Origin of the sequence: Streptomyces sp. NPDC093109 (genome assembly GCF_040701725.1) — a bacterium.
In the GTDB taxonomy this organism is placed as follows: domain Bacteria; phylum Actinomycetota; class Actinomycetes; order Streptomycetales; family Streptomycetaceae; genus Streptomyces.
This window is the reverse complement of the sequence record NZ_JBFBEZ010000013.1, coordinates 1-114,460: the sequence shown is the minus strand read 5'-3', so window position 1 is coordinate 114,460 and position 114,460 is coordinate 1. Positions and strand designations below refer to the sequence as shown.

The following is a 114,460-nucleotide window of genomic DNA, read 5'->3' as shown; positions in this document are numbered from 1 at the left end:
GGTGTCGGTGAGGATGAGCGCCGGGTGGGGCCACGTGGCGCGTCGGATGCGCAGTCGCACGGGTTCTTCCTTACGGGGCGGTGTGGGCGGTGCGGTGGATGAGGCTGGTGATGACGGCGACGGTGGGCCAGTCCCATCCGGCGAGCCAGTTGACGATGTGGTGGTCGTAGGTGCCGAGTTCGACGCCCGCGGCTTTGAGGGCGGTAATGAGCGCCGCGCGCTGTTCGTCGCCGTTGACGAAGCCGACGGGCGCGGTGTTGATCGGGCCGGTGGGGATGGGGAGCATCGGTTCAGCGCTCCTTGGTGGTGTCGTGGGCGAGGAGTTCGGGGAGTCGGGGGAGTCCGGTGGTTTCGATGGCGGTGGGGTCGTAGCCGGGCATGGCGGCCCGTGCGGTGAGCGCGGCTGCGAGTGCCTGTGCGTAGGCGCCGCCCTCGCGGGCGACTTCGATCTGTGTGCGGCCCCGGATCGCTTCGACGCGTTCGGCGTGGGCGTGATCCTCGCGCCGGACGGCGGTGGCGCGCTGGTGTGCGGTGGTGTCGCGGCGGTCGGTGCGCCAGTGGCGGGCGGCGACCCCGTACGCCACCGCCGTTGCGACGGCCCAGAGCAGTACGGGCAGGGACCAGCCGTCGGCGTATCCGGCGACTCCGGCGAGGGTGAGGGCGCCGGAGGTGGCGAACGCGGTCCCGGCGAGCACCCCGTCCCCGGAGCGTCCGGCCGAAGCGAACACGCCGGCGGTGGCGGCCCCGGCGGCGAGTACGACCATCAGCGCCGCGTTGCCGGTGGAGTGTTCGGCGCCGTTGGCGTTCCAGATCCGCCCCAGGATGAGGACGGTGGAGGTGGCGATGACCGGGGCGGCCTTCGCGGCTGCTCGGGTGAGGGGTTCGTCCATGACCGGTTCTCCTACGGGCTCGGTATGGCGTTGATGACGGCGGTGGCGAGCTGGTTGATCGGGGCGGCGGCGCCGGTGGAGGCGAGGAAGAACCCGAAGCCGATGGCGACGAACGCGGCGCCGTAGCTGAGGGAGTGGGAGCGGAGCAGGAAGAACAGGACGAGTCCGAAGAGCGCGACGAGCGAGACCGTGATGGCCATGGGTGGTCTGTCCCTTCCGGGGGTCAGCGGGTGCCGTCGCGGTGGAGGCGGGCGGCGAGGTGGTAGAGGTGACGGCCGGTCCGGATGCGCTTGCCGGTGCCGTCGCAGCGGCGGCAGTGCTTGCCGCGCTTGGCCCGGCCCTTGCGGTCGGTGGTCATGGCGAAGCCGAAGCCACGGCACTTGCGGCACGTGCCGAACGGCGAGACCGCACACACCCCGCCATAACAGAGTGTGATGGCGAGTAGGCAGGTGATAGCGAGGATGGTGGGGGTCATGACGGGCCCTCCGGGCTGGTTTCCGGGGTTTTCGCAGGTGGGCCGCTATCCGCTAGCAGCCTGATCACGGGCGGTTTGGGGTGCTAGCGGGGGCGCTAACGTTAGCGAGGGGTCCCGCTAGCGTTAGCGCCCCCGGGCGGTCAGCCCGCGTCCCGCTTTCCGTCACGCTCCGCAATCGTGGTGGTGAGGTGGGAGCGGTCGATGCCGCGCCGGTTGACGACCTTGCCGTCCACGCGGCGCCCGACCTGGATGGTCGCGATGCCGTACGGCTTGAGCGCGGCGGCCAGCCCCTCGGGCTCCCATCCGCCGTAGACGTCCGGCCGCAGCTCCGCGAGCCGGGCCACGACGGTCTCGGACCAGGTCTTGGGCTCGGCGGCGGGGACGACGGCGAGGATGTCGGCCAGCAGGTCGTAGCCGGGCCCGGTGTCCGCGTCGAACTCTTCCCCCAGCGCGTGGCCGGAGAGGGTGCCGGCCGCTTCGCGCAGGGTGCGGGCGCGCTGGCCGATGGTTTCGGCGGTGGGGGCGTCGACGTAGACGGAGGAGACGATCCTTGCGTCGGATCCTTCACCCACGAAGTAGTGGATGCCCTTGTCCTTCCACGAGAACATCGTGGCCCGGATCCCCCGCTTGTAGCTGGACGTGCCCAGGACCATGTCGTTCTCCAGCTGTCCCATGACCTTGAGGCAGAACCGGGCCGACGCGTTCGCGGAGATCCCGGTGGGCAGCGCCTTGGCGTCCGGGCGCTGGGTGGCCAGCAGCAGGACGATGCCGGTGGCGGGGCCGCGCTTGACCAGGTCGGTGCAGATCTCCTCGAACTCGGCCCCGTGCTTGGGGTGTTCGAACCACACCTGGCACTCGTCCACCCCGATCACGATCGGGTGCAGGCCCAGCGTCGGCTTGTTCGCCAGCTCGGACGTCACCTTCGACTCCGGGCAGACGTCCCGGGGGAGCGAGCGGATCATCTTGGCCCGGCGGCGCAGTTCCTTGCGCAGTTCCCGCAGGTCGGCCAGGGCGTATTCGATGTCCTCGTCGTCGTCCCCGGCCCGGTGCCGGTGGGACACCCGTTCACCCACCGGGTCGAGGTCCCCGGTCCCCTTCAGGTCGTAGGTGTGCAGCTCGGCGCGTACGTCCAGCGCGCCGATCAGCAGGAGGAGGCGGAGGAGGAAGGTTTTGCCCATGCGGGGGATCGCGCCGATGACGGCGGCGATGTACATGAGGGTGATCTCCACCCACCGGCCGCGCTGGTCGGTGCCGAACGCGACGGGCTTGAACAGGTCGACCGAACCGCCCTTGAGCAGCGGCCACACCGGCTTGCGGGCGGTGGACATGTCCTGATCGCCCACCCACAACACCAGCCGCCCGGTGTGTTCCTCCGGAACCGCCTCGGGCCACACGCACCCCAGCGGGCGGCGCAGACCTGAGGCGAGCTTGTCGCGCCGCTCGATGACGTCGGTGACCGTGACTCCGAAGGGGAGGTTCCCCGTCGCGCGCCAGCCCGGGCCGTCGCGGGTGATGGGCCCGGTGAACTCGAAGCCGTCGCGGCCCTTGCCCTGCGCCTGGTTGATCGCGGGGATACCGAGGGCCCCGAGTGCGCGGAGCACGATGTCACTGGTGAGCTTCGGCGCGTCCGGCAGCTCCACCGCCCGCGTCACCACCGGCGCGTCCGCCCGCGTACCGGCCGAACCCAGCGCCAGCACCACCGCACCGACGGACAGGGCTTGCAGCCAGCCGGGGGCGAGTACGTAGATGGCGAGCGCCGCCCCCAGCCCGGTGAACATGGCCAGCACACCGGCCAGGGTGCGCAGGCGTACGCGGCCGTCGCGCTGCCGGGAGAGCTTGAGGTACTCGGCCGCGTCTTCCCGGCGGACGGCGGCGAGGCGTACGGGCTCGCCCTCACGGTCCGACATCCACCGCATCGAACCGCCCACGAACCGCGCTGCTCCGCGCGGGGACTGGAACGCGAGGCGGCCGGCGTAGTAGGGGGAGCGGAGCGCGTGGTATCCGGCGAGGTGGCCGTAGTGCCCGGCCGCCCACCGCGCGGCCGTCTTCAGCTCGGCGCGCGAGCGCAGCCATACGGGGAGCAGGTCGCGGCGGCGGGCGCCCATCAGGCGACCGAGGTAGCCGGGCCCGGCGGGCGCGGGGCCGTCGACCATCACGACCGCCGTCGGGTCCGCAGCGTCGGGGGTGGTGTCGGTCGGTTCGGGGGTCGATTCGGCGCGGGCGGTACGGGCCTTGTCGAGGTCGACCACCTCAGCACCCGCACCCGACCCGGGATCGGGGTTGGTGTCGGGGCCGGTGGTGGGGGTGGTCAGGTCGGCTTCGAGCCGCTGGAACAGCTCGTTCTCATCCTCGTGATTCACTGAATGTCCTTCCCGGACACGTGGGGTGGGACAGGGGTCCGGACGGCGCTTTTGGTAGGGCCGACCGTCCGGACCCCTGCTTGACGGTGGTGCGAGTGCCCCGCGCGGGAGTCGAACCCGCGCTGCGACCATCGGGGCGGTGTATTCAGGCGGCGTGCTGTTCTTCGGGGTAGGCGCAGGTGACGCACATGCCGAGTGATGTGGGGATGACGTATCCCGCATCCGTGCCGCATTCGGGGCAGGTGCGGCGGGCGGTGTTCGCCTTGGCGAGTGCGGCCCGTTTGGCGGGGGTCATCGGCCGGACCGGTAGGGCCTGGTCGACGGGGTAGAGGTAGGCGTACCGGATCGGCGGGGTGCCGGGGCGGCGGTAGCGGTGCGAGTACCAGAGCACTTGCGCCGCCACCTCCTGCCCACCGGGCCGCAGCCCGGCGGCCCGCAGTTGCCGACGGGTCGCCAACCCGTCCGGGGCGAGGCGGAAGGGGTAGGTGGGGATGCCGTAGCGGGACCCGTCCGGGTCCCAGAAACGCGCGGCCATCAGGCGGCCGTCGCCTCAGTACTGGTGTCCGCCGTGCTGCGTTCGGCGCGCAGTGCGTCGCGCAGGATCCGGCCGTTGGCGGACGATGTACGGACCACCTTGCGGATCGCCTCAGCCGTCAACTCGGCCTCCGGCCAACCGGCCGTCGCGGTCCGTGCTTCGGTGAGGAGCTGTTCGCGGGTGCGGACCGGCCGGGGCATACGCGCCGACTCGGGTACGCGGCCGGTCGACCGACGCCGGGCGGGCGCCGCCACGGCAACCGGCTTCACCGGGGCCGACTCCACCAGTCCGGCAGGCTCGACTGCCGCCACCTCGTCCGCCGACTCCACCGGGCCGGGGGACTCGACTACCGGCGCCGGATGGTCCGTCGGGAGCGGCTCGACTACGGGGGCCGGGGCGGTCGACTCAGCGGCCGGGAGTCCGGCCACCGGCGCTTCGAGGGCGGGGGTCGACTCTCGCAGGTCAGACCCCGACTGATTTACGGTAGACGAGGATGTTTCATCCCGGTCTGTGACCGGGGTGGTTGGGGTGGTCGGGGTGAGTTCTCCGAGCTTGAGGAGGACGCGTTCGCGGCGGGGAGTCTTCGACCGCCAGCGCCGACCGTGACGCTCACGCAGGTCGGCCCGAGCCAACTGCCGCTCCCGCTCACGGGCGAGCGCGTCGGCGTAGGAGGTGATCTCCCACAGGGTCATCCGGCGCCACAGTACGAACGTCGAGGGGAACGCCAGCAGCCAGCGCGAGCGGCGGATCCTCTCCATCCGCCTGCCGGTGACGGCGCCGATTCGTACGGCGTAGACGTGCGCGATGATCTCGGAGAACACCACCCACAGCAGCGGCATCGTCCCGTGCGCCACCTTCGCGGACAGCGAGGTTCCGGCCGCGATGTTCAGCCAGCACGTCACCCCGGTGAGCACCCACGGCACGAACCGCACCCACGCCAACGCCATGTCCATCCGCACCAGCAACAGGTGGGCCACGGTGAACACGGGGATCGCGATGTCGATCCCGATCGGCAGCATCCACGGCGCAGCGAAATCCCACCGCGCCGCCGCCTCCGAGACCGCGCTGAACGACGACGCGAACCCCAGCGCACCGACCCCGGCCGCCGCCAACGCGGCCACACCCATCAGCCACTGTTCGGGCCGGGTCAGCGGCGGAACATCCGGCCGCATACTGATCGACGTCATGACGTGGCCTCCGTCGCGTTCGCGGTGCCCGGCCGACCCTCACGACGGCCGTTGACCGTCCGGCACTCCGGCGCGGACGCCAGCGCCAGAGCAAGACTCCAGCCCCCGCCCGCCCCCTTGGCCCTGTACATCTCCTCATCCGCCCGACGCAGCAGCGCCGACAGGTCAGCCGCCTCCGCACGCCAATGGCGGATCGCTCCGACCGACGCCCGCACGTCGATGCGCCGGCCGTCGAACACCACCGGCTGCTCCAACCGGTCCAGCAGATCGCGCAGCTTGGAGTGCACGTTGTCGGTCACCGTGGCCAGACTCCCGTCCACCGGAGTAACAGCCGCGAACTCATCGCCACCCAGACGTCCGGCGACGCCGGCGTTATCGGCGGCCCACCGGGCGATGCGCTCCCCGGTGGCGCGGATCACCGCGTCCCCGGCCGCGTGGCCGAAGGTGTCGTTGACCTGCTTGAACAGGTTCAGGTCCAGCATGTAGACGGCCCGCTGCTCACCACGGGCCAGACTCTTGCGGGCCCGCTCCTCGAACGCCTCACGCGTCCACAGCCCCGACAGCGGGTCACGGCGGGCCGCCTCGGTCCGGCGACGCATCCACACCCCGTGCACGGACCATCCGGCCGCGAGCGGAGCAGCAGCGGCCAGAGCCGAAAGTGTGGCGCTCATGCCGCAGCCCCCTTCACGAAACGCGTCCGGCGGCGGGCGGTGGGGCGGTTCAGCGGGGTGATGTTGAACAGGTCCGGGGCGAACGCCTCGATCGCCTCGGCGGCGACCCGCGACACCCGGTCCGGAAGGGTGGGATCGTCCGCGAGGATGTCCCGGGCCGCGTCCATACGCGCGGCCTGCTCCATCTCGCTCTCCTCGCCATCCGGACCGAGCCACAGATCCAGCGGCGTACCGAGCGCCAGTTCGACGAACTCGGTCGTCGTAACGGCCGTATGACCGGCAACGATGAACTTCATGAGTCGTGCTCTCCCTAGAAGGTGGAACGGCTCGAACAGCGGCCCCGGTGTCTCACCACCGGGGCCGCGCGCCGTTCGTGGGTGGAGTGCCCCGGCCGGGAGTCGAACCCGTCCTGCGACCATCGGGGCTGTGGAATCTGCTGGTCAGCGCTGGACGACGGGGCGGCCGATGTCGCGGTGGCGCAGCGCCACCGTGTAACCGTCCTGCCGTAGCCGTGCAGCGAGCGCGGCGGCGAAGGTGGGGGCGCGGTGACGGCCGCCGGCGCATCCGTCGGCGACGACGACCGTTTCGGCACTGGGGCCGGAGGCGAACGCGGCCACCGCGCGGGCGGTCGCCTCGATCAGGTCCGTGATCCCCGGCGTGCCGAGCACCGCCGTACGCACCGGCTCATCGGCGGCGGTCATGTAGCGAAGCTCCGGGCTGACGTGCGGGTCCCGGAAGTGCGCCCGCAGATCGATGGTCAGATGCGCCGGCGGCGGCCCGTCGTGCAGGTAGCCGAACGACACGATTTCGACGTTGACGGGCTTCACGCGATACCTCCAGGCTGTGCGGTGTGACCAGCGGCGTTACCGGCCGCGTTCTGATACGCGGCCTGGTAGTGCGGCAGACTTCCCTGCGACGGATGCCCCGGCGTCGACGCGATCTCCTCACACCGCCGGGCCAGACCATCGGCCCGGTGCTGCTCCTCGGCGGCGAACGCCTCGGACGGCCCCTGCTCCTGCCGGCGGCCCCTCACCGGGTCCCCTTCGCCTGAGCGTCATTCCGGCTGGCCTGGTTCCGTTCGGCATTCCTGCGAGCCAACTCGGCCCGCTCCGCATCTGTCAGACTGACGAACACAGGGACCTCCATGGGGTGCCTGTACTGCGCCGCCCGAAGCTCCATCTTCGGGCGGCGCGCCTTTTGGTACCGGTGGATTCCGGCTCCCTGCCACCCCGCCCGTACAGCACCGCGTGAGGCGGACTGGACGGGCGGGGGAGGCAACCGGCCCCGCGATAGCCACGGGGAAACACGGTCCGATCAGGCGGCCGTACTGCTCGGCCGACGACGCTGAGGGCGTGGTCACCCGCGCCGGTCCAGCGCGGACAACGCCCTACGTAGTCGCTTGTTCATGAGGCACTCCTTTGCTGCGGTAGCTGAGGGGTGCGGTTGCTCGGTTCTCGTGTTCGCTCGGCGCTGCTCGGTCCGGGGAGATCCGAAGTCCCGGACGTCTGAGGGGGCAGCTTCAAGGTGTGCCGTAGCGGTTCTTTCGAGTCGGTGGCGTGTCCCCCATCTGGGGTGTCGGGCCCCGGTGTGACGGGGGCCCCTTCTCGGCCGACTGGTCTCCACTCGCCCCGGCCGGAGTTGTCACGGCCGTCGTACTGCGGTGGATCACGCTGTTGAGTTGTTGTGCAGCTCGAAGCAGCCCAAAGAAGGGCCTCTCCGGTCGTGCGTCTCGCTCCGGACTTCCGTCCGATGCGATACCTGTATTACAGGTGCTGCATGGTGGTCTCGTCAAGTCACGCAGCGAACTTCTTGGGCTTCGCGCCGGGACTTCCTGGCGCACAATCAGAATCGCCCCAGGTGAGGGGCGTTGTTTACCCCGTACGTGGACAGCTCGAAGTCATCTGGCTACCTTCAAGAGGTCCCCAGACGTCCCATCGGAGGTGGAGATGTCCAACGAGCGCTTACGGTCGGCCCTTCTCGCGCAGGGCATGACCGTGCAGGATCTGGCGGAAGCGATCGACGTCAACCCCAAGACGGTTGAGCGCTGGATCACGCAAGGGAAGGTGCCGTACCGGCGGCATCAGTACGCCACCGCGTCCCTGCTCAAGGTCGACGTGACAACTCTGTGGAACGACGACCGTGCGGTCGACAGTGCGTCAGACCTCAGCAAGGCGGAGATCGTCACGGTCTACCCGCACCGCCACATGGTGCCGGCGGGACTGTGGCGAGAGATCTACTCGCGCGCGGAAACACACCTTGATGTGCTCGTTTACTCCGGTCTGTGGCTGTCGGAGGATCCGTTGTTTCACGCGCTGCTCAAGGAGAAGGTGCAGGGCTCGACTCAGGTCCGGATCCTGCTTGGCGAGCCCGGTTGCGCGGCGGTTGCGCAGCGAGGCATAGATGAGGGCCACCGCATCATGGACGGCAAGATTCGCAACGCCCTGGTGAACTACCGGCCGCTCTTCGCCAGCCACCCCGACATCGGGTTCCGGCTCCATGACGCGACGCTCTACAACTCGCTCTTCCGCTCTGACGACGAGATGCTCGTCAACACCCACGTCTACGGCATCGGCGCGTTCATGGCGCCCGTGCTCCACCTGCGACGACTTCCCGGCGGCGGCCTCTTCGACACGTACGCGAATAGCATCGAACAGACCTGGGGAAGCGCACGCCCGATCACTGACCACGACATCACGGGAGCATGAGCATGGGCCGTATCGACTACCTTCACGATCCTGCCGCGCCGCCGGCCAACTCCGTCGTCCCGTCCGTCGTGGCGTTCGTCCAGAACGATGCGGGCGAAGTGCTCGTGATCCGGCGCTCCGACAACGGCCGTTGGGCCCTTCCGGGCGGTGGCCACGACGCGGGGGAGTCCATCAGCGACACCGTGGTGCGCGAGGTGTGGGAAGAGACCGGGATCAAGGCCGAAGTGATCGACATGTCCGGGATCTACACCGACCCCGGGCACGTCATGCAGTACGACGACGGAGAGGTGCGCCAGCAGTTCAGCATCTGCTTCCGGGCCCGGCCGGTCGGCGGTGAGATCCGTACGAGTGACGAGACGACCGACGTCAGGTGGGTCGCGCCGGCGGACCTGGCGGAGTTCGACATCCACCCCACCATGCGCCTGAGGATCGACCACGCGAGGGACCGGACCCGGACGGTGCCCTACATCGGCTAACGGGCCGTACTGGCGAGCCGTACGAGCACCCGGGACGTGCACGCGAGGATCTCGGGCTCCGCGCGCCGGATGAACGTGCCGATGAGGCTGTCAGCCCCGTACCGCCCGGCGATCTCGTTCACCCGGTCCACGGGGTTGGTGGGGGTGCCGTCCGGGGTGGTGTTCATGTCGCAGTAGCAGAGCGCATCGTTCAGATGCGCGCTCTCGCGCGGGAACTCGCGCTCCAGCTCATCCCGCAGCCCGCGCGCTTCCGCCTCCATCCATGAGCAAGAGTGATGCGCCACCAGGCGGACGACCCGTTCGTCCGCGCGGGCCACCTCCCGGAGGTAGCGCGCACCGTCGAGCGGGTGGAACCCGGTCTTGGCGACGTCGGGCGAGTAACCGATGTCGTGCAGCACAGCCGCCGCCTCCATGAGGTCGGCGTCCGTGCCGAGGGCCGGGGCGATCGACCGCGCGCGCTCAGCCACCCCCAGCGAATGGGCCCACCGGCGCGGCAGCGCCTCGGCAAGGAGGGACTCTGCGAGCGGGTAGGCCCATGTGGTCAGTTCGTTCGTGCTCAAGGTTCGGGACGCTCCTCTTGGTCGGGCACAGCCCGTACGGTTCGCGGCTTCCCCTGCCGGGACTCCGACAGCAGACCCGCGGCTTCCAACTTGTTCAGTACCTTCGCCACCGTGGGGCGCGCCGCCCCGAAGCGCTCACTGAGCGCGGACGCGCTCGGGAACGGCTCGCCCACCTTCAGTTCGTCGGTCACGAAGACCTCAGCGATCCGATCGGCCAACGGCCGGCGGTCGGCACCGCCGGAGCTCCTGAGCACGCGCCAGCGCCCCCCCGGCACCGGTTCCGCGACTCCGGCGTCCCTGAGTACACGGAAAGCCCTTAGAGCCACCCCGCGGGAGATCCCGTGATCGCGCATGAGGTCCGCGACGGAAGGCAGCTCAGTCATCTCGGGGTCTTTCTCGACCTGACCCCTCACCGCATCAGCGACTTTCAGATAGGTCCCCCGGGGGCTGATCTGCTGTGTCACTCCCACTCCCTCACCCTTGCGCATTTGCGAATGCGTGAGACAAGCGTCGCACGTTCACGCTCCTGCCAATGGGCATCGCACGGAGTGCCCGGAAGCGTCGTCGTTCGGGATGGCTTGCTCAGCACGCATCCGACGCTCTCGCCCGGCCTGACCAGCCTCTGAGGGGCGGCGGCGCCTAACGGTGGGCCACTCCTCGGGCCGTCTGTGGGCCGTACGAGGGTGGCCAACGACCACCGGCGACGACCAATGACGACCACCCGGAACCCACGGTCGGGCTGGTCACAGTGGCCCGTCTGCGACACTGGACGGACCATGCCTGTACCTGGAGAACTCACTTTCGTCGCGCCCCGCGGAGCCAAGAGGCCCCCGCGGCATCTCGCCGACCTCACCCCCGACGAGCGCCGCGAGGCCGTCACCGCGATCGGCGAGAAGGCGTTCCGCGCCAAACAGCTGTCGCAGCACTACTTCGCGCGGTACGCCCACGACCCCGAGCAGTGGACCGATATCCCGGCCGCCGCGCGGCAGCGGCTCGCGGCGGAGCTGCTGCCGGACCTGATGTCGGTGGTGCGGCACATCTCCTGCGACGACGACACCACCCGCAAGACGCTCTGGCGGCTGCACGACGGCACCCTGGTCGAGTCCGTGCTGATGCGCTACCCGGACCGGGTCACGATGTGCATCTCGTCCCAGGCCGGCTGCGGGATGAACTGCCCGTTCTGCGCCACCGGACAGGCCGGTCTCGACCGGAACCTCTCCACGGCCGAGATCGTGCACCAGATCGTCGACGGGATGCGGGCCCTGCGCGACGGTGAGGTCCCCGGTGGGGCCGCGCGGCTCTCCAACATCGTCTTCATGGGCATGGGCGAGCCGCTCGCCAACTACAAGCGCGTCGTCGGGGCGATCCGCCGGCTGACCGACCCCGAGCCCGACGGGCTCGGTATCTCGCAGCGCGGGATCACCGTCTCGACGGTCGGTCTGGTGCCGGCGATGCTGCGCTTCGCCGACGAGGGCTTCAAGTGCCGCCTCGCCGTCTCCCTGCACGCGCCGGACGACGAGCTGCGCGACACCCTGGTGCCGGTCAACACGCGCTGGAACGTCGCGGAGGTGCTGGACGCCGCCTGGGAGTACGCGGAGAAGTCCGGCCGCCGTATCTCCATCGAGTACGCCCTGATCCGGGACATCAACGACCAGGCGTGGCGCGGCGACCGGCTGGGCCGGCTGCTCAAGGGCAAGCGGGTGCACGTCAACCTGATCCCGCTCAACCCGACGCCCGGATCCAAGTGGACGGCCTCGCGCCCGGAGGACGAGAAGAAGTTCGTCGAGGCGATCGCCGCCCACGGCGTGCCGGTGACCGTACGGGACACCCGGGGCCAGGAGATCGACGGGGCGTGCGGACAGCTGGCCGCCTCGGAGCGGTAGCACGGGCAGCGGGTAATCGGCCAGGAGGTAATCTTGGCCCGAAACGCATTGCATATTTTCCGACAGGGGAGCGCCACAGCGCTGAGAGTGCGGCACGTATCCGTGGAAGCGGACGGCGGTCGCAGACCCTCTGAACCTTGCCCAGGTCATTCTGGGTAGGAAGTTCGGAACCACTCAAGCTGTTGCGCCCTGCCCCGGTTCCGGTCCCGCCGGATGCCGGGGCAGGGCCGCGTCTTCTCCTGGACATCCCAGGAGGAAAACCAGTGAGCACCACCCGGAACAGCCCGACAAGACTGGCCGCCGTCGCGCTCGCGGCCGCGCTCGGCGTCTCGGCGCTCGCCGCCTGCGGCGGGTCCGACAGCGCCGGCGGAAGCGGTGACGGTGGCGGTGGCGGCGGTAAGGCGTCGAAGACCGTCACCCTCGTCAGCCATGATTCGTTCAACGCCTCCCCCGCCGTGCTGAAGGCCTTCACCGCGGAGACCGGCTACACGGTCAAGGTCCTCAAGAGCGGCGACGCGGGCGAGGCACTCAACAAGGAGATCCTCACCAAGGGCTCCCCGCAGGGCGATGTCTTCTTCGGCGTCGACAACACCCTACTCTCGCGCGCCCTCGACAACGGGATCTTCACCCCGTACGAGGCGAAGGGCCTCGGTTCGGTCGAGGCGGCCACCCAGCTGGACGCGGACCAGCACCGGGTCACGCCCGTCGACACCGGCGACATCTGCGTCAACTACGACAAGAAGTACTTCGCCGACCGGAAGCTCGCGCCGCCCGCGTCCTTCGACGACCTGGTCAAGCCCGCGTACAAGAACCTGCTCGTCACCGAGAACGCCGCGACCTCCTCACCCGGCCTCGGCTTCCTCCTCGGCACGGCAGCGCGCTACGGCGACGACGGCTGGCAGGACTACTGGAAGAAGCTGAAGGCCAACGGCGTCCAGGTCGTCGACGGCTGGGAGCAGGCGTACAACGAGAACTTCTCCGGCTCGGCCGGCGGAAAGAAGGCCAAGGGCGACCGCCCGCTCGTCGTCTCGTACGCCTCCAGCCCGCCCGTCGAGGTGCTGTACGCCGATCCGCGGCCGAAGACCGCCCCCACCGGGGTCGCCACCGGCACCTGCTTCCGGCAGACCGAGTTCGCCGGTCTGCTCAAGGGCGCGAAGAACGAGGCCGGGGGCAAGGCCCTGCTGGACTTCCTGATCAGCGAGAAGTTCCAGGCGGACATGCCGCTGAACATGTTTGTGAACCCGGTGGTCAAGGGAGTCGCGCTGCCCGCCCTGTTCACGGAGTTCGGCGCGACCGTCGCCCGGCCGGAGACCCTCGCCCCGGCGAAGATCGCCGCCAACCGTGACCAGTGGGTCCAGTCGTGGTCCTCGCTCGTCGTGAAGTAACGCGGGCGTCCGGGGCGGAGCGGGCCGTCCGGGTCCGGCGGGCCGCGCGCGCCCACGCGCCGCGGCTCGCCCTCATGGCCGTGCCCCTCGCCTTCTTCGCCGTCTTCTTCGCCTACCCCGTCGCCGCGATCGTCGGCCGCGGCCTGAAGACCGGCGACGGCTGGCAGTTCGGCCGGATCGCCGGTGTGCTCGGCCGTCAGGACATCCTCGGTGTCCTGTGGTTCACCACCTGGCAGGCGCTCGCCTCCACGGCGCTCACCCTGCTGATCGCCCTGCCCGGCGCCTATGTGTTCGCGCGCCTGGACTTCCCCGGCAAGGCGGTGCTGCGCGCGGTGGTCACCGTGCCGTTCGTGCTGCCGACCGTCGTCGTCGGTACGGCCTTCCTCGCGCTGCTCGGGCGCGGGGGACTGCTGGACGAGCTGTGGGGGATACGCCTCGACACCACCGTCTGGGCCATCCTCCTCGCCCATGTCTTCTTCAACTACGCGGTGGTCGTACGGACCGTGGGCGGTCTGTGGTCGCAGCTCGACCCGCGCCAGGAGGAGGCCGCGCGCGTCCTCGGCGCGGGCCGGTTCGCGGCGTGGCGCCGGGTGACGCTGCCCGCGCTCGCGCCGGCCGTCGCCGCCGCCGCGCTGATGGTCTTCCTCTTCACCTTCACCTCCTTCGGCGTCGTGCAGATCCTCGGCGGACCCGCCTACTCCACCCTGGAGGTGGAGATCTACCGGCAGACCGCGCAACTGCTCGACCTGCCCACCGCCGCCGTGCTGACGCTCCTTCAGTTCGCCGCCGTCGGCGCGATCCTGGCCGTGCACGCCCGGACCGTACGGCGCCGGGAGACCGCTCTGCGGCTGGTCGACCCCGCGCGGACCGCGAGCCGGCCGCGCGGGCGGGGCCAGTGGGTGATCCTCGGCGGCGTGCTCGGGTCCGTGACGCTGCTGATCCTGCTGCCGCTCGGCGTGCTGGTCGAGCGCTCCCTCGACGCACCCGGCGGATACGGCCTCGGCTTCTACCGGGCGCTCGGGTCGGTGGAGGCGAGCGGCGGCACCTTTCTCGTACCGCCGCTCGAAGCGGTCGGCAACTCGCTGACGTACGCGCTGGTCGCGACCGTGATCGCGCTGGTGGTGGGGGGTCTGGCAGCCGCCGCGCTGACCCGAGGGGCGGGGCCGCTGGTGCGGGGCTTCGACGCGCTGCTGATGCTGCCGCTCGGCGTCTCCGCCGTCACCGTCGGCTTCGGCTTCCTGATCACCCTCGACAAGCCGCCGCTGGATCTGCGGGCCTCCTGGATCCTCGTCCCGCTCGCCCAGGCGCTGGTCGGCGTCCCCTTCGTCGTACGGACCATGCTGCCCGTACTGCGGGCGGTGGACGCGCGGCTGCGCGAGGCGGCGGCGGTGCTCGGCGCGTCCCCGGCGCGCGCGTGGCGGGAGGTCGACCTGCCGCTGGTACGGCGGGCGCTGCTGGTCGCGGCGGGCTTCGCGTTCGCCGTCTCGCTGGGTGAGTTCGGCGCGACGGTCTTCATCGCCCGCCCCGACCGCCCGACGCTGCCGGTGGCCGTGGCCCGGCTGCTGGGACGGCCCGGCGAGCTGAACTACGGGCAGGCGATGGCCCTGTCCACGGTCCTGATGGTGGTGTGCGCTCTCTCGCTGCTGGCGCTGGAACGTATCCGTACCGACCGCTCCGGAGAATTCTGATGGCCCTGCTGACCCTGTCGGACGTGACCGTACGGTTCGGATCCGGCCCGGGAGCGCGCTCGGCGCTCGACGCGGTGGAGCTGAGCGTCGCCGAGCACGAGATCGTCTGTGTGCTCGGCCCGAGCGGCAGCGGCAAGTCGACGCTCCTGCGGGTGGTCGCCGGGCTCCAGCGCCCGGACGGCGGGCGGGTGCTGCTCGACGGCGCGGACCAGGCGGAGGTGCCGGTCCACCGGCGCGGGGTGGGGCTGATGTTCCAGGACCACCAGCTCTTCCCGCAGCGGGACGTGGCCGGCAATGTCGCCTTCGGGCTGCGGATGCGCGGCGCGCCGCGCGGCGAACAGGCCGCCCGGGTCGCCGAACTGCTCGATCTCGTCGGGCTGCCCGGCGCGGGCCCGCGTGCCGTCGACGCGCTGTCCGGCGGCGAACAGCAGCGGGTCGCCCTGGCGCGGGCACTCGCGCCGCGCCCCCGGCTGCTGATGCTGGACGAACCGCTCGGCCAGCTCGACCGCGGGCTGCGGGAGCGGCTGGTGGTGGAGTTGCGCGGGCTGTTCGGGCGGCTCGGTACGACCGTGCTCGCCGTCACCCACGACCAGGGCGAGGCGTTCGCGCTCGCCGACCGGGTCGTGGTGATGCGCGACGGTCGTATCGCCCAGACCGGCACCCCACTGGAGGTCTGGCAGCGGCCCGCCTCCGCCTTCGTGGCCCGCTTCCTCGGCTTCGACAATGTTGTGACGGCGACGGTGAAGGGCGCGTCCGCCGATACGGTCTGGGGCCCGGTCCCCGTACCGGACGGATCCCCGGAGGGCGAGCGGACCCTGCTGGTACGGCCGGCCGGCGTACGGCTCGGGGACCCCGCCGGGGGGCTGCGCTGCACGGTCGGGGCGCGGGCGTTCCGGGGCGGGCGGGTCACCGTGACGCTGCGTCCGGACACGGGACCTGACGGGGGGACAGCCGGGGAGCGGCCGGACATCGAGGCCGAATGCGGTCTGCGCGAGGTGCCGGACGAGGGGGCGGCGGTGGGGGTCTCCTTCGCCGCGGAGGACGTGGTGGTGCTGGCGGAGGGCGGGGGCGGGGGCGGGGACCCGGAGGACTGACCCGGGTCTTCAGGTCCGGGCGGGCCGGGTACGTACCCGGCCCGCCCGGACCGCTATCGCGACAGCGGGACCGCCGCCAGGGAGGCCACCGCCCAGGTCAGCGGGGCGAAGACCGCCAGGACCGCCGTCGCCCGCACCGCGGCGGCCGTACGGACGAGGGTGACCGGGGCGCCGACCAGACGCAGCGAGTGGGTGATGGCGGTGCGGGTCTGGCGCGCCTCCAGCGTGGCGGTCAGGACCGTGGCGGCCGTACAGCCGATCACCAGGGCGGCGCCCAGGGCGGTGAGCGGGCCGAAGGGGCGTTCGTCGCCAGGGCCGTAGAGGGAGTTCGCGGCGAGGACCCCGGAGAGCACCGCGCACAGCACTCCGAGCGGCCGGCCGATACGGCGAGCCTCGGCCATCAGTGTGCGGCCGGCCAGCAGCCGGAGCGCGCCGGGGCGCAGGATCTGGAGCAGCCAGCCGCACAGATACGTGATGCCGGGGCCGGCCAGTGCGAGGCCGATCGCCGTCAGTGTCCAGCCGAGCAGCACCTCGGCCGGACTGCCGTCGAAGTGGCCGGGCAGCGGGAGTACGGAGCCGCCGCCGTCCCGGCTCGCGTACGTCTCCACGGCGAGCCCCGCCGCGGTGAGCGCGACGCCCCAGGGCAGTCCGGACGGCGCGGGGGCCGGGGCCGGGGGGTGTACGGGCGGGAGCCGCGTCGCCCCGTCGGCGGCCGGGGCGACGTCCGTCTCCGGGCCCGTGTCCGCGTCCGTTTCCGCGTCGGCCTCAGCAGCGGGGGCGGCGGTGGCGGACGCGGTGCGCCGGGACGTTCCGGCGACCGCGTGTCCCCGGCGGCGCAGCGCCAGCGCCGTCGCCGCCGTCGCCAGCACGGGCACCGCCGCGAGCAGCGTCAGTACGGCGCCCAGCGGCAGCGGCCGGCCGGCGGCGAGCAGCTCCGCCGCGTCCCCGTCGAACGGCAGCCCGGTCAGATCACCGCGCAGATGGAGGAAGAAGAGCAGCGCGACGGCGCTGCCCAGCGTGCAGGACACGGCGGTCGAGGTGGCGGCCAGCGCCGTCAGCCTGGCCGGCCCGAGACCCACCGCGGAGAGCCCGGCGCGCAGCCGGATGCTCGGGTCCGTCACCGCCACGGCGACCGCGAACTGCACCGTCGCCGCCAGCGGGATCAGGCACCACAGCAGCCGTACCGTGGAGCCGTCGGGGTGGCCCATGGCCCAGCCCAGCGTGCACAGCAGCAGGAAGCCGACCCCGGCGGAGGCGGCGGCGACCAGCAGCCGGCGGAGCTGGATCAGCAGATGGGTGCGGCGGCCTAGACGGAGAGCGAGCACGCGGCCCGGCCTTCCGCCTCGGACGGCCGCGCCGCGGTGACGCGACGGCCGTCGACCAGGGTGATCACGCGGTCCGCGAGCGTCGCGACCTCGTCGTCCAGCGTGGCCAGCACCACCGTGATGTGGTGCGAACGGGCCGCGGTGGTCAGCGTACGGAGCACCTGGGCCCGGTCCGTACGGTGCAGCGGGGCGGTCGGCTCGTCGGCGAAGAGCACCGCGGGCTCGGTGACGAGGGCGCGGGCGACGGAGACCCGCTGCCGCTGCGACTGGAGCAGCGCGAAGGGACGTTTACGGGCGTACGGGCCGATGTCGAGGCGCTCCAGCCACTCCATCGCGGCGGTCTTGGCGGCCCGGTGCGACGTGCCGCGCATCAGCAGCGGCAGGGCCGCGTTCTCCCAGGCGCTCAGCTCGGGGACGAGGGACGGCTCGGGGCCGATCCAGCCGAAGCGGTCGCGGCGCAGCCGTTCGCGCAGCGCGGCGCTCATGGTGTGGACGGGCGAGCTGTTGAACCAGACCTCGCCGTCGCGCGGGACCAGCTGGCCCGACAGGCATCTCAGCAGGGTCGTCTTGCCGCTGCCGCGCGGTCCGTTGACGGCGAGGATCTCGCCCTCGCGCACGCCGAGCGAGACCCCGTCGAGGGCGGGTGATCCGTTGTGGGAGTAGTGCAGGGAACGCGCCCAGAGCACGTCGTTGTCCGGCGGGGCCACCATGGCGTACACCTCGGTTCTGGTCTGACGTACCTGGCACGCTAGGGACGTGGGACCGGGTGTGCGGACAGCACACGGCCCGAATGCCACCCTTCTCACTCGAAAGAGGGGCAAACGGGCCGCTGGGTGAAGTGCTCTGCGATGTTTGGCGCCGCGGTGGATCAGAGCTTGGTCCACGCCTCCGTCAGGACCGCGCGCAGGATCCCCTCGATCTCGTCGAACGTCGACTGGTCGGAGATGAGCGCCGGCGCCAGCTGCACCACCGGGTCGCCCCGGTCGTCGGCGCGGCAGTACAGCCCGCTGTCGTACAGCTTCTTGGAGAGGAAGCCGTACAGGACGCGCTCGGTCTCCTCGTCCGTGAACGACTCCTTGGTGTCCTTGTCCTTCACCAGCTCGATGCCGTAGAAGAAGCCGTTGCCGCGGACGTCGCCGACGATCGGCAGGTCGTGCAGCTTCTTCAGGGTGTCGAAGAACGCGCCCTCGTTGTCGAGGACGTGCTGGTTGAGGCCCTCGCGCTCGAAGATGTCGAGGTTGGCGAGGCCGACGGCCGCGGAGACCGGGTGGCCGCCGAACGTATAGCCGTGCAGGAAGGTGTTGTCGCCCGTGTAGAACGGCTCGGCCAGCCGGTCGGAGATGATGCACGCGCCGATCGGGGAGTAGCCCGAGGTCATGCCCTTGGCGCAGGTGATCATGTCGGGGACGTAGTCGAACTTGTCGCAGGCGAACATCGTGCCGAGCCGGCCGAAGGCGCAGATGACCTCGTCGGAGACGAGCAGGACGTCGTACTGGTCGCAGATCTCGCGGACCCGCTGGAAGTAGCCGGGCGGCGGCGGGAAGCAGCCGCCCGCGTTCTGTACGGGCTCCAGGAAGACCGCGGCGACCGTCTCGGGGCCCTCGAAGAGGATCTCCTGCTCGATCTGGTCGGCGCACCAGCGGCCGTACGCCTCGGGGTCGTCCCCGTGGATCGGCGCGCGGTAGATGTTGGTGTTGACGACCTTGTGCGCGCCCGGGACGAGCGGCTCGAAGGGCGCCTTGAGGGCGGGCAGTCCGGTGATGGACAGGGCTCCCTGTGGAGTGCCGTGGTAGGCGACCGCCCGGGATATGACCTTGTACTTGGTCGGCTTGCCGGTCAGCTTGAAGTACTGCTTGGCGAGCTTCCAGGCGGTCTCGACCGCTTCGCCGCCGCCGGTGGTGAAGAAGACCTTGTTGAGGTCGCCGGGTGCGTAGTGCGCGAGCCGCTCGGCCAGTTCGACTGCCTTGGGGTGCGCGTACGACCACACCGGGAAGAAGGCCAGCTCCTGCGCCTGCTTGTAGGCGGTCTCGGCCAGCTCGTGACGGCCGTGGCCGGCGTTGACGACGAACAGCCCGGAGAGGCCGTCGAGGTAGCGCTTGCCCTTGTCGTCGTAGATGTAGGTGCCCTCGCCACGCACGATGGTGGGCACGGGTGCGTTCTCGTACGACGACATGCGGGTGAAGTGCATCCACAGGTGGTCGTACGCGGTCTTGGAGAGGTCCTTGCTCACGGCTATCGGGTTCCCCACATGTAGGTCTGCTTCTTCAGCTTGAGGTAGACGAAGCTCTCGGTGGAGCGCACGCCGGGGAGCGCGCGGATCCGCTTGTTGATGACCCGCAGCAGATGGTCGTCGTCCTCGCAGACGATCTCCACCATGAGGTCGAAGGAGCCCGCGGTCATCACCACGTACTCGCACTCGTCCATCGCGGCCAGCGCGTCCGCGACCGACTCGGTGTCGCCCTCGACATTGATGCCGACCATCGCCTGCCGGCGGAAGCCGACGGTGAGCGGGTCGGTGACGGCGACGATCTGCATCACGCCCTGGTCGATCAGTTTCTGCACGCGCTGGCGTACGGCCGCCTCGGAGAGGCCGACGGCCTTGCCGATCGCGGCGTACGGACGCCGTCCGTCCTCCTGGAGCTGCTCGATGATCGCGAGGGAGACGGTGTCGATCGTCGGGGACGATCCGCTGGAATCTGCGCTACGGCTGGCCACGCGGTTCACTGTGCACTGCGGGTCGTCGGTCCCGCAACCCCGTATCGATGAAATTCGTTGTCGTGAGGTTCAAATAACACCGAATCCGAAGATGTGGAGGGTCGGGCCTGTCGAAAGCGTCGACCGACGGAATAGGCTGGGCGCCCTGCCCGTGGGGATCCGACATGGGTGCACCGAAACTGGAGGGATGGCAGTGACCACCGAGCTGCGGCGGCTGCGTAACTACATCAACGGGGAATTCCGGGACGCCGCGGAGGGCGGCACCATCGAGGTGGTCAACCCAGCCACGGGTGAGCCGTACGCCACCTCTCCGCTCTCGCGCGAGGCCGATGTCGACGCCGCGATGGCCGCCGCCGCGGCGGCCTTCCCCGCCTGGCGCGACACGACCCCCGCCGAGCGCCAGAAGGCGCTCCTCAAGATCGCGGACGCTTTCGAGGAGCGCGCCGAGGAACTGATCGCCGCGGAGTCGGAGAACACGGGCAAGCCCCTGGAGCTGACCCGTACCGAAGAGGTCCCGCCGATGGTGGACCAGATCCGCTTCTTCGCGGGCGCGGCGCGGATGCTCGAAGGCCGGTCGGCGGGCGAGTACATGGAGGGCCTCACCTCGTTCGTCCGCCGGGAGCCGATCGGGGTCTGCGCGCAGGTGGCGCCGTGGAACTACCCGATGATGATGGCCGTGTGGAAGTTCGCGCCGGCCCTCGCCGCGGGCAACACCGTCGTCCTGAAGCCCTCGGACACGACCCCCGCCTCGACCGTGCTGCTCGCCGAGATCATCGGCGCGATCGTCCCCCCGGGCGTCTTCAACGTCATCTGCGGCGACCGGGAGACCGGGCGCGCGATGGTCGAGCACCCGACGCCGGCGATGGCCTCCATCACCGGTTCCGTCCGGGCCGGCATCCAGGTCGCCGGGTCGGCGGCCAAGGACGTCAAGCGCGTCCATCTGGAGCTGGGCGGCAAGGCGCCGGTCGTGGTCTTCGAGGACGTCGACATCGCCAAGGCCGTCGGGGACATCGCGGTGGCGGGCTACTTCAACGCGGGCCAGGACTGTACGGCCGCCACCCGCGTCCTGGTGCACGAGTCGATCCACGACGAGTTCGTGACCGCCCTCGCCAAGGCGGCGGCCGACACGAAGACGGGCGCCGCGGACGACGAGGACGTGCTGTACGGCCCGCTCAACAACGCCAACCAGCTCGCCCAGGTGTCCGGCTTCATCGAGCGCCTTCCCGCCCACGCCAAGGTAGAGGCGGGCGGCCACCGTGTCGGCGACAAGGGCTACTTCTACGCCCCGACCGTCGTCTCCGGCCTCAAGCAGGACGACGAGATCATCCAGAACGAGGTCTTCGGCCCGGTCATCACCGTCCAGTCCTTCACGGACGAGGCCCAGGCCCTGGAGTACGCCAACGGGGTCGAGTTCGCGCTCGCCTCCTCGGTGTGGACCAAGGACCACGGCCGTGCCATGCGCATGTCGAAGTCGCTGGACTTCGGCTGCGTCTGGATCAACACCCACATCCCGCTGGTCGCGGAGATGCCGCACGGCGGCTTCAAGAAGTCCGGCTACGGCAAGGACCTGTCGGCGTACGGCTTCGACGACTACACGCGCGTCAAGCACGTGATGACGTCCCTCGACGGCTGACGTACCCGGTACCCGGTACCTGACGCCCGCTCCCGTCCCGAGGGCGGGCGTCGGGCGTCCCCGCTGCGTTTGTTGGCCCTCGGCGATGCGGGCATCCTGGGTGGTGAGGGGACCGCGGAGGCGAATCGAGGGCGATGAGCACGGGTGGCAACACTTCTCACGACGGGCTGAACGGCCGCCGCGAGCGGGAGTCCGCGGCCGTCGTCACCGTGGACGGGCGCGGGATCGTCACCGGATGGAGCAAGGGCGCCGCGTCTCTTCTCGGCTACGAACCGGAGCAGGCCGTCGGCCGCCCCGCCGCCCGGCTGCTCGCCACGGACCGCGCCGAGGCCGCCGACGCGGTGACGGCGCTGCTCCGCGCGGACGTGTGGCGCGGCACCGTGGCCGTACGGCACCGGAACGGCGGCCGGCTGGAACTCGGCCTGGTGGCCTGCCCGCTGCTGGCCGCCGACGGCACGACCCGGGGATACGTGGTGACCGTCAACGCCATGGCACAGCCACCGGGAGCCGACCCGCTCACCGTGGACGCGGCCGTCGCCCAGGCACCCGTCGCCCTCTCGTCCTTCGACACGGAAGAGCGCTACATCCGGCTCAACGACGCCGCCTGCGCGATCCTCGGCATACGCGAAGAAGACCTGCGCGGACGGGACTTCGCCGACACCATGGACCCCGGCGACCACGACAGCGGGCACTTCCTGGAGCAGTTGCGCCGGGTGAACAGCACCGGCCGGCCCCTGCACTACGAGAGCTACACCAACGCCCTGACCTCGGCCCGCGTCCACGCCTGGAACATCCACATGTGGCCGGTCCGGGACCCCGACGGCCGGCAGCGGGGCGTCTCCATGCTGGCGTTCGACAGCAGTGAGCAGTACTGGGCCAGGCAGCGGCTGCTGCTGCTCAAGGAGGCGGGCACCGCCATCGGCACCACGCTGGACGTGGTCCGCACCGCCGAGGAACTCGCCCGGCTCGTCCTGCCCGTACTCGCCGACTTCAGCAGCGTCGACCTGCTGGACTCCGTACTCCAGGGCGACGAGCCGGCCGAGGGCCCGCTGGACACCGCCGTACGGCTGCGCCGGGTGGCCAACCTGGCCGTCGACCCGGACATCACCTCCGGCGCCGTCGCGCTGGGCAGCCTCGAAACCTACCCGGAGGCATCCCCGCCCGCCCGCTGTCTGACCACGGGACGGCCCTCGCTGAGCCGGCTGGGCGACACCGACTTCGCCCTCTGGACCGGGGCGAACGAGGCCAGGGCGAAAATGGTCAGGGAACTCGGCGTGCACTCCCTGATGGCCGTGCCGCTGCGGGCGCGCGGGATCACCCTCGGCGTGGCCGTCCTCACCCGCGCGCAGCGCCAGGACCCCTTCGAACAGGACGATGTGGTGCTCGCCGAGGAGCTCGCGGGCCGCGCCGCCGTCTGCATCGACAACGCGCGCCGCTACACGCGGGAACACACCACGGCGCTCGCCCTCCAGCGCAGCCTGCTCACCCAGCGGCTGCCGGACCAGGCCGCCGTGGAGGTCGCCTCCCGTTATCTGCCCGCGGGCTCCCGCGCCGGGGTCGGCGGCGACTGGTTCGACGTGATCCCGCTCTCCGGGAACCGGGTCGCGCTCGTCGTCGGCGACGTCGTCGGCCACGGAATCCACGCCTCCGCCTCCATGGGCCGGCTGCGTACGGCCGTACGCACCCTTGCCGATGTGGATCTGCCGCCCGACGAACTGCTCACCCACCTCGACGACCTGGTGAGCCACCTCGCCGACGACGACAGCTACGCGGCGGCGGCCGAGACCACCGGTGAGCTGGGCGCCACCTGTCTGTACGCCGTCTACGACCCGGTTTCGCGCCGCTGCGCGATGGCCTCGGCGGGGCATCTGCCGCCCGCGCTCCGGCTCCCGGACGGCACCGTCGAGCTGTTCGACATCGTCGCGGGCCCTCCGCTGGGCATCGGAGGCGTGCCCTTCGAGGTCACCGAACGGGAGCTGCCCGAGGGAAGCGTGCTCGCGCTCTGCACCGACGGGCTGATCGGCGGCCCGGACCGTGATGTCGAGGCGGGCCTGGAACGGCTGCGCGCGGTACTGGCGGAGCGACCGGCCGAGGGACCGGCGGCCGAGGACTTCCAGTCACTGGAGGCCCTCTGCGACCGGGTGATGACCCGGCTCCTGCCCGGCCGGCCCACCGACGACGCCGCGCTCCTCGTCACCCGGACCCGCGCGCTCCACTCCGACCAGGTCGCCTCCTGGGAGCTGACGGGGGACCCGGCGCAGGTGGCGGACGCCCGGGAGAACGCCTCGGCGCAGCTCACCGCCTGGGGGCTGGAGGACGCCGCGTTCGTCACCGAACTCGTGGTGAGCGAACTGGTCACCAACGCCATCCGCTACGGGGCCGAGCCCATCCGGCTCCGGCTGATCCGCGACCGTACCCTCATCTGCGAGGTCTCCGACGGCAGCAGCACCGCCCCGCACCTGCGCCGTGCGCACGCGTTCGACGAGGGGGGCCGCGGTCTGCTGCTGGTCGCCCAGCTCACCCAGAGCTGGGGAACCCGCCAGACCGGGTCGGGGAAGACCATCTGGGCCGAGCAGGTCCTCACCCATCTCGCCGGGCTCTAAGGCACGTTCCGCCCGGGAGAGCCGGGGGCGCCGGGAGAGCCGAGCAGGCCGGTCAGGACGCCGATCCGGTTGGTGGTGATCGAGTCGACGCCGCACGCGATCAGCCGCCGCATCGAGCGCCGGGTGTCCGCCGTCCACGCCGAGACCAGCAGCCCGTCCCGGTGGTTGCTCTCCACCAGCGCCCTCCCGACCAGCCCGAACCGGTAGTTGAGCCAGCGCGGCCGGACCGCCGCGAGCAGCGCGGGCCGCGGCGGCGCCACGGTCGTCCAGGTCATCGCGATCTCGGCGGCCGGATCGGCGGCGCGCACGGCGAGCATCGTGCCCGGGCCCGCGCAGTAGTACACGCGCCCCTCGGCGCCGCACTCGCGCACCGTGCCGACGACCTTCCGGACCGCCGGCTCGGTGGCGCCGGGCAGATCGATCATCAGCCGGCCGCCGGCCCCGCCGGTCTCCCCGTCCGCCGCGTGGAGCGTCTCCCGGAGCGTCGGCACACCGCCGCGCGTCAGCTCGCGCAGCTCGTCGTACGTCAGCTCCGCGAGCCGCCGGTCATGGCCCCAGAGCCGCCGCAGCGAGGAGTCGTGCAGCAGTACGGGCACGCCGTCGCGGGTGAGCCGCACATCGATCTCGACCGCCCCCGCCCCCCGCTCCCGCGCCGAACGGACCGAGGACAGCGTGTTCTCACGGGCGTGGTACGGGTCGCCGCGGTGGCCCACGGCGACGACCGCGTGCTCGGCCGCCATTACCGCGCGAGCCACTCGGCGGTGTACGTGTCGATCTCCGCCGCGAGCGTCTTCTTGCCCGCCGCGTCCAGGAAGGACGCCTCCACGGCGTTCTTCGCGAGATCGGCGATGCCGCGCTCGTCCAGACCGAGCAGCCGGGCCGCGACCGCGTACTCCCGGTTGAGGTCCGTACCGAACATCGGCGGGTCGTCGCTGTTGACCGTCACCATCACCCCGGCCGCCACCATCGCCTTGATGGGGTGCTCCTCGATGTCGGCGACCGCGCGGGTGGCGATGTTGGAGGTGGGGCACACCTCCAGCGGGATGCGGTGGCGCGCGAGATGCGCCAGCAGCTCCGGGTCCCGTACGGCGCTGGTGCCGTGGCCGATGCGCTCCGCGCCCAGGTCGCGCAGCGCGTCCCAGATGGTCTCGGGCCCGGTCGTCTCACCGGCGTGCGGTACGGAGTGCAGCCCCGCGGCGATCGCCCGGTCGAAGTACGGCTTGAACTGCGGCCGTGGCACACCGATCTCGGGCCCGCCGAGCCCGAACGAGACCAGGCCCTCCGGGCGCAGGTCCACCGCGAGCCGGGCGGTCTCCTCGGCGGCCGGCAGCCCCGCCTCGCCGGGGATGTCGAAGCACCAGCGCAGCACGACACCCAGTTCGGCCTCGGCCGCCTTCCTGGCGTCCTCGATCGCCTCCATGAACCCCTGCTCGGGGATGCCCCGGCTGGTCGAGCTGTACGGGGTCACGGTCAGCTCGGCGTAGCGGATGTTCTGCCGCGCCATGTCCCGGGCGACCTCGAACGTGAGCAGCCGGACGTCCTCGGGCGTGCGGATCAGGTCGACGACGGAGAGATAGACGGTGATGAAGTGTGCGAAATCGGTGAAGGTGAAGTAGTCGGCGAGCGCCTCGGGGTCGCTGGGCACCTGGGAGTCCGGGTGCCGGGCGGCCAGTTCGGCCACGATCCGGGGTGAGGCGGAACCGACGTGGTGGACGTGCAGCTCGGCCTTGGGCAGCCCCGCGATGAAGGGGTGCGGGTCGGTCATCGGAAACCTCCGGGAACTCCGGGAACGGTGAGTACGGCGCGGGCGGACGGTACGCCGGACCCTGGACGAGGAAGTCCGAAGTCCTGTCTGCCCGGGTCCGTGCTGGGCAGGGATCATCGTAGGCCGGGCCGCTTCAGCCCGGGGCACAGGCCGTAGCATGACCGGAATTACGATGGGGGAGGCCCATGTCTGACCAGAGCGAGCAGCCGTCGGGCGGCGCCGCGCCGAATGATCCGTGGGCGCCGCCGGAGCAGAAGACGTCGCTGGACAAGCAGGCGGGCCCGCCCGCGTCCGTGCACGACCAGCAGACGGTCCTCGGCATACCCGGACTGGGGCAGGGACAGGCACCGGGGCAGGCACCCGCCGCCGGGCCCACTCCGCCGTCCCCGTACGGACCCGCGCCGGCGTCGCCCTACGGGCCCGCGTCCGGGGCCGTACCGCCGCCGCCGACCGCCCCCGGGGGGCCGGCCCAGGCGCCGCCGGGAGCGTACGGCTACCCCGGCGTCCCGCCCCAGGCCACCCAGGCCACCCAGGGCTTCCAGCAGCCCGGCTCGCCCTACGGGCCCGGGCCCGGGCCGGGCGTCGGTCCGGCCGCCGGCCCTGGCTACGGCTACCCCACGTACCCAGCCACGCCCGGTTACCCGGGCTACCCGGGCTACGGGCAGAACCCCTGGCAGCAGGCCCCGGCCAACGGCCTCGGTACCGCCGCGCTGGTGCTCGGGATCATCTCCGTCGTGGCCTTCTGCTTCTGGGGGGTGAACATCGTCCTCGCCGTCCTCGCGCTGATCTTCGGCATCATCGGCCGCCGCCGCGCCAACCGCGGTGAGGCCACCAACGGCGGAATGGCGCTGGCGGGCATCGTCCTCGGTGCCGTCGGCATCGTGCTCGGCGTCGCGATGCTCTCCCTGCTCATCGCGGGAGTGGTGTTCAACGACGGCGACTACGAGACGGGCACCAGCGACGACGACCCGTTCGCCACCTCGCTGGTCGTCGGCGCCGACCGGGTCTAGGGCTGTTCGTCCGGATCCGTCCGGAGCCGCTCCCGCGCCTCCATGAGCGCGAAGCCCAGCAGATTGAGCCCGCGCCAGCGGGCGGGGTCCTCGGCCCGCTCGTCGTCCGAGGCCAGTCCGATGCCCCAGACACGGTCCATCGGGCTGGCCTCGACGAGTATCCGGCCGCCCGTCGCCAGCAGGAATCCGCGCAGCGCGGCGTCCTGCCCGAATTTGTGGACGGCGCCCGCCACCACGATCGCGTAGCGCTCCCGCTCCCAGACGGTCTCGTCGAAACCACGCACCAGCCGCCCCGCCCGCTTCGCCAGGGCCGGGTTCGCCGCCGTCAGCGCCGCTCGCTCGGCCTCCGCGTCGCCGAAGAGCCGGGCCTTGCTCGCCATCATCCAGTGCTCCGCCGTCGCGTACGCCGCTCCGTCGACGGTGAACGGCGCGGGCCACCACTGGCTGAGACAGCTCGCGCCGAGCACACCGTCCCGCCGGGGTGTGTGCCCCCAGAAGTGCAGGTACCTCAGCCGCTCACCCCGCTCCGCGCGCGCGATCAGCCCGGCCGCGCCAAGCCCCTCCGCGACGCTTTCCGCACCGTCCCCCGTACCGCTCCCCGTGTGCTCGCTCATGCACCGGATTCTGGCACCCACCACCGACAACACCTCCGTACCGGCACGTCCCGGTACGCACGGAGCGCGACCGAATCCGTCGTGTAATCAAAAGGCAACAACGGAATCCCTTGTTGGGATGGGATGGCTCTGTCAGGATCGGCACTCAATTGGAGCCGGGGCCACCACCGTGACATCGGAGAACCGCATGGGCGACCACTTCCAGGTGCGCGACCGTTTCGCGAGCGGGGCGCAGTTCATCGACGGGCGGGCGCGGCCCGGCAGTTCGGGGCGTACGCACACCGTCGTGAACCCGGCCACCGGCGAGGACCTCCTGACCTACCCGACCGCGGGCCCCGACGACGTGGACGACGCCGTCGCCGCCGCGCACGCGGCCTTCCCCGGCTGGGCCGGAGCCACGCCCGCCGCCCGCTCGGACGCCCTGCACCGGTTCGCGGAGGTGCTGGCGGCACAGGCCCCGGACCTCGCGTACGCCGAGTCGCTCCAGTGCGGCAAGCCGATCAAGCTGTCCACCGAGTTCGACGTCCCGGGCACCATCGACAACACCGCCTTCTTCGCCGGCGCCGCCCGCCGCCTCGAAGGCGTCTCCGCCGGGGAGTACAGCGGCGACCACACCTCGTACGTACGCCGGGAGGCGATCGGGGTCGTCGGCTCCATCGCGCCCTGGAACTACCCGCTCCAGATGGCCGCCTGGAAGATCCTCCCGGCGATCGCCGCCGGCAACACCGTCGTGCTCAAGCCCGCCGAGATCACCCCGCTGACCTCGCTGATGTTCGCCCGGGCCGCCCAGGAGGCCGGACTCCCCGCGGGAGTGATCAACATCGTCGCCGGGACGGGACCCGGCGCCGGCGAACACCTCGTCGGCCATCCCGATGTCGCCATGGTCTCCTTCACCGGCTCCACCTCCGTCGGCCGGCGCGTCGCGGGGATCGCCACCGCCGGCGTCAAGCGCCTCCACCTCGAACTCGGCGGCAAGGCGCCCTTCGTCGTCTTCGACGACGCCGACCTGGAGGCCGCCGTCCACGGCGCGGTCGCCGCGTCGCTGATCAACGGCGGCCAGGACTGCACCGCCGCCACCCGCGCCTATGTGCAACGGCCCCTGTACGACGCCTTCGTGAGCGGGGTCGCCGACCTGATGGGGACCGTACGGCTCGGCGACCCCTTCGACGAGGCCACCGACCTCGGCCCGCTCATCTCGCACGCCCACCGCGACCGCGTGGCCGGATTCGTCGAGCGGGCGCGCGGCTACGCGCGCGTGGTCACCGGCGGCGAGGCCCCCGGCGGCGACTGGCGCGACGGCGCGTACTACCGCCCCACCCTCGTCACCGGCGCGGCCCAGGACAGCGAGATCGTCCAGTCGGAGATCTTCGGACCCGTCCTGGCCGTACTGCCCTTCGACTCCGACGACGAGGGCATCCGGCTCGCCAACGACACCCCCTACGGCCTCGCCGCCTCCGCCTGGAGCCGCGACGTCTACCGGACCGGCCGGGCCACCCGCGAGATCAGGGCCGGCTGCGTCTGGATCAACGACCACATCCCGATCGTCAGCGAGATGCCGCACGGCGGCTTCGGGGCCAGCGGCTTCGGCAAGGACATGTCGGCCTACTCCTTCGAGGAGTACACGCAGGTCAAGCATGTGATGTACGACAACACGGCGGTGGCCCGCAAGGACTGGCACCGCACGGTCTTCGGCGACAGACACCGTCCTTGATCACCGACCCGAAAGGGCAACAGCGCATGGAGCAGTACGAGCCCGACCGCCTCTCCGCGGCCCAGTCGGCCGCGGTCCGGCGCAGCCTGACCGGCGGCAGGGGCGCCCTCACCCGCCGCTCCCTGCTGCGCGCCTCCGGCGTCGGCGCGCTCACCGTCGGCGGGCTCGCAGGACTGAGCGCCTGCGGGATCCCGCCCGCCAAGCTGGCGGACGCGGGCGCCGCCTCGGACGACCACTCGGCGAAGGAGAAGCGGGTCGTCTTCTCCAACTGGACCGAGTACATGGACGTCAGCGACGACGAGAAGCACTACCCGACGCTGGAGGCGTTCACCAAGCGCACCGGCATCACCGTCAAGTACACCGCGGACATCAACGACAACGTCGAGTTCTTCGGCAAGATCCAGCCCCAGCTGGCCGCCGGGCAGGACATCGGCCGCGACCTCATCTGCGTCACCGACTGGCTCGCCGCCCGCATGATCAGGCTCGGCTACGCCCAGAAGCTCGACCCCGCCCGCCTGCCGCACGCCTTCGCCAACCTCTCCCAGCAGTTCCGCTCGCCCGACTGGGACCCGGGCCGCGCCTACACCTACCCGTGGACCGGCATCCCCACCGTCATCGCGTACAACACCCGGGCCACCGGCGGCCGTACGGTCGACTCCGTCTCCCAGCTGCTCGACGACCCGAAGCTGCGCGGCCGGGTCTCGTTCCTCTCCGAGATGCGCGACACCATCGGAATGACCCTGCTCGACCTGGGCAAGGACCCGGCGACCTTCACCGACGACGACTTCGACGCGGCCGTCGCCCGTATCCAGAAGGCCGTCGACAGAAAGCAGATCCGCCGCTTCACCGGCAACGACTACACCGCCGACCTGGTGAAGGGCGACATCGCCGCCTGCGTCGCCTGGGCCGGGGACATCGTCCAGCTCCAGCACGACAGCCCCGACATCAAGTACGTCATCCCCCGGGCCGGTTACATGCTCTCCAGCGACAACCTGCTGGTCCCTGCCCGGGCACGGCACAAGAGCAACGCCGAGCAGCTCATCGACCACTACTACCGGCCACCGATCGCCGCGCAGCTCGCCGCCTACATCAACTACGTCTGCCCCGTCGACGGCGTACGCGCCGAACTCACGAAGATCGACAAATCGATGGCCGACAACACCCTGATCCTCCCGGACGCGGCCATGGCCGCCGCCTCGCACGCCTTCCGCTCCCTCAGCGCCGAGGAGGAGACCGCGTACGAGCAGAAGTTCGCCAAGCTCATCGGCGCGTAGGACGCAGGACATCCCCTCTTCTCCCCGGGACCGTGACCCATGACAGACACCGCATCCACCAGCCGGAGCGGCGGCGACGTCCGCCTCAGCGGGATCAGCAAGACGTACGGCTCCTTCCGCGCGGTCCGGCCGCTCGACCTCACCGTGCCCCAGGGCTCGTTCTTCGCCCTGCTCGGCGCGTCGGGCTGCGGCAAGACCACCACCCTGCGCATGATCGCCGGTCTGGAGGAACCGACCACCGGAGCGGTCTTCCTGGGCGACCGGGACGTCACCGCGCTGCCCCCGTACAAGCGCCCCGTCAACACCGTCTTCCAGAGCTACGCGCTCTTCCCGCACCTCGACATCCACGAGAACGTCGCCTTCGGGCTGCGCCGCCGGGGCGTCAAGTCCGTCGGCAGACAGGTGAGCGACATGCTCGACCTCGTCCAGCTCGGCGACTTCGCCCGGCGCAAGCCGCACCAGCTCTCCGGCGGCCAGCAGCAGCGCGTCGCCGTGGCCCGCGCGCTGATCAACCACCCGCAGGTGCTGCTCCTCGACGAGCCGCTCGGCGCACTCGACCTCAAGCTGCGCCGCCAGATGCAGCTGGAGCTGAAGCGCATCCAGACCGAGGTCGGCATCACCTTCATCCATGTCACCCACGACCAGGAGGAGGCCATGACCATGGCCGACACGGTCGCGGTGATGAACGGCGGCCGGGTGGAGCAGCTCGGCAGCCCCGCCGATCTCTACGAGAACCCCGAGACCACCTTCGTCGCCAACTTCCTCGGCACCTCCAACCTCATCGAGACCGAGGTCGCCGGCGCCGAGGGGGACGAACTCGTCGTCAGGGCCGGCGGCACCACGCTCCGGCTGCCCGCCGCCCGATGTCCGGCGCCCGCCACGAACGGGGGCCGGCCGACGGCCGGCGGCCGGCTCCTGGTCGGGGTACGGCCCGAGAAGATATCCCTGACGCACGCGGACGACGCGGACACCATCCCCGAGGGCCGCAACCGGGTCCCCGGCCGGATCGCCGACTCCAGCTTCATCGGCGTCTCCACGCAGTACGTGATCGACAGCCCGGTCTGCCCCGAGCTGGAGGTGTACGCCCAGAACATCGAACGGGACGGCCGGCTCGCCCCCGGCGCCGAGGTCGTCCTGCACTGGAACCCGGCCCACACCTTCGGTCTCGACGCGGCCCAGTCCCCGCTCTCCGGGACAACGGGTGACGCGGGCGTCGAGACGGTGGCCGGGGAGGCCGCGTGACCGCCACCGAAGCCCCGCCCGCCGCCGCTGCCCCGCCGCCCCCGCCCCCGGCGCCGGCCGAACCGACCGTGCGCAAGGCGTCCGTCCGCAGGCGGCTCGTACCGTACTGGCTGCTGCTGCCCGGCATCCTGTGGCTGCTGGTCTTCTTCGCGCTGCCGCTGGTCTACCAGGCGTCGACATCCGTACAGACCGGCTCCCTCGAAGAGGGCTTCACCGTCACCTGGCACGTCCAGACCTACTGGGACGCGCTCCAGGAGTACTACCCGCAGTTCCTCCGCTCGCTGCTCTACGCGGGCACCGCCACCGTCCTGTGCCTGCTGCTCGGCTACCCGCTCGCGTATCTCATCGCCTTCAAGGCGGGCCGCTGGCGCAATCTGCTGCTGGTCCTCGTCATCGCGCCGTTCTTCACCAGCTTCCTGATCCGCACACTCGCCTGGAAGACGATCCTCGCCGACGACGGGACGGTTGTCAGCGTCATGAACACGCTGCACGTCCTCGATGTGACGAGCTGGCTCGGCTGGACCGAGGGCAGCCGGGTGCTGGCCACCCCCATGGCGGTGGTCTGCGGACTGACCTACAACTTCCTGCCGTTCATGATCCTGCCGCTCTACACCTCGCTGGAGCGCGTCGACGGGCGGCTCCACGAGGCGGCGGGCGACCTCTACGCCCGGCCGCTGACCACCTTCCGCAAGGTGACCTTCCCGCTCTCGCTGCCCGGCGTCGTCTCCGGCACCCTGCTCACGTTCATCCCGGCCAGCGGCGACTACGTCAACGCCGAACTGCTCGGCTCGACGGACACGAAGATGGTCGGCAGCGTCATCCAGACGCAGTTCCTGCGGGTCCTCGACTATCCGACGGCCGCCGCGCTCTCCTTCATCCTGATGGCGATCGTCCTCGTCATGGTCACCTTCTACATCCGCCGAGCCGGGACGGAGGACCTCGTCTGATGCGCTGGTTCCGACGCAACCTCGTCGTTCTCGCGGGTCTGGGCACCCTCGCCTACCTGATCCTGCCGAACCTCGTCGTGATGGTCTTCTCGTTCAACAAGCCCAACGGCCGCTTCAACTACACCTGGCAGCGCTTCTCCACGGACGCCTGGCAGGACCCGTGCGGGGTGGCCGACCTGTGCGGCTCGCTGAGCCTCTCGCTGCGGCTCGCCGCCTGGGCGACGCTCGGCGCCACCGTGCTCGGCACGATGATCGCGTTCGCGCTGGTCCGCTACCGCTTCCGGGGGCGCGGCCCGATCAACTCGCTGATCTTCCTGCCGATGGCGATGCCCGAGGTCGTGATGGCCGCCTCGCTGCTGACGCTCTTCCTGAACCTCGGCGCGCGGCTCGGCTTCTGGACCGTCCTCATCGCACACATCATGTTCTGCCTCAGCTTCGTGGTGACGGCGGTCAAGGCGCGCGTCATGTCCATGGACCCGCGGCTGGAGGAAGCGGCGCGCGACCTCTACGCGGGCCCGGTGCAGACCTTCGTACGGGTCACCCTGCCGATCGCCGCGCCCGGTATCGCGGCGGGCGCGCTGCTCGCCTTCGCCCTGTCCTTCGACGACTTCATCATCACCAACTTCAACGCCGGTTCGACCGTGACCTTCCCGATGTTCGTGTGGGGCTCCGCGCAGCGCGGCACACCGGTGCAGATCAATGTCATCGGGACGGCGATGTTCGTGCTGGCGGTCCTGCTGGTGCTCGGCGGACAGATCGTCGCCGGCCGGCGCAGGAAGACCGCCACCACCTGAACACGTGTCTCCTCATAAGGAGTTGGAAGCCATGGCCCAAGGCGCCCCGCACCGTACGGCGGTCACAGCCTCGCTCGCCGACGCCCGGCCCGCCCCCTACTGGCTGGACGATCCCGGCAGGCCGGCCGCGCTGCCCGCCCTCACCGGCGACGAGCACTGCGATCTGCTGGTCGTCGGCGGTGGTTACAGCGGGCTGTGGACCGCGCTCCTCGCCAAGGAACGCGATCCGGCCCGGGACGTCGTCCTGATCGAGGGCCGCGAGGTCGGCTGGGCGGCCTCCGGCCGCAACGGCGGCTTCTGCGCCGCCTCGCTCACCCACGGCTTCGCCAACGGACTCGCCCGCTGGCCCGGTGACCTGGCGAAGCTGGAGGATCTCGGCGCGCGGAACCTCGACGCCATCGAGGCGGCCGTCGCGCGGTACCAGCTCGACTGCGACTTCGAGCGTACGGGCGAGATCGACCTCGCCACCGAGCCGTACCAGCTCGCCGGACTCCACGAGACGTACGAGGAGGCCACCGCGCTCGGCGTGCCGGGGCTGGAGCTGCTCGACCGGGACGCCGTACGCGCCGAGGTCGACTCGCCGACTTTCCTGGGCGGGGTCTGGGACCGGCGCGGCGTCGCCATGCTCCACCCGGCCAAGCTCGCCTGGGGCCTCAAGCGGGCCTGCGCGGACCTCGGCGTACGGATCCACGAGCGCACCCCGGCGCTGGGGCTGGCCAGGTCCGGCGCCGCGATGGCCGTCCGTACGCCGTACGGCCGCGTCTTCGCCCGGCGGGTCGCGCTCGGCACCAACGTCTTCCCGTCCCTGGTCCGGCGCGTGCGCCCGTACACCGTCCCGGTCTACGACTACGCCCTGATGACCGAGCCGCTGACGGCGGAGCAGCTCGGCGCGGTCGGCTGGCACAACCGGCAGGGGCTGGCGGACAGCGCCAACCGCTTCCACTACTTCCGGCTCACCGCCGACCAGCGCATTCTGTGGGGCGGTTACGACGCGGTCTATCCGTTCGGCGGCCGGCTCAGCGCGGGCCGGGACCACCGCCCGGAGACGTACCGCACGCTCGCCGCCCACTTCTTCCGCTGCTTCCCGCAGCTGGCGGGCGTGCGCTTCAGCCACACCTGGGGCGGCGCCATCGACACCTGCACGCGCTTCGCGCCGTTCTTCGGTACGGCGTACGGCGGCCGGGTCGCGTACGCCGCCGGGTACACCGGGCTCGGGGTCGGCGCGACGCGCTTCGGCGGCGAGGTGATGCTCGATCTGCTGGCGGGGGAGCGGACCGAACGTACGGAGCCGGCGATGGTGCGGGAGAAGCCACTGCCGTTCCCGCCCGAACCGGCCGCCTGGGCGGGTATCGCCCTCACGCAGTGGTCGCTGGCGCGGGCGGACGAGCGGGGCGGCCGGCGCAACGCGTGGCTGCGGACGCTGGACCGGCTGGGGCTGGGGTTCGACAGCTGAGGTCCCGGCGCTCCGGCGCGTGTTCGCTGTGAACGAGTGCTCGCTGTGAACGCGTGCTCGCTGTGAGGCAGATCACCGGTGGCGATGGGCGAACCCGCGTCATCGCACGGCACCGCCGCGCTCCCTCTATGGACGGACTGTCCAACAAGCCGGACGGTCCCACAGCTGGAGGGAGGCCGGGCGATGACCGACCCGGGGGAGAAGAGCACGGTTGAGCGTAGTGAGGCGGAGCGGAGTACGGCGGAGCGGAGCGCCGTCGAGTGGCTGGCGTCGGTGGCACCCGATCCCGACGCCTGCCGGCGGGAGTGGGAACGCAGCCCGGTCGGGGTGGCGCTGCTGCCCGCCGGCCGGCGCTGGGACGTCCTGATCCTGCCGGGCGAGCTGGGCTATCCGACGCTCGACGTGCTGACCGGGCTCGTCGACCGGCCCGGCCCGGTGCTCGCCGACTTCGGCGACGCGCGGATGGGCTTCTTCGTACCGCCGGACACGGTGACGCGCTGGCTCGGTACGGGTGTACGCGGCGCCGGTCGCGGCACCTGGATCGTCGTCCCGTACCCGGGCCGCGCGAGCGGCGGGGTGCGCTGGCTGATCCCGCCGGACGGCACGGGCACGCTCACGGACCCGGCGCTGCTGGAACTGGCGATGCACGAGGCCGCCGCGGGCATGGCGGAGCGGCGGAAGGCGGACGAGAAGGACGGCTGACCGCCCGGTCAGCCGCCGGTCCGGCCGGCCCGGGACCCGCGGATCCGTCGTGCCGTACGCGCCACCACCGCCGCGACGAGCGGGAACATCCCGCACAGCAGCACACTGCCGGCCACATCCAGCGGCCAGTGGTAGCCGCGCAGCACCAGTCCCGCGCCCGTCGCCAGGGTCAGTACGGCGGCGGCGGGCACGGTCCTGCGGATGCCCGCGTACGGGGCGAGCAGCAGCGCGGCGCCGCCGTACGCGACCATCGCCGTGGCCGTGTGCCCGGACGGGTAGTAGCCGGTCGCGTCGGTGAACGGGCCCGGGCGGTCGATCCAGAGCTTGAGCGGAACGACCAGCGCGGGCACCGCCGCCATCGCGAGGGCCGCGGTCAGCGCCCGGACCCGCTGCCCGCGCCACACCGCGTAACCGATCGCCGCCGCCAGCACCGGCAGCGCGACCGCCATCGAGCCCAGGTCGGCGAGGAGTTCCGTCAGCGGCTCGGGACCGCGGCCGGCCAGTGCGCGGCCGAGGCGTTCGTCGGCCGTGCTCAGCGGACCACCGGCCGCCACCTGCCAGGTGACGAGCGCGAAGAGGGCGGCGAGCACGGCGAGTACGGCGAGCGGAAGAAGAGAAAACGGCCGCCCGGGAACAGGGGGGGGAGTTCCGGGGCGGCCGTACAGACCGGTGTGCCGCGCGCCCCGGGGGGTTTGGGGCGGGCGGCCATCCGATCGGTGAGGAGATCCGGAGCCAGAAGCTCCAGTGATGTGCGCGAAGGCACGACCAAAGCGGCGCTGGGGATGCCCCGCATCGGTCTCGCCCGCAGTCTCCTGCGAGCGGGGTGTATCTCTCATCTGGGAAGACCGTACGTGAGGCGCGGGGGCTCCAACAGCCACAACGGCCTCTCGCCATCGCCCCCGCACACCTTCTTCACAGGCCCTGACGGGTGTGACGGCCGGATTCACCATTACGGGCGTTCCGGCCGGTCACCGCGTGCTCACCGCGTGCTGCGCGCATGGCCCCGCGCGCTGCCCGTCGGCGGATCAGAGCTCCGCGAGCGCCTGCTCGATGATGTCCAGGCCCTCGTTCAGCAGGTCCTCACCGATCACCAGCGGCGGCAGGAAGCGCAGCACATTGCCGTACGTGCCGCAGGTCAGCACCAGCAGCCCGGCCGCGTGGCAGGCCCTGGCGAGCGCGGCGGTCGCCTCGGCGGCGGGCTCCTTCGTGGCACGGTCCTTCACCAGCTCGACCGCGATCATCGCGCCACGGCCCCGGATGTCACCGATGACGTCGTACTTCTCGGCCATGGCGGCGAGCCGGCCCTTCATGACCGTCTCGATGCGCCGGGCCTTCCCCGCCAGGTCCAGCTCGCGCATCGTCTCGATGGAGCCGAGCGCGGCGGCGCAGGCCACCGGGTTCCCGCCGTACGTACCGCCGAGCCCGCCCGCGTGCACGGAGTCCATGATCTCGGCGCGCCCGGTGACCGCGGCGAGCGGCAGCCCGCCCGCGATGCCCTTGGCCGTGGTGATCAGGTCGGGGACGATCCCCTCGTCCTCGCAGGCGAACCACTGGCCGGTACGGCAGAAGCCGGACTGGATCTCGTCCGCCACGAAGACGATCCCGTTGTCCGCGGCGAACTTCGCCAGCGCGGGCAGGAAGCCCTTCGCCGGCTCGATGAAGCCGCCCTCGCCGAGCACCGGTTCGATGATGATCGCGGCGACGTTCGCGGCGCCGATCTGCTTGCTGATCTGGTCGATGGCCTGGGCGGACGCCTCGGCGCCACAGTTCTCGGGGCCGGTCGGCCAGCGGTAGCCGTACGCCACCGGTACTCGGTAGATCTCCGGCGCGAACGGGCCGAAGCCGTTCTTGTACGGCATGTTCTTCGAGGTCAGCGCCATGGTGAGGTTCGTACGTCCGTGGTAGCCGTGGTCGAAGACGACGACCGCCTGCCGCTTGGTGTACGACCGGGCGATCTTCACGGCGTTCTCGACGGCCTCGGCGCCCGAGTTGAACAGCGCCGACTTCTTGGCGTGGTCGCCCGGCGTCAGCTCGGCGAGCCGCTCACAGACCTCGACGTACCCCTCGTACGGCGTGACCATGAAACAGGTGTGCGTGAAGTCCGCGAGCTGCGCGGACGCCCGGCGCACGACGGCCTCGGCGCTCGCGCCGACCGAGGTCACGGCGATACCGGAACCGAAGTCGATCAGCCGGTTGCCGTCCACGTCCTCAAGGATCCCGCCATCCGCGCGGGCGGCGAACACGGGCAGTACGGACCCCACCCCGGCGGCGACCACGGAGGTACGGCGGGCCTGGAGCTCCCGCGACTTGGGTCCGGGGACGGGGGTGACGAGGCGGCGCTCCTGCGGAACAGCGGTCATGAGGGGCTCCTGGGGGATTTTCCGGGACGTTCTCCGGCTGAGACCGACCGGCGGGGTCTTGTTCGGCTTTCTCCGCAGGCTAGGGGGGACGGGCGGGCCCGGGCATGCGCCGTTCGGGAGTGGTGCGCGCGTGTCGTTGTCCGCGACGGACATAGCGGGCCGGGTGGCGCTCGGATGGCGGTCCGGGGAGTGGGTAACACCTCTGTGGGCCCGCCGCGGGCGCGGAACGGTGAGCTGCCCGCCGAATGCCGTACGGGGACAGTAGATTGACGGGGGCACAGGGCGGAGACCGCACAGGGGGCAGGGCTTTCATGGACACGGACGGCACCGGCACGTACAAGGCACCCACCGGCCCGGTCCCCCCGCCCGCCGGCCCGGTCCCGCCACTGCCGCACCCGTCGGCGCCGCCGCGGCCCTCGTACGCCCCGGCCCCGGTGGAGAGCGCCCACCCGGCTCCTTCGCGGGCCCCTGAGCGGTCCCCCGGACGGGCCCCTGAGCGGGCCCCCGAGCGGGCTCCCTCACTCGACGACTGGCTCCGTACCCCCCGGCGGGCCGAGGCCCCCGGAGTCTGGCGGTACGGACATGTGCCGAGGCCGCCCGAGAAGCCCGACGGGGTGCCGCAGCGCGCGCTGCTCGTCGGCGTCGTGATCTCCGTACTCTCCGGGACGCTCGTCTGGAGCCTCTGGCGCAACGGCTACATCCCGTACCGGCTGGTCCCGCTGAAGCTCTTCACCCCGGGCGACTGGTGGTACGCCGGCAGCTTCGGCGGCCCGCGGACACTGGAGGCGGCGCGGGCCGTCGTCGTCTACGAAGCGCTGCTCTTCGGGCTGCTGGTCCATGTCTGCGCCCGGCTCGGGAACTGGGCCGAGCTCTTCCGGCGCCATGTCGCCCGCCGGGGGCAGCCCTTCCGCGCCGCCGCCACCGCGGCCGGTGGCGCGCTGGCGCTGCTGCTGGTCTGGAAGGACATCCTGCCGGTCGCGCGGCCGGTGCTGATCGTGGTGGCCTGGATCGCGGGCGGCGAGCTGTTCCAGAGCCAGAACACGGTGAACGTGATCTATGTGCTGATCAGCGTCGGCGTGCTCTGGCCCTTCGCCCGGCTGGGGCAGTGGCGCGCGCTCGTGGCGCGCTACGCCGGGGCCCGCGCGACGGGATCCGGCGCTGGATCCGGTGCCGCGGCAGCCGACGGCGCGGCCCACCAGGAGGCCGCCCCTTCTCCCGCCGAGTGGCCCGAGCTGCGCGCCGCCGGCCAGCGGGACGCCGCCGAGACCCTGGCCGCCGAGGCACGCACCGGCGGGATGAACGACGTGGACTGCGCGCGGCTGCGCCACGCGTGGTCCGGCGCCGCCGCGCGGCCCGACCGGATCGCCGCCTTCACCGAGGCGGTGCTGCGCCGGGGCGCCGCCGCCTGCCCGCACCCCTCGGGCGACCGGGACCTACCGGGGCGCACCGCCCGGCACGACCTGCTCACCGGCCAGGTCAGGATCGGGAGCTGCGCGGACGACCCGCACAACCCCTACGAGCGCCGCGGCTCCGGCGTTGCCCTGGAGCCCGCCCTTCTCGGCACCTCGCTGCTGGCCGTCGGACCGCCGGGGGCCGGGAAGTCCGGCCGGCTGGTGCGGCCCCTCGTCGAGTCCCTCGCGCTCCAGGCGCTCGCCGGGCAGGCCGCCGTGGTCGCGGTCTGCGCCGCGGGCACCCCGCTCGGGCCCGACAGCGCGTACGACGTGGTCATCAAGATCGGCGACCCGGCCTCCCCGCACGACTTCGACCTGTACGGCGGCACCACCGACCCCGACGAGGCCGCGACCGTCCTCGCGGAGGGGCTGACCGGCGATGTCGGCACGGTCGACGGCCGCCGGGCGGCCTCCGCGCTGGCCCAGCTCATCGGCCCGTACCGCGCCGCCCACGGGCACTTCCCCGCGGTGCCCGTGCTCCGCGAGCTGCTCGACGGGGACCCGGCCGCGCTGACCGGGCTGCGCGCGGCGCTGACGGCCGGCGACGACCGCGCGATGCTCCGCGAACTCGACGCCCGCGCACGGCAGGCGGGCGGCGCGGGCGACCCGGGACCGCTGCTCTCCGACCGGCTCGCACTGCTCGACCGGCCCGCGTTCGCCCAGTTCTTCACGACCGGAGCGCGGACGCGCGCCTTCTCACTGCGCTCCCTGGAGGGGCTGCCCGTACGGGTACGGATCGATCTGCCCGAGCGCGCCCACGCCGAGGCGTCCCGGCTGCTCGCCCGGCTCGTCCTCGCCCAGTTCACGGCGGTCGCGGCGGCCCGTACGGACCGGTCGCTCTTCATCTGCCTGGTCCTCGACGACGCCACCCGCGCCCTCACCCCCGAGACCGTGCGCGGGGTGCGGCGCCTCCGGTCGGTGAACGCGGGAGCGGTCCTCGCGCTGCGGACCATCGACGACGTCGCGGAAGGCCTGCACACGGCGCTGCTCGGCGCGGTCGGCTGCTGCATGGCGTTCTCCGGCGTCACGACCTGGGACGGCAAGCGCTTCGCGGAGGTGTGGGGCAAGGAGTGGGTGGAGACCAGGGAGGTCGCCCAGCACACGGTCTTCGCCGACCAGCCGTTCACCCGGGCCGTCCACGCGCTGCGCAAACTGGTCACCGGCAAGGCCGTGACCACGGATGCCGTGACCGTCCGGCAGGTGGAGCGCGAGCGGTGGTCGGCCTCCGAGCTGGCGTACGAGGTCCCCGCCGGACATGCCGTGCTGTCCCTGCGTACGGTCGCGGGGGACCATGCCCCGCCGCTGCTGGTGGATCTGCGGGGCTGAGGCCGGGGCGGCGACGGGGCGCGCGCCGGGGGCGTGACCCCGGGCCCCGGGGTCGTACAAGATGGCAGAATCGGGGTACGCCGTTCATACGGGACGGCGCATTCGTCCGGGTCGGACGGTGGCGCCGGCCTCCGTAACCGGCCCGACTCCCGAAGGCACTACGGTTCCGCCATGCCCCCCACGCTCGCCTCGCTCGTCCAGCACTCGGCGCTCAACCTCACCGTGCACGCGGGCGAGGACCGGCTGCGGACGCCCGTGCGGTGGGTGCACGCGAGTGAGCTGGCCGATCCCGTGCCGTACATGGAGGGCGGCGAGCTGCTCCTCATCACGGCGACCACGCTCGACGCGGCGGACCCGGAGGCGATGCGGCGCTACGTACGGCGGCTGACCGGCGCCGGAGTGGCCGGGCTCGGCTTCGCGATCGGCGTGAACTACGAGGAGATCCCGGAGGCGCTCGTCACGGCGGCGCGCGAGGCCGGGCTGCCGCTGCTCGGTGTGCCGCGCCGGACCCCGTTCCTCGCCATCAGCAAGGCCGTGTCGGCGGCCCTCGCGGCCGACCAGTACCGCGCCGTCACCGCCGGGTTCGAGGCCCAGCGCGAGCTGACCCGCGCCGCGCTCGCCGACGGGCCCACCGCGCTGCTGGCCCGGCTCGGCGCGCACGTGGACGGCTGGGCCGCGCTGTACGACGCGTCAGGCGCCGTCGTCGCCGTAGCCCCCGAGTGGGCCGCTCGGCGGGCGGCCCGGCTGACGGACGAGGTACGGCGGCTCCGCGAGCGGCCGGCGCCCGCGAGCGCGGTGGTCGCGGCGGGGGCCGACGGCGATCTCGCTGATCCCGATGCCACGGATGCCGGCGACACCACCGACACCGCCGATGTCACCGACCGTGTCGAACTCCAGTCGCTCGGCACCGGCCGCCGCGTACGTGGCGCGCTCGCCGTCGGGACGGGCGCGGCGCTCGGCACCGCCGAGCGGTACGCCGTGCACTCCGCGATCGCCCTCCTCACCCTCACCACCGAGCGCTCCCGCGCCCTCCAGTCGGCCGAACAGCGCCTGGGCGCGGCCGTACTGCGCATGCTGCTCGCCGGACAGCCCGACCACGCGCGCGCCGTCGCCGGCGACCTGTACGGCGAACTGCTGGACGCCCCGTTCCGGCTGCTGATCGCCGAGGCCGCGGCCGGCCGGGCCGCCGCCGACTCGGCCGACCACCCGCTCCACGTCCTCGCCGAGGTCCTGGAGGCGGCGGCCGCCCGCGCGGGCGAGTCCGTACTCGCGGTCCCGGACGGCGACGAGCGGCTCGCCGTCCTCGCCGTGGACGGCGGCTCCGTCGCCACCACGTGCGCGGCGTACGCGCGGCGGGAGTCCGAGGAGGCGGGTGTCGTCATCGGCCTCTCCGCGCCCACCGGCCCGATGGCGACGGCGGGCGCCTACAAACAGGCCGAACAGGCGCTCTCCGTGGCACGGCGACGGGGCCGCGCCCTGGTCGAGCACGAGGAACTCGCCGCCGGTTCCATCCTTCCCCTGCTCGCCGACGACGCCGTACGCGCCTTCGCCGACGGGATGCTCCGCGCGCTGCGCGAGCACGACGCGAAGGGCCGCGGCGACCTGGTGGCCTCGCTGCACGCCTGGCTCTCCCGCCACGGCCAGTGGGACGCGGCGGCGGCCGACCTGGGGGTACACCGCCATACGCTGCGCTACCGGATGCGCCGGGTGGAGGAGATCCTGGGCCGCTCCCTGGACGATCCGGACGTACGGATGGAGCTGTGGCTCGCCCTGAAGACGACGGGTCCCGGTGGCGTGGAGCACTGACACCCCGTACGTACGACATTGCGGCACAGCGCGACACCCCACCACTCCACCCCGGACAATCCACCACCCGCCCCCACACCCCTACCGTGGAACCACACGGTTATTCACCGGTATCCGATTCGCACTCGCACTCGCACTCGCATCCCGCATCCGCACCCCGCACTCGCATCTACTCGGAAGGGCCCGGACTCGCCATGACTTCCACCCACGCCTTCTGGCTCGCCGGCCGCCAGGCCACCGGCGACGACACATTCGATGTCACCTCCCCCTGGGACAACCGGCTCGTCGGCACCGTCGCCGTGCCGACCGACGCCCAGATCGAGGAGGCCGTCGCGGCGGCGCACGCCGTACGGGACGAGTTCGCCGCGACGCCCGCCCACGTACGGGCCACCGCCCTCGACCACGTCTCGCGCCGGCTCGCCGAGCGCACCGAGGAGATCGCCCGGCTGATCTCCGCCGAGAACGGCAAGCCGCTCAAGTGGGCCCGCGGCGAGGTCGGCCGCGCCGTCTCCGTCTTCCGGTTCGCCGCCGAGGAGGCCCGCCGCTTCAACGGCGGCGAGGCGCAGCGCCTGGACACCGACGCGGGCGGCACCGGCCGGCTGGCGCTGACCCGCCGCTTCCCGCGCGGCACCGTCCTCGGGATCGCGCCGTTCAACTTCCCGCTCAACCTCTGCGCGCACAAGATCGCGCCCGCCATCGCGGCCGGTGCGCCGATCATCCTCAAGCCCGCCCCGGCGACACCGCTCTCCGGGCTGGTCCTCGGCGAGCTGCTGGCCGAGACGGACCTCCCGGCCGGCTCCTGGTCCGTACTGCCCGTACCGAACGACCGGATGCCCGCCCTCGTCCAGGACGAGCGGCTGCCCGTGATCTCCTTCACCGGCTCCGACAAGGTCGGCTACGCGATCATGGATTCGGTGCCGCGCAAGCACTGCACGCTGGAGCTGGGCGGCAACGGCGCGGCCGTCGTCCTCGCCGACTACGCGAGCGACCAGGACCTCGACTGGGCCGCGACCCGGATCGCGACCTTCTCGAACTACCAGGGCGGCCAGTCCTGCATCTCCGTACAGCGGGTGATCGCGGACGCCTCCGTGTACGAGCGGCTGGTCCCCAGGATCGTCGCCGCCGTCGAGGCCCAGACCACCGGCGACCCCGCCGACGACACCACCGATGTCGGCCCGCTCGTCAGCGAGGACGCCGCGAAGCGCGTCGAGACCTGGGTCGACGAGGCGGTACGGGCCGGCGCCCAGCTGCTCACCGGCGGCAAGCGGGACGGCGCCAGCTACGCGCCCACCGTCCTCGCGGAGGTCCCCGGGGACGCCACCCTCGCCCAGGAGGAGGTCTTCGGTCCCGTCCTGACGCTCCAGCGGGCCGACGGCGAGTCCGCGGCGTTCGAGACGGTGAACGGCTCGAAGTACGGCCTCCAGGCCGGGGTGTTCACCCATGACCTCCAGGCCGCCTTCCGCGCCCACCGCGCCCTTGAGGTCGGCGGCGTCATCATCGGCGACGTCCCGTCGTACCGCGCCGACCAGATGCCGTACGGCGGCGTCAAGCAGTCCGGGGTGGGGCGCGAGGGCGTGCGGTTCGCGATGGAGGACTACACGTACGAGCGTGTCCTGGTGCTGACGGGACTGGACTTGTAATCGGGACTGGACTTGTAGGAGGGACGCGCACGCACCGGTCGTGGCACGGGACCCGTGTTCCACGACTGGTGCGGGTGCCCGGGGTCGGGTAGATGTCGAAGGGATACGGACGAGTCGCGACCCCGAGTCGCGGCTCCGACTTCCGCTCCCACTTCGCGGCGAGGTGATGTCCTCATGTCCGCTCCACCCACCCGCTCGACCCACTCCACCCCCTCCTCACCACAGGAACGGCCCGGCGCGCCCAAGGTCTCCGAACGGGAGGCCCGCCAGGTCGCCGAAGCCGCCCGTGAGCAGGGCTGGCGCAGGCCGAGCTTCGCCAAGGAGATGTTCCTCGGCCGCTTCCGCCTCGATCTGATCCATCCGCACCCGCTGCCCGCGCCCGACGACGTGCGGCGGGGGGAGGAGTTCCTGGCGAAGGCGCGCGCGTTCTGCGAGACGCGGATCGACGGCGCGCTGATCGAGCGCGAGGCCCGGATCCCCGACGAGGTGATCCAGGGCCTCAAGGAGCTGGGCGCGCTCGGGATGAAGATCGACACCGCGTACGGCGGGCTCGGCCTCACCCAGGTGTACTACAACAAGGCCCTGGCGCTCTTCGGCTCCGCCAGCCCGGCGGTCGGCGCGCTGCTCTCCGCGCATCAGTCGATCGGCGTACCGCAGCCGCTCAAGCTCTTCGGCACGCGGGAGCAGAAGGACGCCTTCCTGCCGAGGCTGGCCCGTACGGACATCTCGGCGTTCCTCCTCACCGAGCCCGACGTGGGCTCCGACCCGGCGAGGCTGGCGACGACGGCCGTGCGGGACGGCGACGCGTATGTGCTCGACGGGGTGAAGCTGTGGACGACCAACGGGGTCGTGGCGGACCTGCTGGTGGTGATGGCGCGAGTCCCGAAGCCGGAGGACGCCTCCGACGGTAAGGCCGCGGACGGGAAGCCTGCCGGCGGCCGGGGCGGGATCACCGCGTTCGTCGTCGAGGCGGACTCCCCGGGCATCACGGTCGAGCACCGCAACGCCTTCATGGGCCTGCGCGGCCTGGAGAACGGCGTCACCCGTTTCCACCGGGTCCGGGTGCCGGCGGCGAACCGGATCGGCCCCGAGGGCGCGGGCCTCAAGATCGCCCTCACCACCCTCAACACCGGACGGCTCTCGCTGCCCGCGATGTGCGTGGGCGCGGGCAAGTGGTGTCTGCGGATCGCCCGCGAGTGGTCGGGCGCCCGCGAACAGTGGGGCAGGCCGGTGGCCCTGCACGAGGCGGTGGGCGCGAAGATCTCGTTCATCGCCGCGACCACGTTCGCGCTGGAGGCGGTCGTGGACCTGTCCTCCCAGATGGCGGACGAGGACCGCAACGACATCCGGATCGAGGCGGCCCTCGCCAAGCTGTACGGCTCAGAGATGGGCTGGCTGATCGCCGACGAACTGGTCCAGATCCGCGGCGGGCGCGGCTTCGAGACCGCGGACTCGCTGGCGGCCCGGGGCGAACGGGCCGTCCCCGCCGAGCAGATGCTCCGAGACATGCGGATCAACCGGATCTTCGAGGGCTCCACCGAGATCATGCATCTGCTGATCGCGCGCGAGGCGGTCGACGCGCACCTCGCGGTCGCCGGCGACATCATCGACCCGGACACGTCCCTGTCGGACAAGGCGAAGGCGGGCGCGCGGGCGGGCCGCTTCTACGCGGGCTGGCTGCCGAAACTGGTCGCGGGCCCCGGCCAACTGCCCGGCTCGTACGCCGAGTTCCATCCCGCCGGGCACCCGGATCTCGCCGTACACCTGCGCTATGTCGAACGGACCGCGCGCAAGCTCGCCCGCTCCACCTTCTACGCCATGTCGCGCTGGCAGGGCCGGATGGAGACCAAACAGGGCTTCCTGGGCCGGATCGTCGACATCGGCGCCGAGCTGTTCGCGATGAGCGCGGCGTGCGTACGGGCCGAGATGCTGCGGGCCAACCAGGACCACGGGCGCGAGGCGTACCAACTGGCCGACGTGTTCTGCCGGCAGGCGCGGATCCGGGTCGAGGAGCTCTTCCACCGGCTCTGGACCAACACCGACGAACTGGACCGCAAGGTGGTGGACGGCATCCTGGCCGGTACGTACACCTGGCTGGAGGAGGGGGTCGTGGACCCGAGCGGCGCCGGCCCGTGGATCGCGGACGCGGCGCCGGGGCCGTCGCAACGGGAGAACGTACATAGGCCGATCCGCTGAGGAGTTGAGGAGCTGAGGAGCTGACGGGCCGAGCGGCCGGACCGCTCGGCCCGTCACGAAGGTCAACTCAGCGGCTCGGCAACTCAGCGCCGGGTGCCGCAACTGGGACAGAAGGCCGACGACGCGGGCACCTCTGCATGGCAGGACCCGCAGGTGTCGGGCCGGGCCAACTGGTGTCCGCAGCCCGGGCAGAACGCGCTGCCGCGGGTCTCCGTGTGGCACTGCGGACACACCAACTGCCGTGCAGCCCCGCCGTCGAACCGCTGCCCGGCCTGCTGCCCGGCCGCGTACGCCCGCTCCGAGGCCATGTCGTTGAGCCCGCGCTGGCGGGCCGCGACGGCCTCGGCGGCGGTGTCCGGCGCGCAATTGAGACAGATTCCCTGCTCGGCGTTCCAGCAGCGGTTGCAGACGTAGCTGGTGCACCGCGCGCAGCGGTTGAAGTGCCCCTGGGCGTTGGATATCGCGCGCTGGAAGGCGGCGTCACGGGAGCTGCCGTACCCCGCCCCGGCCAGCCCGTCCGCCGCGTTCGACACTCCGCTCCCGGTCCGTCCGAAGAGCCCCCACGCGGCGCTCACACCCCGGCTGACCCAGCCGGCCACCCGCCCGCTGGTGTACGGCTCGAACGGAGAACGCCAGGTGTCCTGGCACCGGGAGCAGGAGAACTCGAACTGGAAGCCGGCTCCCGTGCCCTGCTGTTCGCACAGGTCCCGGTAGTTGTTGCTGAAGTAGATCTCTGTACTCATCCGTACCTCCCCGCGCGGCTGCACCGCGCCCCCAGTGGCTTGTTCACGCTCCAGCCGATTGACGCGCGGGGCGCTGTCCCGTACCGGTGCGAGGAAAACAGTGACACATCTGTGCGGGTTAAAGTGCGGCTGTCGTATTTACAGGGGAGATCATTAATGTCGACGCCGCCACCTCAGCACCCATACCAGCAGCAGTACCCGCAGCAGTACGGACAGCAGTACGGACAGCAGTACGGTCCGGCATACGGCCCGGCATACGGCCCGGCATACGGCCCGACCTACGGCCCGACCTACGGACCGCCGCACGGAGCTGCTCCCACCTGCGGAGTCTGCGGCGCGCAACCCGCGGTGGAGGCGACGGTCCGGGGCCATCAGGGCATGATCGTCCTCATGCGCTCGCTCAGGAGCCGGGGCCTGTTCTGCCGCGACTGCGGGCTCGCCACGTACCGGGAGATGACCTCGAACACCCTCGCCGCGGGCTGGTGGGGCCCGTTGTCGTTCTTCATCACCCCGTTCGTGGTGCTCCTCAACGTGGTCGAGGCCCGCTCCCGGTTCCGTAAACTCCCCGCCCCACAGGGCGGCTGGCGCCCGCCGCTCAACCCGGGCAAGCGCGTCCTGCTCCGGGCCCCCGCCCTGCTGGTCCTGATCCCCGTGGCCCTGATAGCCCTCGCCATTCCCACCCTCATCGTGACCGGCCTTGTCATCCAGGCCAACCAACCGGACCTTGTCTCGGCCGGCGACTGCGCCCGCAACAACACGGAGTGGCCCGGCCAGGACCTCGAAGGGGTGAACTGCGACTCGGGCCGTGCCCAGTACCGCGTCGCGACCGGGGACGACTGCGCCGCCGGGGACTACGTGCTCGACGTGGACACCTGGGCGCCGGGCCAGTACGACCTGTGCGCGAAGCCGCTCAACTGACCGACTGCCGAGGCCCTTCGCCCCGTACGGTCAACGGCTCGCCAACCGGCAGCCGCAGCGCCGGGCCGTCGTCGTCCAGCGTGAGGACGACGGCCTCCAGGGCGTGCTGCTCGCTGTGAACGGCACGGACCATGTGCCACGTCCCCCAGACTCGTACACACTGACCGGGCCGCACGGCGACAGCGGCGACCTCCGCCCCGCCGAGTGCGGGCGCGGGGCCGATACCGGGGGCCATCAACTCGGCCCAGACGGTCTTCCCGACCCCGCCCGCACGGGCCTCGACGCCCCAGCGATGGGCGAGAACCTCCACGAGCAGCAGCCCGCGCCCGCCCGTCTCGTCGTCGCGCGGGACCCGGACGGCAGGCTCGCCCGCCCCGGCGTCGCTCACCTCCAGCCGCAGCAGTCCGCACGCCGACTGGCGCACGATCCGCACGCCCACCTGCCGATCGCTGGGCACCCGCACCCGCAGGGCGTTGGTGACCAGCTCCGACAGGATCAACTCCCCGGCCTCCACGACGTCCTGCCCGACACCCCAGTCGGCGACTGCCGCACGGAGTACGGCCCGGGCCCTGGGGACGCTGCTGTGGCGACGAGTGAGCCGGAAGGTGACTTCGTGGGCGCGGGAGTGTTCTGGCATGACGCCTCCTGGAGACGGTAGTTCAACAGTTGCCGGCCAAGTCCGTTCTCAACAGCGGAGGATGTGTGACCGGCGCCACGGAGAGACTGCCGGTGTTCCGTGTACTCGCGCAACGTTGAATGGATATCTGGTTCTGGATTCACTCGTTCGTGCATCGACGCGGCTCTGCCCTGTTGGCTCTGGTAAGCAGTCGGCTATGCCAAACGTGAAACCGTCTACCGTGCTCGGACGCCAACTCGGCGATGAATTGCGCCGATTCCGTGAGGCTGTCGGCCTCACCACCGCAGGTGCGGCCGAGGTGCTCGACTGCACGAAAGGCAAGATCAGCCGCATCGAGAACGGACATGTTCCGGTCCGTACACCCGACCTGGACGCACTCATGCGTGCGTACGGAGTCGATGACCCTGAGGCTCGTGAACGTCTGTGTGCGCTGGCTCGCCAGGCCAACCGCCGCCGCCGCGAAGGCTGGTGGCATCAGTACGATGCGGTGCTCGGTGACGCGTACCGGGACCAGATTGAGCTGGAGGCCATGTGCCACGGCGTGCGTACGTACCAGGTGCAGCTGGTTCCCGGCCTCCTTCAGACTCCTGAGTACGGACGCGCGGTAACGGTCGCTTCGCGGGCGTGGCAAAGCCCTGAGCAGATCGACCAATTCGTCGAGGTGCGGCTTGCTCGACAGAGACGCCTCACGGGCGAATCGCCCATGCGGTTCTGGGCAGTGCTGGCGGAAGGCGCGCTACGTCAGCAGGTCGGCGGCCCTGAGGTAATGCGCGCGCAGCTGGAACACGTGGCGGTCATGGCGGAACGCCCCAACATCACCGTCCAGATACTGCCGTTCTCGCGGGGCGCTCACTCGGGTATGTTCGGCCCGTACGTGCTGCTCAGCTTCCCGCAGCTGGCGGCCCTGGACCTCGTGCTGTCGGAGACCCCTGCCGGCAACATCTGGGTGGAGCGTGAGCCGGAAGTCGCGCGGTATCACGCGCTCTTTGACGACGCTCGCACGACAGCGCTGCCGCCGACGGAATCACTCGCTTTGATCCACCGCGTCGCCAAGGAGTACCGCACATGAGTCAGGTTTCCCCTTCATCGCCGCACATATCGGAAGCGACGTGGATTGCGAGCACCTACAGCGGTGGGCAGGGCGACTGCGTCGAGGTCGCCCACAACATCCCCCACATAGTCCCGGTACGAGACAGCAAGCGCCGCGCCGGCGATGTGCTCGGCTTCAGCCATGACGCATGGCGCGTGTTCGTCGCACACTTGGCCTGATCCGCGCTCACTTCGCCTCAGGTGACGTGCAGCCATTCCAGGCAATCCTCCATGGAGAATTCCACAGCAGCGGAATGCAGCGCTTGAAAGTCGTCCCGCTGCAAGGAGATCTTGAAATAATGGAGAGCGTTGGACACGTCATCGATAGCGAATTCTGGATCCCCGTTGCGCGCTGCCTCAATCGCTGACGCCAAAGCCCTGCTGGCTGGATCGGCGGGGTCGAGCCGGTCGCGAATTTTCGTGATCGCTTGCACTGTCGCCTCTACGGAGCGGCTGTCCATGGTTACTCCATAATGCTGACACTCGGTTTCTCTTGTCCGAGAAAAATGAAAACTAGTAGGGTGAAGTGAGGCTCGTTCGGATTTTCGTCACTGATACGGAATCCGCGACGAAGCGGAGGTTGGAGCCTTCGGATTTCATTCCTACTGCCAAGTTCCCCGTGGGTAGATAATTGATCTCAACTCTCCTCTGCCCAGGCCCCTTCCAGCCCTGCATACTCATTTCGGAAATCTCGATAAAGGTGAGGTAAAATTCTAGCGAGTTGAACCCTCCGGGGTTGCTTTCGCTGGGAGTGTGCTGTGGTAGGTCAGTTGTGCTGAACCCGACGGTGATACTGTTCTGCCGCTCGTCCGCGAGCAGGAAAAAAAGATCGCACGAGTCAAGGCGTGGCACTGTCCGACCGTACAGGTCTTGGAGAGCTTCAGGGTTATCCAGGAAATCTGTCCAGCTAGAGGTGCCCATAGTAGGTCCTTTCGTGTCGTTCGGGAAGTTTGGTGAACAGTCTGGAGTCCAGTCTCCGGAGATAGTCGCGCGGCCCGTCGTCTGCGCCGTCGCCGTCCCTTGCCGAGAATGTGCTCATGTGGCCAAGTAGCAGCGATGCGCTGCTACTGAATGACATAAGGCATCCGTCTCCCGTGACGTGTACAGAAGTGCGGTGATCCTGTGTCGGGGAGAACGAGATGTCGCATCGTGTGGGCGGGGTCCACTTATCCAGTACGAGATCGTCAACCGCTGCGAAGGCCAGATGGCATTGAAAGGTGTCATGGTCAGCATTCGCCAGGGTGCGAGGAATGTTTTCGGGAAACTCTGGAAGATCCATCCTCAGGGTAAGTGAGGGGCCTATCCAGTTGAAATGAATCGAACGAACACGGACCGAGTCGAGTGGTGGGACTGTCGGATAGAGAGTGGTCAATGAATCCGCGTTGTCTACCAGTTCAATCCAGGGACGGGTCATAGTAGTAGTGCTCCTCCGCTCCGGGAACTTGCCCGTTTCTGGGGTTGTCGTACGGTCGGACGTGTACGTGTGCCGGCTGATGTCCGGGCTCTCCGGGCTTCTGGTGACCGAACCAGTGATCCTGGTAGACGATTATGTCTCCAGTTGGGGTTTCGTACCACTCTTCCGTATAGTAAATGGGTTTATTGTTTTCATCCAGTAGTTGTTTCCCTCCCTGCCATTCGGGAGTCGTTGCTCTGACCCATTCGTCCCTGTCGAAAGGCGCCGTCCCCTCGGGTATTCCGGCATCTTTGAGAGCTGTGGCTTTTGCCTCGGCCCGAGAGCGGCGTGGGCAGGGACCAAGCCCGAGTGGGTCGGACCACGTGTGCGGGTTCTCAACGTAGGAAGCCGGGTTGGGTGCCGCCGCCAAGCCCAAGGGGTCCGGGCTCAGATAGCGGGCGGTTTCCGGGTCGTAGTAGCGGTGGAAATTGTAGTGGAGGCCGGTTTCCGGGTCGAAGTACTGGCCGGGGAAGCGGAGTGGGGTGTGGGCGGTGGCGTCTCTGTTCCAGGTGGTGGTGCCCCAGAGAGTGGCGCGGGTGCGCCAGGCTATGTGGCCCTCTTCGTCGACGAGTTCCGTCGGGGTGCCGACGAGGTCTGTGACGATGCTGAAGAACCGATGGTCGATTTCCTCTTGCGGTGCGTCGGCCGCGGTGATGCGTTCGAATTGGGTCAGTGGGTGCAGGCCGCGGTGGGTCCAGGTGAGGGTGACCGGGGCGGGGCGTTCCCGGGACTGGCTGGTCTGTTCGCAGAGAGTTGGGCCGTCCCAGGTGAAGTCAACCTGTTCCTCGACGGTGGCGCCGTCCGTGGCAAGGCGCTGTTTGGCGGTACGGCGACCGAGTGGGTCGTAGAGGTAGCGCCAGACGGTGCCGTCGGGAGTGGTGACCGAGGTGAGGCGGTCCTCGGCGTTCCACGTGTTAACGCCAGGTGTCGGGCTTGCGGGACAGGCGCGGCTTCTGGCGCAGGGTGATGCGGCCGAGTGCGTCGTGCTCGTACCGGACGTTGCCCGCCCGGGTGATCGCCGTGCCGGTGTAGGCGCGGGTGCCTGTCGCTTCCTGGCCCGGACCGCTGGTGGGCCAGGTCGCCTCGGTTTGGTTGCCCGCCTCGTCGTACGCGTACCGCTCGGTCCAGCCGGGCGCGTGGACGGCGGTGACGCGGCCCGCCGGGTCCAGGTCGAAGCGGCGCGGGCCGGCGAGCTGGTCGTCGACGGCGGTGAGGTTGCCGTCCGCGTCGTACTCCAGGTGCGTGGTGCGGCCCAGGGGATCGGTCCGTGACAGCAGGCGGTGGTAGCGGTCGTGCGTGGAGCGGGTGGTCGCACCGGTGGGGTCGGTCTCCCGCGACGACCTGGATGTTCCCGTTGACGACGAAGCGACGGGTGTGACCCAGCGAATTGGTGAACGCGGTGACGCGCAGGCCCGTTTCCGGATCAGCCGAGCCGTAGTCGAAGCGGTGGCCGTTCGTGTCGGTCCACGAGGTTGACCACCTCGGTGAGATGACCGTCGGTGTAGCCGTAACGCAGGATCTCCCGACCGCCGCCGTCCACGGCCGCCCCGGCCAGGTGTACTGCGGTGACGCGGCTCTGATCCGTGGTGATCCTCGGAAGAAAGCCACCGTGATGCGCGACGGTGAGCGGCGCTCCGGCCTCGTAGCAACGCGGCGAATCGCCGCCGGGTAGCAGTGGCAGGGCCGGGGGCGTCGGGGGTGGCGGTGTCGTCAACAGGCCGTTGTGGTGCGGGTATGTGACCCGCGTCGTCGGTCATGGCGCGGATTGTGCCGTGATCCAGTTACCGATCGCATACCGATCGCAACGCTGTTGCCACCCGTGGTCAGTGACCTCGCGCGCCGCATGGCGCACAATCGGGGACCGGGTGCGATCACGTGCCGCGATGAACTCGATACGGGGGTGCGGATGTTCCGGGCTGTGCGGGGAGCGGTGGTGCGGGGGGCCGCGGTGTGGGCGGTGGCCGGGGCGGTGGTGCTCGGTGTCGCCGGATGCAGTGGGGGCGGCGAGGGCGGGGCGGACGGCAAGGCCGACGCCTCGACGTCCGCGTCCGCCTCCGCTTCCGCAGTCGCGCCCGCGCCGGTCACCCGGGCCCGGCTCACCGCCGCGTCGTTCACGGACGGCGAGAAGGTGGGGAAGTACACCGCGTCCGAGTACGCCCTCGGTGTCCCGCTCGGCGAGAACTACACCGCCGCGCCTGCCGTATGCCAGCCACTCGTCAGCCTCGCCGCGGGTGCCACCGCGTTCGACCCGGTCGCGGAGGTCCACCGCAGGGTCGACATCCCCGACGAGATCCTCGGCCTCACCGTCTCCGTACAACTGCGCTCGTACGCGGCCCGGGGCGCGCGCGGCGTGATGAAGGCGCTCGGCGCGGCCGGGCGGGCGTGTGCGGGTGGGTTCACCGAGGAGCGGGCGGTGGCGCGGGCGAAGTATCTGTCGGTGGAACCGGCCGCGGCGCCCGGCGTGGGGGACGAGGCGCGGGCGTACCGCTTCACGATCCGCGACGTGAAGGGCGAGGCGAAGCTTTACGAATATCTGACCGTTGTACGTTCCGGTTCCGTCACGCTCGCCTTCCGGGCCGAAATCACCGGGACCCAGGATGTCGGGGGAGTGCCCGCGGAGATCGTCCGGGCCCAGTGGGAGAAATTCAGGTCCGCGCGGTAAGGGGCGGTAGGAGACGTCCGCGCGGTAAGGGGACGGTCGGGGACGCCTGCGCGGTAAGGAGACCGTAAGGATCCGTACGGCAGGTAAGGAATCGGCCAAGTCCGCCGGGCCAAGTCCGCACAGACCGGCGCACAGCGACATCCACGGGGGCGCGCTGTCCGGGCGGCTCGCGGATGGGGCAAGAATGGGGGGATGAGCGACACCTCAGCCCCTCTCGCCGATCCGCATATCGCCTTCGATCCGTCCGAGGGCCGCCGGGACATCGTCGTCCTCGGCTCCACCGGGTCCATCGGCACGCAGGCCATCGACCTCGTCCTGCGCAACCCCGACCGCTTCCGGGTCACCGCGCTCTCCGCGGCAGGCGGACGGGTGGCCCTCCTCGCCGAGCAGGCACGGCGGCTGCGGGTCAGGACGGTCGCGGTCGCGCGCGAGGACGCGGTGCCCGCGCTGCGGGAGGCGCTCGCCGACCGGTACGGTACGGGCGAACCGCTCCCCGAGATCCTCGCGGGACCGGACGCGGCCACCGATCTCGCGGCGTCCGACTGCCACACCGTGCTCAACGGCATCACCGGCTCCATCGGTCTCGCCCCCACCCTCGCGGCCCTCACCGCGGGCCGGACGCTCGCCCTCGCCAACAAGGAGTCGCTGATCGTCGGCGGCCCGCTGGTGAAGGCGATCGCCAGGCCGGGCCAGATCATCCCGGTCGACTCCGAGCACGCCGCGCTCTTCCAGGCGCTGGCCGCCGGCACCCGCGCCGAGGTCCGCAAGCTCGTGGTCACGGCCTCCGGCGGGCCCTTCCGGGGCCGTACCCGCGCCCAACTGGCCGGAGTCACCCGCGAGGAGGCCCTCGCGCACCCCACCTGGGCCATGGGCCCGGTCATCACGATCAACTCGGCGACCCTCGTCAACAAGGGGCTCGAAGTGATCGAGGCCCACCTTCTCTACGACATTCCCTTCGAACGGATTGAGGTGGTCGTCCACCCTCAGTCGTATGTTCACTCGATGGTGGAATTCAACGACGGCTCGACCCTGGCCCAGGCGACGCCCCCCGATATGGGCGGACCGATCGCCGTCGGCCTCGGCTGGCCGCGCCGGGTGCCGGACGCCGCGCCCGCCTTCGACTGGAGCAAGGCCTCGACCTGGGAGTTCTTCCCCCTCGACACCGAGGCGTTCCCCTCCGTGGGACTCGCCCGGCACGTCGGGACGCTGGGCGGAACGGCCCCCGCGGTGTTCAATGCCGCGAACGAGGAGTGCGTCGACGCGTTCCTGGCGGGCCGGCTCCCGTTCAACGGCATCATGGATACGGTCACCGAGGTCGTCGCCGAGCACGGCAGCCCCCGCGGGGGAACCGCCCTCTCGGTGGCGGACGTCCTCGAAGCCGAGACCTGGGCCCGCGCCCGGGCCCGCGAAACGGCGGCGAAATTCAGTGAAGCAGTGACATCCAGTGTGACATCCAGTGCGACATTCAGTGAAGAACAGCCAGCGGAGGCTCGCGCATGACGATTCTGTTGACGGTCCTCGGCATCCTTGTGTTTGTCGCCGGGCTGCTCTTCTCCATCGCCTGGCACGAACTCGGCCATCTCTCCACGGCCAAGATGTTCGGCATCCGGGTGCCGCAGTACATGGTCGGCTTCGGGCCGACCATCTGGTCACGTAAAAAGGGCGAGACGGAGTACGGGATCAAGGCGATCCCCATGGGCGGCTACATCCGCATGATCGGGATGTTCCCGCCGGGCGCGGACGGCCGGATCCAGGCGCGCTCCACCTCGCCGTGGCGGGCGATGATAGAGGACGCGCGCTCCGCCGCCTACGAGGAGCTGGAGCCCGGCGACGAGAAGAAGCTCTTCTACACGCGCAAGCCCTGGAAGCGCGTGATCGTGATGTTCGCGGGCCCGTTCATGAACCTGATCCTCGCCACCGTGATCTTCATGAGCGTGGCGATGAGCTTCGGCTTCCAGACGCAGACCACGCAGGTCGCCGGTGTACAGAAGTGCGTGATCTCGCAGAGCGAGAAGCGCGACACCTGCGCCCAGAGCGACCCCGTCTCGCCCGCCGAGGCCGCGGGGCTCAAGAAGGGCGACCGTATCGTCGCGTTCAACGGGGAGCGCGTCGCCGACTGGTCCACGCTGTCCAACCTGATCCGCGAGACCATCGGCCCGGCCACCATCACCGTCGACCGCGACGGTACGCAGCAGGTGCTGCACGCCACGCTCGCCAAGAACATGGTCGCCGCGAAGGACTCCAAGGGCGAGGTCATCCCGGACAAGTACATCCCCGCCGGCTACCTCGGCTTCGCCGCCGCCACCGAGATCGTGCCGCTCTCCTTCACCGACTCCGTCGGCAGGATGGGCGACATGTTCCAGAACGGCGTCGACTCGATCATCGCCCTCCCCTCCAAGATCCCCGATCTCTGGAGCGCGGCCTTCGGCGACGGACCGCGCAAGGACGACTCCCCGGTCGGCGTGGTCGGCGCGGCCCGCATCGGCGGCGAGGTGATGGCCCTGGACATCCCGGCGCAGAACCAGATCGCGATGATGCTGTTCCTGCTGGCCGGCTTCAACCTCTCCCTCTTCCTCTTCAACATGCTCCCGCTGCTGCCCCTGGACGGCGGTCATATCGCGGGAGCGCTCTGGGAGTCCGCCACCCGCCGGCTGGCGCGCATCTTCAAGCGGCCCGACCCCGGCCCGTTCGACGTGGCGAAGCTGATGCCGGTGGCCTACGTCGTGGCGGGCATCTTCGTCTGCTTCACCCTGCTCGTACTCGTCGCGGACGTCTTCAACCCCGTCAAGATCAGCTGATCCGGGGGGAGATCGGCTGATCCTCCCCGATGTGCGGCGGCCGGACACCATTCGTGTCCGGCCGCTTACGTTTGGGGGGACTTTCCGTGTGGATGTGCTGCGGCGGTGCGCGGTGGCGTAATCTCGGGGCTGGAGCCCGCCCGTCCCGGGACCTCGATCCACACCTTGGGGTTGCACATCAGATGACCGCAATTTCTCTCGGAATGCCGTCCGTTCCGACGAAGCTCGCCGACCGGAGGGTCAGCCGCCAGATCCAGGTCGGGTCGGTGGCGGTCGGTGGTGACGCGCCGGTGTCGGTGCAGTCGATGACGACGACGCGTACGTCGGACATCGGGGCGACGCTCCAGCAGATCGCGGAGCTGACGGCGTCGGGGTGCCAGATTGTACGGGTCGCCTGCCCGACGCAGGACGACGCGGACGCGCTCGCGACCATCGCCAAGAAATCGCAGATTCCGGTGATCGCGGACATTCACTTCCAGCCGAAGTACGTCTTCGCGGCGATCGACGCGGGATGCGCGGCGGTCCGGGTGAATCCGGGCAACATCAAGCAGTTCGACGACAAGGTGAAGGAGATCGCGCGGGCGGCGGCGGACGCGGGAACCCCGATCCGTATCGGCGTGAACGCGGGATCGCTGGACGCGCGGCTGCTGCGCAAGTACGGCAAGGCCACGCCGGAGGCCCTGGTGGAGTCGGCGCTCTGGGAGGCGTCGCTCTTCGAGGAGCACGGCTTCGGCGACATCAAGATCTCGGTGAAGCACAACGACCCCGTGATCATGGTGAACGCGTACCGTCAGCTGGCGGCGCAGTCCGACTACCCCCTGCACCTCGGGGTGACGGAGGCCGGCCCGGCGTTCCAGGGAACCATCAAGTCGGCCGTGGCGTTCGGCGCGCTGCTCAGCGAGGGCATCGGGGACACCATCCGGGTCTCGCTGTCGGCCCCGCCGGTCGAGGAAATCAAGGTCGGCATCCAGATCCTGGAGTCGCTGAACCTGAAGCCGCGCCGGCTGGAGATCGTCTCGTGCCCCTCGTGCGGCCGGGCGCAGGTGGATGTGTACAAGCTCGCCGAGGAGGTCACGGCCGGCCTTGAGGGCATGGAGGTCCCGCTGCGGGTCGCGGTCATGGGCTGTGTCGTGAACGGCCCGGGCGAGGCGCGCGAGGCGGACCTCGGGGTGGCCTCGGGCAACGGCAAGGGCCAGATCTTCGTCAAGGGCGAGGTCATCAAGACCGTCCCCGAGTCGAAGATCGTGGAGACCCTCATTGACGAGGCCATGAAGATCGCCGAACAGATGGAGAAGGACGGCGTCGCCTCCGGCGAGCCCGAGGTCTCCGTCAGCTGACGGACGCTGGCAGAGCTGATAGCGCTGACCGAGCTGACGCGGCTGACAAGAGCTGACGCAGCCGGCTCACGGGTCGCACGGGACCCCGTACCTCACGGGTCCCGTGCGACGCATACCCCCACGCATCCCAGGGTGCCCCTCCCGCTTCCACCGGCGGCGTACCACAGAGTCGCCAGGTACAGTGCGGGGATCAGCAGCCGTACGGTGAGGCCCCTCGTGTTGACGCAGACCACCACCCGGGTCCTCGAACCCAGCGAACTCGGCGCCGCGCTCGCCATCCTGGAGAGCGAGCCCGTCGCCAACGCCTTCGTGACGTCCCGCGTCCAGGTCGCCGGGCTCGACCCCTGGCGCCTCGGCGGTGAGATGTGGGGCTGGTACGCGGACGGACGGCTCCGGTCCCTCTGCTACGCGGGCGCCAACCTCGTGCCCATCTGCGCCACCCCCGAGGCCGTCCGCGGCTTCGCCGACCGGGCCCGCAGAACCGGCCGCCGCTGCTCCTCGATCGTCGGCCCCGCCGAGCCCACCGCCCGGCTCTGGCAGCTGCTGGAGCCCAGCTGGGGCCCCGCCCGCGAGGTCCGCGCGCACCAGCCGCTCATGGTCACGGAGCAGCTCCCCGCGGAGATCGCGCCCGACCCGCTCGTACGGCGTATCCGCAAGGAAGAGCTGGAAACGATCATGCCCGCCTGCGTGGCCATGTTCACCGAGGAGGTCGGCATCTCCCCGCTCGCGGGCGACGGCGGACTCCTCTACCAGGCGCGCGTGGCCGAACTGGTGGGCGCAGGTCGGTCGTTTGCACGAATCGAGGACGGCAAAGTCCTCTTCAAGGCCGAGATCGGCGCCGCCACCCGGCAGGCCTGCCAGATCCAGGGCGTCTGGGTCGACCCCGACCACCGCGGGCGCGGCCTCTCCGAGTCCGGCATGGCCGCCGTCGTACGGTACGCCCTGGCCGATGTCGCGCCCGTCGTGAGCCTGTACGTCAACGACTACAACACCCCGGCGCGGGCCGCCTACCGCCGTGTCGGCTTCCGCGAGGTGGGCGCCTTCATGAGCGTGCTCTTCTGACCGCTCCCACCGGGGCCGGCCGATCCGGCCCGGGAAGACGTTTACGCCAGTCCCCCGACCGCCGCGAAAGTAGGGTTCGGCCCATGCCGAGCATCCCCGGGAGCAGCCCCCGTACCCCCGACGTCCAGGTCGGCCCCCTCGACCTCGCCGCCCGGGTCGACGAGGCCCTCGCCGTACAGGCCCTCGCCTTCGGACTCAGCGATGAGGAGGTCGGCGTACGCCGCCACATCGTGCTCCGCCACAACCTCCAGCCCGGCTGCCGCGCCCTCGGCGCCACCACCGCCGACGGGCGGCTGGTCGGCTTCGTGTACGGCCTGCCCAACGACCGCGTCCACTGGTGGTCCACCGTCGTCGAACCGTATCTGCGCGTCACCGGTACCGACGGCTGGCTCGACGACTCCTTCGTGATCACCGAGCTCCATGTGCACCCCGCGTTCCAGGCACGGGGCATCGGCCGCGCCCTCATCACCGGCCTCACGGACGGCGCCGAGCAGCCCAGGTCGATCCTGTCCGCCATCGACACCGAGAGCCCCGCGCGCCGGATGTACCGGTCGCTCGGCTACGCGGACCTCGCCCGGCAGGTCCACTTCCCGAGCGCGCCCACGCCGTACGCTGTGATGGGCGCCCCCCTTCCGCTGCGCGGGGCGGGTACGCGGGGAATCTGATTTCCGCCTGCCCGTGCGCCCCGGCTAACCTCCTGACAACAGCCGAGAGAACGCAGAACGCAGGAGTGCTCCCCATGTCCCAGGTCCAGCGCATGTCCCGTTTGATGGTCAAGACATTGCGCGACGACCCGGCGGACGCCGAGACCCTCAGCCACAAGCTGCTCGTCCGCGCCGGATACGTCCGCCGTACGTCCGCCGGCATCTGGAGCTGGCTGCCGCTGGGCAAGAAGGTCCTCGACAACATCTCCCGCGTGGTCCGCGAGGAGATGGACGCGATCGGCGCCCAGGAAGTGCTGCTGCCCGCGCTGCTGCCCAGGGAGCCGTACGAGGCGAGCGGACGCTGGGAGGAGTACGGCGACCTGCTGTTCCGCCTCAAGGACCGCAAGGGCGCGGACTATCTGCTCGGCCCGACCCACGAGGAGATCTTCACCCAGGTCGTCAAGGACCAGTGCACGTCCTACAAGGACCTGCCGGTGATGCTCTACCAGATCCAGACGAAGTACCGGGACGAGGCCCGCCCCCGCTCCGGAGTGCTGCGCGGCCGTGAGTTCCAGATGAAGGACTCGTACTCCTTCGACACCACGGACGAGGGCCTGGCCGAGTCGTACGCGCTGCACCGCGCCGCCTACCAGAAGATCTTCGCCCGCATCGGCCTCGACTTCCGGATCGTCTCGGCGGTCTCCGGCGCGATGGGCGGCTCGGCGTCCGAGGAGTTCCTCGCCCCGGCCGGAGCCGGCGAGGACACCTTCGTCGACTGCCCGAACTGCGACTACGCCGCCAACACCGAGGCCGTGACCTACACCGCGCCGGCCGTTCCCGCCGTCGAGCACGGCCCGGTCGAGGAACTGGACACCCCCGACACCCCGACCATCGAGACGCTCGCCTCGCACCTCGGTGTGGAGGCCTCCGCCACGCTGAAGAACCTGCTGGTCAAGGTGGACGGCGAGATCACCGCCGTGGGCGTGCCCGGCGACCGCGAGGTCGACCTCGGCAAGCTCGGCGAGCACCTCGCGCCCGCCGTCGTGGAGCTGGTGACGGCCGAGGACTTCGCCGACAGGACCGACCTCGTACGCGGCTACGTCGGCCCGCAGGGCCTCAAGATCCGCTACATCGCCGACCCGCGCGTCGCCGCGGGCACGGCCTGGATCACCGGCGCGAACAAGCCCGGCACGCACGCGCGCAACGTCGTCGTCGGCCGGGACTTCGAGGTCGACGAGTACCTGGACGTGGTCGTCGTCGAGCCCGGCGACCCCTGCCCGGCCTGCGGCGCGGGCCTCAAGCTCGACCGCGCGATCGAGATCGGCCACATCTTCCAGCTGGGCCGCAAGTACGCCGACACCTTCCAGCTCGACGTCCTCGGCCAGCAGGGCAAGCCCGTCCGCGTGACCATGGGCTCGTACGGCATCGGCGTCTCGCGCGCCGTCGCGGCCCTCGCCGAGCAGAGCGCCGACGAGCAGGGCCTGTGCTGGCCCGCCGAGATCGCCCCGGCCGACGTCCATGTCGTCGCGGCGGGCAAGGCGCTCCAGACGGAGCTGGCGCTCGATGTCTCCGAGCAGCTCTCGGCGGCCGGACTGCGCGTCCTGGTCGACGAGCGCCCCGGTGTCTCCCCGGGCGTGAAGTTCACCGACGCGGAACTGATCGGTGTGCCGAAGATCCTGGTGGCGGGACGGCGTTCCGCCGAGGGAGTCGTGGAGCTGAAGGACCGGCGTACGGGGGAGCGCGAGGAGCTGACGGTGGCGGAGGCCATCGCGCGCCTGACCGCGTGACCACCTGACCGCCTGACGCGTGCCGCGCCGAACTGGCGACCGGTGGCGGCGGCCATCCTGTTCGGTGTCCACGAGCAGGCGCCCGCCGCCGTGCCGGCCGGCAAGGCCGTGATCGACCGATGAACTACTCCCCGGACCGCTTCGGATCGGTCGACCGGCCGCCGGCACCCGGTCCTCCCCTTGCCGGACGGGTTCGACTGCCCGTCCGGCAAGGGCGTCCGCTTACAGCCAGCCCGCGAACTCCAGCAGCAGCTCCGCGCTCTGCCGGCGCCCCGCCGTCAGCGCGCGTACGCCCGACTCCACCGCCCGGAACAGCGTCCAGCCGCGTACCCGCTCGCGGTCCAGGTCCAGCGAGTCCGCCAGCCGGCCGACGCGGCGGCGGGCCGAGGAGGCGCCGGAGGAGGCGGCCACCAGATCCTCCACCCGGTCGCGGACCAGCCGCGCCAGATCGTAGGCGCGCTCGCCCACCAGGGGTTCGGGGCCGACCGCGAGCCACGGCACCCGGTCACCGGCGAGCACCTTGCCCTGACGGAGCGCGCCGTGCAGGAGCAGCGTCTCGGCCGGGCCGTCCGTGCAGAGGGCGTCGCGGGCCGTGAGCGCGGCGGAGACCAGCGGCGCGGCCGTCTCGTCGGTGCTCGCCCGCAGCGTGTCCGCCTGCCGGGCCGTCCGCCCGGCCACTGTCTCGAACGGGTGGTCGGCCGGCGGCTCCACCCACAGCCGGCGCACCGTACCCGCGGCCTCCAGCAGCGCCTTCGCCTCCGGCAGGGAGCGCAGCGACATCTCGGGGTGCAGCCGCTCCAGCAGCAGCGCGCCGTCCTCGGCGGTGGGAACCTCGGCGGGGCCGGCCGCCGGATCGAGGAGTTCCACCGCGCCCCAGCCCTGCCAGTGCGCCAGCGCCGCCCGCTCGGGGCCGGGCGCCGCGAACGGCGGGGCGATCTTGAGCGTCGCGGGGGAGCCGTCGGAGCGCCGTACGAGCACCAGCAGCGCGCTCCGGCCGCCCGGCGCGATCACCCGCTCGACGTCGAGCCCGCGCCGGGCGACCGCCGCCGCCGTGATCTCCGGCAGCCGGCCGAGCCACTCGGTGGCGCGTTCCTGCCCGTACTTCTCGCCGAGCGAGCGCACCAGACGGTGCGGCGGTTCGCCACCCATATGTGATCGGTCCCCTTCGCGCCCGGCGCCTCGTGGCTCACTGCCCTGGCTCACCGAGGCCGGGTCATGCGCGTTCGGCGAGACCGGGGAAGGCTACGCCGCTGCCGCGCCAGCGCGCCGCGCGCACCGCCGCCTCGCGCAGCGCCGCCGCCGCCTCTCGGCGCAGCGGCCCCTCGGCGGCACGGACGAGATCGGAGTAGACGCCCGCGACCCGGTCCTCCAGCTCGGCCGCCAGCCGGACGGCCGCCTTCCCGTCCGGGACCGCGAACGGCAGGGTGTACGCCGCCGCCGACACAGCCGGCCGGCCGCCCAGGTCGCGTACGGTCCTGGCCAGCGCGTCGCGCCGGGCCCGGTGGGCTGCGTACGCCGCCGTGGCCTCGGCGCGGCGGGCGGCGTCGACCCGGCCGCCGACGACCCCGTACCCGTACACCGCGGCGTGCTCGGCGGCGAGCGCCGCCTGGGCGGCGGTCAGAGCGGCGGCCGGCGCACCGGTGGTCACGAGCGGGCTCCTTCGGTCAGCAGATAGGCGTGAACGGCGTTCGCGGCGGCCACCGAGGCCAGCAGCCGGGCCAGCTCGGGGGCGGCGGAGACGAGCGAGGCGGTGTGCGCGTCGGAGGTACGGCGCTCGGCGGCGGCCAGCTCCTTGAGCGCCTCCACGGGCTCGGGGGAGACTGCGGGGGCTCCCGCGAGGGTGGCGGAAGGTTTTTCCGGAACCTTGTCCGTATTGCCGCCCGTACTGCCGCCCGTACTGCTGTCCGGGCTGCCCGAACTGGCTTCCGGTGAGGGGTCGGTTGTCCGTAACGTCAGCGCCTCGACATGCAGGGCGACGGCCGCGCGCAGTGGAGTCAGCAGCCCGGCCCGGTCCGCATGGCGTGCCAGCACCGCGTCGTACCGGCGCAGCAGCTCCGCGCTGTCGCCCGCCGCCCGCCGCCGCAGCGCCCGCGCCGCGCGGGCCGCCCGCGCCGCCGCGTCCGGCGACAGCACCCCGTTCGCCGAGCCGCCCGAGGTGCAGGCGGTCAGCAGACCGGCCGCCGTCGCGCCCGCGGCCATGAGCGCGTGCCTGCGTGTCGTCCCCGTGCGCCCCACGCGTCTCTCCTCGGACTTCGCGATGATCACCGCAGGCGAGCGTACCCGCGGGTCACTCGTTCGTGGACGGCAACACCCCTTGGGACCGGATACCCTTTGATCCGACACACACTGATCAGACACGCGACGATCCCACAACAGCACACGCGGCCGAGGAGTCACCCGGATGAGCACCACCCAGAGCGAGAGGCTGCGCGGACTGCTGGAACCGCTCGTCAGCGCCAAGGACCTTGATCTGGAAGAGATCGAGCTCTCCAAGGCCGGCCGGCGCCGTGTGCTGAGGATCGTGGTGGACTCCGACGACGGTGTGGACCTCGACGAGTGCGCCGAACTGAGCCGCTCCCTCTCCGAGAAACTCGACGAGACGGACGCGATGGGCGACGACGAGTACCAGCTCGAAGTGACCTCCCCCGGCGCCGAGCGCCCGCTGACCGAGCACCGCCACTACGTACGCGCCGTCTCCCGGCTGGTCCGTATCCAGCCGGTCGAGGGTGACGAACTGGTGGCCCGCGTCCTGGCCGTCGACGACGCCGGACTCGACCTCGAAGTGCCGGGCGTGAAGGGGCGCAAGCCCACCGCCCGCCGGATCGAGTTCGCGGACATCGCCAAGGCGCGCGTGGAGATCGAGTTCAACCGCAAGGACAAGAAGGAAGAGGAGGCGTAGCCGTGGACATCGATGTGAAGCTCCTGAAGGGCTTGGCACAAGAGAAGGAGATCCCCTTCGATCTGCTGGTCGAGGCGATCGAATCCGCCCTCCTCATCGCCTACCACCGCACCGACGGCAGCCACCGGCGGGCCAGGGTCGTACTGAGCCGTGAGAACGGGCATGTGACGGTCTGGGCCAAGGAGGACCCGGCCGATCTGGAGGAGGGCCAGGAGCCCAAGGAGTTCGACGACACCCCGTCGGACTTCGGCCGGATCGCCGCCACCACCGCCCGCCAGGTCATCCAGCAGCGGCTGCGGGACGCGGAGAACGACGTCACGTTCGGCGAGTACGCGCGCCGCGAGGGCGATGTCGTCGCCGGCATGGTCCAGCAGGGCAAGGACCCGAAGAACGTCCTGGTGAGGCTGGACGACAAGCTCGAAGCGATCCTGCCCGTCCAGGAGCAGGTGCCCGGCGAGGAGTACACGCACGGGCTCCGGCTGCGGACGTACGTCGTCCGGGTGGCCCGGGGCGTACGCGGCCCCTCGGTGACCCTCTCGCGCACCCACCCCAACCTCGTGAAGAAGCTCTTCGCGCTGGAGGTGCCGGAGATCGCGGACGGTTCCGTCGAGATCACGGCGATCGCCCGCGAGGCCGGCCACCGTACGAAGATCGCGGTGCGGTCGACCCGGTCCGGGCTCAACGCCAAGGGCGCCTGCATCGGCCCGATGGGCGCGCGTGTGCGCAATGTCATGGCCGAGCTGCTCGGCGAGAAGATCGACATCGTCGACTGGTCGGACGACCCGGCCGACATGGTCGCCAACGCCCTGTCGCCCGCCCGGGTCAGCAAGGTCGAGATCGTGGACCTGGGGGCACGCTCCGCGCGGGTGACCGTACCGGACTACCAGCTCTCGCTGGCGATCGGCAAGGAAGGGCAGAACGCCCGCCTGGCCGCCCGCCTCACCGGCTGGCGCATCGACATCCGACCCGATACGGAGCAGCCCGACGACGAGCGCGCGGAAGACCGCGGCGGCGACCGCGGTGGCGATCGTCAGGGCGGCCAGGACCGGGCCGGGGAGCGCGACCGCGGTACCCGTCGGTAACGATCCGGGAGTGGTGTCGGCGCGTGCAAGCGTTCGGACCTTGCCCCAAAGGGGTGGGGTCGGCGCGGGGAGGTAGACTTGAGGATGTCCGGGCGGACGAGCGACCGAGCATGCCCTGAGCGAACCTGCGTGGGCTGCCGGGAGCGAGCGGCCAAGAGCGATCTGCTGCGCATCGTGCTGGACGGTGAACAATGTGTCCCCGATCCACGCGGTACGCTGCCCGGCCGGGGTGCGTATGCGCACCCCGTTCTGAACTGTCTCGATCTGGCGGTCCGCCGCCGGGCGTTCCCCCGGGCCTTCAAGGTCCAGGGACCGCTCGACACCGCGCGACTGCGCCGGGCCGTCGGGACGAGCACCGCCATGGAGACGAGTCAGGCCATGGAGACAGGCACTGCGCAGGCAGCGCTGTAAGAAGAAGTACGGCACGGAACCCCGTGCGGTTCAGGTACCTCGCGAGTTGGAAGTAGGTCGAGATTGCGATGAGCACTCGATGAGTACGCGATGAGTACGCCCATGAAGTAGCGACGGTCCGGCGGTAACCCGGACCTAAAAGGAGCGAAGTGGCTAAGGTCCGGGTATACGAACTCGCCAAGGAGTTCGGCGTCGAGAGCAAGGTCGTCATGGCCAAGCTCCAAGAACTCGGTGAATTCGTCCGTTCGGCTTCCTCGACGATCGAGGCGCCGGTTGTACGCAAATTGACTGATGCTCTCCAGGGGCCCGCCGGCAACGGCCGGCCCGCTGCGAAGCCCGGGGCGCCCCGCAAGGCGACCCCCGCCCGCCCCGCCGCGCCCTCACCGGCGCAGGCGGCCCGTCCCGCTCCGAAGCCCGGCGCCCCGGCCCCCAAGCCGGCCGCCGCCGAGGCTCCCAAGAGCACCCCCTCCGCCGCGCCGACCCCCGGCCCGCGTCCGGCTCCGGCCCCCGCACCGCGTCCCGCGGCAGCGGCGCCGAAGCCCGCGCCCGCCGCGCCGGCCGTACCGGAGTTCACCGCGCCCCCGTCGGCCCCGGCCGCCGGTCCCCGGCCCGGTGCCACCCCCGGCCCGCGTCCCGCCGCCCGTCCCACGGGCGGTCAGGGCGAGCAGCGCCAGGGTGGCGAGCAGCGCGGTGACCAGCGCGGTGACCAGCGTCAGGGCGGTCGCTCCGGCGGCGCGCGTCCCGGCCAGGCCCCGCGTCCCGGCGCCCGCCCCGCGGGCCCGCGTCCGGGCAACAACCCCTTCACCTCGGGCGGTTCGACCGGAATGGCGCGTCCGCAGACGCCCCGTCCCGGCGGCGCCCCGCGTCCCGGTGGCGCAGGCGCCCCCGGCGGCCCGCGTCCGCAGGGTGCGGGTCAGGGTGGCGGTCCCCGCCCCCAGGCCGGTCCCGGTGGACAGACCGGTGGACGTCCGTCCCCCGGCGGCATGCCCCGCCCGCAGGCCCCCCGGGCCGCGGGTCCCGGCGGTGGCCCCGGTGGTAACCGTCCCAACCCGGGCATGATGCCGCAGCGTCCCGCTGCCGGCCCGCGTCCCGGCGGTGGCCCCGGCGGTGGCCGCGGTCCCGGTGGTCCCGGCCGTCCGGCCGGCGCCGGTGGCGGCGCTCGCCCCGGTGGCGGCGGCGGCTTCGCCGGCCGTCCGGGTGGCGGTGGCGGCGGTGGCTTCGCCGGTCGCCCCGGTGGCGGTGGCGGCGGCGGTGCCCCGGGTCGCCCCGGTGGCGGCGGCTTCGGTGGCGGCGGTGGCCGTCCCGGCTTCGGCGGACGTCCGGGTGGACCCGGTGGCCGCGGTGGCACACAGGGCGCCTTCGGCCGTCCGGGCGGGCCCGCCCGTCGTGGCCGTAAGTCGAAGCGGCAGAGGCGCCAGGAGTACGAGGCCATGCAGGCCCCGTCGGTCGGCGGCGTCATGCTGCCGCGCGGCCAGGGCCAGACGGTCCGGCTGTCGCGCGGTGCGTCCCTCACCGACTTCGCGGAGAAGATCAACGCCAACCCGGCGTCGCTCGTCGCCGTGATGATGAACCTCGGCGAGATGGTCACCGCCACGCAGTCCGTCTCCGACGAGACCCTTCAGGTCCTCGCCGGCGAGATGAACTACGTGGTCGAGATCGTCAGCCCCGAGGAGGAGGACCGCGAGCTGCTCGGGTCCTTCGACATCGAGTTCGGCGAGGACGAGGGCGGCGAGGAAGCACTCGTCTCCCGTCCGCCGGTCGTGACCGTCATGGGTCACGTCGACCACGGTAAGACCAGGCTGCTGGACGCGATCCGCAAGACGAACGTCGTCGCGGGCGAGGCCGGCGGTATCACGCAGCACATCGGCGCGTACCAGGTCGCCACCGAGGTCAACGGTGAAGAGCGCAAGATCACCTTCATCGACACCCCGGGTCACGAGGCGTTCACCGCCATGCGTGCCCGTGGTGCCAAGTCCACCGACATCGCGATCCTCGTGGTCGCGGCCAACGACGGTGTGATGCCCCAGACGATCGAGGCGCTGAACCACGCCAAGGCGGCCGGTGTGCCGATCGTGGTCGCGGTCAACAAGATCGACGTCGAGGGTGCCGACCCGACCAAGGTGCGCGGTCAGCTCACCGAGTTCGGGCTGGTGGCCGAGGAGTACGGCGGCGACACCATGTTCGTCGACATCTCCGCCAAGCAGGGCCTGCACATCGACAGCCTGCTGGAGGCCGTGGTCCTCACCGCGGACGCCTCGCTCGACCTCCGGGCCAACCCGGACCAGGACGCGCAGGGTATCGCCATCGAGGCACACCTCGACCGCGGTCGCGGCGCCGTCGCCACCGTGCTCGTCCAGCGCGGCACGCTGCGCGTCGGTGACACGATGGTCGCCGGTGACGCGTACGGCCGAGTCCGGGCGATGCTCGACGACAACGGCAACAACGTCGACGTCGCGACGCCCTCGACGCCCGTCCTGGTCCTGGGTCTCACCAACGTCCCCGGCGCCGGCGACAACTTCCTCGTCGTCGACGAGGACCGCACCGCCCGGCAGATCGCCGAGAAGCGTGCCGCTCGTGAGCGGAACGCGGCGTTCGCCCGCAGGGGCGTCCGGTTCTCCCTGGAGAACCTGGACGAGGCCCTCAAGGCCGGCCTGGTGCAGGAACTCAACCTCATCATCAAGGGCGACGCGTCCGGTTCGGTGGAGGCTCTCGAGTCCTCGCTGCTCCAGCTCGACGTCGGCGACGAGGTCGACATCCGCGTCCTGCACCGCGGTGTGGGTGCGGTCACCGAGTCGGACATCGACCTGGCGATGGGCTCCGACGCCATCGTGATCGGCTTCAACGTGCGCGCCGCAGGGCGTGCCGCGCAGATGGCCGAGCGCGAAGGCGTGGACGTCCGGTACTACTCGGTCATCTACCAGGCGATCGAAGAGATCGAAGCGGCCCTCAAGGGCATGCTCAAGCCGGAGTACGAAGAGGTCGAGCTGGGTACGGCGGAGATCCGCGAGATCTTCCGCTCGTCCAAGCTGGGCAACATCGCGGGTGTTCTCATCCGCTCCGGCGAGGTCAAGCGCAACACCAAGGCCCGGCTCATCCGCGACGGCAAGGTCATCGCGGAGGACCTCAACATCCAGGGTCTGCGCCGCTTCAAGGACGACGTCACCGAGATCCGCGAAGGCTACGAGGGCGGTATCAACCTCGGCAACTTCAACGACATCAAGATCGACGACGTCATCGCGACGTACGAGATGCGCGAGAAGCCGCGAGGCTGACGCACAGCTGCCGTCCGGGGCCGGTCGACGGGACGTAATTCCGTCGATCGGCCCCGGCCGTTCCGTGTACGGTTTCGATGCCCCTGCCAAGCGCTGGCAGGGCGTCGAACCCGTACCGGCGGGCATCCGGACGTCTATGTATGTGGGGACTCTGTCCTTCGATCTGCTCCTCGGCGACGTACGGTCGTTGAAGGAGAAACGCTCTGTCGTCCGGCCGATCGTCGCCGAGCTGCACCGGAAATTCGCGGTGAGCGTGGCGGAGACCGGCGGCCAGGACCTCCACCGCAGGGCCGAGATCGGTCTGGCGGTGGTGTCCGGCGACTGGGAACACCTCACGGACGTGCTCGACCGCTGTGAGCGTATGGTCGCCGGCCGGCCCGAGGTGGAGCTGCTGTCGGTACGACGCCGGCTCCACAGCGACGAGGACTGACCGGGACCCGCCGGGACACCCCGGCGACAAGACTGACCTGCACGACAAGAAACCCAGAAGGAAGAGTGACGGACCGGTGACCGACAACGCGCGGGCCCGCAAGCTGGCCGATCGCATCCAGGTCGTGGTCGCGGAGACCCTGGACCGGCGTATCAAGGACCCGCGACTCGGCTTCGTGACCATCACGGACGCCCGCGTCACCGGTGATCTGCGGGAGGCCACGGTCTTCTACACGGTCTACGGCGACGACGAGGAGCGCGCGGCCTCCGCCGCCGCCCTGGAGAGCGCCAAGGGCGTCCTGCGCTCCGAGGTGGGCCGCCAGACCGGCGTCCGCCACACGCCGAGCCTGACGTTCGTGCCCGACGCCCTCCCGGACAACGCCCGCACCATCGAGGACCTCCTCGACAAGGCGCGTGCCAAGGACGCGGAGGTACGGGACGTGTCCACCGGGAAGTCGTACGCGGCCGGGGCAGACCCGTACCGCAAGGACGACGACCCCGACGCCGACGACGACCCGGGTACCGACCGCACGGACGGCGCCGCCGCGGAATGACTCAGCAGAACACGACGCCCGACGGGCTTGTCATCGTCGACAAGCCGTCGGGCTTCACTTCGCACGACGTCGTCGCCAAGATGCGCGGGATCGCCAGAACCCGGCGCGTCGGCCACGCCGGCACCCTCGATCCCATGGCGACGGGCGTCCTCGTCCTCGGTGTGCAGCGGGCCACGAAACTCCTCGGCCACCTCGCGCTGACCGAGAAGGAGTACCTCGGCACGATCAGGCTCGGCCAGGACACCGTCACGGACGACGCCGAGGGCGAGATCACCTCCGCCACCGACGCCTCCGCCGTCAAGCGCGAAGCCATCGACACCGGGATCGCGGCCCTGACCGGCCCGATCATGCAGGTGCCCTCCAAGGTCAGCGCCATCAAGATCGACGGAAAGCGCTCGTACGCGCGCGTCCGCGGCGGCGAGGAGTTCGAGATCCCGGCCCGCCCGGTCACCGTCTCGTCCTTCCGGCTGTACGACGTCCGCGCGGCCGTCGCCGAGGACGGCACCCCCGTCCTCGACCTGGTCGTCTCCGTCGTCTGCTCCTCCGGCACCTACATCCGCGCCCTCGCCCGCGACCTGGGCGCCGGCCTCGGCGTCGGCGGGCACCTCACGGCGCTGCGCAGGACCCGGGTGGGCCCGTACGCGCTGGACGCCGCGCGGACGCTCGACCAGCTCCAGGAGGAGCTGACCGTCATGCCCGTCGCCGATGCCGCCGCGGCGGCGTTCGCGCGCTGGGACGTCGACGACAAGCGGGCAAAGCTGCTGGTCAACGGCGTACGGCTCGATATGCCGGCCTTCCCCACCAGCCCCGTCGCCGCGTTCGATCCCGAGGGGCGCTTCGTCGCGCTCGTCGAGGAGCAGCACGGCAAGGCCAAGAGCCTCGCGGTCTTCGCCTGAACACCGTGGAGCGGGCAGGCGAGCCTGCCCGCTCCACGATCCCCCTCCGACAGGGATCTATCCACCCCGTGCCCCTCGTTCACCCCAACAGCCGGGCGCACGGAGTGTCCGGAGGGTGCACAGGGGGCGTGCCCCGCTCACGGCGGGCCCCGTCAGGACCGGCCGGCCTTCCACCGGTGCCGGTGCGGGCCCCGCCTGCCGGGCATGGCAGTCTTAGAGCTGCGTAACTGGAAATCATGTACTTGGGTTCGGGCGAGGAGCGGTCGCAGTGCAGCGCTGGCGTGGCTTGGAGGACATCCCCCAGGACTGGGGGCGCAGCGTCGTCACCATCGGCTCGTACGACGGGGTGCACCGCGGACACCAGCTGATCATTGGCCGCGCCGTCGAGCGCGCCCGTGAGCTGGGTGTTCTCTCGGTCGTCGTGACCTTCGACCCGCATCCCAGCGAGGTCGTCCGCCCCGGCAGCCACCCGCCCCTGCTCGCCCCGCACCACCGGCGCGCCGAACTGATGGCCGAGCTGGGCGTGGACGCGCTGCTGATCCTGCCGTTCACCGTCGCCTTCTCGAAGCTCTCGCCCGCCGACTTCATCGTCAAGGTCCTCGTCGACAAGCTGCACGCGCGTGCCGTCATCGAGGGCCCCAACTTCCGCTTCGGCCACCGCGCCGCGGGCAATGTCGCCGTCCTCGCGGACCTCGGTCCGACCTACGACTACGAGGTCGAGGTCGTCGACCTCTCCCTCAGCGGCGCGGCGGGCGGCGGCGAGCCCTTCTCGTCCACCCTCACCCGCCGGCTGGTCGCCGAGGGCGATGTCGCGGGCGCGGCGGAGATCCTCGGCCGCCCGCACCGCGTCGAGGGCGTGGTCGTACGCGGCGCCCAGCGCGGCCGTGAGCTGGGCTTCCCCACGGCCAACGTCGAAACCCTCCCGCACACCGCGATCCCCGCGGACGGCGTCTACGCGGGCTGGCTCACCGCCGCCGGCGAGCGCATGCCCGCGGCCATCTCCGTCGGCACGAACCCGCAGTTCGATGGCGTGGACCGCACGGTGGAGGCGTACGCGATCGACCGGGTGGGGCTGGACCTCTACGGGCTGCACGTGACGGTGGACTTCCTGACGTACGTGCGGGGCCAGCGGAAGTTCGAGTCGATCGAGGCGCTGCTGGAAGCGATGGCGGCGGACGTGAAGCAGGCGCGAGAGCTGACGGCGTAGCCGTCTTTTTTGGTCCGACCCCGGCGTAAAACGCGCATCCGGGGATGCGCCTCCGGAGTGCCCCGGGACCCCGGCACGGACACCACCGGCCGCACCCGCGCCGTACCGTCAAAGACCACGGCCCCTCACCGGGAGGTGACACGCCACGGATCGCGCCGCCCCACCCGCCAGCACCCCGAGCGGAGCGCTGCGGCAGCGATCCGCCACGCCCGCCCGGTCCGCCTCGCCCGCGGCCAGCGCCTGGCAGCGTTCGTGGAAGCGGCAGCCCGGTGGGATGCGGGTGGGGTCCGGGGGTTCGCCCGTGAGGACGATCGGGGGTGTGGGGGACTCCGGGAGGACGGACAACAGGGCCTGGGTGTACGGGTGCTGAGGTGACGTCAGGACGTCCTCGACCGGGCCGGTCTCCACGATCCGGCCGAGGTACATCACCGCGACGCGGTCCGCGATGTTCCACGCGAGTCCCAGGTCGTGCGTCACGACCAGCGCGGACAGGCCGAGTTCGGCGCGCAGGGACAGCAGGAGCGCCAGGATCTCGCCGCGTACGGACGCGTCGAGGGAGGCCACCGGCTCGTCGGCGACGATGAGTTCCGGTTGGAGGACGAGCGCGCCCGCGATGACGACGCGCTGGCGCTGGCCGCCGGAGAGTTCGTGCGGGTAGCGGAGGAAGAAGCGTTCGGGCGGGCGGAGGCCGGCCCGGGACAGGGCTTCGGCGACGGCGGCGCGTTCGTCGCCCGGGTGGCCGTGGATGCGCAGGCCCTCGGCGACCGCGTCGTACACGGTGTGCCGCGGGTTGAGCGAGCCGCTCGGGTCCTGGAGGACGAGCTGGACGCGTTTGCGGTACGCCTTGAGGGCGCGCGAGCCGTACGACAGCGGTTCGCCGGCGAAGGTGACGTGGCCGGCCGTGGGCGGGACGAGACCGAGGAGGGCGCGCGCGAGGGTGGTCTTGCCGCAGCCGGACTCGCCGACCAGGGCGACGATCTCCCCGGCGCCGATGCCGAGGTCGACACCGTCGACGGCGCGGGCGGGCGGGGCGCCGCGGCGGCCGGGGAAGGCGACGTGGAGTCCGGTGGCGGACAGCAGGGGGACCCCGGGACGTGGATCCGGCGTGGCGGTCACGACGGCACCGCCGCGCCGACCAGGACACAGGCCGCGCGCCGTTCGGGGCCCGCCTCCCGCAGCGCTTGGTCGTCGTCGGCGCAGCGGTCGAGCGCGACCGGGCAGCGCGGATGGAACGTACAGCCGCTCGGCAGCGCCGACGGGTCGGGCGGGTCGCCGGGGAGCCCGCGCGGGGCGCGCCGCGAGGCGGGGTCGCCGATGCGCGGGAAGGCGGCGGAGAGCGCGTGGCCGTACGGGTGGAGCGCGGTGTCGTACACGGCGCGCGCCGGTCCTTCCTCGACGACGCGGCCCGCGTACATGACGGCGAGCCGGTCGCAGGTGTCGGCGAGGACCGCGAGGTCGTGGCTGATCATGAGGAGGCTGATGTCGTGGTCGGCGACCAGCCGCTCGATCAGCCGCAGGATCTGCGCCTGGATCATGACGTCGAGCGCGGTGGTCGGCTCGTCGGCGACGATCAGCCGGGGGTCGCAGGCGAGCGCCATGGCGATCATCACGCGCTGGCGCTGGCCACCGGAGAGTTCGTGCGGGTAGGCGTCGGCGCGGGCCGCGGGGAGGCCGACCTGTTCGAGGAGCGAGACGGCGCGGGTACGGGCGGCGGCCGGGGTGGTGTGCTGGTGGAGGAGGACGGGTTCGGCGATCTGGTCGCCGATCCGGTGGACGGGGTTGAGTGAGTGCATCGCGCCCTGGAAGACGATCGAGGCGCCCGCCCACCGTACGGCGCGGAGCCTGCCCCATTTCATGGTGAGGACGTCCTCGCCGTCGAGCAGGATCTCCCCGGAGAGCGTGGCGGTGGGCGGCAGCAGCCGGAGCAGGGCGAGGGCCAGGGTGGACTTGCCGCAGCCGGACTCCCCGGCGATGCCCAGCTTGCGGCCCGGTTCGAGGGTCAGGCCGACGCCGCGTACGGCGGGGACGGCGGCGGGGCCGGAACCGTAGGTCACATGAAGGTCTCTGATCTCCAGCGCGTTCACCGGGACACTCCCAGCTTCGGGTTGAGTACGGACTCGACGGCACGTCCGCAGAGGGTGAAGGCGAGCGCCACGAACGCGATCGCGAGGCCGGGCGGCGCCAGGTACCACCAGTGCCCGGAGGAGACCGCGCCGGCCTCGCGCGCGTCCTGGAGCATGCCGCCCCACGAGATGATGATCGGATCGCCGAGGCCCAGGAAGGCGAGGGTGGCCTCCGTGAGGATGGCGGCCGAGATGCCGAGCGTGGTCTGGGCGAGCACCAGCGGCAGCACATTGGGCAGGACGTGGCGCGTCATGATGTGCCGGTGCCCGCCGCCGAGCGCGCGGGCGCGTTCGATGTACGGGCGGGCCTCGATGGCGATGGTCTGGGCCCGGACGAGCCGGGCGGTCGTGGGCCAGCTGGTGACGCCGATCGCGAGGATCACCGTCCAGAGGGACCGGGACATGACGGTGGCCAGCACGATGGCCAGGACGAGCGTGGGCATCACCAGGAACCAGTCGGTGACGCGCATGACCACGGTGGCGAACCAGCCGCCGTAGTGTCCGGCGACGATGCCGACCAGCGTACCGATGGCCACCGACAGCGCGGCGGCCAGCAGCCCGACGGTCAGGGAGACCCGGGACCCCCAGACCAGCAGGGAGAGCAGCGGGCGCCCGAACTGGTCGGTGCCGAGCGGGAACCGGGCGCTGGGCGCCTCCAGCGCGGTGCCGGGCGCGTCGGTCACGCCCTGGACGTCGGCGCCGACGAGCAGCGGTGCGCACAGGGCGACGAGCGCGATGAGCGAGAGCCCGGCGAGGCCGAAGAGGCCGCCGCGGTGGGTTCGGTACTGCTGCCAGAAGCGGACCAGCGACGCGCGGCGGCGGGCGCGTGCGAGCGCCGCGGCCGTGGGAGGCACGGCGGCGGGCTCCGGCGTGGTGTTCTCCTGAGTCATCGGCCCACCCGGGGATCGAGCAGCGGATAGAGCAGGTCGGCGAGGAGGTTCATCAGGATCATCGCGCCGGCGAAGACGACGAACAGCCCCTGGACGAGCGGCAGATCGGGCACGCTCAGCGCCTGGTAGAACAGCCCGCCGAGGCCGGGCCAGGAGAAGACCGTCTCGACGAGGATGGAACCGGCGGCCACATGGCCCAGGTTGATGAAGACCATGGTGACGGTGGGCAGCAGCGCGTTCGGCACCGCGTGCCGGCGGCGTACCAGCGCGTCCCGCAGCCCCTTCGCCCGCGCCGTCGTCAGATAGTCGCTGCCCATCTCGTCCAGCAGGGACGACCGCATGACCAGCAGCGTCTGCGCGTAGCCGACCGCGACCAGCGTGACCACGGGCAGGACGAGGTGGTGGGCCACATCGAGGACGTATCCGAAGCCCGAGGAGTTACCCGACTCCATCCCGCCGGTGGGGAACATGCCGGGTACTGGCCCGATGCCCACCGAGAAGAAGATGATCAGCAGCAGGCCGAGCCAGAAGGCGGGCACGGACCACAGGATCAGCGCCACTCCGGTGGTGATCCGGTCGCCGAGTCCGCCGCTGTGCCAGGCGGAGCGGGTGCCGAGCCAGAGGCCGAGCGCCGAGTAGATCACCACGGCGACGCCGGTGAGCAGCAGGGTCGCCGGCAGCTTCTCGGCGATCAGCTCACCGACCGGCGCCCGGAACTGGTACGAGATGCCCAGGTCGCCGGTGAGCGCCCTGGCGCAGTACTCGGTGAACTGCTGCCACAGCGGCAGATCCAGCCCGAACTGCTTGCGCAGGGTGGCCATCTGCTCCGGCGATGTCGGCATGCCGTGGGTCATGGCGCGGACCGGGTCGCCGGGGACGATCCGGAAGAGGAAGAAGCTGGTGACGAGGACGGCGAGCAGCGAGACGGCCGCGCCGCCCAGCTTGCCCGCCACATAGAGCGGATACGCGGTCCTGGTGCCGGGGGCGGCGGTACGGGCCTGGCCCCCGGCGGGCCCGTACCGCCCGGGGCCGTCGGCCGCGTCCCGTACCGTCCCGGTGGTGCCGGCGCCGCTCATGGGCTATTCACGGTCTTCCGCGGTGGTGCGGCGGCGCCTCAGGACGAGCCCACCGGCTGCGGCGGCGGCCACCACGACCACTCCGGTCCCGATCAGCACACCGGTGGCGGCGGAGCCGCCGGAACCGCCGCTCGACGCCCGGTCGGCGGGGACCGCCGACCACCAGCTCCAGTAGCCGTCCTGGCCCCAGAGGTTGCCAGCGGCCTCCGGCATCGTCGTGATCGACTTGATCTGGTCGGTGCGGTACGCCTCGACGGCGTTCGGGTAGGCCATGACGTTCATGTACCCCGTGTCGTACAGCCGCGACTGGATCTCCTTGACCAGTGTTGCCCGCTTCGCCGTGTCGTACTCCACGGCCTGCCGCGCGTAGAGCTCGTCGTAGCGCTTGTCGCAGATGAAGTTGTCGGTGGAGCCGCTGTCCTTCGGCGTGGCGGGGAGGGAATCGCACGTATGAATGGAGAGGACGTAGTCGGGATCCGGGTTGACGGACCAGCCGTCGAAGGCCAGATCGTAGTCGCCGGCCTGCCACGGGTCGGAGACATTGTCGAGGCACTCGACCTTCAGCCCGATGCCGAGCTTCCCCCACCACTCCTGGAGGTACTTGCCGATCGCCTTGTCGTTGGGTTCGGTGGCATGGCAGAGGATCCGGAGGTCGAGCGGCTTGCCGTCCTTGCCGGTACGCCTGCCCGCGCTGTCCACCCGGTAGCCGGCCCGATCGAGCGTCCGGGCCGCCGCCGTCGGGTCGTAAACGATCTTCTGACCGTCCGGCGGCTGCCAGAAGTACGACGCGAAGCGCGGCGGGATGTACCCCTGGCCCTCGACGGCATGCCCCTGGAAGACCTTGCCGATGACGGTCTCGCGGTCGACAGCCTGGAAGAGCGCCTTGCGCACCGCCGGATCACGCAGCGCGGCTGCGCCGTTGCCGAACTCCGTGCCGTCCTTCGACCGGGCGCCGGGATTGACGGCGAGGGCGTAGAAGCGGCGGCCCGGCGCGTCGTTGACCTTGATGTTCTCGACGCTCTTCAGCGCGGCGGCCTGGGCCGGGGTGAGGTTCGGGGCGAAGGACACCTCGCCCTTCTGGAGCGCCGCGACGGCCGCGTCCCCGTCCTTGTAGTACTTGAATACCAGCTCGTCGAACTGGGGCGCGCCGCGCCAGAAGTCCTTGTTCGGCTTGAGCTTGACGTACTGATCGACCTTGTAGTCCGTGATGATGAACGGGCCGTTGCCGACGATCGGGAACGTCTTGTCGTTGTTGAAGGTGGCGAAGTCGCCGACCTTCTCCCATATGTGCTTCGGCACGATCGGCACGTCGAGCGCGACCATGGTCGCCTGCGGCTTCTTCAACTCGATGACCAGCGTCTGCGGGTCGGGCGCAGTGACCTTCGCGAAGTTCGCGGTGAAACTGCCGTTGCCGACGGCCGCGTTGGGGTCCGTCATCATCTTGTTGAACGTCCACGCGGCGTCCTCGGCGGTCGCCGGCCGGCCGTCGGACCACTTCGAGTCCCCGCGGATCGTGTACGTCCATGTCAGCTTGTCCGCCGACGGCCGCCAGGCGGTGGCGAAGCCCGGGACGGTGTGCGCGTCCTTGGGGTCGTAGTTCGTCAGGTACTCGTACGTCAGCCGGTGAATGCTGGTGCTGGTCAGCTGCTGGGCGAGAAAGGGGCTGAGCGAGTCGATGCTCTGCCTGATCGCGACGGTGAGCACTCTCCCGCCGTCGTCCGCCCGCGCCTGCTGGGCCGGGAGCAGTGGGCCGAGGGGGAGTACGGAACCGGCCACGAGCGCGCCGGACGCGGCACCGGAGGCCAGGAGCAGCCGCAGACGCCGGGGGCGGGGGTGGGAGTGGTGGGGGGCGGGCTGTCGCGCGGTGCGCGGGAGGGCTCTTGCGACCATGGGACGGTGACCTCGTGTTATCACTCGCACGGAGAAGCCGGGGTGACGCTGGTTCGCCAATTGGTGAAGCGAAGGTCTACCAGCGCTCGTCCGGTCAGTCAACGGTCCCTCAAACCCCTTGTGGTCTGCGGTAATACGCCGAGGGGCCGCACCGTGGAGAACGGTGCGGCCCCTCATTGGTCTCGACCTCTGAAGCGCTACTGCTGAGGCGCTGGCGGTACGGGTGGGGTTCCCGGTGGAGGCCATTCGCCGGGCGGCACGGGACCCGACGCACCCGGCACACCCGGCTGCCCCTGGGCGACGGGCGGACCCTGCGGGGGCTGCGCCTGCGCCTGCGCGGGGGGCTGCTGCCACCCCTGCTGGGGGCCGGGCTGCTGACCGTACTGCTGTTGCTGTTGCTGTGGCGGGTAGGGGTACGGGTAGGGCGGGGGCTGCTGCTGGGGATTCGGGTACTGCTGAGGCGGGTACGGGTACGGCTGTCCTGGCGCCGGCTGCCCCGGAATGGCCTGGCCCTGCATCGGCTGACCGGGCATCGGCTGGCCCTGCATCGGCTGGCCCGGCCCGCCGGGCATCGGCGGCGCGAGGTGCGGCGGCGGATTGCCGTCCGCGGTCCACAGCCCCTGCGCCTGCTGCGCCCGTACGAAGTCCTCCGCGACCAGGGCGGAGAGGTGGAAGTACGCCTCACGCGTCTTGGGCCGCATCATGTCGAGGTCCACCTCGGCACCGGCCGCCAGATGCTCGTCGAACGGCACGACGACCACCCCGCGGCAGCGCGTCTCGAAGTGCTGCACGATGTCATCGACCTTGATCATCTTGCCGGTCTCGCGGACCCCGGAGATGACCGTGAGGGAGCGCTGTACCAGCTCGGCGTACCCGTGCGCGGACAGCCAGTCGAGCGTCGTGGACGCGCTGCTCGCACCGTCTACGGAAGGCGTCGAGATGATGATCAGCTGATCGGCGAGGTCCAGCACCCCGCGCATCGCGCTGTAGAGCAGACCGGTACCCGAGTCCGTGAGGATGATCGGATACTGCTTGCCCAGCACCTCGATGGCGCGCCGGTAGTCCTCGTCGCTGAACGCGGTCGAGACGGCCGGGTCCACGTCGTTGGCGATGATCTCCAGCCCGGAGGACGCCTGGGAGGTGAACCGGCGGATGTCCATGTAGCTGTGCAGATGCGGGATCGCCTGGACCAGGTCCCGGATCGTCGCACCGGTCTCGCGCCGGACGCGGCGGCCGAGCGTACCGGCGTCCGGGTTGGCATCGATGGCCAGGATCTTGTCCTGCCGCTCGGTGGCCAGGGTCGAACCCAGCGCGGTGGTCGTCGTCGTCTTGCCGACACCGCCCTTGAGGCTGATGACCGCGATCCGGTAGCAGGAGAGGACCGGGGTGCGGATCAGGTCGAGCTTGCGCTGACGCTCGGCCTCCGCCGCCCTGCCGCCGATCCGGAAGCGCGAACCGCCCGTCGAGGGTCGGCTGCTCTTGGCCTTCGGCTTGTTGTTGCGAAGCAGCCGGTCCGAGGACAGCTCGACAGCCGCCGTGTACCCGAGCGGGGCACCGGGCACGGACCGCTCACGGTGGTCGTGCGAGACGGGCGACGGCCAGCCCGCTCCGGAGCGGGGGTCCACGGGCTGCGGCCCGGGGGCGGGCTGCTGCTGCCCTTGAGCCTGCGGTTGGGGCTGGGGCTGGGGCTGCGGCTGATGGAACTGGGGCGGCTGCGAAGGCTGCGGGCTCTGCGGAGCGTACGGACCCTGCTGCGCGGGGAAGTACGGAGCCGCGGGTACGGGCCCGGGGGCGGGCGCCTGCTGCGGGAAGCCGTAACCGCCCTGAGCGGCGGGCGGCTGGGGCGCGGCGGCCGGGTACGGCCCCGGCCGGCCCTGGCCCGGCTGACCCTGCGCCTGCGGGGGCGGGAAGCCGTAACCGGCGGGCGGCGCGGCGGCGTTCGGCCCGGGAGCGGCCGGCTGCTGAGGCTGCGGCGCGTACGGGGCTTGTGGGGCCTGTGCGGCCTGCGGTGTCTGTGGCACCTGTGCTGCTTGCGGCGCGGGAGGCTGTCCCTGCCGCTGCTGCGGGAAGCCGTAACCGCCCTGCTGGGGCTGAGGCTGGGCCTGGGCCTGGGGCTCGGGCTGCTGGGGCGGCCATCCGTACGGAGCCGGTGCGGCGGCCTGCGGCTGAGGCTGCGGGGCCGGCTGAGGAGGCTGCGGCTGCTGGGGCTGCTGCGTCACGGGCCACTGCGGACCGGGCGCCGGGGCGGCCGGCTGGAACGCGGGCGGCAGCGGGGGCAGTCCCGGGGCGGGCTGCGCGTTCGGCGGCGGGGCCCAGGGCAGCGCAGCCTCCGGGCCGGCCGGGGGAGTGTCCTGAGGCACGGCGTCCGCGGGTGCGGCGTCGCTGGGTGCGGCGTCGGTGGGGACAGCGTCGGTGGGTACGGAGTCCGCCGGGGCCGCGTCGGCGGGAACGGCGTCGACCGGCACGGAATCAACGGAAGGGCCGTCGACCGGGGTGACGTCGACCGGGGTGGCGTCTGCGGGCGCGGCGTCGGCGGGGACGGAATCCTCGGGTGCCGCGTCCGTGGCCGCGGGCTGGGCGTTGGCGGGCTCGGTTGCGTCGGTGGGTTCGGCGGCGGCGGGTTCGGATGCGGCGGGTTCGGTGGCGCTCGCGGCAGGGGCCGGGGGCTCCTCCTCGGGCCCGCCCTCCTCCCGTACCGCCGCCGAATCCGCGACCGCCGCGCCGGCATCCGCCGGAGCCTCGGCCTCGGCCACCGCTTCGCCCGCCGGGACGTCCGGCGTGGTGGTCGTATCCGCGCTCTCGGCGGTGACCTCGGGCGCGGAAGGGGGAACGTTCACCCCTCCGTCGGCCGCTGCCGGTTCGGCGGGTTGGGCGGGTTCGGTGGGTTCTGCGGGCGCGGCGGCGGCTTCCGCCGCCTTCTGCTTCGCGGCGTCGATCTCCGCGAACTCCCGCTTGAGCGCGGCCGGGGAGAACCGCATGGTCGCCCCGCTCTCCACATCGGCGCCCCCGTCACCGAAGGGCTGCGCCGCCGGCGGCGCCTGAACCGGAACCGGAGCCTGAGGCGGAACCGGAGCCTGAGGCGGAACCTGCTGCGGCTGGGGCTGCTGCGGTGCGGGGACGGCCGACGCCTGGGCCTGGTTCGGCGCCTGGGCCTGAACCTGCGGTGCGGGCGCCGCCGGGGGCGGCTGGTTCGGCGTCCAGTTCGGCTCGTACCCGCGCCCCGCGGGCAGCCCCGGTACGGCGACGGGCGCGCCGTCGGGCGGCGGGGGCATCTGGGCGGCGGAGGGCGCGGGCGCCGGCGCCGCCGACGCGCCACCACCGGACGTGTCGCCCGGTGCGTTCTGCGTGTACCAGGCGGGCGGGGTGTAGTCGATGGTGAACTCACCCGTCATCTCGGGCTCCACGTCGGACTGATCGTCCGCGGCGGGCCTGTTCCAGCCTCCCCGGATCTCGTCCCGCTCGCCGTTCACTTTGCCTCCTGATGTGGTCGAGCACCCTTGTGCCGTGGTGGGTGGGGGCGACCGAATCCGTCCGTCCGGTCAGCCCGGCTCTTCCCCATTTGATGCCGCGGCGCGCCTGCCCCTGTCCGGCTGCTCCCGCGCTCGCACCCACCCTAATCGTCACCGGCGTCCCTATGTCAGGGCGGACCGGTCACGACCGTGCCCAAGTACGCCACCGCCGCCCGTAAACGGGCCGGGCGTGGCTCCGGATGAGGGGCGAAGGAGTTGAATGCGCATATACCGGCACTGATTTCGGTCACCGCGCCGCGCGCGGGCGCCACTCAACAATCCGGTCTCGGCCTGGCGCGACGTACATCGGCTTGCATCCGCCGATGCCGGTCGGCACAGGCCGACTCCGATCGACACCATATGTTCACGCACACGAAAGGGGCGCACTCGTCCGAGCGCGCCCCTTTACGGTGTCAGTGCAGATCGAACTCACCGTCACGCGCGCCGAGTACGAACGCCCGCCACTCGCCCTCGGTGTACCGCAGCACGGTGTCGGGGTCCAGCGACGACCGCATCGCGACGGCTCCACCGGGCAGATAGGCGATCTCGACCCGCTCCTCGTCCGGACTGGTGCCGGGGGCACCCAGCCACTCGACACCCGAGATGTCGAGGGCGTACAGCTCGTCCTTCTCCTGCGCGCTCCCCATGAGCCAGGATTCCTTTCGGTAACGGCTTCCGTAAACGGCTTTGTCAACGGCTTCGGTATCGGCTTCGGTATCGGCCGGGATGGATGTGCCGGTCATGCCGGTCAAAGCCACTTCGGCATCTTAGGACAGCTCATTGACCGAGATGGGGTACTCCGGCAACGCGGAGTCAGTCCATTCGGCGGGCCACACCCAGCAGCCCGGTCTCCGCGTCGGTCGGGCTGGTCATCACCCAGTGCCGCTCCTGCCCGGCGCACCAGAGCGTGACCCCGTCGGCCAGCGTGGGCAGCGCCTCGCGCTCGGCCCGGGACAGCCCCAGGATGCGGCTGGTCTGCTCCGCCTCCTGCGGCGATATCCGCTGGACACCCACCAGCCTGGCGTCCCGCATCAACCGGGGCGCCACCGGGCTCAGATACGGCAGCAGCGTCATCACGGACTGCCAGGGTGCCGACACCACGCGCCCGCGCGGCGGCCGCATCCCGCAGTCCCGTATCACCACGACCGGGCTGCCGACCGTCGCCCCCATCGGGGGTACGCGGCCCACCTCGTGCAGCGTGACGCACTCCAGGCCCGCGCCGGCCGCCTGGGCCAGCATCGTCCACGCCTGCGGCCGGCCGGTCTCGACCGCCACCCGCGCCCCCGTACCCGCCGCGCGCAGCGCCAGCACCTGCGCCGACCACAGGCCGCCGATCAGCAGTACGTCGTACGGAGTCGACCGGTGGAAGCCCACCAGCTGCGGGCGGCCCTCCGCGTCGTCGCCGAGGACCACGCCGTCGTCCCCCACCGGCAGGGCCAGCGAGCCCAGATGGTCCACGGCCATGGTGTGTCCCGCGTGGCGGGGGCCGCGCAGTCCGCGCGCCGTGCCGAGTCCGGCGGTCATCGCGCTCCTCCCAGGGGCAGCGTCGCCAGCACGCCGGGCAGCTGCTCGCGGTCCAGCCGGATCAGCCCGACCTTCGCGTGGCGCGCGGCGCCTTCCAGTACCCGTCGCACCCGTACCAGCTCCGTATCGCTGCCGCCCGTGATCCGCACATGGCCGGCCACATCCATCGAGCCCCGGCGATTGCCGGGACGCAGGGTCACACTGAAGGTCGTCGCGTACGCCGGGGCCGAGGTCAGCAGCGCGACCAGCCGGGGAAGCGGAGTCGCCGCGCGCCCCAACTCGGGCCAGCGGCCCACCGCGTACGTGGTGTGCCAGCGGTCGTCGCAGCGCCACACCCGGGTGGTCTCGGCCGTACGCGCGCGGGGCGCGGCCTCCGGCCGGCTCGCCCTGGCCGAGAGCGCGGGGCTGGCACAGGCCGAGGTCGTCATCGCCGCGTTCAGCTCCTGCTGGTCCAGGACCACCGCCCGGAATCCGGCGCCCGTCATACGGCTCGCCACATGGTCCGCCACCCGCACCAGACAGCGCTGGGCGCCCTCGACACCACCGCCGCGCGCCTCCACAGCCTCCCGGCACAGCTCAGGATCCAGCTTCACCGCCACCCACGTCAGCCGCAGCGCCGGCGCGCCCGTCGCCTCCTGGAGGGGGGTGTACGAGAGCCGGGCCACCGACTGCTCGGGCAGATGCGGCGCGGGCGCGGAGCGCACCTGCTGCACCAACTGCACCGACTCCAGCACGATGTCGTCCACCTGGAGCGAGGCGCCCAGCAGGGACAGCGGGAGCGAGCGCGCGCCGGCGACCGGGCGCAGCCCCTCACCGTTCGCCTCGATCCGTATCACCGCCGTCAGAAAGCTGCCGTCGCCCAGCATCCCCACCGTGCGCCGGGCGCGGTCGACATAGGTGAACGGGCGGAAGCCCGGCACGCTCTCCGCTATCGGCGCCAGCGACGGATCCGCGTCCGCCGCTACCGGCTTCAGGGCCCGCCTGCGCGCCCGCAGGGCGAGGGCCGACGACATCCAGTCCTGGACGGCGTGCCCCCGGCGGCGCACCACCGCGAGCAGCACCAGCGCGCCCGCGACGACAAGCGTCGGCACGAGCCAGAGCCCGCCCAGCACGCCGCCGACCAGCGCCAGCGCGACCGCCGCCTCGACCAGCACCAACTGCCGTAGCTGGAAAGGGCCGACCCGGCTCGTGGCCGACAACGGCCGCAGGGTCGTCTTCGCGGGAGGTACGGGCAGGGTGTCGGTGGCCCCCGTCGCCGGTACGTTGCTGCGTCGCTTCCGGGAAGCGCCCGGGGCCCGCGCCGTGCCCCGCTCATTGCGCTCGCGCGTCGCCGTACTCATCGCCGCCTTGCCCCCCTCGTGCCGTAAATCACCATTTGATCCTGGGTGTTGACGGGGCGAACACCCTACCTGAGCGGTACGCCGCAAGCCCCAGCATGCATAGTAGGGGGCCGGTACGACAGCAGCCCCTCTCGGTGAGTGTGGCAACCTGGTCGCCGCCACGGGGGAGAGGGACAGCGGACAGATGGCATCACGACGGGATGAACTCAACGCATACACCTTCGCGAAGCGAAGGCTGATCGCGCAGTTCGTGCAACCGAACGCGACCGGTTCGGAAGAGGGAGCGCCCCGCCCGCTGCGCGCGGTACTGCCCGGCACGATCGTCGGGGTGGTGATCCTCGCGGGCTTCGGCGCCTGGGGCATGTTCAAGCCGGTGGCGCCCAAGGACTGGGACAAGCCCAGCGAGAACGTGATCGTCGCCAGCAAGTCCACCACCCGGTACGTGGTGCTGAAGACCAACGGCAAGACACAGCTCCATCCGGTGCTGAACATGGCCTCCGCGAAGCTCCTCCTGAACGGCGACAACAGCAAGGTCGTCAACGTCAGCGAATCGGTGCTCGACAACGGGAAGATCCCGCACGGCGCCACCATCGGCATCCCCTACGCCCCCGACCGGCTGCCCGACGCCAAGGAGGCGGGCGCGGCCAAGCGCTGGGCGGTCTGCGAGCGGCCGGGCGAGGGCGGCAGAGCCATCCAGAAGGCGGCCTTCGTCCTCGCCGAACGCGACCGGGCGAAGACCGACGGCGCGAACCGGCTGCGCGACGGCGAGCTGATGTACGTGGAGGGCCCGGCGCCCGACCGCAAGCGCTATGTCGTGGACGCGGGCGGCAAGGCGTACGAGGTCGCCAGGGACGAACTGCTGCTGCGCCAGCTGGTGGGCCAGGACCGCGAGCCCCAGCGCGTCTCCGCCGCCTGGCTGGACACCCTGCACAAGGGCGACGCGATCGCCTTCCCGGAGATCGAGGGCACCCCCGGCGACGACGCGAAGGTCCCCGGCGACCTGCCCGCCGATCTCAACAAGGTGGGCACGATCCTCACCGCCGCCGACGGGACCAGGAAGCAGACGTACATCGTGCTGCCGGGCCGGGTGGCACGCGTGACGGACTTCACCGCGAAACTCCTGCTCAGCAGCAAGGACCTGATCCCCCTCGGCCAGGACGGCGAGGCGAAGCCCGTCGCCCCGGGGCTGATCGAACCCCGCGAGAAGTTCGGCAGCGAGAACGACTGGCCGGCCGACTCCCCGGACCCCGTCAACTCGGCGAGCACCGCGCCCGGCAGCCGTAACACCGTGTGCAGCGTCCTGCGTTCGGTGGACACGGACAGCGGCGCCACCACCCTCAGCACCTGGGCCGGCACCGACTTCCCCGCGCCGCTGCCGACCGGGTCGAGCAGCGCCTACGTCACCCCGGGTTCCGGGCAGCTGTTCCGCCAGTTCAAGGGCTCCACGACCGGCTCGGGATTCATCTTCCTGGTCACCGACACGGGTCTGCGCTACGCGATGCAGTCCAACGGCGACACGGCCACGGACGACTCCGGCATCGGCGCCTCCGGTACGGCAAAGGAGAAGGCGGCACAGCGGGAGGCCGACCAGCAGGCCCAGAACCTGCTCGGCTACAAGGACGTCACCCCGGCGCCGGTCCCGGCCTCCTGGTCCTCGTTCCTGCCGACCGGGCCGCGGCTGTCGACGGGCTCGGCCCGCCAGCCGCAGGGCTCATGAGGGAGGGGCGAGCCATGACACCGACCGACAGCGCCCGTTCCCACCAAGGCCACCACCACTATCGCCACCGCCGCCACTTGCTGACGCTGGCGGCGGCCACCGCGCTCACGTACCTGAGCGTGCCGATGCCGCACGCGGCGGCGGACTCGTCGGCCCAGTGCACCTTCGGCGGCGAGAAGTACGAGGGCCGGCCCTGGTCACTGCAGCGCGTCCTCCTCGACGAGCTGCGTACCCAGTCGACCGGCAGGGGCGTCAGGGTGGCGGTCATCGACACCGGCGTCGACATCAAGAACCCGCAGCTCACGAAGGCTGTCGACACCAAGAGCGGCCGGAACTTCCTCCCGAAGGACCTCAAGGACGAGAACGGCCAGAAGATCGCGCGCGGCAAGGAGAACGGCACCACGGACACCGTGGGCCACGGCACCAAGGTCGCCGGCATCATCGCCGCCCGCCCGCTGAAGGGCACCGGATTCGTCGGCCTCGCACCGGAGGCCACCATCATCCCCGTCCAGCAGAACGACGCCGAGGGCCACGGCACCGTCGAGAAGCTCGTCGAGGCCATCGACTACGCCGTCCAGGCGGGCGCCGGCGTGATCAACATTTCGCAGGACACGGAGAACGCCGTCGAGCCCATCCCGGCGCTCAAGAAGGCGGTGGACGAGGCCCTGGCGAAGGACGTGGTCATCGTCGCCTCGGCGGGCAACGACGGCCTCGGCGGCAACGTCAAGAAGACGTACCCGGCTTCGTACGACGGCGTCCTCGCCGTGGCCGCCTCCGACCGCAACAACGAACGCGCCGTCTTCTCCCAGTCCGGCGATTTCGTCGGCATCGCGGCCCCCGGCGTCGACATGGTCTCCACCGTCCCCGGCGGCGGCCACTGCGCTGACAACGGCACCAGCTTCTCCGCGCCCTATGTCGCCGGCGTCGCCGCGCTCATCAGGAGCAAGCACCCCGACTGGACACAGCGGGAGGTCGTCGCCCAGATGCAGCAGACCGCCGAACGCTCGGTCGCGGGCCACGACCGCCTGGTCGGCTGGGGCGTCATCGACCCCGTACGCGCCCTCACGGAGGACGACAAGCCCATCGAACGCCCGGTCCCCCACGAGGGTTTGACGGATGCCGAGGCTCCCACCCCGGCAAAGGTTCATCTGGGGGAGTCCCCGGAAGAACGAACCGCGCGCCTCGCGACATACACGGTTGTGGGTGGCGGAGTCCTGGTCGCCGCGATAGCGGGCGGAGGAGTCGCACTCCGCGACGCGCGCCGTCGTACCAGGCGGTCGGCGGGGCGGCTGACCGCGTGAAACCGTGTGAGCGAGTGGATATGCCGCGAATCGCGGAAACCGTCCAGGTTCTCACAGATCGCGTCACCGGGAAGTGGCTTGACACATAAGACTTTTGGGGCTGTCAGACCCAATGGCTAGAGTGACATGTATGTGACCAGTGGTGTTCGCACCACGACGGTCACGGTGCGTGTGAAGTAAACGGGGAGGGTACGGGGATGGCAGGTACGGGGAAAGGCAGCGATGACGTCAGGCTGCATGTCGAAGCGCTGAAGAAATTCCGCTCGCGGGTGGACATACTGCTGAGAGATCTCCAGGGCGGCGCCGCCGGAAACACCAAGGTGGCGGCCCAGACGATCTCCCGCTCCTCCCTCAGCGGCCGCAACGTTCCTTTCGCCGAGGCGGACGGCCTGTACGCGCAGTACAGCCGGGTCCACGAGGCACTCGCCTCGCTGTCCAAATCCCTCGGCGACCAGATCGAGGTCCTGAGCATCGGCGTGCACGCGGCGGCGGTCGGATTCCACAACGTCGAGGAAGACATCCGCCAGCGGTACGCCATGATCCAGATGCGGATCGACCAGGAGCAGGAAGCGCGAGAAGCTCCGCAGAACAGCGAGCAGCACCGCACGAGTGACACATCCGGTGGGTCGTTCGATCCGGGGGAGCCGAAGTGAGTGACGAAAAGACGCAGAGCGCGGACGACAACGCCCGCGTCAGCATTCGCAACAGCCAGATCGACATCGCGCGGAGCATGGCGTCGTCCACTCCCGATTTCTCCGGCCGGGGCAAGGGCGGGGGGCCGGCCCCGGGGCCGTTCGCCAGTACGAGCTTCGAGGGCCATGACCTGAACGAAATGATCAGCCTGGTCAACAGCGCCAACCACGCGGATCTGGTCAACGCGGGCAACGCGCTCTGGGCGGCCAGGGACGCCCTGAAGGACGCCGCGACCGAACTGAAGGACTACGTCGACGCCGTCGACTGGACGGGCCAGGCCAGCGACTCCTTCGAAACCTTCGGCAACGCCCTGACCAAGCACGCCCTCAGCCTGGCGGACTTCGCCGACGTAGCGGGAACCCAGATCGCGGCGGCGGGCTCGGGGCTTGCGGAGGTACGCACGGCGATGCCGCCGGGCGACAGCAGGCTCATCAGGAAGGACGTCGAAGACTTTCAGGTCATCGAGAAGACGAGCACGAACAAGGACTACGCCGAGGCGGTGAAGGTCGAGGCGCACCGCCAGGAGGCCATCAACCAGATGTACCGGCTGGCGTCGTTCTACGCGGTGTCGGAGGAGACGCTGGCGGGGCAGCAGCCGCCGGAGTTCGCGGAGAGGGCGCCGGGGTCGGTGCCTAGGCCGAAGGGTGACATCGTTGACCCACCTGCTTCAGGCTCCGGTAAAGGAGTTGCTGATCTGTCGGGTATCGCTGCGCCGCAGTCAGCCGCAACTCGTTCAGAACTGGGCAACGTCGGTGCATCGCGTAGCCAGAACCTCGATTCGGTCGCTTCCGGGCCGAGCCGCTACCTGGACATCGACACGGCGCCCATTGCCGCAGGCGGCAATGCTGGAGACGGACTCTCCACGCTGCCGAACCGGAACGTGTCGATGGAGATCGACAGCGTCGCGGCCCCGCCGAATCCGACGACGAACGCGACGCCCCTGCCGACTTCAACGGCCAACGGCGCGCCACCGTCCGTTTCAACGCCCGGATTCGCCCCTACCTATCCCGCCGGGAGTCCTGGCCAAGGCGCCGTTGTGCGATCCACAGGCCCGGCCGGCCCGAGCAGTAGTACATCCAGGGCAGTGGGACGGGCGCCCATTGGCGAGCGCGGGGCTTCCTCTGGGGGGCGTCCTGGACCGGTGGGGCGACCAGGCGTGGCTGGCGGCAGTGGACCTATGGGCATGGGACGTGGGAGCGCGGCGGGGCAGACGCCGGCAGCGGGAAGGCCAGGTCCGGTCGGCCGACAGGGAGTTGTCGGAGGCAACCCGAGGCCCACTGGCGGATCCGCCGGCTCGCGAATGCCACGAGGAACCGTTGTCGGAGGGGAAGGCAAGGCTCCGGGACGGGCCCCCTCCGGAGGCATCGGCCAGCGCGGTGTCGTTGGTGCGAACCCTGCGAAGGGTGCCGCACGGCCCGGGGGGAGGGGCACCGCCAGTTCGAACGGGGTGGTCGGTACGCCTCGTGGCGGTTCAAAATCCGGTGCCGGATTTACGCAAGGTGGTGCGGGTCTGGTACGTGGCCCGGGAGGTCGCAAGGATGACAAGGACGAGCCGGAATCGACTGGATCGTCGCGTCCTGACTACCTGACAGAAGACGAAGAAACGTGGACGGGTAAACGGCGTGGTGCCGTACCGCCGGTGGTCGAGTAAGCACAGGAAAGGTGCGGAAGTCAGGATGACGCCAGATACGAGCCGGGCCGTGAAGTCTAAGACGCTCCTTGGCGCACGGCGCGGGATGCTCTGCACACTTGCTGCGGTTGGCGCCTGGAGCGTGGTCATCGCGGGGCAGGCTCCGGCTGCCGTCGCTGTCGACGATGTGAGGTCGAAGCAGTGGTACCTGGACGTGATGCGTGCCGAGGACATGTGGAAGGTCACCACGGGGGAAGGCATCAAAGTCGCGGTCATCGATACCGGCGTTAACGCATCCACTCCTTCATTGAAGGGGCAAGTCTTGAAGGGCTTGGACGCCACTGGTGTCGGTAAGGAAACGGATGACTACAACGGGCACGGTACGACGATGGCCGAGTTGATCGCGGGAACGGGAGAAGGCGGCGGGCTTCAAGGACTTGCTCCCGGCGCGAAGATCATCCCCTTGAGGATCTCTAACACCGAGTTCCAGAACGAGAATGATGTGAATGCGCTGGATGCCGAGGATGCCATTATGGCTGCTGCGGACAGTGACGCGCAGATCATCAGTATGTCGTTTGCCAGCGATTACTCGGCTGGCGCCGAGAGGGCTGCGGTAAAATATGCGGAGAGCAAGGGGAAACTGTTCTTTGCTGGAGCTGGAAATAATGCGGAAAAGGGAAACAAAGAACAGTATCCCGCTGCATATCCGCAGGTTGTCGGGGTCGCTTCTGCGGATAAGAAGGGCGTGGTAGCGAACTACTCGCAGTACGGAACCAGCGTGGACATTGCCGCCCCTGGGGATGACGTGCCGATCTGGTGCGACGAGAATTTCAAGAGCTACTGCGACAAGGGCCGAGGAACCAGTGTCGCCACGGCCATCGCCTCTGCCTCCGCCGCCCTGCTCTGGTCCGCCCACCCCGACTGGACTGCGAACCAAGTCCTCCGCGTGCTCTTCGAGACAGCCAGTCGCACCTGGAAAGAGGGCGACCTCAGCAACTACCTCGGCCACGGCCTGATCCGACCCGGCGTGAACATCCTCCACGGCAAGGGGGACCCGGGCGACCCGGACATCAACCCCCTCACCGACAAGAAGACGCCCAGCCCCTCAGGATCCGCCACGCCCTCCGCGTCGGAGACCGCGTCGTCCAAGGCGTCCGAGGGCCAGGCGAGCGACAAGTCGGGGGAGAAGTCCGGGGACAAGTCAGTGGTCGCCGCCACCGACAGCGGCTCAGGCAACGGCGTGCTGATCGCGGGCGTCGCTGTTGGCGTCGCGGTGCTCGCCGGGGGTGCGTTCGCCGTGATTCGTAGGCGTCGTAACGCCTGACCGCCCCGCCCGGCCCCGTTCCTGCTGACCACGTACCCGCTGACGTTCTTCTCGACGGCCACCCGGCGTCGAGACTCATGAACAACCCGGTGAGACAACAACGCCTCACCGGGTTTCCAGAGAGGAAGCTCATCGCATGGCTACACCCGCGCAGAAGGCGAATTCACAGAAGCTCGGAAAGCTTCAAGAAGACATTGCCCTGAACTTCGAGGACGTCAAGGGGCAGTTGAAGCAGCTCCAGGCGACCATCGACAGCCTGGAAGGTGCCTGGCAGGGCATCGGCGCCGGCGCCTTCAACACGAAGCAGAAGGCGATCAACGACCGGGTGGTGGACATCGGTCTGCTGCTGGTCAAGTTCCAGAATGCTATTGGGGCTGCCCGGAACATCAACAGCAACACCGAGCACGACATCGAGGCCGCCCTCCGCGGTATCAGCGTGGACGAGGGGGGCTCCGGTGGCGCCGCCTCGGCCTCCGCCGCTCAGACGACGCGGATCTCAAGCCTCAACAGCTTCTGACCTCGTAGCGGATCACGCTCACGCTCACGATTCCGGTCGCGGTCCGCCGCAACCCGCACCTGTACGTCAATCAGTAGCCCACGCACATCTCGCTGGAGGAATTCATGGCAGACGACGGCACGATGATCGTCACTTACAGCTCGCTGGACCAGGCGGCCGGTTCCATCAGGGACCAGGCGAGGAAGCTCGGGATGACGCTGGATGCCATCAAGGCGCAGATCCAGTCCGTCGCCGATGTCTGGGAGGGTGAGGCCAAGCAGGCGTACCACCAGGAGCAGGCGAAGTGGGACAAGGACGCCGCCGAGATCCAGGCCAACCTCGCCAAGATCGCGACCGCGGTCGACGACGCGAGCGTCGCCTACCGCAGTGGGGACAAGCGGGCGGCCGCGAACTTCCACTGAGTCGGTGTTGAGCCCGGATCGAGCGGGCACGTAGATGATCGGCCAGACGGGGTGGGCACGCACGGGAGGTGCCCACCCCGTCTGTGCCTCTCGACGGTCAGTCCCGGTCAGTCTTGCGCCCGGATCTTCACCGGGCCGCACCCGAGTCGTTCCGACTCCGCTGAGACGTACGCCGGGAAGACATCAGCAATGAACGTGTGCCCACCGGTGCTGTGCTCGTCCTGCGCGATGAAGACGGCCGTGTGTTTTTTGCACGCGATGCGAACCGCTGCCTGGGTAGCAGAATAGTTGCCATTCACTGACACAGTGTCATCGCTGGGCTTTTCGTAGGTGAAAAACTTCCCTTGCTTCAGCACGGCATTCGTGAAGGCTTCGGTGAGGTCGCTCTCCTGAACTGTCTTGAGACGCAACCGCGGTAGCGGGTCCCTCCCAGTGGCGATGTCGCAGCTGCGGACAGGGCCATTCTCACCGACGGATCTTCGCTCCCGGGCACCGGAACCGACGTACTTCCTTGGCAATATCACATCTTTGATACCGCACAAAGTGCGATCATTGCCCACCGTCTCGTAGTCCGGTACTGCCGTGAGATTTCCCGGCCGGGAAAGCGATCCCGAACAGCCCAGCTCCCTCATCGTGGCGTTCGCGGAGTGAACGACGAGGCTGGCGAGCAACCTCTGGCGTTTGGCGGCTTCGGCCGAGTCCCTGGAAGTGGCCTCGCTTTCGCCGAAGGCCACATCCACGACTCCGGGCCCTGTGAAGTACCCAGGCTTTCCTGTACATGCATCAGGTAGCGCTACCCATGCCCGGGTGTCTGAGGCCATGCCCAGCAGTCCGTTGCCGAGTGGAGTCAGCCTGGATGACAGGAAGTCAGTTGCCCACGGGAGTTGGTTTGCTCGCGAACCTTCGAGCTTGCTGACATGGATCTCGGCCTTCCAACCGTGTGGGGAGCCACCGGCAGCCATGATGCGGCATGCCCCGTGTAGAACGCCTTGGTTCACCCAGGCGGGAGGTATCTCCGCGTGTTCGGTTTCCCGGCTACCGAACAGACCTTTTATTTCCTCCTGTGTCACGGAGTTCCAACAGGGCAAGTCAGGGAATGGGAACGTGTCCGTACGCCACGCCACAACCCCTGCCCCGATCGCCGCGCCGGCCACAGCAAAAGCGAGGGAGTTGATGAGTTTGCGCTGCTTGCGCAGTAGATTTCTCACTGGGCTGATGGCCTTCTTGGGTTCCAATGGCGGGTAGGGGTGTCGCTAGGATATTTTTATTTTCCCAAAAGCGGTGTCTCCTGAATTCTTGGAAAGAGGTGGGGCATGTACTACATGGCTGGCTGCATCTTTACTTTCAGCACCATCGAGTCATTCGGTGCAGTCAAACTCTGTTTTTGCGCCTTTTGTGAAATGTGTTGCGAAATTCTGAATATCTTTACGCCGTTGGGAGGTGTCGCTGTCGCCGACCTTCACGGATACTTCCGTAAGAACGTAAGGCAAGTCTGTTGAGCATTTGGAGATGATCGTAGAGTCGTTGTCTCCCAGCGCCCCTGTCCAGCCGAACGGGAGATCCTGCATCTGGGCACGGTTTTCGAACCCGTGGGATTGTAGAGGATCCATGGGGTCGTAATATTGTTGGGCCTGGTATACGGATATGAAAAGGGCGAGTTTTTTGTCCACGCCCACTTTGCAGGAGCTGGGCGATTTTTTGAGTGCTCCGCTCCGCTCGGCTATTTCCTTTCCGGGGGGAAGGATTCGGGATGTGATTTTTTTATCGACCTTAACGTTGCAAATGACCCCAGGGATCTCGTATTCGATTTGAGCGCTGGAACATGCAGCGCTGCTCATCAGTGCGCAGGAGGTCAGTCCTGCCGTAATCAGCCGGAGTTTCCTTCCCATCAGCGCACACCTCCAGACTTGTCCGCTTTAACGTTTCCGTGGTCAGCTTCATTTCTTATTTGTGCGTATATTCCCGTATCTCTTGAGTATCCTGTAGTTTTGTCCGCCCATTCGGCGTTTTCCTCGTACCATCTTTCTGCTATCGTTTTAAGTTGTTCGTTTCGCGCATCGTAATTCTTTCTTCGTTCGCCTGCAGATTCTGCGGCAACGTTGTCGCTTTGGTCTTGCGCCCAGGCTGCTGTAATGACGTCAATTCCGCGTTGCCCCATATCGGAGAACGGTGTAATCACCCCGCCGATGCTATGGTAGATCCATCGCTGATTCCATGATATGTCGCGGATATCGTTGTCCTCTTCATCGTTGATTGTGGCCTCTCTTGCCTGTTCGAGGAATCCGATGGTGCGACCTGCGTTGCGCAAGCTGTCTTCGGGGCGGTCCTTCTCTGTGTTTATTTCTGCATTGATGGCGTAATTCATCTGTTCGTTGAGTATTTTATATGACTCCTGATTTCTTGATATTTGCTTGCTTATCTCGCGGAGGTCGTCGCTCTTGAATGCGGCGGAGTCGAGCGGGGCGCTCATCGCCTTATGCACTGTGTCGCCGTGGTTTCCGAGTGCTAGAGCCATGCTGCGGCGCATTTCTGCCGGAAAATCATTTCCGGTTTCCGCCAGGATTTTCACCGACCGCTCCAGAACTTCCCTGTTTCTTTCTGTGTGCTCGACGAATTTTGCGCCGTCAGCATCGGGATCGCTGATGCCGGAGACTGCGGCGAACATGGCGTTGCCCGTCGCCTCCAGCGCCGGGTTCGGGCCGTTCTGCGGGCCGTCGTTGAAGGAGCGGCGGTCCTTGAGGACCCACTCCGCGTTGTCTTGCGGGTCCGTGCTGCTGAAGAAGTCCGCCGCCGCGTCCGGGCTGTTGGTGAGGGCCATCATGAAGCCGGTCATCGGGTCGCGGCCAAAGTCGCCGTCCCCGTCGCCCATGAAGTTCATCCTCGGCATCATGGGGCCGCCCGTGGCGCCGGTCCAGAAGTTGCCCGGGAGCTTCATCTTCTTCTCCTGGGCTACGAGCGAGTCGCCGTACTTGTTGAGGAACTGGTCGTCGTAGTCCCCGACGCGCATCAGGTTGCTCATGATCTGGAAGCCGTACACGGTGGTCCCGCGGGTCTGGATGCGCTCCCCGCTCAGCTTCAGCATGTCCTCCTTCCACTCCTGCATCTTGGGGCTGTCGATCTGTGTCGCGCCGGCCAAGGTGAGGCTGAGGTTCTTCTGGAGTTCGCCGTACTGGTTGAAGCGGGTGTGCTGCAGAGCCCCGCCGTCGGACGGGTCCGCGAGATCGGCCCAGAAGTCGAGGACGCCGCGCGGGCCCAGCGTTCTGGCGAACCTCTCCTGGAACAGTGGGTCGTTCGCGTAGGCGGCGAGGGTGGAGTTGACCTTGTCGAACTCCTCGGGGGTCATGTCGTCCCCCTTCTTCTTGATGATCTGCGCGATGTCCTCGGCCTTCTCCAGGGCCTCCACGGCGGACTCGCGGTCGCCGTACACCCCGTTCGCGAAGCCCTGTTCCGCCTGGTCGACCAGGGCGCGCAGAACCTGGGCGGCCGTCGTGTCGCTCTCGGTCGCCCTGCTCAGGATGAGCTGGACGTCGTCCCGCAGATAGTCGACGTCCTGCTGGGAGTGGCTGGGCACCTCGGTGCCCTTGGCCGCGCGGTCGGGATGGATGAGCATCGTGACGGTGAAGCCGCCGTCCGCCGTGCTCGTCACCGTGATGTTCTTGCGGCGCGCCAGTTCGATCTTGGACTTGAGGTCGTCCCGGAACCCCACGAGTTCATCGCGGGTGTCCTTGAGGATGTTGTAGATGGAGGTCGCCTCGGTCACGGCGTCCGCGAACTCTCCGACCGTCCTGTCGACGAACTCGCGGGTGACCGTGGCGTTCTCGCCCGCCCAGTTGGCCTTGTCAGCCTTGGCCTTGAGATCCTCGCGTGCCTGCTTCTCCAGGCTCTTGAGGTTGGTGATCACCGTGGACCAGTCGTTGATGTTCGTGTCGAGCGTCGCGAAATTCCCGTGGAGCAGCTCATCCATGTTCATCAGGACTGCTTCCTCTCGCTGAAGCCCTCGTCCAGCAGCGCGATACTGCTCACGGTGGTGACGGTGGAGCGTTCGTCGTCCTGGTGCGTCTTCTTGGTGAAACGCATGTGGTTGGAGATATGCCCACAGGCGTCCAGGAGCGAGGTGAGCTGGTTCTCCCACTTCTCCTGTACGTGGTGCAGACCGCCGCCGAGCGCGAAGCCCTGCGTCGAGAGGTCCTTGGCAGCGGTCTGGCTGCTGGACCAGGCGTCCCGCCCTGACCGCCCGAGCCCGTCGAAGAGTTCGTAGGCGCTGTTTCCCACCGCGGCCAGATCCGTCTGGTTGACCTTGAGGTCGCCCTGACCGCCCTGCCCGCCCGTGCCGCCGCCGTCCGCCGGATACTGGTTGAGCCTCATACGCGTGGACTGCTTCTCGGCCGCCGCGGCCTTGAGCTGTTCCCACTCGTCCCATGCCATGTGATGGGTTTCCTTTCCCCCGTGTGGTAAAGCTGAAAAACGGATCGTATGGCGACTGTGTGCGGTCGCCTACGCCTTCGGCATCAGCCCCGTCTGCACCAGCGGATTTCCGCGCCGCCGGGTCACGAAGACGCCCCGGCCCGTCGGCATCGGGCGAGGACGGGCGTTGCCGAAGATGGAGCCCTCGTTCGGGTCGCCGGAGAGGATCAGGCCCTGGGCGCCGAGCTCCTGGATGCGCTGGACGAACGGCTCGTACGTCGACCGGCTCGCCCCCGCCGTGTTGCGGGCGATGATGAAGCGGACGCCGACGTCGCGGGCGAAGGGGAGCAGCTCCGTGATGCCGGAGAGCGGGTTGCCGCTGGACGTCGAGACCAGGTCGAAGTCGTCGATGACGACGTACACGGTCGGCCCCTGCCACCAGCTGCGGTCCCGCAGCTCCTGCGCCGTGACGGTCTCCGACGGGGTACGTCGCCGCATCAGGTCGGCCAGCGCGTCCATGTGGTGGCCCATGTTGTTCGACATGGGGATGTACTCGGCCAGATGCGACGGCGGCGTCACATCCAGCAGGGCGCGCCGGTTGTCGATCACGAAGAGCTTGCAGACATCGCCGTCGTACCGCTCCGTCAGCTGCTTGATGAGCAGCCGCAGCAGGTTGGACTTGCCCGACTCGCTCTCGCCGTAGATCAGCAGGAACGGGTCCTGCTCGAAGTTGACGAAGACCGGCTCCAGGTTGTTCTCGTCGATACCGAACGCGATCCCGCGGTCCGGGTACGCCGCGCCGCCCGGCAGCTCCGCGGCCGGCAGTTCGCGCGGCAGCAGCCGTACGGCGGGGGCTCCCGGCGCCGTCCAGTGCCGGGACACCTCCTGGGACATGGCGGCCGTGGCCTCCGACAGATCACTGTCGGAGTGGATGCTGTCGATCCGCGGCACCGCGGCCATGAAGTGCAGCTTCTCCGGGGTCACCCCGCGTCCCGGCACGCCCGTCGGGACATTGACGGCGACCTTGCGGTCGATCTCGGAGTCCATCGTGTCGCCGAGCCGCAGCTCCAGGCGGTTCATCAGATGGTCCTTGAGATTGGCGCGGACCTCCATCGAACGCGACGCGGTGACGATCACATGGATGCCGTAACCGAGCCCCCGCGCCGCCATGTCGACGACGACCTGCTCCAGACCCTCGTAGTCCGTACGGAAGTTGCCCCACCCGTCGACCAGCAGGAACACATCGCCCCACGGCTGGTCCGCCACCGAGATCTCGCCGCGCGCCCGCAGCCTGCGGTACGTCGCGATGGAGTCGATGCCCGAGGAACGGAAGTACTCCTCGCGCCGGGACATGACGCCGTACACCTCGGCCACCGTGCGCCGCACCCGCTCGGGGTCGAGCCGCGAGGCCACCCCGCCGACATGCGGCAGTCCGGCGATCGACGACAGCCCGCCGCCACCGAAGTCCAGCCCGTAGAACTGCACCTCCTGCGCCGTGTGCGTCAGCGCGAAGGCCGCCACCAGCGTCCGCAGCAGGGTCGACTTCCCGGACTGCGGGCCTCCGACGATCTGCATATGGCCCGCCGCTCCGGAGAAGTCCCGGTACAGCGTGTCGCGGCGCTGCTCGAACGGCTTGTCGACCACGCCCAGCGGTACGACGAGCCGGCCCGCCCCCTCGAAACCGGGCTGCGTCAGCCCCCGTCCGGGCACCTCCGCGAGCCCCGGGAGCAGCTCGTCCATCGCCGGCGGGTTGTCCAGCGGCGGCAGCCACACCTGGTGGGCCTCCGCGCCGCGCCCTTCGAGCCGCCGCACGATCACATCCAGCACGGAGTCGGCCAGCGCGTCGTCCTCCGCCGCGGGCCCCTCCGGCACCCGGGGCGCGGCGGCCGGCTCGACGTACCGCAGCGGCACAGGAGCGGCCGTGAACGGTACGGGCCGACGGTCCACCGGAAGCGGCCCGCCCGCCCCCGCCGTCCGCTGCGGGCCCGCCCGGTAGACACCGGAGACGTACGCCGCCTTGAACCGGACCATCTCGTCCGTACCGAACTTCAGATAACCCGAACCGGGGACATTGGGCAGCTGGTACGCGTCGGGGACGCCGATGGCCGCACGCGACTCGGCCGCCGAGAACGTCCGCAGTCCGACCCGGTACGACAGATACGTCTCCAGACCGCGCAGCCGGCCCTCCTCCAGCCGCTGCGAGGCCAGCAGCAGATGCACCCCCAGCGACCGCCCGATCCGGCCGATCTGCACGAACATCTCGATGAAGTCCGGCATCGCGGTCAGGAGTTCACTGAACTCGTCGATCACCAGGACGAGCGAGGGGATCGGCTGGAGCGGAGCACCCGCCGCGCGCGCCTTCTCGTAGTCGTGGATGTTCGCGTAGTTCCCCGCGTCACGCAGCATCTCCTGGCGGCGGTTGAGCTCACCGCGGATGGAGTCGCCCATGCGGTCCACCAGCGTCAGATCGTCGGCCAGGTTGGTGATCACCGCGGCGACATGCGGCATCTGGGACATCCCCGCGAAGGTCGCGCCGCCCTTGAAGTCCGCCAGCACGAAGTTGAGCGTCTCCGACGAATGCGTGACGGCCAGCCCCAGCACCAGCGTGCGCAGCAGCTCCGACTTCCCGGAACCGGTCGCGCCGACACACAGCCCGTGCGGGCCCATGCCCTCCTGCGCGGCCTCCTTCAGGTCCAGCATCACCGGGGCGCCGTCCTCGCCGACACCGATCGGCACCCGCAGCCGCTCGGCCTGCGAACGGGGCCGCCAGGTACGGGCGACATCGACGGAGGCCGCGTCCCCCAGGTTCAGCAGGTCGGTGAAGTCCAGATTGGCGAGCAGCGGCTCGTCGTCGTCCCCGCCCGAGGCCACCGAGAGCGGCGCGAGCTGCCGGGCCAGCGCCTCGGCCGCCTCCGCGCTCATCAGGTCGGGCTCCCCGTCGTACACCAGCCCGTGCCCCGACTCCAGTTGCAGCGCGTCGGGACGGACCACCACCGACAGACCGCCGCGCGCCCCGGCGGCCTCGCCCGGTACGACCTCGATGACCGTCACGCCCTGCAGCCCCTCGGCGCCGGCGAACACCGACATCGGGGGTACGGAGCGACCGTCGAGCACGACGACGACATGCGGCTGGTCCAGCAGCGGATGGCCGGCGCCCTGGAACCGGGGGCGGCCCTCAAGACGGTCCCCGAGCAGCTCCTCCAGCTCCAGAATGTCGGTGGTGATCAGCCGCCGGCTGCCCGCCCCGTCGCCCGCGCCGCGCGCCTGCGCGTGCGGCAGCCACTTCGCCCACTCCCAGTGCGGCGCCGTCTCGCGCCCCGCGACCACCGCGACGACCAGGTCCTCGGGGGAGTGCAGGGAAGCCAGCGAGCCCACCATCGCGCGGGCCGTCGACCGTACGGACTCCGGCTCGCCGCTGACCGTCACGTGGTAGAAGGCGCGCAGCGAGACCGCCATGGGCAGCCCGTCGAGCGTGCTGTGCGCCGTGATGAACTGCTGCATCGCCCCCGCGGTGAGCGGCTCCAGCTCGTCCACCGGCGCGGTCTCCGGCGCGACGAGCGGCGTGGCGAGCTGCTGACTGCCCAGGCCGATCCGCACCTGCCCGAAGTCGTCGTCGGCCGCGCGCCGCTCCCACACCCGGCTGCCCTCGGCGACCAGCGCCCACAGCTGCTCGGGGGAGGGGTGCAGATAGAACTGCGCGTCGCGCTGGAGGTGCGCGGTCTTCAGTACGGCGCGCCTGGTCTGCGTCAGGTACTTGAGGTAGTCGCGCCGCATGTCCGCGAGTTGGCCCTGGCTGCCGCGCCGGTAGCGGACCAGCGTGGCGATGGCCATGGCGACCGTCGAGGCGATCATCACCATGCCCATGATGCGCATGATCGGGTTCGGTGTCATGAAGAAGAAGACGACGGAACCGCCCATGCCCAGCATCGGCAGCAGCTGCATCATCGCGCCCTCCTGCTGCCCGCGCGGCAGTTCGGGAGGGGGTTGCAACTGCACGTGCTCTCCGGGTACTTCGGCGGGGAGAGCCCGTGGTGGGCGCTTGACGACGATCTGGCTCACAGCTCACCCATTCCCTTGCCGGACGGAAATGTTCCTATCGGCGCCCCCGTGGCGACGGGTTCCGTCCGCGGGGAGGGATCCTACTTGCGCATGGGGAATGGGCGTGGCGGTAGGGTGACGCGACGCGTTTGCTCACCGATGAACTACCGCAAAACGGCGGGGCATCGGGGAAGCGGACGGGCGGGGGCACAGCACACACGGGTCACACCGGACACACCGGTCACACCGCTCATCACACCCCTGCCCTCTCCGCATCGCGCGCCGCACGAATGCGGAACCCACCAGCGCACGCAGGACCATCACGAGGGGAAACAGCAGGTGAGTATCACGGCGTCAGCGGCGGTCACCGGAGCCGGGCACGCGGGGCCGGCCGCCCCGTCCCGCGGCGGGACCGGATTCTGCCGGATCACGGTCGTCGCGCCGGACAGCCGCGTCGATGTGGCACTGCCGGAGGACATCCCCGTCGCCGACCTCTACCCGGAGATCCTCCGGCTGTCCGGACAGAGCCCCGCCGAGGGCGCCCCGGTCGGCTACCACCTGGTACGGCGCGACGGCACCGTCCTCGACAGCGCGCGCACCCTGGCCGCCCAGCGCATCCTCGACGGCGAACTGCTCTCACTGCGGCCCTTCGCCGAGTCGCTGCCCCCGGCCGTCTTCGACGACGTCTCCGACGCCGTCGCCTCCGCGGTGGCCCGCGACCGTACGCTCTGGACCGACACGCTGACACGCGGCGCCGGGCTCTTCGGCGGCTCCGTCCTGCTGACCCTCCTCGCCTTCGTGCTGTGGACCGCCGACCCCCGGCACGACATGCACGGCCTGCCGGGCATCCTGGCCGCCGTCACCGGCGTCCTGCTGCTGGCGGTCTCCGGCGTACGGGCCCGGGTCTACGACGACCGGGCCTCGTCCATCGCCCTCGGCATCGGCGCGCTCGCGAACGTCGCGGTGGCCGGTGCCGGCCTGCTGCCGCTGGCGGCGGGGGAGGGCATCGGCCGGCTCCAGGCGCTGCTGGCCTGCGTCGCGGTGCTGGTCGCCGCGGTCATCCTCACGATCACCGCACCCGGCGGGGACGGCCCCTTCGTCGCGTTCGTCTTCGCCGCCGCAGTCGGCGTCCTGGTGATCTTCGTGGCGATCCTGACCGGCCTTACGCCCGCCGAGACCGCCGCCGTGTGCGCCCCCCTCGCCGTCGGCGCCCTCGCCTTCCTGCCCGGCCTCTCCACCCGCTTCGCCCGCCTCCCCATCGGCTTCGAGCCCCCGCGCTCGGCCGTCACCGGGTACGGGAGTGACGAGCCCGCGCCCCAGGAGCCGATCGACGCCGAGCGCATCGCGGTCCGCGCCCGACGCGGCCACGAACTCCTGGTCGGCCTGGTCGGCGGCTGCGCGCTGGTGGCCGTCGGCGCCGCGGCGGTGCTCGGCTTCTCCGACGGGGTCTGGGGCCAGCTGCTCGCCCTCGCCACCGGCGTCGCCATGCTGATGCGCGCCTCCCTCTTCCGCTACACGGCGCAGGTCGGCTGTGCCCTGGCGGCCGGCCTCGGCGCGCTGGTGCTGCTCGTCCTCGGCCTCTGCCTCAACCCGCCCGCCGCCCTGATGCGGGGCGCGCTCAGGGGCGACGGCGCCGCGCTCGACATCCGTACGATCTGGCTCACCACCGCCGTCGCCGCTGTTGCCGCGCTGATCACGGCCATCGCGCTCATCGTCCCGCGCAAGGGCGTCACCCCCTTCTGGGGCCGCTTCCTGGAGATCGCGGAGGCGTTCGTCCTGCTCACGCTCGTACCGCTGTGCCTCGCGGTCTTCGACGTCTACCACTCGATCCGCGCGCTGACCTCCTGACGTACGGGACGGAGGCACGGGACGGACGCACGGGACCCCGGCGAACCCCGGCGAACCCCGGGAAAGCCCGACCGTACGGACTGGTACTCTGGGCGACGGCCGTTTGTGTACATGTACCGGGAATCCGTCAGGACCCCAGGACCCGCGCACAACGGACCCCGCCTCCCGAGTCACGGAAGCTCCCCAGAGTATTCGACCTGGGGCACTCGAAGGCCACGAAGACCCACGAGGAGTACGCGTGCCGCTCGACGCCGCTACGAAGAAGTCACTCATCACCGAGTTCGGCACCAAGGAGGGCGACACCGGCTCCCCCGAGGTCCAGGTCGCCATGCTGTCGCGCCGGATCTCGGACCTGACCGAGCACCTCAAGGTCCACAAGCACGACCACCACTCGCGTCGTGGCCTGCTGATCCTGGTCGGCCAGCGCCGCCGTCTGCTCCAGTACCTGGCCAAGAAGGACATCCAGCGCTTCCGCGCCCTGGTCGACCGCCTCGGCATCCGCCGCGGCGCCGCCGGCGGGGCCAAGTAAGACACCGTGAAGGGAGCGGTTCCCACTTCCAGGGGGCCGCTCCTTTTGCGTACGTACAGGCCGTTCGTACGGATCATTCGTACGGACACCACGTACGGACGTCACGTACGGAGCCGTACGTGATGCCGTCACGCGGCCAAGCTCAGTAATCTGGTGTACGAGCACCACCGAAGAGGAGGAGCGAACTCCACCGCCGCCGGTCCTCGGTAGTGGCGCCCGGAAAGGCGCGGCCCATGCCGCCGCCCCGGGAGCTTCGATCGAAGACCGGCCCGCACAGAGGAGCGCTTCTCCGCCACGTCCCCTGCCACACGGGCACCGGACGAAGACGAGGAGAAAACACTAGTGGAGAACGAGACCCACTACGCCGAGGCCGTTATCGACAACGGAACCTTCGGCACCCGCACCATCCGCTTCGAGACGGGCCGGCTGGCCAAGCAGGCCGCCGGATCCGCCGTGGCCTACCTGGACGACGACACCATGGTGCTGTCGGCCACCACCGCCTCCAAGAAGCCCAAGGACCAGCTCGACTTCTTCCCCCTCACGGTGGACGTCGAGGAGCGGCAGTACGCGGCCGGCAAGATCCCCGGCTCCTTCTTCCGCCGCGAGGGCCGGCCCTCCGAGGACGCGATCCTCACCTGCCGCCTCATCGACCGGCCGCTGCGCCCCTCCTTCAAGAAGGGCCTGCGCAACGAGATCCAGATCGTCGAGACGATCATGGCGCTCAACCCCGACCACCTGTACGACGTGGTCGCGATCAACGCCGCCTCCTGCTCCACGCAGCTGGCCGGCCTGCCCTTCTCCGGCCCCATCGGCGGCACCCGTGTCGCCCTGATCAAGGGCCAGTGGGTCGCCTTCCCGACGCACACCGAGCTCGAGGACGCCGTCTTCGACATGGTCGTCGCGGGCCGCGTCCTGGACGACGGCGACGTCGCGATCATGATGGTCGAGGCCGAGGCCACCACCAAGACCATCCAGCTGGTCGCCGACGGCGCCGAGGCCCCCACGGAGGAGGTCGTCGCCGCCGGTCTGGAAGCCGCGAAGCCCTTCATCAAGGCCCTCTGCAAGGCCCAGGCCGACCTCGCCGCCAAGGCCGCGCAGCCTGAATCGAAGAGGGCCACCGGCGAGTTCCCCGTCTTCCTCGACTACCAGGACGACGTCCTGGAGGCGCTGACCGCCGCCGTACGCGACGAGCTCGCCCAGGCGCTCACCATCGCGGGCAAGCAGGACCGCGAGGCCGAGCTGGACCGCGTCAAGGAACTCGCCGCCGAGAAGCTGCTCCCGCAGTTCGAAGGCCGCGAGAAGGAGATCTCCGGCGCCTACCGCGCGCTGACCAAGTCCCTGGTGCGCGAGCGCGTCATCAAGGACAAGGTCCGCATCGACGGCCGCGGCGTCACGGACATCCGTACGCTCGCCGCCGAGGTCGAGGCCATCCCGCGCGTGCACGGCTCCGCGCTGTTCGAGCGTGGCGAGACCCAGATCCTGGGCGTCACCACCCTCAACATGCTCCGCATGGAGCAGCAGCTGGACACCCTCTCCCCGGTGACCCGCAAGCGCTACATGCACAACTACAACTTCCCGCCCTACTCGGTCGGCGAGACCGGCCGCGTCGGCTCCCCGAAGCGCCGCGAGATCGGCCACGGAGCGCTCGCCGAGCGCGCCATCGTGCCCGTCCTGCCGACGCGCGAGGAGTTCCCCTACGCGATCCGCCAGGTCTCCGAGGCGCTGGGCTCCAACGGCTCGACGTCCATGGGCTCGGTCTGCGCCTCCACGATGTCGCTGCTGAACGCCGGTGTGCCGCTCAAGGCCCCCGTCGCCGGTATCGCCATGGGCCTGATCTCCCAGGAGATCGACGGCAAGACCCACTACGTCGCCCTCACCGACATCCTCGGTGCGGAGGACGCCTACGGCGACATGGACTTCAAGGTCGCCGGCACGAAGACGTTCGTCACCGCGCTCCAGCTCGACACCAAGCTCGACGGCATCCCCGCCTCGGTCCTGGCCGCCGCGCTGAAGCAGGCCCGCGACGCCCGCCTCCACATCCTCGATGTGATGAACGAGGCCATCGACGTCCCGGACGAGATGTCCCCGAACGCCCCGCGGATCATCACCGTCAAGATCCCCGTGGACAAGATCGGCGAGGTCATCGGCCCCAAGGGCAAGATGATCAACCAGATCCAGGAGGACACCGGCGCCGACATCACGATCGAGGACGACGGCACCATCTACATCGGTGCCGCCGACGGACCGGCCGCCGAGGCCGCCCGCGCCACGATCAACGCCATCGCCAACCCGACCATGCCGGAGGTCGGCGAGCGCTACCTGGGCACGGTCGTCAAGACGACCACCTTCGGCGCGTTCGTGTCGCTGCTCCCGGGCAAGGACGGACTGCTGCACATCTCGCAGATCCGCAAGCTCGCCGGCGGCAAGCGCGTCGAGAACGTCGAGGACGTCCTCGGCGTGGGCCAGAAGGTCCAGGTCGAGATCGCCGAGATCGACCAGCGCGGCAAGCTCTCCCTCATCCCCGTGATCGAGGGCGAAGAGGCCGACGCGCCCGAGGACACGAAGGACGAAGCAACCTCGTGACACCCAGCTCAAGGACGACGGCCCGCGCCTCTTCGGAGGCGCGGGCCGTCGCCCGTACCCAAACCCTCATCAAGGGCGAGAACGGGACCGGCACGGTCCGCCGCACGACCCTCCCCGGCGGCCTGCGCGTCGTCACCGAGTCCCTCCCGTCGGTACGGTCCGCGACCTTCGGCATCTGGGTACAGGTCGGCTCCCGGGACGAGACCCCGGCGCTCAACGGCGCCACCCACTACCTCGAACACCTCCTCTTCAAGGGCACGCGGCAGCGCAGCGCCCTCGACATCTCCTCCGCCATCGACGCGGTCGGCGGCGAGATGAACGCCTTCACGGCGAAGGAGTACACCTGCTACTACGCGCGGGTACTCGACACCGATCTGCCGCTCGCCATCGACATCGTCTGCGACATGCTCACCGGCTCGCTCATCGAAGCCGCCGACGTCGACGCGGAGCGCGGGGTCATCCTCGAAGAGATCGCCATGACCGAGGACGACCCGGGCGACTGCGTCCACGACCTCTTCGCGCAGACCATGTTCGGCGACAGCCCCCTCGGCCGGCCCGTCCTCGGCACCGTCGAGACCATCAACGACCTCGACCGCGACCGGATCGCCCGCTTCTACAAGAAGCACTACGACCCGACGCGCCTGGTCGTCGCCGCCGCCGGCAACATCGACCACGCCACCGTCGTACGCCAGGTCCGCAGGGCCTTCGACAAGGCCGGCGCGCTCTCCCGTACGGACGCCGTCCCCGTCGCACCCCGCGAGGGCAGCCGCTCCGTACGCGCCGCCGGCCGCGTCGAGCTGCTCAACCGCCGCACCGAGCAGGCCCATGTCGTCCTCGGCATGCCGGGCCTCTCCCGTACCGACGAGCGCCGCTGGGCCCTCGGCGTACTGAACACCGCGCTCGGCGGCGGCATGAGCTCCCGCCTCTTCCAGGAAGTACGCGAGAAGCGCGGCCTGGCCTACAGCGTCTACTCGTACACCTCGGGCTTCGCCGACTGCGGCCTCTTCGGCGTGTACGCGGGCTGCCGCCCCGGCCAGGTCCACGACGTGCTGCGGATCTGCCGCGACGAACTCGACCGCGCCGCCGCCGAGGGAATCAGCGACGACGAGATCGACCGCGCCATCGGCCAGCTCTCCGGCTCCACCGTCCTCGGTCTGGAGGACACCGGCTCGCTGATGAACCGGATCGGCAAGAGCGAACTGTGCTGGGGCACCCAGATGTCCGTGGACGAGATGCTGGCACGGATAGCCGCCGTCACCCCCGACGACGTACGCGCGGTCGCCCGCGATGTACTGGGACAGCGCCCCTCGCTGTCCGTCATCGGACCGCTCAAGGACAAGCAGGCCGCCCGTCTCGACGCGGCGGTCGCCTGAGAGACCCGGCCGCGAGACCGGGCCGTACCACCGAAGCCGAAGGAAACAGAGCAATGAGCAAGCTGCGCGTGGCCGTCGTCGGAGCCAAGGGCCGCATCGGCGCCGAGGCGGTACGGGCCGTCGAGGCCGCCGACGATCTGGAACTGGTCGCCGCCCTCGGCAGGGGCGACCGGCTGGAGACCCTCGTGGAGACCGGCACCCAGGTCGTGGTGGAGCTGACCACCCCGGCCTCGGTGATGGGCAACCTCGACTTCTGCGTCCGCCACGGCATCCACGCGGTCGTCGGCACCACCGGCTGGACCGACGAGCGCCTCGCGCAGCTGGGCACCTCGCTCGCCGCCTCCCCGGAGACCGGGGTGCTGATCGCGCCGAACTTCTCCATCGGCGCGGTCCTCACCATGAAGTTCGCCGAGACGGCCGCACGTTACTTCGAGTCCGTCGAGATCATCGAACTGCACCACCCCAACAAGGTCGACGCCCCGTCCGGCACCGCGCACCGCACCGCCCAGCTCGTCGCCGCCGCCCGGACGGACGCGGGCCTGCCCGCACAGCCCGACGCGACGGTCACCGAGCTGGCCGGCGCGCGCGGCGCCGACGTGGACGGCGTACGGGTGCACTCCGTACGGCTCCGGGGCCTCCTGGCCCACCAGGAGGTCGTCCTCGGCGCCGAGGGGGAGACCCTCACCGTGCGCCACGATTCCCTGCACCACAGCAGCTTCATGCCGGGCATCCTGCTCGGCGTGCGCCGCGTGGTGTCCACCCCCGGGCTCACCTTCGGCCTGGAAAACTTCCTCGACCTGGGCTGACCCCATGCGCGCAAAGATCACGTACTTCCTCACGGCCGCTGTCCTGGTCGTCTACTTCGTCCTGGTCGGCAGCCGCGGCGTGCTGCTCATCGAGCACGGCACGCTGCTCACCGTGACCTTCGGGGTCGCGGTCCTCGTCCTGCCACTGATCGGCCTCTGGTTCCTCTGGAAGAGCACCCAGTTCGTCACCCGGGCCAACCGGCTCGCGGCGGAGCTGGAGGCCGAAGGGGGCCTGCCCGTCGACGAACTGGTCCGCACCCCCGGCGGCCGGATCGACCGGGACTCCGCGGACGCCGTCTTCGCCGCGCGCCGGGCCGAGACGGAGGACTCGCCCGGCGACTGGCGCTGCTGGTTCCGGCTCGCCGTCGCCTACCAGGACGCCCGGGACACCCCGCGCGCCCGCAAGGCCATGCAGCGGGCCATCGCCCTCCACGACGGCAAGCCCGTAGCCGTCTGAGAACACGGAAAACACATGAGCGGGGTCCCACCTCAGGGAGGCGGGACCCCGCTCATGTGCGAAGGGATACGGCGGAACGGTCAGGGTCAGGGACGCCGGTACTCGTCGCCCCACGCCTCGACCGTGTCGGCGGCCCGGTCGAACGCCTCACTCCGCGACAGGAAGTCCGCGTTGTGATCGGTGAGCAGCGCGAGCGGCTCACCCTGCCGGCGTACGACGACGAGCGCCTGGCCCTGTACGGTGCGCGGCAGTCCGAGCCAGCGCACCGGCTGCTGGACGGTACGGACACCCACGGCCCGGTCCCACGCCACGGTGACGGTCATGAACAGCCGCACCCGGCGTACGCCGTGCCGGCTCACCCACGCCCCCATCCGCAGCATGCGCAGGGCGATCGCGATGGTCACCCCCGCGACCGCGAAGCAGGCCGCCGCGCCGGACAGAGCACCCGCCGCGGCGATGATCACCGTGGCGAGCAGTACGAACGAGGCCAGCAGGAGCAGCAGCGCGGACGCCACCACCCGCCACGGGCCAGGGCGGTACGGACGCCGCCAATGATCATGATCGTCGAAGGGCAGCGCGACATCATCGGTCGCGTCAAAAGCCCGGTCGGCCGTCAGGAAGGGCAGGGGCACGACTGATCCTCACTCACAAGCACGCTCGATTGCTGTGCCCGGTGAGGCTACCGATCACGCCCCCGTCCGGACCACCCGAGGGGGCCGGACGAGTCATCAGCGTCCCTGGGACGCCTCGGACTGCTGGGACTGACCGGACGAACCGGTCTCCAGCGCGGGCATCCCCAGCATGACGGCTCCGACGAGCCCGGCCGTGACGGTCAGGCCGATCAGCACCCGGCCCACGAGCTGGGAGGCGCTGGCGCGCTGTCTGGGAGGCGGGGTCACGTTACTGCGGAAGCTGTCGGCCTCGGCGACGAATGCGAACGGTACGGCCTCTCGCCGGCGGAACATGGGGCGGGTCTCCTCAAGGCGGTTACGGAATGCTGCTGGTGTGTCAGCCGCTGTTCAGTCAGACGAACACCAGCGCCATTTGGTGCCCGGATTCCGCGTATTTCCGCGCACGAACACCGTCCGCGGACGCCGCCGCCCGTCGCTGTCAGTGGCGAGCCGTAGAGTGGGCGCCGCCCGAGCGATGCGACTGGAAGGACCCCCGCCGGTGAGCGACACCCCCGCAGAGACCAAGCCGAGCTTCCGCAGCGATATCACCGTCGACCTGGTGAAACACACCGCGGGCGACTCCGACGTGCTGTGGGCCGCACGCGTCTCCACCGCAGGTGAGCAGTCCCTGGAAGAGATCACGAAGGACCCCGAGCGCTCAAAGGGACTCATCAACTACCTGATGCGGGACCGCCACGGCAGCCCCTTCGAGCACAACTCGATGACCTTCTTCGTCAGCGCGCCGATCTTCGTCTTCCGCGAGTTCATGCGCCACCGCGTGGGCTGGTGCGTCGCGGGTGACACGGAGATCACCCTGGAGAGCGAGTCGGGAAACCTCCGTCGCCGGACCATCGCGGATCTGTACCGGCTCTGGCATCTGGGCGTGGAGGACCGCCTGCCGCACTCGGCCGGGGGCGTCACCTGGCACGGCACGGCCGGAAAATGGATGGCACAGGTACGCAGGGGGGACAGGAACCACTACCTCGGGCTCTTCGAGAACAGGGAAGCCGCGGAATCCGCGGTGGTGGAGTTCCGCGAACTGCACCCGAGCACGCGGCTGCGGAAACTGGAGTCGGTCCGCCGCAACCATGTCCGCTGTTACGACGAAGAGACCCTGACGGCGAGCCGGGCCCGCATCACCGATGTCATCGAGTCGGGGGTGAAACCGCTGATCAAGATCATCACGGAGTCCGGCAAAGAGCTGCGCGCCACTGTGGATCATGCCGTGCTGACCCCTGACGGCTGGCGCAAGGCCGGTGAACTGGCTGTGGGAGACGCGGTCATGACGGCCGCCACCGCCCCCCGCCCCTCCGAGGCGCTCGTTCCGCCGAGTCTGCGCCGCGGCATCGGTGTCTGGACATCCATGCAGCGCGAGCGTCTCCTCAAGGAGGAGGACGCCTGCCATCTCTGCGGTGCCGAGTTCCCGCGCAGCGAGCTGGCTCTCGACCATGTGGTGCCGGTCGCCGGGGATCTCACCCGCGCGCTCGACGAGAGCAACCTTGCGCCCGTCTGCGCCGCGTGTCACGCGGCGAAGAGCGCCGAGGAGCAGGCACTGGCACGGCGGGAAGGGAAGGTCGCTGTTGCCCGCCCGGACCGGATCGTCTCCATCGCGGACGACGGCGAGGAGATGACCTACGACCTGTCGGTCGAAGGCCCGTGGCACAACTTCCTGGCCAACGGGATCGTCGTGCACAACTCGTACAACGAGGAGTCCGGGCGCTACCGGGAGCTGCTGCCCGTCTTCTACGTCCCGGGCGAGGACCGCAAGCTCGTGCAGCGGGGCCGGCCCGGCAAGTACGAGTTCGTGGCCGGTACGGACACCCAGCAGGAGATCACGGAGCGTGCGATGCACGACTCCTACGTTCAGGCGTACGAGGCGTACCAGGAGATGCTGGCGGCCGGTGTGGCCCGCGAGGTGGCCCGCGCGGTGCTGCCGGTCGGTCTGTTCTCGTCGATGTACGCGACGTGCAACGCGCGCTCGCTGATGCACTTCCTCGGCCTGCGCACCCAGCACGAACAGGCGAAGGTCCCGTCCTTCCCGCAGCGCGAGATCGAGATGGTCGGGGAGCGGATGGAGGAGCACTGGGCGAAGCTCATGCCCCTCACCCACGCCGCGTTCAACGCGAACGGACGTGTCGCCCCGTAACGGGTTTCGCGGAGGTGAGCGAGTACGGTCCCGGCCTGTTTTGGAGCCGTTCCGGCACCGTTTCTGACCGTTCCGGGGCACAGATGTACGGTCGACCAGGTGAAGTGTCCGTATTGCGGCGTTTCAAGAAGTTCATCTAGGCTGATCAAACGGACCCGGCACTGCTTGAACCCCCGAGCAGGCAGTGCCGGGCTCCTCTTGTCCCGTCCCCCAAGGGGACACGGCGAGCTGAGCAGCGAGTAGCGTGTTACCCATGGCTCCGATCTCCACTCCGCAGACCCCCTTCGGGCGGGTCCTCACCGCGATGGTCACGCCCTTCACGGCGGACGGCGCACTCGACCTCGACGGTGCCCAGCGTCTCGCCGTCCATCTGGTGGACGCAGGCAACGACGGCCTCGTCCTGAACGGCACCACCGGTGAGTCGCCGACCACCAGCGACGCGGAGAAGGACCAGCTCGTACGGGCGGTCCTGGAGGCCGTCGGTGACCGGGCCCATATCGTCGCCGGCGTCGGCACGAACGACACCCGGCACACTCTGGAGCTGGCCCGCGCCGCCGAAAGCGCCGGGGCGCACGGCCTGCTCGCGGTGACGCCGTACTACAGCAAGCCGCCGCAGGAGGGCCTCTTCCAGCACTTCTCGGCCATCGCCGACGCGACCGGGCTGCCGGTCATGCTCTACGACATCCCCGGACGCAGCGGTGTCCCCATCGACACCGAGACGATCGTCCGGCTGTCCGAGCACCCGCGTATCGTGGCCAACAAGGACGCCAAGGGCGACCTCGGCCGCGCCAGCTGGGCCATCGCCCGGTCCGGCCTCGCCTGGTACTCCGGCGACGACATGCTGAACCTTCCGCTGCTCTCCGTCGGCGCGGTCGGGTTCGTCTCCGTGGTCGGCCATGTGGTCACCCCGGAGCTGCGTGAGCTGCTGGACGCGCACCTCACCGGTGACGTGCAGAAGGCCACCGAGATCCACCAGAAGCTGCTGCCGGTCTTCACCGGCATGTTCCGCACCCAGGGCGTCATCACCACCAAGGCGGCCCTCGCTCTGCGGAATCTGCCCGCCGGGCCCCTGCGGCTGCCGCTCGTCGAGCTGTCGGCCCAGGAAACGGCCCAGCTCAAGATCGATCTGGCGGCCGGCGGGGTACAGCTCTGATCAACGACTTCACAACTGAATACGCGAAGACAGCAGTACATCGAGAAAAAGAGAAGCGGCCACCGGGAAACCGGCCCGCACGCACAGCCCACACAGACAACAGCAAGTGTACGAATGTCATGCGCGCCACGTGCCTCAGCGGTACGTGGCGCGTGTGGTGAGGAGAGTCTTTTGAGTCATCCGCATCCTGAACTCGGCGCCCCGCCGAAGCTGCCCAAGAATGGCCTGCGGGTCACTCCGCTGGGCGGCCTGGGCGAAATCGGCCGGAACATGACGGTCTTCGAGTACAACGGCCGTCTGCTCATCGTCGACTGCGGCGTCCTCTTCCCCGAGGAGGAGCAGCCCGGCATCGACCTGATCCTGCCGGACTTCACCACCATCCGGGACCGGCTGGACGACATCGACGGGGTCGTGCTCACCCACGGCCACGAGGACCACATCGGTGGCGTCCCCTACCTGCTCCGGCTGAAGCCGGACATCCCGCTGATCGGCTCCAAGCTGACCCTCGCGCTGATCGAGGCGAAGCTCCAGGAGCACCGCATCCGCCCGTACACCCTTGAGGTCACCGAGGGGCACCGCGAGCGCATCGGCCCGTTCGACTGCGAGTTCGTCGCGGTCAACCACTCCATCCCGGACGCCCTGGCCGTCGCCATCCGCACCCCCGCGGGCATGGTGGTCCACACGGGCGACTTCAAGATGGACCAGCTGCCGCTGGACCGCAGGCTCACGGACCTGCCCACCTTCGCCAGGCTCGGCGAGGAGGGCATCGACCTGCTGCTTTCGGACTCCACCAACGCGGAGGTCCCGGGCTTCGTCCCGCCGGAGAAGGACATCTCGAATGTCCTGCGCCAGGTCTTCGGGAGCGCGCAGAAGCGGATCATCGTGGCCAGCTTCGCCAGCCACGTCCACCGCATCCAGCAGATCCTGGACGCCGCCCACGAGTACGGTCGAAGGGTTGCCTTCGTCGGCCGCTCGATGGTCCGCAACATGGGCATCGCCCGTGACCTGGGCTATCTCCGGGTCCCGGCCGGTCTGGTCGTCGACGTCAAGACCCTCGACGACCTCCCGGACCACGAGGTCGTCCTCGTCTGCACCGGCTCGCAGGGCGAACCGATGGCCGCGCTCTCCCGCATGGCCAACCGCGACCACCAGATCCGGATCGTCCAGGGCGACACGGTGATCCTCGCGTCGTCCCTCATCCCGGGCAACGAGAACTCGGTTTACCGGGTGATCAACGGCCTGACCAGGTGGGGCGCGAACGTCATCCACAAGGGCAACGCCAAGGTCCATGTCTCGGGCCACGCCTCGGCCGGCGAGCTGCTGTACTTCTACAACATCTGCAAGCCGAAGAACCTGATGCCCGTCCACGGCGAGTGGCGCCACCTGCGCGCCAACGCCGAACTGGGCGCACTGACGGGGGTCCCCAAGGACCGCATCGTCATCGCGGAGGACGGCGTGGTGGTCGACCTTGTCGACGGCAAGGCCAGAATCGTGGGCAAGGTCCAGGCTGGCTATGTGTACGTGGACGGCCTCTCGGTCGGCGACGTCACCGAGACGCACCTCAAGGACCGCCGCATCCTCGGCGACGAGGGCATCATCTCCGTCTTCGTGGTGGTCGACTCCACCACCGGCAAGGTCGTGGGCGGCCCCCACTTCCAGGCGCGCGGCTCGGGCATCGAGGACTCTGCGTTCTCCGCCGTGCTGCCGAAGGTCGAGGAGGCCATCGGCAAGGCCGGCGCGGACGGCGTCGCGGAACCGCACCAGCTCCAGCAGCTCGTGCGCAGGACCGTCGGCAAGTGGGTCTCCGACACCTACCGCCGACGCCCGATGATCCTCCCGGTCGTCGTCGAGGTCTGACGGATCCGGCGCGGCATCAGGAGCGGGGGGCCTCGATTTGCTTCGAGGCCCCCCGCTCCAGTACGTTTACGGCTCCACATCGACGGGAACCCCGGGCCAAACGCGTGCCCGGAGCTGCTCGAAGAGGTGGGGGAACCGACTCGGATAACTCTGATAAAGTCGGAACCGCCGGAAAGGGAAACGCGAAAGCGAAGAACTGGAAAGCAAGCCCCCGCTCCGACGGGGAATCGGACACGAAAGAGTCTGATAGAGTCGGAAACGCAAGACGGAAACAAAAACAAAGAAACACCGAAGGGAATCGCCC

Annotated in this window: 100 protein-coding genes, 4 pseudogenes and 1 riboswitch (1 of these 105 cut by a window edge); of the genes and pseudogenes, 56 read left to right on the top strand and 48 right to left on the bottom strand. The window is 70.4% G+C overall.

Annotated elements, in window-relative coordinates; all coding sequences use genetic code 11:
* The 12 genes from AB0389_RS15235 to AB0389_RS15180 form a co-directional block, all read right to left on the bottom strand.
* On the bottom strand, positions 1 to 60 hold the start of the coding sequence (locus tag AB0389_RS15235; protein ID WP_366395854.1) for a hypothetical protein. The gene continues 219 nt to the left of window position 1, outside the view; the window shows 60 of its 279 coding nt (coding positions 1-60); its start codon is at positions 58 to 60; its stop codon lies off the left edge, out of view.
* A gap of 10 nt (positions 61 to 70) precedes the next feature.
* Complete coding sequence (locus AB0389_RS15230; RefSeq protein WP_366395853.1) at positions 71 to 286, bottom strand: hypothetical protein; 216 nt, start codon at positions 284 to 286, stop codon at positions 71 to 73.
* Between the two features lie 4 nt (positions 287 to 290).
* Positions 291 to 890 carry a hypothetical protein gene (locus AB0389_RS15225; protein ID WP_366395852.1) on the bottom strand — a complete coding sequence of 200 codons (600 nt, stop codon included), beginning with the start codon at positions 888 to 890 and terminating at the stop codon, positions 291 to 293.
* Positions 891 to 901: 11 nt separating this feature from the next.
* Complete coding sequence (locus tag AB0389_RS15220; protein WP_366395851.1) at positions 902 to 1,090, bottom strand: hypothetical protein; 189 nt, start codon at positions 1,088 to 1,090, stop codon at positions 902 to 904.
* 23 nt (positions 1,091 to 1,113) lie between these two features.
* Positions 1,114 to 1,365 (bottom strand): hypothetical protein, encoded by a 252-nt coding sequence (locus AB0389_RS15215; RefSeq protein WP_366395850.1) that lies wholly within the window; start codon positions 1,363 to 1,365, stop codon positions 1,114 to 1,116.
* 140 nt (positions 1,366 to 1,505) lie between these two features.
* The gene (locus tag AB0389_RS15210; RefSeq protein WP_366395849.1) at positions 1,506 to 3,725 is read right to left on the bottom strand and encodes a cell division protein FtsK; all 2,220 of its coding nucleotides are present in this window, start codon (positions 3,723 to 3,725) and stop codon (positions 1,506 to 1,508) included.
* A 145-nt stretch (positions 3,726 to 3,870) separates the two neighbouring features.
* Entirely contained in the window at positions 3,871 to 4,260 is a 390-nt protein-coding gene (locus tag AB0389_RS15205) for an RRQRL motif-containing zinc-binding protein (protein WP_366395848.1), read from the bottom strand.
* Positions 4,260 to 5,447: a DUF2637 domain-containing protein gene (locus AB0389_RS15200; RefSeq protein ID WP_366395847.1), complete on the bottom strand. Its 1,188-nt coding sequence runs from the start codon at positions 5,445 to 5,447 to the stop codon at positions 4,260 to 4,262. Before AB0389_RS15200 ends, AB0389_RS15205 begins: the two co-directional genes overlap by 1 nt.
* On the bottom strand, positions 5,444 to 6,118 hold the full coding sequence (locus AB0389_RS15195; RefSeq protein WP_366395846.1) for a GGDEF domain-containing protein: 675 nt from the start codon (positions 6,116 to 6,118) through the stop codon (positions 5,444 to 5,446). The genes AB0389_RS15200 and AB0389_RS15195 overlap by 4 nt, the downstream gene beginning before the upstream one ends.
* On the bottom strand, positions 6,115 to 6,414 hold the full coding sequence (locus tag AB0389_RS15190) for a hypothetical protein (protein WP_366395845.1): 300 nt from the start codon (positions 6,412 to 6,414) through the stop codon (positions 6,115 to 6,117). The genes AB0389_RS15195 and AB0389_RS15190 overlap by 4 nt, the downstream gene beginning before the upstream one ends.
* A 144-nt stretch (positions 6,415 to 6,558) precedes the next feature.
* Entirely contained in the window at positions 6,559 to 6,945 is a 387-nt protein-coding gene (locus tag AB0389_RS15185) for an RNase adapter RapZ (protein ID WP_366395844.1), read from the bottom strand.
* Positions 6,942 to 7,151 carry a hypothetical protein gene (locus tag AB0389_RS15180; RefSeq protein ID WP_366395843.1) on the bottom strand — a complete coding sequence of 70 codons (210 nt, stop codon included), beginning with the start codon at positions 7,149 to 7,151 and terminating at the stop codon, positions 6,942 to 6,944. Before AB0389_RS15180 ends, AB0389_RS15185 begins: the two co-directional genes overlap by 4 nt.
* A 913-nt stretch (positions 7,152 to 8,064) precedes the next feature.
* On the opposite strand from AB0389_RS15180, the gene AB0389_RS15175 reads away from it, so the two are divergent.
* Positions 8,065 to 8,823, top strand: coding sequence for a helix-turn-helix transcriptional regulator (locus AB0389_RS15175; RefSeq protein ID WP_366395842.1), 759 nt, complete (start codon positions 8,065 to 8,067; stop codon positions 8,821 to 8,823).
* A 2-nt stretch (positions 8,824 to 8,825) separates the two neighbouring features.
* Complete coding sequence (locus AB0389_RS15170; protein WP_366395915.1) at positions 8,826 to 9,299, top strand: NUDIX domain-containing protein; 474 nt, start codon at positions 8,826 to 8,828, stop codon at positions 9,297 to 9,299.
* Here AB0389_RS15170 and AB0389_RS15165 read toward each other — a convergent pair.
* Positions 9,296 to 9,859, bottom strand: a complete 564-nt coding sequence (locus AB0389_RS15165) for an HD domain-containing protein (protein ID WP_366395841.1) — start codon at positions 9,857 to 9,859, stop codon at positions 9,296 to 9,298. The genes AB0389_RS15170 and AB0389_RS15165 overlap by 4 nt on opposite strands.
* The gene (locus tag AB0389_RS15160) at positions 9,856 to 10,323 is read right to left on the bottom strand and encodes a GntR family transcriptional regulator (RefSeq protein WP_366395840.1); all 468 of its coding nucleotides are present in this window, start codon (positions 10,321 to 10,323) and stop codon (positions 9,856 to 9,858) included. Before AB0389_RS15160 ends, AB0389_RS15165 begins: the two co-directional genes overlap by 4 nt.
* Positions 10,324 to 10,635: 312 nt before the next feature.
* On the opposite strand from AB0389_RS15160, the gene rlmN reads away from it, so the two are divergent.
* From rlmN to AB0389_RS15140, 4 genes are all read left to right on the top strand, one after another.
* Positions 10,636 to 11,742: a 23S rRNA (adenine(2503)-C(2))-methyltransferase RlmN gene (gene rlmN / locus AB0389_RS15155; protein ID WP_366395839.1), complete on the top strand. Its 1,107-nt coding sequence runs from the start codon at positions 10,636 to 10,638 to the stop codon at positions 11,740 to 11,742.
* 54 nt (positions 11,743 to 11,796) lie between these two features.
* Positions 11,797 to 11,922: riboswitch (TPP riboswitch) on the top strand.
* An 83-nt stretch (positions 11,923 to 12,005) separates the two neighbouring features.
* Positions 12,006 to 13,127, top strand: coding sequence for a thiamine ABC transporter substrate-binding protein (locus AB0389_RS15150; protein ID WP_366395838.1), 1,122 nt, complete (start codon positions 12,006 to 12,008; stop codon positions 13,125 to 13,127).
* A 74-nt stretch (positions 13,128 to 13,201) separates the two neighbouring features.
* Positions 13,202 to 14,815, top strand: coding sequence for an iron ABC transporter permease (locus AB0389_RS15145; protein WP_366395837.1), 1,614 nt, complete (start codon positions 13,202 to 13,204; stop codon positions 14,813 to 14,815).
* A gap of 5 nt (positions 14,816 to 14,820) precedes the next feature.
* A complete protein-coding gene (locus AB0389_RS15140; RefSeq protein ID WP_366395914.1) occupies positions 14,821 to 15,909 on the top strand; it encodes an ABC transporter ATP-binding protein in 1,089 nt (362 codons plus the stop codon).
* Positions 15,910 to 15,962: 53 nt separating this feature from the next.
* On the opposite strand, the gene AB0389_RS15135 is transcribed toward AB0389_RS15140, so the two are convergent.
* The 4 genes from AB0389_RS15135 to AB0389_RS15120 all read right to left on the bottom strand — a co-directional run bounded on the left by AB0389_RS15135 (position 15,963) and on the right by AB0389_RS15120 (position 19,949).
* Positions 15,963 to 17,234 (bottom strand): hypothetical protein, encoded by a 1,272-nt coding sequence (locus tag AB0389_RS15135; RefSeq protein WP_366395836.1) that lies wholly within the window; start codon positions 17,232 to 17,234, stop codon positions 15,963 to 15,965.
* On the bottom strand, positions 17,216 to 17,944 hold the full coding sequence (locus AB0389_RS15130; protein WP_366395835.1) for an ATP-binding cassette domain-containing protein: 729 nt from the start codon (positions 17,942 to 17,944) through the stop codon (positions 17,216 to 17,218). Before AB0389_RS15130 ends, AB0389_RS15135 begins: the two co-directional genes overlap by 19 nt.
* A gap of 158 nt (positions 17,945 to 18,102) precedes the next feature.
* The gene (locus AB0389_RS15125; protein ID WP_366395834.1) at positions 18,103 to 19,482 is read right to left on the bottom strand and encodes an aspartate aminotransferase family protein; all 1,380 of its coding nucleotides are present in this window, start codon (positions 19,480 to 19,482) and stop codon (positions 18,103 to 18,105) included.
* Positions 19,467 to 19,949 (bottom strand): Lrp/AsnC family transcriptional regulator, encoded by a 483-nt coding sequence (locus AB0389_RS15120; RefSeq protein WP_366395833.1) that lies wholly within the window; start codon positions 19,947 to 19,949, stop codon positions 19,467 to 19,469. The genes AB0389_RS15125 and AB0389_RS15120 overlap by 16 nt, the downstream gene beginning before the upstream one ends.
* Positions 19,950 to 20,142: 193 nt before the next feature.
* On the opposite strand from AB0389_RS15120, the gene AB0389_RS15115 reads away from it, so the two are divergent.
* A complete protein-coding gene (locus AB0389_RS15115; RefSeq protein ID WP_366395913.1) occupies positions 20,143 to 21,582 on the top strand; it encodes a gamma-aminobutyraldehyde dehydrogenase in 1,440 nt (479 codons plus the stop codon).
* Between the two features lie 134 nt (positions 21,583 to 21,716).
* The gene (locus AB0389_RS15110; protein WP_366395832.1) at positions 21,717 to 24,185 is read left to right on the top strand and encodes a SpoIIE family protein phosphatase; all 2,469 of its coding nucleotides are present in this window, start codon (positions 21,717 to 21,719) and stop codon (positions 24,183 to 24,185) included.
* On the opposite strand, the gene AB0389_RS15105 is transcribed toward AB0389_RS15110, so the two are convergent.
* Both AB0389_RS15105 and AB0389_RS15100 read right to left on the bottom strand, forming a co-directional pair.
* Complete coding sequence (locus tag AB0389_RS15105) at positions 24,182 to 24,925, bottom strand: glycerophosphodiester phosphodiesterase (protein WP_366395912.1); 744 nt, start codon at positions 24,923 to 24,925, stop codon at positions 24,182 to 24,184. The genes AB0389_RS15110 and AB0389_RS15105 overlap by 4 nt on opposite strands.
* The gene (locus tag AB0389_RS15100) at positions 24,925 to 25,950 is read right to left on the bottom strand and encodes an adenosine deaminase (protein ID WP_366395831.1); all 1,026 of its coding nucleotides are present in this window, start codon (positions 25,948 to 25,950) and stop codon (positions 24,925 to 24,927) included. Before AB0389_RS15100 ends, AB0389_RS15105 begins: the two co-directional genes overlap by 1 nt.
* 185 nt (positions 25,951 to 26,135) lie before the next feature.
* Here AB0389_RS15100 and AB0389_RS15095 point away from each other — a divergent pair, with 185 nt between their 5' ends.
* Complete coding sequence (locus AB0389_RS15095; protein ID WP_366395830.1) at positions 26,136 to 26,960, top strand: DUF4190 domain-containing protein; 825 nt, start codon at positions 26,136 to 26,138, stop codon at positions 26,958 to 26,960.
* Here AB0389_RS15095 and AB0389_RS15090 read toward each other — a convergent pair.
* Positions 26,957 to 27,574, bottom strand: a complete 618-nt coding sequence (locus AB0389_RS15090; protein WP_366395829.1) for an NADAR family protein — start codon at positions 27,572 to 27,574, stop codon at positions 26,957 to 26,959. The two genes, AB0389_RS15095 and AB0389_RS15090, sit on opposite strands and share 4 nt — an antisense overlap.
* A 187-nt stretch (positions 27,575 to 27,761) precedes the next feature.
* Between AB0389_RS15090 and AB0389_RS15085 the strand changes: the two genes are divergently transcribed.
* The 7 genes from AB0389_RS15085 to AB0389_RS15055 all read left to right on the top strand — a co-directional run bounded on the left by AB0389_RS15085 (position 27,762) and on the right by AB0389_RS15055 (position 35,697).
* The gene (locus tag AB0389_RS15085) at positions 27,762 to 29,285 is read left to right on the top strand and encodes a gamma-aminobutyraldehyde dehydrogenase (protein WP_366395911.1); all 1,524 of its coding nucleotides are present in this window, start codon (positions 27,762 to 27,764) and stop codon (positions 29,283 to 29,285) included.
* A gap of 26 nt (positions 29,286 to 29,311) precedes the next feature.
* On the top strand, positions 29,312 to 30,559 hold the full coding sequence (locus tag AB0389_RS15080) for a spermidine/putrescine ABC transporter substrate-binding protein (RefSeq protein ID WP_366395828.1): 1,248 nt from the start codon (positions 29,312 to 29,314) through the stop codon (positions 30,557 to 30,559).
* A gap of 39 nt (positions 30,560 to 30,598) precedes the next feature.
* Positions 30,599 to 31,801, top strand: coding sequence for an ABC transporter ATP-binding protein (locus tag AB0389_RS15075; RefSeq protein WP_366395827.1), 1,203 nt, complete (start codon positions 30,599 to 30,601; stop codon positions 31,799 to 31,801).
* Entirely contained in the window at positions 31,798 to 32,748 is a 951-nt protein-coding gene (locus tag AB0389_RS15070) for an ABC transporter permease (protein ID WP_366395826.1), read from the top strand. The genes AB0389_RS15075 and AB0389_RS15070 overlap by 4 nt, the downstream gene beginning before the upstream one ends.
* Positions 32,748 to 33,542 carry an ABC transporter permease gene (locus tag AB0389_RS15065; protein ID WP_366395825.1) on the top strand — a complete coding sequence of 265 codons (795 nt, stop codon included), beginning with the start codon at positions 32,748 to 32,750 and terminating at the stop codon, positions 33,540 to 33,542. Before AB0389_RS15070 ends, AB0389_RS15065 begins: the two co-directional genes overlap by 1 nt.
* 31 nt (positions 33,543 to 33,573) lie before the next feature.
* Positions 33,574 to 34,995 carry an FAD-dependent oxidoreductase gene (locus tag AB0389_RS15060; protein ID WP_366395824.1) on the top strand — a complete coding sequence of 474 codons (1,422 nt, stop codon included), beginning with the start codon at positions 33,574 to 33,576 and terminating at the stop codon, positions 34,993 to 34,995.
* Positions 34,996 to 35,178: 183 nt separating this feature from the next.
* Positions 35,179 to 35,697: a hypothetical protein gene (locus AB0389_RS15055; RefSeq protein ID WP_366395823.1), complete on the top strand. Its 519-nt coding sequence runs from the start codon at positions 35,179 to 35,181 to the stop codon at positions 35,695 to 35,697.
* Between the two features lie 8 nt (positions 35,698 to 35,705).
* Here the strand turns inward: AB0389_RS15055 and AB0389_RS15050 are convergent, their stop codons facing one another.
* Complete coding sequence (locus AB0389_RS15050) at positions 35,706 to 36,533, bottom strand: phosphatase PAP2 family protein (RefSeq protein ID WP_366395822.1); 828 nt, start codon at positions 36,531 to 36,533, stop codon at positions 35,706 to 35,708.
* A gap of 189 nt (positions 36,534 to 36,722) precedes the next feature.
* Positions 36,723 to 38,057, bottom strand: a complete 1,335-nt coding sequence (gene gabT, locus AB0389_RS15045) for a 4-aminobutyrate--2-oxoglutarate transaminase (RefSeq protein ID WP_366395821.1) — start codon at positions 38,055 to 38,057, stop codon at positions 36,723 to 36,725.
* 311 nt (positions 38,058 to 38,368) lie between these two features.
* On the opposite strand from gabT, the gene AB0389_RS15040 reads away from it, so the two are divergent.
* From AB0389_RS15040 to AB0389_RS15025, 4 genes are all read left to right on the top strand, one after another.
* A complete protein-coding gene (locus tag AB0389_RS15040) occupies positions 38,369 to 40,834 on the top strand; it encodes an ATP/GTP-binding protein (RefSeq protein ID WP_366395820.1) in 2,466 nt (821 codons plus the stop codon).
* A 171-nt stretch (positions 40,835 to 41,005) separates the two neighbouring features.
* A complete protein-coding gene (locus tag AB0389_RS15035; protein ID WP_366395819.1) occupies positions 41,006 to 42,640 on the top strand; it encodes a PucR family transcriptional regulator in 1,635 nt (544 codons plus the stop codon).
* A gap of 194 nt (positions 42,641 to 42,834) precedes the next feature.
* Positions 42,835 to 44,280, top strand: coding sequence for an aldehyde dehydrogenase family protein (locus tag AB0389_RS15030; RefSeq protein ID WP_366395818.1), 1,446 nt, complete (start codon positions 42,835 to 42,837; stop codon positions 44,278 to 44,280).
* Between the two features lie 174 nt (positions 44,281 to 44,454).
* A complete protein-coding gene (locus tag AB0389_RS15025) occupies positions 44,455 to 46,476 on the top strand; it encodes an acyl-CoA dehydrogenase family protein (protein WP_366395817.1) in 2,022 nt (673 codons plus the stop codon).
* Positions 46,477 to 46,559: 83 nt separating this feature from the next.
* Here AB0389_RS15025 and AB0389_RS15020 read toward each other — a convergent pair whose 3' ends face one another.
* Complete coding sequence (locus AB0389_RS15020; protein ID WP_366395816.1) at positions 46,560 to 47,219, bottom strand: zinc ribbon domain-containing protein; 660 nt, start codon at positions 47,217 to 47,219, stop codon at positions 46,560 to 46,562.
* 156 nt (positions 47,220 to 47,375) lie between these two features.
* Here AB0389_RS15020 and AB0389_RS15015 point away from each other — a divergent pair, with 156 nt between their 5' ends.
* Positions 47,376 to 48,137: a hypothetical protein gene (locus AB0389_RS15015; protein WP_366395815.1), complete on the top strand. Its 762-nt coding sequence runs from the start codon at positions 47,376 to 47,378 to the stop codon at positions 48,135 to 48,137.
* Here AB0389_RS15015 and AB0389_RS15010 read toward each other — a convergent pair.
* Positions 48,130 to 48,774 carry an ATP-binding protein gene (locus tag AB0389_RS15010; protein WP_366395814.1) on the bottom strand — a complete coding sequence of 215 codons (645 nt, stop codon included), beginning with the start codon at positions 48,772 to 48,774 and terminating at the stop codon, positions 48,130 to 48,132. The two genes, AB0389_RS15015 and AB0389_RS15010, sit on opposite strands and share 8 nt — an antisense overlap.
* A 196-nt stretch (positions 48,775 to 48,970) precedes the next feature.
* On the opposite strand from AB0389_RS15010, the gene AB0389_RS15005 reads away from it, so the two are divergent.
* Both AB0389_RS15005 and AB0389_RS15000 read left to right on the top strand, forming a co-directional pair.
* Complete coding sequence (locus AB0389_RS15005; RefSeq protein WP_366395813.1) at positions 48,971 to 49,843, top strand: helix-turn-helix transcriptional regulator; 873 nt, start codon at positions 48,971 to 48,973, stop codon at positions 49,841 to 49,843.
* Positions 49,840 to 50,043 (top strand): DUF397 domain-containing protein, encoded by a 204-nt coding sequence (locus tag AB0389_RS15000; RefSeq protein WP_366395812.1) that lies wholly within the window; start codon positions 49,840 to 49,842, stop codon positions 50,041 to 50,043. Before AB0389_RS15005 ends, AB0389_RS15000 begins: the two co-directional genes overlap by 4 nt.
* Before the next feature lie 17 nt (positions 50,044 to 50,060).
* Here the strand turns inward: AB0389_RS15000 and AB0389_RS14995 are convergent, their stop codons facing one another.
* The 4 genes and pseudogenes from AB0389_RS14995 to AB0389_RS14980 form a co-directional block, all read right to left on the bottom strand.
* Complete coding sequence (locus tag AB0389_RS14995) at positions 50,061 to 50,324, bottom strand: hypothetical protein (RefSeq protein ID WP_366395811.1); 264 nt, start codon at positions 50,322 to 50,324, stop codon at positions 50,061 to 50,063.
* A gap of 52 nt (positions 50,325 to 50,376) precedes the next feature.
* Positions 50,377 to 50,784: an Imm50 family immunity protein gene (locus AB0389_RS14990; protein WP_366395810.1), complete on the bottom strand. Its 408-nt coding sequence runs from the start codon at positions 50,782 to 50,784 to the stop codon at positions 50,377 to 50,379.
* Complete coding sequence (locus tag AB0389_RS14985) at positions 50,771 to 51,277, bottom strand: Imm50 family immunity protein (protein WP_366395809.1); 507 nt, start codon at positions 51,275 to 51,277, stop codon at positions 50,771 to 50,773. The genes AB0389_RS14990 and AB0389_RS14985 overlap by 14 nt, the downstream gene beginning before the upstream one ends.
* Positions 51,258 to 52,680, bottom strand: a pseudogene (locus AB0389_RS14980) (RHS repeat-associated core domain-containing protein); the annotation flags it as partial. The pseudogene AB0389_RS14980 and the gene AB0389_RS14985, both read right to left, overlap by 20 nt.
* Positions 52,681 to 53,222: 542 nt before the next feature.
* On the opposite strand from AB0389_RS14980, the gene AB0389_RS14975 reads away from it, so the two are divergent.
* The 7 genes from AB0389_RS14975 to AB0389_RS14945 all read left to right on the top strand — a co-directional run bounded on the left by AB0389_RS14975 (position 53,223) and on the right by AB0389_RS14945 (position 61,606).
* Complete coding sequence (locus AB0389_RS14975) at positions 53,223 to 53,978, top strand: hypothetical protein (protein ID WP_366395808.1); 756 nt, start codon at positions 53,223 to 53,225, stop codon at positions 53,976 to 53,978.
* Between the two features lie 192 nt (positions 53,979 to 54,170).
* Positions 54,171 to 55,478 carry a 1-deoxy-D-xylulose-5-phosphate reductoisomerase gene (gene dxr / locus AB0389_RS14970; protein WP_366395807.1) on the top strand — a complete coding sequence of 436 codons (1,308 nt, stop codon included), beginning with the start codon at positions 54,171 to 54,173 and terminating at the stop codon, positions 55,476 to 55,478.
* A complete protein-coding gene (locus AB0389_RS14965) occupies positions 55,475 to 56,776 on the top strand; it encodes a site-2 protease family protein (protein WP_366395806.1) in 1,302 nt (433 codons plus the stop codon). The genes dxr and AB0389_RS14965 overlap by 4 nt, the downstream gene beginning before the upstream one ends.
* Positions 56,777 to 56,958: 182 nt before the next feature.
* Positions 56,959 to 58,113, top strand: a complete 1,155-nt coding sequence (gene ispG / locus AB0389_RS14960; protein WP_366395805.1) for a flavodoxin-dependent (E)-4-hydroxy-3-methylbut-2-enyl-diphosphate synthase — start codon at positions 56,959 to 56,961, stop codon at positions 58,111 to 58,113.
* 219 nt (positions 58,114 to 58,332) lie between these two features.
* Positions 58,333 to 59,175: a GNAT family N-acetyltransferase gene (locus tag AB0389_RS14955; protein ID WP_366395910.1), complete on the top strand. Its 843-nt coding sequence runs from the start codon at positions 58,333 to 58,335 to the stop codon at positions 59,173 to 59,175.
* An 83-nt stretch (positions 59,176 to 59,258) separates the two neighbouring features.
* Entirely contained in the window at positions 59,259 to 59,840 is a 582-nt protein-coding gene (locus AB0389_RS14950; RefSeq protein WP_366395804.1) for a GNAT family N-acetyltransferase, read from the top strand.
* 74 nt (positions 59,841 to 59,914) lie between these two features.
* Entirely contained in the window at positions 59,915 to 61,606 is a 1,692-nt protein-coding gene (locus AB0389_RS14945) for a proline--tRNA ligase (protein WP_366395803.1), read from the top strand.
* 222 nt (positions 61,607 to 61,828) lie between these two features.
* Here AB0389_RS14945 and AB0389_RS14940 read toward each other — a convergent pair whose 3' ends face one another.
* The 3 genes from AB0389_RS14940 to AB0389_RS14930 all read right to left on the bottom strand — a co-directional run bounded on the left by AB0389_RS14940 (position 61,829) and on the right by AB0389_RS14930 (position 63,871).
* Entirely contained in the window at positions 61,829 to 62,755 is a 927-nt protein-coding gene (locus tag AB0389_RS14940) for an aminoglycoside phosphotransferase family protein (RefSeq protein ID WP_366395802.1), read from the bottom strand.
* Between the two features lie 64 nt (positions 62,756 to 62,819).
* Entirely contained in the window at positions 62,820 to 63,254 is a 435-nt protein-coding gene (locus tag AB0389_RS14935) for a DUF4439 domain-containing protein (RefSeq protein ID WP_366395801.1), read from the bottom strand.
* Complete coding sequence (locus AB0389_RS14930; RefSeq protein ID WP_366395800.1) at positions 63,251 to 63,871, bottom strand: hypothetical protein; 621 nt, start codon at positions 63,869 to 63,871, stop codon at positions 63,251 to 63,253. Before AB0389_RS14930 ends, AB0389_RS14935 begins: the two co-directional genes overlap by 4 nt.
* A 136-nt stretch (positions 63,872 to 64,007) precedes the next feature.
* Here AB0389_RS14930 and rimP point away from each other — a divergent pair, with 136 nt between their 5' ends.
* From rimP to AB0389_RS14890, 8 genes are all read left to right on the top strand, one after another.
* On the top strand, positions 64,008 to 64,505 hold the full coding sequence (gene rimP, locus AB0389_RS14925) for a ribosome maturation factor RimP (protein WP_366395799.1): 498 nt from the start codon (positions 64,008 to 64,010) through the stop codon (positions 64,503 to 64,505).
* 2 nt (positions 64,506 to 64,507) lie between these two features.
* Complete coding sequence (gene nusA / locus AB0389_RS14920) at positions 64,508 to 65,587, top strand: transcription termination factor NusA (RefSeq protein ID WP_366395798.1); 1,080 nt, start codon at positions 64,508 to 64,510, stop codon at positions 65,585 to 65,587.
* 84 nt (positions 65,588 to 65,671) lie between these two features.
* Complete coding sequence (locus AB0389_RS14915; RefSeq protein ID WP_366395797.1) at positions 65,672 to 65,998, top strand: YlxR family protein; 327 nt, start codon at positions 65,672 to 65,674, stop codon at positions 65,996 to 65,998.
* Positions 65,999 to 66,147: 149 nt separating this feature from the next.
* Entirely contained in the window at positions 66,148 to 69,270 is a 3,123-nt protein-coding gene (gene infB, locus AB0389_RS14910; RefSeq protein WP_366395796.1) for a translation initiation factor IF-2, read from the top strand.
* A 136-nt stretch (positions 69,271 to 69,406) separates the two neighbouring features.
* On the top strand, positions 69,407 to 69,700 hold the full coding sequence (locus AB0389_RS14905; protein ID WP_114662504.1) for a DUF503 domain-containing protein: 294 nt from the start codon (positions 69,407 to 69,409) through the stop codon (positions 69,698 to 69,700).
* Positions 69,701 to 69,776: 76 nt separating this feature from the next.
* Entirely contained in the window at positions 69,777 to 70,253 is a 477-nt protein-coding gene (rbfA, locus tag AB0389_RS14900) for a 30S ribosome-binding factor RbfA (RefSeq protein WP_366395795.1), read from the top strand.
* Positions 70,250 to 71,149, top strand: a complete 900-nt coding sequence (gene truB / locus AB0389_RS14895; protein WP_366395794.1) for a tRNA pseudouridine(55) synthase TruB — start codon at positions 70,250 to 70,252, stop codon at positions 71,147 to 71,149. The genes rbfA and truB overlap by 4 nt, the downstream gene beginning before the upstream one ends.
* Positions 71,150 to 71,417: 268 nt before the next feature.
* On the top strand, positions 71,418 to 72,356 hold the full coding sequence (locus tag AB0389_RS14890; RefSeq protein ID WP_366395793.1) for a bifunctional riboflavin kinase/FAD synthetase: 939 nt from the start codon (positions 71,418 to 71,420) through the stop codon (positions 72,354 to 72,356).
* A 108-nt stretch (positions 72,357 to 72,464) separates the two neighbouring features.
* On the opposite strand, the gene AB0389_RS14885 is transcribed toward AB0389_RS14890, so the two are convergent.
* The 9 genes from AB0389_RS14885 to eccE form a co-directional block, all read right to left on the bottom strand.
* A complete protein-coding gene (locus tag AB0389_RS14885; protein ID WP_366395792.1) occupies positions 72,465 to 73,472 on the bottom strand; it encodes an ABC transporter ATP-binding protein in 1,008 nt (335 codons plus the stop codon).
* Positions 73,469 to 74,440 (bottom strand): ABC transporter ATP-binding protein, encoded by a 972-nt coding sequence (locus AB0389_RS14880; RefSeq protein WP_366395791.1) that lies wholly within the window; start codon positions 74,438 to 74,440, stop codon positions 73,469 to 73,471. The genes AB0389_RS14885 and AB0389_RS14880 overlap by 4 nt, the downstream gene beginning before the upstream one ends.
* Positions 74,437 to 75,369 carry an ABC transporter permease gene (locus AB0389_RS14875; protein WP_366395790.1) on the bottom strand — a complete coding sequence of 311 codons (933 nt, stop codon included), beginning with the start codon at positions 75,367 to 75,369 and terminating at the stop codon, positions 74,437 to 74,439. The genes AB0389_RS14880 and AB0389_RS14875 overlap by 4 nt, the downstream gene beginning before the upstream one ends.
* A complete protein-coding gene (locus AB0389_RS14870) occupies positions 75,366 to 76,445 on the bottom strand; it encodes an ABC transporter permease (RefSeq protein ID WP_366395789.1) in 1,080 nt (359 codons plus the stop codon). Before AB0389_RS14870 ends, AB0389_RS14875 begins: the two co-directional genes overlap by 4 nt.
* Positions 76,446 to 76,448: 3 nt before the next feature.
* On the bottom strand, positions 76,449 to 78,335 hold the full coding sequence (locus AB0389_RS14865) for an ABC transporter substrate-binding protein (RefSeq protein WP_366395788.1): 1,887 nt from the start codon (positions 78,333 to 78,335) through the stop codon (positions 76,449 to 76,451).
* A gap of 197 nt (positions 78,336 to 78,532) precedes the next feature.
* Positions 78,533 to 81,805: an SCO5717 family growth-regulating ATPase gene (locus AB0389_RS14860; protein ID WP_366395787.1), complete on the bottom strand. Its 3,273-nt coding sequence runs from the start codon at positions 81,803 to 81,805 to the stop codon at positions 78,533 to 78,535.
* 452 nt (positions 81,806 to 82,257) lie between these two features.
* Entirely contained in the window at positions 82,258 to 82,491 is a 234-nt protein-coding gene (locus AB0389_RS14855; protein WP_114662518.1) for a DUF397 domain-containing protein, read from the bottom strand.
* 166 nt (positions 82,492 to 82,657) lie between these two features.
* Positions 82,658 to 83,368, bottom strand: a complete 711-nt coding sequence (locus AB0389_RS14850) for a hypothetical protein (protein WP_366395786.1) — start codon at positions 83,366 to 83,368, stop codon at positions 82,658 to 82,660.
* Positions 83,365 to 84,708 (bottom strand): type VII secretion protein EccE, encoded by a 1,344-nt coding sequence (eccE, locus tag AB0389_RS14845; RefSeq protein WP_366395785.1) that lies wholly within the window; start codon positions 84,706 to 84,708, stop codon positions 83,365 to 83,367. Before eccE ends, AB0389_RS14850 begins: the two co-directional genes overlap by 4 nt.
* Before the next feature lie 184 nt (positions 84,709 to 84,892).
* Here eccE and eccB point away from each other — a divergent pair, with 184 nt between their 5' ends.
* From eccB to AB0389_RS14810, 7 genes are all read left to right on the top strand, one after another.
* A complete protein-coding gene (gene eccB / locus AB0389_RS14840) occupies positions 84,893 to 86,425 on the top strand; it encodes a type VII secretion protein EccB (RefSeq protein WP_366395784.1) in 1,533 nt (510 codons plus the stop codon).
* Positions 86,426 to 86,439: 14 nt separating this feature from the next.
* Positions 86,440 to 87,726, top strand: a complete 1,287-nt coding sequence (gene mycP / locus AB0389_RS14835) for a type VII secretion-associated serine protease mycosin (RefSeq protein ID WP_366395783.1) — start codon at positions 86,440 to 86,442, stop codon at positions 87,724 to 87,726.
* Between the two features lie 197 nt (positions 87,727 to 87,923).
* Complete coding sequence (locus AB0389_RS14830) at positions 87,924 to 88,379, top strand: hypothetical protein (protein ID WP_366395782.1); 456 nt, start codon at positions 87,924 to 87,926, stop codon at positions 88,377 to 88,379.
* Complete coding sequence (locus tag AB0389_RS14825) at positions 88,376 to 90,070, top strand: hypothetical protein (protein ID WP_366395781.1); 1,695 nt, start codon at positions 88,376 to 88,378, stop codon at positions 90,068 to 90,070. The genes AB0389_RS14830 and AB0389_RS14825 overlap by 4 nt, the downstream gene beginning before the upstream one ends.
* Before the next feature lie 25 nt (positions 90,071 to 90,095).
* Positions 90,096 to 91,373, top strand: coding sequence for a S8 family serine peptidase (locus AB0389_RS14820; protein ID WP_366395780.1), 1,278 nt, complete (start codon positions 90,096 to 90,098; stop codon positions 91,371 to 91,373).
* Positions 91,374 to 91,509: 136 nt separating this feature from the next.
* The gene (locus AB0389_RS14815) at positions 91,510 to 91,890 is read left to right on the top strand and encodes a WXG100 family type VII secretion target (RefSeq protein ID WP_366395779.1); all 381 of its coding nucleotides are present in this window, start codon (positions 91,510 to 91,512) and stop codon (positions 91,888 to 91,890) included.
* Positions 91,891 to 91,994: 104 nt separating this feature from the next.
* Complete coding sequence (locus tag AB0389_RS14810; protein ID WP_366395778.1) at positions 91,995 to 92,291, top strand: WXG100 family type VII secretion target; 297 nt, start codon at positions 91,995 to 91,997, stop codon at positions 92,289 to 92,291.
* A 107-nt stretch (positions 92,292 to 92,398) separates the two neighbouring features.
* Here AB0389_RS14810 and AB0389_RS14805 read toward each other — a convergent pair whose 3' ends face one another.
* The 5 genes from AB0389_RS14805 to eccCa form a co-directional block, all read right to left on the bottom strand.
* Positions 92,399 to 93,112 (bottom strand): hypothetical protein, encoded by a 714-nt coding sequence (locus tag AB0389_RS14805; RefSeq protein WP_366395777.1) that lies wholly within the window; start codon positions 93,110 to 93,112, stop codon positions 92,399 to 92,401.
* A 537-nt stretch (positions 93,113 to 93,649) separates the two neighbouring features.
* Complete coding sequence (locus AB0389_RS14800) at positions 93,650 to 94,180, bottom strand: hypothetical protein (protein WP_366395776.1); 531 nt, start codon at positions 94,178 to 94,180, stop codon at positions 93,650 to 93,652.
* Positions 94,180 to 96,261 (bottom strand): hypothetical protein, encoded by a 2,082-nt coding sequence (locus tag AB0389_RS14795; protein ID WP_366395775.1) that lies wholly within the window; start codon positions 96,259 to 96,261, stop codon positions 94,180 to 94,182. Before AB0389_RS14795 ends, AB0389_RS14800 begins: the two co-directional genes overlap by 1 nt.
* On the bottom strand, positions 96,261 to 96,716 hold the full coding sequence (locus tag AB0389_RS14790) for a hypothetical protein (protein WP_366395774.1): 456 nt from the start codon (positions 96,714 to 96,716) through the stop codon (positions 96,261 to 96,263). The genes AB0389_RS14795 and AB0389_RS14790 overlap by 1 nt, the downstream gene beginning before the upstream one ends.
* Before the next feature lie 69 nt (positions 96,717 to 96,785).
* On the bottom strand, positions 96,786 to 100,754 hold the full coding sequence (gene eccCa, locus AB0389_RS14785) for a type VII secretion protein EccCa (protein ID WP_366395773.1): 3,969 nt from the start codon (positions 100,752 to 100,754) through the stop codon (positions 96,786 to 96,788).
* Positions 100,755 to 101,072: 318 nt separating this feature from the next.
* Here eccCa and eccD point away from each other — a divergent pair, with 318 nt between their 5' ends.
* The 6 genes from eccD (at position 101,073) to AB0389_RS14755 (ending at position 108,329) form a co-directional block, all read left to right on the top strand.
* Positions 101,073 to 102,581 (top strand): type VII secretion integral membrane protein EccD, encoded by a 1,509-nt coding sequence (eccD, locus tag AB0389_RS14780; protein ID WP_366395772.1) that lies wholly within the window; start codon positions 101,073 to 101,075, stop codon positions 102,579 to 102,581.
* A gap of 238 nt (positions 102,582 to 102,819) precedes the next feature.
* Positions 102,820 to 103,110 (top strand): 30S ribosomal protein S15, encoded by a 291-nt coding sequence (gene rpsO / locus AB0389_RS14775; protein ID WP_366395771.1) that lies wholly within the window; start codon positions 102,820 to 102,822, stop codon positions 103,108 to 103,110.
* A 342-nt stretch (positions 103,111 to 103,452) separates the two neighbouring features.
* Positions 103,453 to 105,693 carry a polyribonucleotide nucleotidyltransferase gene (locus tag AB0389_RS14770; protein ID WP_366395770.1) on the top strand — a complete coding sequence of 747 codons (2,241 nt, stop codon included), beginning with the start codon at positions 103,453 to 103,455 and terminating at the stop codon, positions 105,691 to 105,693.
* A complete protein-coding gene (locus AB0389_RS14765; protein ID WP_366395769.1) occupies positions 105,690 to 107,066 on the top strand; it encodes a pitrilysin family protein in 1,377 nt (458 codons plus the stop codon). The genes AB0389_RS14770 and AB0389_RS14765 overlap by 4 nt, the downstream gene beginning before the upstream one ends.
* A gap of 53 nt (positions 107,067 to 107,119) precedes the next feature.
* Positions 107,120 to 107,872, top strand: a complete 753-nt coding sequence (gene dapB / locus AB0389_RS14760) for a 4-hydroxy-tetrahydrodipicolinate reductase (RefSeq protein ID WP_366395768.1) — start codon at positions 107,120 to 107,122, stop codon at positions 107,870 to 107,872.
* Between the two features lie 4 nt (positions 107,873 to 107,876).
* Positions 107,877 to 108,329 (top strand): tetratricopeptide repeat protein, encoded by a 453-nt coding sequence (locus AB0389_RS14755; protein WP_366395767.1) that lies wholly within the window; start codon positions 107,877 to 107,879, stop codon positions 108,327 to 108,329.
* An 86-nt stretch (positions 108,330 to 108,415) separates the two neighbouring features.
* Here AB0389_RS14755 and AB0389_RS14750 read toward each other — a convergent pair whose 3' ends face one another.
* Both AB0389_RS14750 and AB0389_RS14745 read right to left on the bottom strand, forming a co-directional pair.
* Positions 108,416 to 108,961, bottom strand: coding sequence for a hypothetical protein (locus AB0389_RS14750; RefSeq protein ID WP_366395766.1), 546 nt, complete (start codon positions 108,959 to 108,961; stop codon positions 108,416 to 108,418).
* Between the two features lie 96 nt (positions 108,962 to 109,057).
* A complete protein-coding gene (locus AB0389_RS14745; protein WP_366395765.1) occupies positions 109,058 to 109,294 on the bottom strand; it encodes a hypothetical protein in 237 nt (78 codons plus the stop codon).
* 205 nt (positions 109,295 to 109,499) lie between these two features.
* Between AB0389_RS14745 and AB0389_RS14740 the strand changes: the two are divergent.
* The 5 genes and pseudogenes from AB0389_RS14740 to AB0389_RS14720 all read left to right on the top strand — a co-directional run.
* Positions 109,500 to 109,787 (top strand): annotated as a pseudogene (locus AB0389_RS14740) (FAD-dependent thymidylate synthase); the annotation flags it as partial.
* Positions 109,767 to 110,693: pseudogene (locus AB0389_RS14735) on the top strand (HNH endonuclease); the annotation flags it as partial. The pseudogenes AB0389_RS14740 and AB0389_RS14735, both read left to right, overlap by 21 nt.
* Positions 110,694 to 110,696: 3 nt before the next feature.
* Positions 110,697 to 111,146 (top strand): annotated as a pseudogene (gene thyX, locus AB0389_RS14730) (FAD-dependent thymidylate synthase); the annotation flags it as partial.
* 253 nt (positions 111,147 to 111,399) lie between these two features.
* On the top strand, positions 111,400 to 112,299 hold the full coding sequence (dapA, locus tag AB0389_RS14725; RefSeq protein WP_366395764.1) for a 4-hydroxy-tetrahydrodipicolinate synthase: 900 nt from the start codon (positions 111,400 to 111,402) through the stop codon (positions 112,297 to 112,299).
* A gap of 171 nt (positions 112,300 to 112,470) precedes the next feature.
* Positions 112,471 to 114,156, top strand: coding sequence for a ribonuclease J (locus tag AB0389_RS14720; protein ID WP_366395763.1), 1,686 nt, complete (start codon positions 112,471 to 112,473; stop codon positions 114,154 to 114,156).
* Positions 114,157 to 114,460 lie beyond the last annotated feature (304 nt).

Excerpts from the sequence above, each read along its gene's own strand:
- AB0389_RS15205 (WP_366395848.1), bottom strand. The coding sequence starts at position 4,260 with ATGGCCGCGCGTTTCTGGGACCCGGACGGGTCCCGCTACGGCATCCCC.
- dapA (WP_366395764.1), top strand. The coding sequence starts at position 111,400 with ATGGCTCCGATCTCCACTCCGCAGACCCCCTTCGGGCGGGTCCTCACC.
- eccE (WP_366395785.1), bottom strand. The coding sequence starts at position 84,708 with ATGAGTACGGCGACGCGCGAGCGCAATGAGCGGGGCACGGCGCGGGCC.
- AB0389_RS15230 (WP_366395853.1), bottom strand. The coding sequence starts at position 286 with ATGCTCCCCATCCCCACCGGCCCGATCAACACCGCGCCCGTCGGCTTC.
- AB0389_RS15080 (WP_366395828.1), top strand. The coding sequence starts at position 29,312 with ATGGAGCAGTACGAGCCCGACCGCCTCTCCGCGGCCCAGTCGGCCGCG.
- AB0389_RS15040 (WP_366395820.1), top strand. The coding sequence starts at position 38,369 with ATGGACACGGACGGCACCGGCACGTACAAGGCACCCACCGGCCCGGTC.
- AB0389_RS15130 (WP_366395835.1), bottom strand. The coding sequence starts at position 17,944 with ATGGTGGCCCCGCCGGACAACGACGTGCTCTGGGCGCGTTCCCTGCAC.
- AB0389_RS15145 (WP_366395837.1), top strand. The coding sequence starts at position 13,202 with ATGGCCGTGCCCCTCGCCTTCTTCGCCGTCTTCTTCGCCTACCCCGTC.
- AB0389_RS14800 (WP_366395776.1), bottom strand. The coding sequence starts at position 94,180 with ATGGGAAGGAAACTCCGGCTGATTACGGCAGGACTGACCTCCTGCGCA.
- AB0389_RS15055 (WP_366395823.1), top strand. The coding sequence starts at position 35,179 with ATGACCGACCCGGGGGAGAAGAGCACGGTTGAGCGTAGTGAGGCGGAG.
- dxr (WP_366395807.1), top strand. The coding sequence starts at position 54,171 with ATGAGCGACACCTCAGCCCCTCTCGCCGATCCGCATATCGCCTTCGAT.
- AB0389_RS14940 (WP_366395802.1), bottom strand. The coding sequence starts at position 62,755 with ATGGGTGGCGAACCGCCGCACCGTCTGGTGCGCTCGCTCGGCGAGAAG.
- AB0389_RS15030 (WP_366395818.1), top strand. The coding sequence starts at position 42,835 with ATGACTTCCACCCACGCCTTCTGGCTCGCCGGCCGCCAGGCCACCGGC.
- AB0389_RS15025 (WP_366395817.1), top strand. The coding sequence starts at position 44,455 with ATGTCCGCTCCACCCACCCGCTCGACCCACTCCACCCCCTCCTCACCA.
- AB0389_RS14870 (WP_366395789.1), bottom strand. The coding sequence starts at position 76,445 with ATGAGCGGCGCCGGCACCACCGGGACGGTACGGGACGCGGCCGACGGC.
- AB0389_RS14830 (WP_366395782.1), top strand. The coding sequence starts at position 87,924 with ATGGCAGGTACGGGGAAAGGCAGCGATGACGTCAGGCTGCATGTCGAA.
- AB0389_RS14995 (WP_366395811.1), bottom strand. The coding sequence starts at position 50,324 with ATGGACAGCCGCTCCGTAGAGGCGACAGTGCAAGCGATCACGAAAATT.
- AB0389_RS15215 (WP_366395850.1), bottom strand. The coding sequence starts at position 1,365 with ATGACCCCCACCATCCTCGCTATCACCTGCCTACTCGCCATCACACTC.
- AB0389_RS14990 (WP_366395810.1), bottom strand. The coding sequence starts at position 50,784 with ATGGGCACCTCTAGCTGGACAGATTTCCTGGATAACCCTGAAGCTCTC.
- AB0389_RS15085 (WP_366395911.1), top strand. The coding sequence starts at position 27,762 with ATGGGCGACCACTTCCAGGTGCGCGACCGTTTCGCGAGCGGGGCGCAG.
- AB0389_RS15075 (WP_366395827.1), top strand. The coding sequence starts at position 30,599 with ATGACAGACACCGCATCCACCAGCCGGAGCGGCGGCGACGTCCGCCTC.
- AB0389_RS14820 (WP_366395780.1), top strand. The coding sequence starts at position 90,096 with ATGACGCCAGATACGAGCCGGGCCGTGAAGTCTAAGACGCTCCTTGGC.
- mycP (WP_366395783.1), top strand. The coding sequence starts at position 86,440 with ATGACACCGACCGACAGCGCCCGTTCCCACCAAGGCCACCACCACTAT.
- AB0389_RS15015 (WP_366395815.1), top strand. The coding sequence starts at position 47,376 with ATGTCGACGCCGCCACCTCAGCACCCATACCAGCAGCAGTACCCGCAG.
- AB0389_RS14865 (WP_366395788.1), bottom strand. The coding sequence starts at position 78,335 with ATGGTCGCAAGAGCCCTCCCGCGCACCGCGCGACAGCCCGCCCCCCAC.
- AB0389_RS14965 (WP_366395806.1), top strand. The coding sequence starts at position 55,475 with ATGACGATTCTGTTGACGGTCCTCGGCATCCTTGTGTTTGTCGCCGGG.
- AB0389_RS15110 (WP_366395832.1), top strand. The coding sequence starts at position 21,717 with ATGAGCACGGGTGGCAACACTTCTCACGACGGGCTGAACGGCCGCCGC.
- AB0389_RS15175 (WP_366395842.1), top strand. The coding sequence starts at position 8,065 with ATGTCCAACGAGCGCTTACGGTCGGCCCTTCTCGCGCAGGGCATGACC.
- rimP (WP_366395799.1), top strand. The coding sequence starts at position 64,008 with ATGAGCACCACCCAGAGCGAGAGGCTGCGCGGACTGCTGGAACCGCTC.
- AB0389_RS14875 (WP_366395790.1), bottom strand. The coding sequence starts at position 75,369 with ATGACTCAGGAGAACACCACGCCGGAGCCCGCCGCCGTGCCTCCCACG.
- AB0389_RS14905 (WP_114662504.1), top strand. The coding sequence starts at position 69,407 with ATGTATGTGGGGACTCTGTCCTTCGATCTGCTCCTCGGCGACGTACGG.
- AB0389_RS15065 (WP_366395825.1), top strand. The coding sequence starts at position 32,748 with ATGCGCTGGTTCCGACGCAACCTCGTCGTTCTCGCGGGTCTGGGCACC.
- truB (WP_366395794.1), top strand. The coding sequence starts at position 70,250 with ATGACTCAGCAGAACACGACGCCCGACGGGCTTGTCATCGTCGACAAG.
- AB0389_RS14790 (WP_366395774.1), bottom strand. The coding sequence starts at position 96,716 with ATGGCATGGGACGAGTGGGAACAGCTCAAGGCCGCGGCGGCCGAGAAG.
- AB0389_RS14985 (WP_366395809.1), bottom strand. The coding sequence starts at position 51,277 with ATGACCCGTCCCTGGATTGAACTGGTAGACAACGCGGATTCATTGACC.
- AB0389_RS14950 (WP_366395804.1), top strand. The coding sequence starts at position 59,259 with ATGCCGAGCATCCCCGGGAGCAGCCCCCGTACCCCCGACGTCCAGGTC.
- AB0389_RS15050 (WP_366395822.1), bottom strand. The coding sequence starts at position 36,533 with ATGAGAGATACACCCCGCTCGCAGGAGACTGCGGGCGAGACCGATGCG.
- AB0389_RS14850 (WP_366395786.1), bottom strand. The coding sequence starts at position 83,368 with ATGACCGCCGGACTCGGCACGGCGCGCGGACTGCGCGGCCCCCGCCAC.
- AB0389_RS15095 (WP_366395830.1), top strand. The coding sequence starts at position 26,136 with ATGTCTGACCAGAGCGAGCAGCCGTCGGGCGGCGCCGCGCCGAATGAT.
- AB0389_RS14915 (WP_366395797.1), top strand. The coding sequence starts at position 65,672 with ATGTCCGGGCGGACGAGCGACCGAGCATGCCCTGAGCGAACCTGCGTG.
- AB0389_RS15190 (WP_366395845.1), bottom strand. The coding sequence starts at position 6,414 with ATGAAGTTCATCGTTGCCGGTCATACGGCCGTTACGACGACCGAGTTC.
- rlmN (WP_366395839.1), top strand. The coding sequence starts at position 10,636 with ATGCCTGTACCTGGAGAACTCACTTTCGTCGCGCCCCGCGGAGCCAAG.
- AB0389_RS15020 (WP_366395816.1), bottom strand. The coding sequence starts at position 47,219 with ATGAGTACAGAGATCTACTTCAGCAACAACTACCGGGACCTGTGCGAA.
- AB0389_RS14855 (WP_114662518.1), bottom strand. The coding sequence starts at position 82,491 with ATGGGGAGCGCGCAGGAGAAGGACGAGCTGTACGCCCTCGACATCTCG.
- AB0389_RS14795 (WP_366395775.1), bottom strand. The coding sequence starts at position 96,261 with ATGAACATGGATGAGCTGCTCCACGGGAATTTCGCGACGCTCGACACG.
- AB0389_RS14815 (WP_366395779.1), top strand. The coding sequence starts at position 91,510 with ATGGCTACACCCGCGCAGAAGGCGAATTCACAGAAGCTCGGAAAGCTT.
- AB0389_RS14805 (WP_366395777.1), bottom strand. The coding sequence starts at position 93,112 with ATGGCCTCAGACACCCGGGCATGGGTAGCGCTACCTGATGCATGTACA.
- AB0389_RS14810 (WP_366395778.1), top strand. The coding sequence starts at position 91,995 with ATGGCAGACGACGGCACGATGATCGTCACTTACAGCTCGCTGGACCAG.
- AB0389_RS15200 (WP_366395847.1), bottom strand. The coding sequence starts at position 5,447 with ATGACGTCGATCAGTATGCGGCCGGATGTTCCGCCGCTGACCCGGCCC.
- AB0389_RS14945 (WP_366395803.1), top strand. The coding sequence starts at position 59,915 with ATGTCCCAGGTCCAGCGCATGTCCCGTTTGATGGTCAAGACATTGCGC.
- AB0389_RS15225 (WP_366395852.1), bottom strand. The coding sequence starts at position 890 with ATGGACGAACCCCTCACCCGAGCAGCCGCGAAGGCCGCCCCGGTCATC.
- AB0389_RS15220 (WP_366395851.1), bottom strand. The coding sequence starts at position 1,090 with ATGGCCATCACGGTCTCGCTCGTCGCGCTCTTCGGACTCGTCCTGTTC.
- AB0389_RS15010 (WP_366395814.1), bottom strand. The coding sequence starts at position 48,774 with ATGCCAGAACACTCCCGCGCCCACGAAGTCACCTTCCGGCTCACTCGT.
- dapB (WP_366395768.1), top strand. The coding sequence starts at position 107,120 with ATGAGCAAGCTGCGCGTGGCCGTCGTCGGAGCCAAGGGCCGCATCGGC.
- AB0389_RS15035 (WP_366395819.1), top strand. The coding sequence starts at position 41,006 with ATGCCCCCCACGCTCGCCTCGCTCGTCCAGCACTCGGCGCTCAACCTC.
- AB0389_RS14745 (WP_366395765.1), bottom strand. The coding sequence starts at position 109,294 with ATGTTCCGCCGGCGAGAGGCCGTACCGTTCGCATTCGTCGCCGAGGCC.
- AB0389_RS15090 (WP_366395829.1), bottom strand. The coding sequence starts at position 27,574 with ATGAGCGAGCACACGGGGAGCGGTACGGGGGACGGTGCGGAAAGCGTC.
- AB0389_RS15195 (WP_366395846.1), bottom strand. The coding sequence starts at position 6,118 with ATGAGCGCCACACTTTCGGCTCTGGCCGCTGCTGCTCCGCTCGCGGCC.
- AB0389_RS14975 (WP_366395808.1), top strand. The coding sequence starts at position 53,223 with ATGTTCCGGGCTGTGCGGGGAGCGGTGGTGCGGGGGGCCGCGGTGTGG.
- ispG (WP_366395805.1), top strand. The coding sequence starts at position 56,959 with ATGACCGCAATTTCTCTCGGAATGCCGTCCGTTCCGACGAAGCTCGCC.
- AB0389_RS15100 (WP_366395831.1), bottom strand. The coding sequence starts at position 25,950 with ATGACCGACCCGCACCCCTTCATCGCGGGGCTGCCCAAGGCCGAGCTG.
- AB0389_RS15060 (WP_366395824.1), top strand. The coding sequence starts at position 33,574 with ATGGCCCAAGGCGCCCCGCACCGTACGGCGGTCACAGCCTCGCTCGCC.
- AB0389_RS15170 (WP_366395915.1), top strand. The coding sequence starts at position 8,826 with ATGGGCCGTATCGACTACCTTCACGATCCTGCCGCGCCGCCGGCCAAC.
- AB0389_RS14755 (WP_366395767.1), top strand. The coding sequence starts at position 107,877 with ATGCGCGCAAAGATCACGTACTTCCTCACGGCCGCTGTCCTGGTCGTC.
- eccB (WP_366395784.1), top strand. The coding sequence starts at position 84,893 with ATGGCATCACGACGGGATGAACTCAACGCATACACCTTCGCGAAGCGA.
- AB0389_RS15000 (WP_366395812.1), top strand. The coding sequence starts at position 49,840 with ATGAGTCAGGTTTCCCCTTCATCGCCGCACATATCGGAAGCGACGTGG.
- AB0389_RS15005 (WP_366395813.1), top strand. The coding sequence starts at position 48,971 with ATGCCAAACGTGAAACCGTCTACCGTGCTCGGACGCCAACTCGGCGAT.
- gabT (WP_366395821.1), bottom strand. The coding sequence starts at position 38,057 with ATGACCGCTGTTCCGCAGGAGCGCCGCCTCGTCACCCCCGTCCCCGGA.
- AB0389_RS15105 (WP_366395912.1), bottom strand. The coding sequence starts at position 24,925 with ATGGCGGCCGAGCACGCGGTCGTCGCCGTGGGCCACCGCGGCGACCCG.